At 49.7% G+C, this 115,076-nt stretch carries 111 protein-coding genes, 5 tRNA genes and 1 pseudogene (2 of these 117 only partly in view); 88 read left to right on the top strand and 29 right to left on the bottom strand.

The genetic code is table 11. The features are described 5' to 3' along the window. Window positions 1-777 carry the 3' portion of a transglutaminase domain-containing protein gene (locus QQK89_RS01910; RefSeq protein ID WP_284236720.1) on the top strand. Its footprint begins 363 nt before the window's first position, so the window shows 777 of its 1,140 coding nt (coding positions 364-1,140); its start codon lies off the left edge, out of view; the stop codon is at window positions 775-777. Between the two features lie 134 nt (window positions 778-911). Here QQK89_RS01910 and QQK89_RS01905 read toward each other — a convergent pair whose 3' ends face one another. Further along, window positions 912-2,057 carry a virulence factor gene (locus tag QQK89_RS01905; RefSeq protein ID WP_284236719.1) on the bottom strand — a complete coding sequence of 382 codons (1,146 nt, stop codon included), beginning with the start codon at window positions 2,055-2,057 and terminating at the stop codon, window positions 912-914. A 162-nt stretch (window positions 2,058-2,219) separates the two neighbouring features. Between QQK89_RS01905 and QQK89_RS01900 the strand changes: the two genes are divergently transcribed. The 6 genes from QQK89_RS01900 (at window position 2,220) to QQK89_RS01875 (ending at window position 9,706) form a co-directional block, all read left to right on the top strand. Then, window positions 2,220-3,173 carry an MBL fold metallo-hydrolase gene (locus tag QQK89_RS01900; RefSeq protein WP_284236718.1) on the top strand — a complete coding sequence of 318 codons (954 nt, stop codon included), beginning with the start codon at window positions 2,220-2,222 and terminating at the stop codon, window positions 3,171-3,173. A 110-nt stretch (window positions 3,174-3,283) separates the two neighbouring features. Beyond that, a complete protein-coding gene (locus QQK89_RS01895; protein ID WP_284236717.1) occupies window positions 3,284-4,354 on the top strand; it encodes a Gfo/Idh/MocA family protein in 1,071 nt (356 codons plus the stop codon). A gap of 141 nt (window positions 4,355-4,495) precedes the next feature. Continuing rightward, window positions 4,496-5,941 (top strand): FAD-binding oxidoreductase, encoded by a 1,446-nt coding sequence (locus QQK89_RS01890; RefSeq protein WP_284236715.1) that lies wholly within the window; start codon window positions 4,496-4,498, stop codon window positions 5,939-5,941. Then, a complete protein-coding gene (locus QQK89_RS01885) occupies window positions 5,938-6,522 on the top strand; it encodes an MFS transporter (RefSeq protein ID WP_284236714.1) in 585 nt (194 codons plus the stop codon). Before QQK89_RS01890 ends, QQK89_RS01885 begins: the two co-directional genes overlap by 4 nt. Before the next feature lie 101 nt (window positions 6,523-6,623). Continuing rightward, window positions 6,624-8,243 carry an ABC-F family ATP-binding cassette domain-containing protein gene (locus QQK89_RS01880; protein WP_284236713.1) on the top strand — a complete coding sequence of 540 codons (1,620 nt, stop codon included), beginning with the start codon at window positions 6,624-6,626 and terminating at the stop codon, window positions 8,241-8,243. Between the two features lie 572 nt (window positions 8,244-8,815). After that, entirely contained in the window at window positions 8,816-9,706 is an 891-nt protein-coding gene (locus QQK89_RS01875) for a cation diffusion facilitator family transporter (protein WP_284236712.1), read from the top strand. A 76-nt stretch (window positions 9,707-9,782) separates the two neighbouring features. Here QQK89_RS01875 and QQK89_RS01870 read toward each other — a convergent pair whose 3' ends face one another. The 4 genes from QQK89_RS01870 to QQK89_RS01855 all read right to left on the bottom strand — a co-directional run bounded on the left by QQK89_RS01870 (window position 9,783) and on the right by QQK89_RS01855 (window position 14,653). Beyond that, window positions 9,783-10,637, bottom strand: a complete 855-nt coding sequence (locus tag QQK89_RS01870; protein ID WP_284236942.1) for a polysaccharide deacetylase family protein — start codon at window positions 10,635-10,637, stop codon at window positions 9,783-9,785. 27 nt (window positions 10,638-10,664) lie between these two features. After that, window positions 10,665-11,858, bottom strand: coding sequence for an acyltransferase (locus QQK89_RS01865; RefSeq protein WP_284236711.1), 1,194 nt, complete (start codon window positions 11,856-11,858; stop codon window positions 10,665-10,667). Between the two features lie 147 nt (window positions 11,859-12,005). Next, complete coding sequence (locus QQK89_RS01860) at window positions 12,006-13,421, bottom strand: NAD-dependent malic enzyme (protein WP_284236710.1); 1,416 nt, start codon at window positions 13,419-13,421, stop codon at window positions 12,006-12,008. Between the two features lie 116 nt (window positions 13,422-13,537). Beyond that, complete coding sequence (locus tag QQK89_RS01855; RefSeq protein WP_284236709.1) at window positions 13,538-14,653, bottom strand: MGDG synthase family glycosyltransferase; 1,116 nt, start codon at window positions 14,651-14,653, stop codon at window positions 13,538-13,540. A gap of 342 nt (window positions 14,654-14,995) precedes the next feature. On the opposite strand from QQK89_RS01855, the gene QQK89_RS01850 reads away from it, so the two are divergent. Next, entirely contained in the window at window positions 14,996-15,385 is a 390-nt protein-coding gene (locus QQK89_RS01850) for a kinase-associated lipoprotein B (RefSeq protein ID WP_284236708.1), read from the top strand. A gap of 51 nt (window positions 15,386-15,436) precedes the next feature. Here the strand turns inward: QQK89_RS01850 and QQK89_RS01845 are convergent, their stop codons facing one another. Next, window positions 15,437-16,705 (bottom strand): stalk domain-containing protein, encoded by a 1,269-nt coding sequence (locus QQK89_RS01845; protein ID WP_284236707.1) that lies wholly within the window; start codon window positions 16,703-16,705, stop codon window positions 15,437-15,439. Between the two features lie 395 nt (window positions 16,706-17,100). Here QQK89_RS01845 and gltB point away from each other — a divergent pair, with 395 nt between their 5' ends. The 3 genes from gltB to QQK89_RS01830 all read left to right on the top strand — a co-directional run bounded on the left by gltB (window position 17,101) and on the right by QQK89_RS01830 (window position 23,153). Further along, entirely contained in the window at window positions 17,101-21,702 is a 4,602-nt protein-coding gene (gene gltB / locus QQK89_RS01840; protein WP_284236706.1) for a glutamate synthase large subunit, read from the top strand. 526 nt (window positions 21,703-22,228) lie between these two features. Next, entirely contained in the window at window positions 22,229-22,525 is a 297-nt protein-coding gene (locus tag QQK89_RS01835; protein WP_284236705.1) for a hypothetical protein, read from the top strand. A 502-nt stretch (window positions 22,526-23,027) separates the two neighbouring features. After that, window positions 23,028-23,153, top strand: a complete 126-nt coding sequence (locus tag QQK89_RS01830) for a hypothetical protein (protein ID WP_284236704.1) — start codon at window positions 23,028-23,030, stop codon at window positions 23,151-23,153. 14 nt (window positions 23,154-23,167) lie between these two features. On the opposite strand, the gene QQK89_RS01825 is transcribed toward QQK89_RS01830, so the two are convergent. Then, window positions 23,168-23,536: a helix-turn-helix domain-containing protein gene (locus QQK89_RS01825; protein ID WP_284236702.1), complete on the bottom strand. Its 369-nt coding sequence runs from the start codon at window positions 23,534-23,536 to the stop codon at window positions 23,168-23,170. Between the two features lie 247 nt (window positions 23,537-23,783). Between QQK89_RS01825 and QQK89_RS01820 the strand changes: the two genes are divergently transcribed. The 6 genes from QQK89_RS01820 (at window position 23,784) to QQK89_RS01795 (ending at window position 29,249) form a co-directional block, all read left to right on the top strand. Beyond that, a complete protein-coding gene (locus QQK89_RS01820) occupies window positions 23,784-24,209 on the top strand; it encodes a PilZ domain-containing protein (RefSeq protein ID WP_284236701.1) in 426 nt (141 codons plus the stop codon). Between the two features lie 21 nt (window positions 24,210-24,230). Next, window positions 24,231-24,923 (top strand): CpsD/CapB family tyrosine-protein kinase, encoded by a 693-nt coding sequence (locus QQK89_RS01815; RefSeq protein ID WP_284236700.1) that lies wholly within the window; start codon window positions 24,231-24,233, stop codon window positions 24,921-24,923. Further along, window positions 24,923-26,137 (top strand): sugar phosphate nucleotidyltransferase, encoded by a 1,215-nt coding sequence (locus QQK89_RS01810; protein WP_284236699.1) that lies wholly within the window; start codon window positions 24,923-24,925, stop codon window positions 26,135-26,137. The genes QQK89_RS01815 and QQK89_RS01810 overlap by 1 nt, the downstream gene beginning before the upstream one ends. 28 nt (window positions 26,138-26,165) lie before the next feature. Beyond that, window positions 26,166-27,125, top strand: a complete 960-nt coding sequence (locus tag QQK89_RS01805; protein ID WP_284236698.1) for an LCP family protein — start codon at window positions 26,166-26,168, stop codon at window positions 27,123-27,125. A 416-nt stretch (window positions 27,126-27,541) separates the two neighbouring features. Continuing rightward, the gene (locus QQK89_RS01800) at window positions 27,542-28,462 is read left to right on the top strand and encodes an ABC transporter ATP-binding protein (RefSeq protein WP_284236697.1); all 921 of its coding nucleotides are present in this window, start codon (window positions 27,542-27,544) and stop codon (window positions 28,460-28,462) included. Beyond that, window positions 28,455-29,249, top strand: coding sequence for an ABC transporter permease (locus QQK89_RS01795; RefSeq protein WP_284236696.1), 795 nt, complete (start codon window positions 28,455-28,457; stop codon window positions 29,247-29,249). The genes QQK89_RS01800 and QQK89_RS01795 overlap by 8 nt, the downstream gene beginning before the upstream one ends. A 67-nt stretch (window positions 29,250-29,316) precedes the next feature. Here QQK89_RS01795 and QQK89_RS01790 read toward each other — a convergent pair whose 3' ends face one another. After that, on the bottom strand, window positions 29,317-29,766 hold the full coding sequence (locus tag QQK89_RS01790) for a bactofilin family protein (RefSeq protein ID WP_284236695.1): 450 nt from the start codon (window positions 29,764-29,766) through the stop codon (window positions 29,317-29,319). Between the two features lie 187 nt (window positions 29,767-29,953). Here QQK89_RS01790 and rfbC point away from each other — a divergent pair, with 187 nt between their 5' ends. From rfbC to cls, 4 genes are read left to right on the top strand one after another with little or no spacing between them, the layout of a single operon-like run. Next, window positions 29,954-30,511, top strand: coding sequence for a dTDP-4-dehydrorhamnose 3,5-epimerase (gene rfbC / locus QQK89_RS01785; RefSeq protein WP_284236694.1), 558 nt, complete (start codon window positions 29,954-29,956; stop codon window positions 30,509-30,511). A 10-nt stretch (window positions 30,512-30,521) separates the two neighbouring features. Further along, a complete protein-coding gene (rfbB, locus tag QQK89_RS01780; RefSeq protein WP_284236693.1) occupies window positions 30,522-31,481 on the top strand; it encodes a dTDP-glucose 4,6-dehydratase in 960 nt (319 codons plus the stop codon). Window positions 31,482-31,504: 23 nt separating this feature from the next. Continuing rightward, a complete protein-coding gene (gene rfbD / locus QQK89_RS01775; protein WP_284236941.1) occupies window positions 31,505-32,371 on the top strand; it encodes a dTDP-4-dehydrorhamnose reductase in 867 nt (288 codons plus the stop codon). 27 nt (window positions 32,372-32,398) lie between these two features. Continuing rightward, window positions 32,399-33,835 carry a cardiolipin synthase gene (gene cls / locus QQK89_RS01770; RefSeq protein ID WP_284236692.1) on the top strand — a complete coding sequence of 479 codons (1,437 nt, stop codon included), beginning with the start codon at window positions 32,399-32,401 and terminating at the stop codon, window positions 33,833-33,835. Between the two features lie 8 nt (window positions 33,836-33,843). Here cls and ligD read toward each other — a convergent pair whose 3' ends face one another. Genes ligD through QQK89_RS01755 form a run of 3 tightly spaced genes read right to left on the bottom strand, consistent with a single transcriptional unit; the run spans window position 33,844 to window position 36,613 of the window. After that, window positions 33,844-34,758 (bottom strand): non-homologous end-joining DNA ligase, encoded by a 915-nt coding sequence (ligD, locus tag QQK89_RS01765; protein ID WP_284236691.1) that lies wholly within the window; start codon window positions 34,756-34,758, stop codon window positions 33,844-33,846. Continuing rightward, window positions 34,755-35,705 (bottom strand): RNA ligase family protein, encoded by a 951-nt coding sequence (locus QQK89_RS01760; RefSeq protein WP_284236690.1) that lies wholly within the window; start codon window positions 35,703-35,705, stop codon window positions 34,755-34,757. Before QQK89_RS01760 ends, ligD begins: the two co-directional genes overlap by 4 nt. After that, window positions 35,705-36,613, bottom strand: coding sequence for a Ku protein (locus tag QQK89_RS01755; protein WP_284236689.1), 909 nt, complete (start codon window positions 36,611-36,613; stop codon window positions 35,705-35,707). The genes QQK89_RS01760 and QQK89_RS01755 overlap by 1 nt, the downstream gene beginning before the upstream one ends. 197 nt (window positions 36,614-36,810) lie before the next feature. Between QQK89_RS01755 and QQK89_RS01750 the strand changes: the two genes are divergently transcribed. The 3 genes from QQK89_RS01750 (at window position 36,811) to QQK89_RS01740 (ending at window position 39,672) form a co-directional block, all read left to right on the top strand. Next, window positions 36,811-36,999 carry a hypothetical protein gene (locus tag QQK89_RS01750; protein WP_284236940.1) on the top strand — a complete coding sequence of 63 codons (189 nt, stop codon included), beginning with the start codon at window positions 36,811-36,813 and terminating at the stop codon, window positions 36,997-36,999. Window positions 37,000-37,032: 33 nt separating this feature from the next. Beyond that, window positions 37,033-37,215 (top strand): H-type small acid-soluble spore protein, encoded by a 183-nt coding sequence (locus QQK89_RS01745; RefSeq protein WP_284236688.1) that lies wholly within the window; start codon window positions 37,033-37,035, stop codon window positions 37,213-37,215. Window positions 37,216-37,362: 147 nt separating this feature from the next. After that, complete coding sequence (locus tag QQK89_RS01740) at window positions 37,363-39,672, top strand: YcdB/YcdC domain-containing protein (RefSeq protein WP_284236687.1); 2,310 nt, start codon at window positions 37,363-37,365, stop codon at window positions 39,670-39,672. A gap of 58 nt (window positions 39,673-39,730) precedes the next feature. Here QQK89_RS01740 and QQK89_RS01735 read toward each other — a convergent pair whose 3' ends face one another. Further along, window positions 39,731-40,042, bottom strand: coding sequence for a dehydrogenase (locus QQK89_RS01735; protein WP_284236686.1), 312 nt, complete (start codon window positions 40,040-40,042; stop codon window positions 39,731-39,733). 237 nt (window positions 40,043-40,279) lie between these two features. Here QQK89_RS01735 and QQK89_RS01730 point away from each other — a divergent pair, with 237 nt between their 5' ends. The 6 genes from QQK89_RS01730 to QQK89_RS01705 all read left to right on the top strand — a co-directional run bounded on the left by QQK89_RS01730 (window position 40,280) and on the right by QQK89_RS01705 (window position 46,025). After that, window positions 40,280-40,888, top strand: a complete 609-nt coding sequence (locus tag QQK89_RS01730; protein ID WP_284236685.1) for a DedA family protein — start codon at window positions 40,280-40,282, stop codon at window positions 40,886-40,888. A 31-nt stretch (window positions 40,889-40,919) separates the two neighbouring features. Then, window positions 40,920-41,489, top strand: a complete 570-nt coding sequence (locus QQK89_RS01725; RefSeq protein ID WP_284236684.1) for a thioredoxin family protein — start codon at window positions 40,920-40,922, stop codon at window positions 41,487-41,489. A 24-nt stretch (window positions 41,490-41,513) separates the two neighbouring features. Continuing rightward, window positions 41,514-42,149: an MBL fold metallo-hydrolase gene (locus tag QQK89_RS01720; RefSeq protein WP_284236683.1), complete on the top strand. Its 636-nt coding sequence runs from the start codon at window positions 41,514-41,516 to the stop codon at window positions 42,147-42,149. A 265-nt stretch (window positions 42,150-42,414) separates the two neighbouring features. Beyond that, a complete protein-coding gene (locus QQK89_RS01715) occupies window positions 42,415-44,556 on the top strand; it encodes a Tex family protein (RefSeq protein WP_284236939.1) in 2,142 nt (713 codons plus the stop codon). Between the two features lie 85 nt (window positions 44,557-44,641). Further along, window positions 44,642-45,124: an Rrf2 family transcriptional regulator gene (locus QQK89_RS01710; RefSeq protein WP_349816705.1), complete on the top strand. Its 483-nt coding sequence runs from the start codon at window positions 44,642-44,644 to the stop codon at window positions 45,122-45,124. Between the two features lie 256 nt (window positions 45,125-45,380). Beyond that, window positions 45,381-46,025 (top strand): nitroreductase family protein, encoded by a 645-nt coding sequence (locus QQK89_RS01705; RefSeq protein ID WP_284236681.1) that lies wholly within the window; start codon window positions 45,381-45,383, stop codon window positions 46,023-46,025. A 51-nt stretch (window positions 46,026-46,076) separates the two neighbouring features. Here the strand turns inward: QQK89_RS01705 and cmpA are convergent, their stop codons facing one another. Together cmpA and QQK89_RS01695 are read right to left on the bottom strand one after the other, a co-directional pair. Beyond that, entirely contained in the window at window positions 46,077-46,223 is a 147-nt protein-coding gene (cmpA, locus tag QQK89_RS01700; protein ID WP_284236680.1) for a cortex morphogenetic protein CmpA, read from the bottom strand. Window positions 46,224-46,300: 77 nt separating this feature from the next. Continuing rightward, the gene (locus QQK89_RS01695; protein ID WP_284236678.1) at window positions 46,301-46,648 is read right to left on the bottom strand and encodes a hydrolase/acyltransferase; all 348 of its coding nucleotides are present in this window, start codon (window positions 46,646-46,648) and stop codon (window positions 46,301-46,303) included. A 98-nt stretch (window positions 46,649-46,746) separates the two neighbouring features. Between QQK89_RS01695 and QQK89_RS01690 the strand changes: the two genes are divergently transcribed. The 13 genes from QQK89_RS01690 (at window position 46,747) to QQK89_RS01630 (ending at window position 56,033) form a co-directional block, all read left to right on the top strand. Continuing rightward, a complete protein-coding gene (locus QQK89_RS01690; RefSeq protein WP_434481616.1) occupies window positions 46,747-47,220 on the top strand; it encodes a SprT family protein in 474 nt (157 codons plus the stop codon). A gap of 97 nt (window positions 47,221-47,317) precedes the next feature. Further along, a tRNA-Asn gene (locus QQK89_RS01685) sits at window positions 47,318-47,393 on the top strand. A gap of 1 nt (window position 47,394) precedes the next feature. After that, window positions 47,395-47,485: transfer RNA gene (locus QQK89_RS01680), tRNA-Ser, on the top strand. A 59-nt stretch (window positions 47,486-47,544) separates the two neighbouring features. Further along, window positions 47,545-47,619, top strand: a tRNA-Glu gene (locus QQK89_RS01675). 51 nt (window positions 47,620-47,670) lie between these two features. Continuing rightward, window positions 47,671-47,746, top strand: a tRNA-Lys gene (locus QQK89_RS01670). 51 nt (window positions 47,747-47,797) lie between these two features. Next, a tRNA-Leu gene (locus QQK89_RS01665) sits at window positions 47,798-47,883 on the top strand. 129 nt (window positions 47,884-48,012) lie between these two features. Continuing rightward, window positions 48,013-48,705, top strand: coding sequence for a response regulator transcription factor (locus tag QQK89_RS01660; RefSeq protein WP_284236677.1), 693 nt, complete (start codon window positions 48,013-48,015; stop codon window positions 48,703-48,705). Next, window positions 48,702-50,228 carry a sensor histidine kinase gene (locus tag QQK89_RS01655; protein WP_284236676.1) on the top strand — a complete coding sequence of 509 codons (1,527 nt, stop codon included), beginning with the start codon at window positions 48,702-48,704 and terminating at the stop codon, window positions 50,226-50,228. The genes QQK89_RS01660 and QQK89_RS01655 overlap by 4 nt, the downstream gene beginning before the upstream one ends. A 154-nt stretch (window positions 50,229-50,382) precedes the next feature. Next, on the top strand, window positions 50,383-51,507 hold the full coding sequence (locus QQK89_RS01650; protein ID WP_284236675.1) for a hypothetical protein: 1,125 nt from the start codon (window positions 50,383-50,385) through the stop codon (window positions 51,505-51,507). 46 nt (window positions 51,508-51,553) lie between these two features. Next, the gene (locus QQK89_RS01645; protein ID WP_284236674.1) at window positions 51,554-52,027 is read left to right on the top strand and encodes a MarR family transcriptional regulator; all 474 of its coding nucleotides are present in this window, start codon (window positions 51,554-51,556) and stop codon (window positions 52,025-52,027) included. 137 nt (window positions 52,028-52,164) lie between these two features. Next, window positions 52,165-53,361 carry an MFS transporter gene (locus QQK89_RS01640; RefSeq protein ID WP_284236673.1) on the top strand — a complete coding sequence of 399 codons (1,197 nt, stop codon included), beginning with the start codon at window positions 52,165-52,167 and terminating at the stop codon, window positions 53,359-53,361. Between the two features lie 211 nt (window positions 53,362-53,572). Then, window positions 53,573-55,054, top strand: a complete 1,482-nt coding sequence (locus QQK89_RS01635; RefSeq protein ID WP_284236672.1) for a hypothetical protein — start codon at window positions 53,573-53,575, stop codon at window positions 55,052-55,054. Between the two features lie 112 nt (window positions 55,055-55,166). Continuing rightward, window positions 55,167-56,033: a fumarylacetoacetate hydrolase family protein gene (locus QQK89_RS01630; RefSeq protein WP_284236671.1), complete on the top strand. Its 867-nt coding sequence runs from the start codon at window positions 55,167-55,169 to the stop codon at window positions 56,031-56,033. Window positions 56,034-56,075: 42 nt separating this feature from the next. On the opposite strand, the gene QQK89_RS01625 is transcribed toward QQK89_RS01630, so the two are convergent. Further along, complete coding sequence (locus QQK89_RS01625; RefSeq protein ID WP_284236670.1) at window positions 56,076-56,933, bottom strand: helix-turn-helix transcriptional regulator; 858 nt, start codon at window positions 56,931-56,933, stop codon at window positions 56,076-56,078. Between the two features lie 150 nt (window positions 56,934-57,083). Here QQK89_RS01625 and fabF point away from each other — a divergent pair, with 150 nt between their 5' ends. Continuing rightward, on the top strand, window positions 57,084-58,322 hold the full coding sequence (fabF, locus tag QQK89_RS01620; RefSeq protein WP_284236669.1) for a beta-ketoacyl-ACP synthase II: 1,239 nt from the start codon (window positions 57,084-57,086) through the stop codon (window positions 58,320-58,322). Here fabF and QQK89_RS01615 read toward each other — a convergent pair. After that, entirely contained in the window at window positions 58,266-59,126 is an 861-nt protein-coding gene (locus QQK89_RS01615) for a WYL domain-containing protein (protein WP_284236668.1), read from the bottom strand. The two genes, fabF and QQK89_RS01615, sit on opposite strands and share 57 nt — an antisense overlap. After that, entirely contained in the window at window positions 59,077-60,429 is a 1,353-nt protein-coding gene (locus QQK89_RS01610; RefSeq protein ID WP_284236667.1) for a helix-turn-helix transcriptional regulator, read from the bottom strand. Before QQK89_RS01610 ends, QQK89_RS01615 begins: the two co-directional genes overlap by 50 nt. A gap of 706 nt (window positions 60,430-61,135) precedes the next feature. Here QQK89_RS01610 and QQK89_RS01605 point away from each other — a divergent pair. The 6 genes from QQK89_RS01605 (at window position 61,136) to QQK89_RS01580 (ending at window position 66,575) form a co-directional block, all read left to right on the top strand. Then, window positions 61,136-62,254 (top strand): slipin family protein, encoded by a 1,119-nt coding sequence (locus QQK89_RS01605; RefSeq protein ID WP_284236665.1) that lies wholly within the window; start codon window positions 61,136-61,138, stop codon window positions 62,252-62,254. A 15-nt stretch (window positions 62,255-62,269) separates the two neighbouring features. Beyond that, window positions 62,270-63,070, top strand: a complete 801-nt coding sequence (locus QQK89_RS01600; protein ID WP_284236664.1) for a nucleotidyltransferase domain-containing protein — start codon at window positions 62,270-62,272, stop codon at window positions 63,068-63,070. A 26-nt stretch (window positions 63,071-63,096) separates the two neighbouring features. Next, on the top strand, window positions 63,097-64,767 hold the full coding sequence (locus QQK89_RS01595) for a GAF domain-containing sensor histidine kinase (RefSeq protein ID WP_284236663.1): 1,671 nt from the start codon (window positions 63,097-63,099) through the stop codon (window positions 64,765-64,767). After that, window positions 64,764-65,444 (top strand): response regulator, encoded by a 681-nt coding sequence (locus QQK89_RS01590; protein ID WP_284236662.1) that lies wholly within the window; start codon window positions 64,764-64,766, stop codon window positions 65,442-65,444. Before QQK89_RS01595 ends, QQK89_RS01590 begins: the two co-directional genes overlap by 4 nt. Before the next feature lie 169 nt (window positions 65,445-65,613). Then, window positions 65,614-66,237: an FMN-dependent NADH-azoreductase gene (locus tag QQK89_RS01585; RefSeq protein WP_284236660.1), complete on the top strand. Its 624-nt coding sequence runs from the start codon at window positions 65,614-65,616 to the stop codon at window positions 66,235-66,237. A gap of 176 nt (window positions 66,238-66,413) precedes the next feature. Continuing rightward, window positions 66,414-66,575 (top strand): hypothetical protein, encoded by a 162-nt coding sequence (locus QQK89_RS01580; RefSeq protein ID WP_284236659.1) that lies wholly within the window; start codon window positions 66,414-66,416, stop codon window positions 66,573-66,575. A 31-nt stretch (window positions 66,576-66,606) separates the two neighbouring features. Here QQK89_RS01580 and QQK89_RS01575 read toward each other — a convergent pair whose 3' ends face one another. Then, entirely contained in the window at window positions 66,607-67,533 is a 927-nt protein-coding gene (locus QQK89_RS01575; RefSeq protein ID WP_284236658.1) for a DNA-primase RepB domain-containing protein, read from the bottom strand. Between the two features lie 524 nt (window positions 67,534-68,057). On the opposite strand from QQK89_RS01575, the gene QQK89_RS01570 reads away from it, so the two are divergent. The 5 genes from QQK89_RS01570 to QQK89_RS01550 all read left to right on the top strand — a co-directional run bounded on the left by QQK89_RS01570 (window position 68,058) and on the right by QQK89_RS01550 (window position 73,704). Further along, the gene (locus QQK89_RS01570) at window positions 68,058-69,215 is read left to right on the top strand and encodes a Gfo/Idh/MocA family protein (RefSeq protein ID WP_284236657.1); all 1,158 of its coding nucleotides are present in this window, start codon (window positions 68,058-68,060) and stop codon (window positions 69,213-69,215) included. An 80-nt stretch (window positions 69,216-69,295) separates the two neighbouring features. Continuing rightward, window positions 69,296-70,369: a Gfo/Idh/MocA family protein gene (locus QQK89_RS01565; RefSeq protein WP_284236656.1), complete on the top strand. Its 1,074-nt coding sequence runs from the start codon at window positions 69,296-69,298 to the stop codon at window positions 70,367-70,369. A 28-nt stretch (window positions 70,370-70,397) separates the two neighbouring features. After that, on the top strand, window positions 70,398-71,261 hold the full coding sequence (locus QQK89_RS01560) for a sugar phosphate isomerase/epimerase family protein (RefSeq protein ID WP_284236655.1): 864 nt from the start codon (window positions 70,398-70,400) through the stop codon (window positions 71,259-71,261). A 1-nt stretch (window position 71,262) separates the two neighbouring features. Then, window positions 71,263-72,090 (top strand): AraC family transcriptional regulator, encoded by an 828-nt coding sequence (locus tag QQK89_RS01555; protein WP_284236654.1) that lies wholly within the window; start codon window positions 71,263-71,265, stop codon window positions 72,088-72,090. Between the two features lie 147 nt (window positions 72,091-72,237). Next, window positions 72,238-73,704, top strand: a complete 1,467-nt coding sequence (locus QQK89_RS01550) for an RCC1 domain-containing protein (protein ID WP_284236653.1) — start codon at window positions 72,238-72,240, stop codon at window positions 73,702-73,704. Here QQK89_RS01550 and QQK89_RS01545 read toward each other — a convergent pair. Continuing rightward, a complete protein-coding gene (locus QQK89_RS01545) occupies window positions 73,701-74,576 on the bottom strand; it encodes a ketopantoate reductase family protein (protein ID WP_284236651.1) in 876 nt (291 codons plus the stop codon). The genes QQK89_RS01550 and QQK89_RS01545 overlap by 4 nt on opposite strands. 125 nt (window positions 74,577-74,701) lie before the next feature. Between QQK89_RS01545 and QQK89_RS01540 the strand changes: the two genes are divergently transcribed. The 4 genes from QQK89_RS01540 to QQK89_RS01525 all read left to right on the top strand — a co-directional run bounded on the left by QQK89_RS01540 (window position 74,702) and on the right by QQK89_RS01525 (window position 77,911). Further along, window positions 74,702-75,283: a TetR/AcrR family transcriptional regulator gene (locus QQK89_RS01540; protein ID WP_284236650.1), complete on the top strand. Its 582-nt coding sequence runs from the start codon at window positions 74,702-74,704 to the stop codon at window positions 75,281-75,283. 191 nt (window positions 75,284-75,474) lie between these two features. After that, a complete protein-coding gene (locus QQK89_RS01535; protein ID WP_284236649.1) occupies window positions 75,475-76,329 on the top strand; it encodes an alpha/beta fold hydrolase in 855 nt (284 codons plus the stop codon). A gap of 257 nt (window positions 76,330-76,586) precedes the next feature. Continuing rightward, window positions 76,587-77,315 carry an MBL fold metallo-hydrolase gene (locus QQK89_RS01530; RefSeq protein WP_284236648.1) on the top strand — a complete coding sequence of 243 codons (729 nt, stop codon included), beginning with the start codon at window positions 76,587-76,589 and terminating at the stop codon, window positions 77,313-77,315. A gap of 14 nt (window positions 77,316-77,329) precedes the next feature. Continuing rightward, on the top strand, window positions 77,330-77,911 hold the full coding sequence (locus QQK89_RS01525; protein ID WP_284236647.1) for a TetR/AcrR family transcriptional regulator: 582 nt from the start codon (window positions 77,330-77,332) through the stop codon (window positions 77,909-77,911). On the opposite strand, the gene QQK89_RS01520 is transcribed toward QQK89_RS01525, so the two are convergent. Beyond that, window positions 77,906-78,778 carry an AraC family transcriptional regulator gene (locus QQK89_RS01520; protein ID WP_284236646.1) on the bottom strand — a complete coding sequence of 291 codons (873 nt, stop codon included), beginning with the start codon at window positions 78,776-78,778 and terminating at the stop codon, window positions 77,906-77,908. The genes QQK89_RS01525 and QQK89_RS01520 overlap by 6 nt on opposite strands. A gap of 167 nt (window positions 78,779-78,945) precedes the next feature. On the opposite strand from QQK89_RS01520, the gene QQK89_RS01515 reads away from it, so the two are divergent. From QQK89_RS01515 to QQK89_RS01490, 6 genes are all read left to right on the top strand, one after another. Beyond that, window positions 78,946-80,226 (top strand): glucuronate isomerase, encoded by a 1,281-nt coding sequence (locus QQK89_RS01515; protein ID WP_284236645.1) that lies wholly within the window; start codon window positions 78,946-78,948, stop codon window positions 80,224-80,226. Window positions 80,227-80,295: 69 nt separating this feature from the next. After that, window positions 80,296-80,634 (top strand): hypothetical protein, encoded by a 339-nt coding sequence (locus QQK89_RS01510; RefSeq protein ID WP_284236644.1) that lies wholly within the window; start codon window positions 80,296-80,298, stop codon window positions 80,632-80,634. A 158-nt stretch (window positions 80,635-80,792) separates the two neighbouring features. Beyond that, window positions 80,793-82,025 (top strand): MFS transporter, encoded by a 1,233-nt coding sequence (locus QQK89_RS01505; protein ID WP_284236643.1) that lies wholly within the window; start codon window positions 80,793-80,795, stop codon window positions 82,023-82,025. Between the two features lie 111 nt (window positions 82,026-82,136). Continuing rightward, the gene (locus QQK89_RS01500) at window positions 82,137-82,436 is read left to right on the top strand and encodes an ArsR/SmtB family transcription factor (RefSeq protein ID WP_284236642.1); all 300 of its coding nucleotides are present in this window, start codon (window positions 82,137-82,139) and stop codon (window positions 82,434-82,436) included. Window positions 82,437-82,464: 28 nt separating this feature from the next. Further along, window positions 82,465-84,963: a DsrE/DsrF/DrsH-like family protein gene (locus tag QQK89_RS01495; RefSeq protein WP_284236641.1), complete on the top strand. Its 2,499-nt coding sequence runs from the start codon at window positions 82,465-82,467 to the stop codon at window positions 84,961-84,963. Between the two features lie 62 nt (window positions 84,964-85,025). After that, on the top strand, window positions 85,026-85,721 hold the full coding sequence (locus QQK89_RS01490; RefSeq protein WP_284236640.1) for a hypothetical protein: 696 nt from the start codon (window positions 85,026-85,028) through the stop codon (window positions 85,719-85,721). Between the two features lie 60 nt (window positions 85,722-85,781). On the opposite strand, the gene QQK89_RS01485 is transcribed toward QQK89_RS01490, so the two are convergent. After that, on the bottom strand, window positions 85,782-86,009 hold the full coding sequence (locus QQK89_RS01485) for a 3-dehydroquinate dehydratase (protein ID WP_284236639.1): 228 nt from the start codon (window positions 86,007-86,009) through the stop codon (window positions 85,782-85,784). A 314-nt stretch (window positions 86,010-86,323) separates the two neighbouring features. Between QQK89_RS01485 and QQK89_RS01480 the strand changes: the two genes are divergently transcribed. From QQK89_RS01480 to QQK89_RS01465, 4 genes are all read left to right on the top strand, one after another. Further along, window positions 86,324-87,094: a sugar phosphate isomerase/epimerase family protein gene (locus QQK89_RS01480; protein WP_284236638.1), complete on the top strand. Its 771-nt coding sequence runs from the start codon at window positions 86,324-86,326 to the stop codon at window positions 87,092-87,094. Window positions 87,095-87,126: 32 nt separating this feature from the next. Beyond that, window positions 87,127-88,146 carry a Gfo/Idh/MocA family protein gene (locus tag QQK89_RS01475; protein WP_284236637.1) on the top strand — a complete coding sequence of 340 codons (1,020 nt, stop codon included), beginning with the start codon at window positions 87,127-87,129 and terminating at the stop codon, window positions 88,144-88,146. Between the two features lie 374 nt (window positions 88,147-88,520). Further along, a complete protein-coding gene (locus QQK89_RS01470) occupies window positions 88,521-89,312 on the top strand; it encodes a CAP domain-containing protein (protein WP_284236636.1) in 792 nt (263 codons plus the stop codon). 118 nt (window positions 89,313-89,430) lie between these two features. Further along, window positions 89,431-90,078 carry a 3D domain-containing protein gene (locus tag QQK89_RS01465; RefSeq protein WP_284236635.1) on the top strand — a complete coding sequence of 216 codons (648 nt, stop codon included), beginning with the start codon at window positions 89,431-89,433 and terminating at the stop codon, window positions 90,076-90,078. Window positions 90,079-90,109: 31 nt separating this feature from the next. Here QQK89_RS01465 and QQK89_RS01460 read toward each other — a convergent pair whose 3' ends face one another. Beyond that, window positions 90,110-90,910 (bottom strand): polysaccharide deacetylase family protein, encoded by an 801-nt coding sequence (locus QQK89_RS01460; protein ID WP_284236634.1) that lies wholly within the window; start codon window positions 90,908-90,910, stop codon window positions 90,110-90,112. Window positions 90,911-91,040: 130 nt separating this feature from the next. Then, window positions 91,041-92,306, bottom strand: coding sequence for a methyl-accepting chemotaxis protein (locus tag QQK89_RS01455; RefSeq protein ID WP_284236633.1), 1,266 nt, complete (start codon window positions 92,304-92,306; stop codon window positions 91,041-91,043). A gap of 240 nt (window positions 92,307-92,546) precedes the next feature. On the opposite strand from QQK89_RS01455, the gene QQK89_RS01450 reads away from it, so the two are divergent. Then, window positions 92,547-92,948 (top strand): O-methyltransferase, encoded by a 402-nt coding sequence (locus QQK89_RS01450; RefSeq protein WP_284236632.1) that lies wholly within the window; start codon window positions 92,547-92,549, stop codon window positions 92,946-92,948. Between the two features lie 464 nt (window positions 92,949-93,412). Then, a complete protein-coding gene (gene trpS / locus QQK89_RS01445; RefSeq protein ID WP_284236631.1) occupies window positions 93,413-94,402 on the top strand; it encodes a tryptophan--tRNA ligase in 990 nt (329 codons plus the stop codon). Between the two features lie 30 nt (window positions 94,403-94,432). Here trpS and QQK89_RS01440 read toward each other — a convergent pair whose 3' ends face one another. After that, window positions 94,433-94,615: a DUF5325 family protein gene (locus QQK89_RS01440; RefSeq protein WP_284236630.1), complete on the bottom strand. Its 183-nt coding sequence runs from the start codon at window positions 94,613-94,615 to the stop codon at window positions 94,433-94,435. A 130-nt stretch (window positions 94,616-94,745) separates the two neighbouring features. On the opposite strand from QQK89_RS01440, the gene QQK89_RS01435 reads away from it, so the two are divergent. Next, a complete protein-coding gene (locus QQK89_RS01435; RefSeq protein ID WP_284236629.1) occupies window positions 94,746-94,967 on the top strand; it encodes an alpha/beta-type small acid-soluble spore protein in 222 nt (73 codons plus the stop codon). Between the two features lie 161 nt (window positions 94,968-95,128). Here QQK89_RS01435 and QQK89_RS01430 read toward each other — a convergent pair whose 3' ends face one another. Beyond that, entirely contained in the window at window positions 95,129-96,118 is a 990-nt protein-coding gene (locus QQK89_RS01430; RefSeq protein ID WP_284236628.1) for a metal-dependent hydrolase, read from the bottom strand. 85 nt (window positions 96,119-96,203) lie between these two features. Here QQK89_RS01430 and QQK89_RS01425 point away from each other — a divergent pair, with 85 nt between their 5' ends. Beyond that, window positions 96,204-96,521: a hypothetical protein gene (locus QQK89_RS01425; protein ID WP_284236627.1), complete on the top strand. Its 318-nt coding sequence runs from the start codon at window positions 96,204-96,206 to the stop codon at window positions 96,519-96,521. 2 nt (window positions 96,522-96,523) lie between these two features. On the opposite strand, the gene gerQ is transcribed toward QQK89_RS01425, so the two are convergent. Then, the gene (gene gerQ / locus QQK89_RS01420; RefSeq protein ID WP_284236626.1) at window positions 96,524-97,087 is read right to left on the bottom strand and encodes a spore coat protein GerQ; all 564 of its coding nucleotides are present in this window, start codon (window positions 97,085-97,087) and stop codon (window positions 96,524-96,526) included. A gap of 92 nt (window positions 97,088-97,179) precedes the next feature. After that, window positions 97,180-97,295 (bottom strand): annotated as a pseudogene (locus QQK89_RS01415) (cell wall hydrolase); the annotation flags it as partial. Window positions 97,296-97,509: 214 nt separating this feature from the next. Here QQK89_RS01415 and cyoE point away from each other — a divergent pair. The 3 genes from cyoE to QQK89_RS01400 all read left to right on the top strand — a co-directional run bounded on the left by cyoE (window position 97,510) and on the right by QQK89_RS01400 (window position 100,049). Then, on the top strand, window positions 97,510-98,385 hold the full coding sequence (gene cyoE, locus QQK89_RS01410) for a heme o synthase (RefSeq protein ID WP_284236936.1): 876 nt from the start codon (window positions 97,510-97,512) through the stop codon (window positions 98,383-98,385). A 95-nt stretch (window positions 98,386-98,480) separates the two neighbouring features. Next, window positions 98,481-99,107, top strand: coding sequence for an SCO family protein (locus QQK89_RS01405; protein WP_284236625.1), 627 nt, complete (start codon window positions 98,481-98,483; stop codon window positions 99,105-99,107). Window positions 99,108-99,110: 3 nt separating this feature from the next. After that, the gene (locus QQK89_RS01400) at window positions 99,111-100,049 is read left to right on the top strand and encodes an AEC family transporter (RefSeq protein WP_284236624.1); all 939 of its coding nucleotides are present in this window, start codon (window positions 99,111-99,113) and stop codon (window positions 100,047-100,049) included. Here the strand turns inward: QQK89_RS01400 and QQK89_RS01395 are convergent. After that, on the bottom strand, window positions 100,027-100,380 hold the full coding sequence (locus tag QQK89_RS01395; RefSeq protein ID WP_284236623.1) for a toprim domain-containing protein: 354 nt from the start codon (window positions 100,378-100,380) through the stop codon (window positions 100,027-100,029). The genes QQK89_RS01400 and QQK89_RS01395 overlap by 23 nt on opposite strands. A gap of 415 nt (window positions 100,381-100,795) precedes the next feature. Further along, window positions 100,796-101,956 (bottom strand): MFS transporter, encoded by a 1,161-nt coding sequence (locus QQK89_RS01390; protein WP_284236622.1) that lies wholly within the window; start codon window positions 101,954-101,956, stop codon window positions 100,796-100,798. A 234-nt stretch (window positions 101,957-102,190) separates the two neighbouring features. Between QQK89_RS01390 and QQK89_RS01385 the strand changes: the two genes are divergently transcribed. The 12 genes from QQK89_RS01385 to QQK89_RS01330 all read left to right on the top strand — a co-directional run. Then, window positions 102,191-102,649, top strand: a complete 459-nt coding sequence (locus tag QQK89_RS01385) for a hypothetical protein (protein ID WP_284236621.1) — start codon at window positions 102,191-102,193, stop codon at window positions 102,647-102,649. Window positions 102,650-102,695: 46 nt separating this feature from the next. Next, complete coding sequence (locus tag QQK89_RS01380) at window positions 102,696-103,847, top strand: transglutaminase domain-containing protein (RefSeq protein ID WP_284236620.1); 1,152 nt, start codon at window positions 102,696-102,698, stop codon at window positions 103,845-103,847. Between the two features lie 35 nt (window positions 103,848-103,882). Further along, a complete protein-coding gene (locus QQK89_RS01375; protein WP_284236619.1) occupies window positions 103,883-105,958 on the top strand; it encodes a peptidoglycan D,D-transpeptidase FtsI family protein in 2,076 nt (691 codons plus the stop codon). A 191-nt stretch (window positions 105,959-106,149) separates the two neighbouring features. Then, window positions 106,150-107,115 carry a metal ABC transporter solute-binding protein, Zn/Mn family gene (locus tag QQK89_RS01370; RefSeq protein ID WP_284236618.1) on the top strand — a complete coding sequence of 322 codons (966 nt, stop codon included), beginning with the start codon at window positions 106,150-106,152 and terminating at the stop codon, window positions 107,113-107,115. 32 nt (window positions 107,116-107,147) lie between these two features. After that, on the top strand, window positions 107,148-107,960 hold the full coding sequence (locus QQK89_RS01365; RefSeq protein WP_284236617.1) for a metal ABC transporter ATP-binding protein: 813 nt from the start codon (window positions 107,148-107,150) through the stop codon (window positions 107,958-107,960). Window positions 107,961-107,970: 10 nt separating this feature from the next. Further along, complete coding sequence (locus tag QQK89_RS01360; RefSeq protein ID WP_284236616.1) at window positions 107,971-108,927, top strand: metal ABC transporter permease; 957 nt, start codon at window positions 107,971-107,973, stop codon at window positions 108,925-108,927. After that, window positions 108,924-109,796 (top strand): metal ABC transporter permease, encoded by an 873-nt coding sequence (locus QQK89_RS01355; RefSeq protein WP_284236615.1) that lies wholly within the window; start codon window positions 108,924-108,926, stop codon window positions 109,794-109,796. The genes QQK89_RS01360 and QQK89_RS01355 overlap by 4 nt, the downstream gene beginning before the upstream one ends. 442 nt (window positions 109,797-110,238) lie before the next feature. Beyond that, window positions 110,239-110,991, top strand: a complete 753-nt coding sequence (locus QQK89_RS01350; RefSeq protein WP_284236614.1) for a Cof-type HAD-IIB family hydrolase — start codon at window positions 110,239-110,241, stop codon at window positions 110,989-110,991. A gap of 7 nt (window positions 110,992-110,998) precedes the next feature. Further along, a complete protein-coding gene (locus tag QQK89_RS01345; RefSeq protein WP_284236613.1) occupies window positions 110,999-111,484 on the top strand; it encodes a DUF456 domain-containing protein in 486 nt (161 codons plus the stop codon). 16 nt (window positions 111,485-111,500) lie between these two features. Then, window positions 111,501-112,226 carry a ThuA domain-containing protein gene (locus tag QQK89_RS01340; protein ID WP_284236612.1) on the top strand — a complete coding sequence of 242 codons (726 nt, stop codon included), beginning with the start codon at window positions 111,501-111,503 and terminating at the stop codon, window positions 112,224-112,226. A 39-nt stretch (window positions 112,227-112,265) separates the two neighbouring features. Next, window positions 112,266-113,906: a putative polysaccharide biosynthesis protein gene (locus tag QQK89_RS01335; protein ID WP_284236611.1), complete on the top strand. Its 1,641-nt coding sequence runs from the start codon at window positions 112,266-112,268 to the stop codon at window positions 113,904-113,906. Between the two features lie 111 nt (window positions 113,907-114,017). After that, window positions 114,018-115,076, top strand: partial view of a copper amine oxidase N-terminal domain-containing protein gene (locus QQK89_RS01330; protein WP_284236610.1) — the 5' portion only. Its footprint extends 522 nt past the window's final position; only the first 1,059 of its 1,581 coding nucleotides appear in the window; its start codon is at window positions 114,018-114,020; the stop codon falls past the right edge of the window.

Here is a 115,076-nt window from a genome sequence, read left to right as displayed (position 1 = left end):
GCAGCGGTAGATGCCACGGTTAATAAAGCAGTGAAGCAGATCATCACCCCTAGGATGAATGACCATGAGAAGGTGAAGGCGATTCACGACTGGATTGTCGGCAAGCTGCAATACGACCAGACCCTGAAGCATTACACCGCTTACGATGCGCTCACGACGGGAACGGCCGTATGTCAAGGTTATTCCTTGCTGGCGTACAAAATGCTAAAAGCTGTCGGAATTCCCGTTCTGATCGCGGAAGGCACGGTAAAAACCGGCGATCATGCCTGGAATATGGTGCAGCTTGACGGCAACTGGTACCACTTGGACATGACATGGGATGATCCCGTCGTAAAGACGGCCGGCTCGAAGCAGACGGAATCCCGTTTAAGTTATAATTATTATTTGAAGACGGATGCGGAAATGCGCGCCGATCATCAATGGGTGAAGACCTATCCGGTCGCGAACCATTCCTATAGCGCGGAATTAAGCAAGCTGGAGAGCAAGGATTCCGGCAATACGGCGGAATACGAGACGCTCAAAAACGAGCTTGGCTTGCAATGGGCAGAACCCGAGCATACGGTATCAAGCCTGGTTGAGCTGGAGCAAGATATTCGCGAGGCTGTGATGAACCAGCAAACGAGCATGCATTTCCGTTATCTAAACGGCTCAACGCTAGCAGCGGACTTGCAGAAAGCTTTCAAGGTGGCGCATGTTTCCATACGCTATTCGGCCCGTTACGAGCCCTATGGCAACGACGGCTCGATGCTTGTGCAGGTGCAGCTGGATTATCAATAAGCAAACATGGTTAATAGGAGTTACCGCGAGGTTGCAGCGGGGCTCCTTTTTTTGTACGCAAAAAAAAAAGCCGTATCCCAAGTCGCGGTTATGCGCAACGTTTGGGTATACGACTTATATAGGGCTTATTAGGCTTATTGCTGCTCGCGGTTACGGGCGGCGGTCATTTGCTGCCATACCGATCCGGCGGCCTCTTCGCCGCGTTCAATCCGCTCGAGCGCTATCTGAGCCTGCAGCTGGATTTCGAACTCGGCGTCTTTGGCGGCCTCGCGCAGCGCTTCTACGGCGCTCTCGTCGCCTGCTTCGTACAAGAAACGGGCCGCGCGCCAACGGACAAGCTTATTAGGGTCGCGCAACGATTCAATCATCGGGCCGGTTGCTGCCGGATCGCCCCAGTCGGACAAGGTATCGCCGGCCGTGCGGCGAACGGATGCGGATTTGTCGCGCAGCGCTTCAAATAAGTAAGGCATGGCTTCCGGCGTGCGGAGGTCTCCGAGGTATACGACGGCAAGCCGGCGAATCGACATGTTCTCGTCATGCAGCGCTTTGGCAATGAGGGGCAGCAGTTCCGCCTCCGGCGCCATGCGTTCTAACGCGGCGTAACGAACCTGCCATTCCGGCGATTCGAAGCGCTTCTCAATCTCGTCTGCGGTAAGCGGAGCCGGTCTGGCCGGCGCTGCCGACTCCTCGCCAGGACCAAGAGCCTGGGCAGCCGCGATTAGCTCTTGAAGCCGATCTGGCGTATAGGCCGCCTCGAGCTCCTTCACAATTTCGGCAGCAATCTCTTCGAGCTCGCCGTAACGGACGCCAAACTCCTCGAGCCTCCGTTCGCGGATCATCGAAGCGCCTGCCGCTTCGGTTACGGCGTCGGTGAATTTTGTCGGCAGCGCGGAGCGGGCTTCGCGCTCGCCGTTTTTCACGCGCACCTGAATCGGAATGCCGCGATACATTTGCACAAGCACATGGGCCTCGCCGTAACTCTCGGCGGCAAGGGCGGCTCCCGCCGCGGAGTCGCCTTCCGTTCCGCCTTGCAACAATGCTCTGGCATCGGCGAGGATACGCGCCCAGTCCGCATTGGCGATGCGGTCAAGCGCGATAAAGTCCGCCGTGCGGAATATGCTCCGCACGCCTTCGATGGCGAGGAGTGCCTTCAGCGGCTCCGGCGCTTGTTCGATTTCTTTTTTTGTATAGGATTGTCTGACGCCGCGCGGAAGCGGCTCATCCACGTTCAGCTTCATGGAATTTGGACTTGGGGTTGGTTCGATCGAAATAAGTTTCATTAATATTTGCGCCTCCCGTTCACTAACTTGAGCTAATAATCATAGTTTACATGAAAAAAACTGCTTACGCGAATAAGGCCTGACCATCTTCGACGGTTGATTGGACATTCCCAAGTTGGTATCTTTAAGTAACAGGGCTATACAATCAGGAGGGATGAACAGTTGAGGCAGCCAAAAAAATTTACGAACAGCGAGCCCGTACAGCTGCATAATTCCATCAAGCACTTGAAACGATGGCGGCAGGAGCGGCTTCGTAAAATAAAAACAAAAGATTATTCCTATGCGGTTCCAAACGTAGAACCTGACCTGGACTTTCTGCACCGGAACCGGGAAGTTCCGTCCCTGACATGGGTGGGGCATTCCACGTTTCTGATCCAGCTTGCCGGGAAAAATATAATGACCGATCCGGTATGGTCCGGGCAGATGGCTTTCCAGAGACGCTTGGCGCCGCCGGGGATACCGATTGACGACGTACCCCCGGTTGACATCGTTCTCATTTCCCATTCCCATTATGATCATCTTCATATTCAATCGCTTCGCAGGCTTCAGGGCAGCAAGATGCTTCTGGTGCCGGCCGGGCTTCGCACGAAGCTTAGGCTTAAAGGCTTCACGAATATTAAGGAGCTGCATTGGTGGGAGTCGATTGTGATCGACGGCATCCGGATTACCTTCGTGCCATCCCAGCATTGGACCCGCCGCAACCTGTGGGATACGAACAGTTCCCATTGGGGCGGCTGGGTGATGGAGCCAGCGGAGAAGGATTCCGATGATCCGACGATCTATTTCGCAGGCGACAGCGGTTATTTTCCGGGCTTCAAGGAGATTGGCAACCGTTTCAATATAGATGTCGCTCTTATGCCTATTGGCGCTTATGAACCGGAATGGTTCATGGGGCCGCAGCATGTGACGCCGGAGGAGGCGCTGCAAGCGTTTGAAGATACCGGGGCTAAGCGGTTTGTACCGATGCATTACGGCGCGTTCAAGCTGGCTGACGACACGCCTCGCGAGGCGCTCGACCGGCTGGAGAACGAACGGCTTCGCAGGGAATTGGATGAAGACCAGGTCATCGTGCTGCCGCATGGCCAGACTTGGCGTTATCCATCGTCCGAACAATAGCAAACGAGAACAAAAGGAAGCCAAATAAGGACAGTGACTCTACTAGGCCGGAGAGCTATACTTATCTTATATTTCGATAATATTTCGATTGGAAACGAGGAACTGGAAACATGAGTCAGCCTATTCGTCTTGGCATAATTGGTGCAGGAGCTATTGGTAAAGTCCATTTGGAAACGTTCGCGAAGGTAGGCGCGGAATCGGTTTATGTAACCGCGATTACCGACGCTTATCTGCCGCTTGCTTCGCAAAGAGCAGAAGAGTTCGGCATTCAGACGGTTCATGAGAATCCGCAAGCCATGCTGGAAGATCCGGCGATTGATGCCGTTGTTATAGGCGTACCGAACCAATTCCATGCTCCGCTTGCCATTGAAGCGTTGAAACAGGGCAAGCATGTATTGCTTGAAAAACCGATGGCTATTGATGCCGAAGCGGCCCGTACGATCTATGAAGCGCAAAAGGCTTCCGGCAAAGTGCTGATGATGGCGCAGCAAATGCGCTGGACCGGCATTAACCGCGCCATTAAAGCACGCGTGGAGAACGGCGATCTGGGCCTGATCTATAACGCAAAGACCGGTTGGTTCCGCAAAAAGGGAATTCCGGGCTGGGGTTCCTGGTTCACGCGCAAAGACATGGCAGGCGGCGGCCCGCTTATCGATATCGGCGTTCATATGCTGGACCTGTCCTTGTATTTGATGGGCAATCCCAAGCCGGTATCCGTATACGGCTCCACCTACGCCGAGTTTGGTCCGGAGCGCCGCGGCATAGGCACTTGGGGTACTCCGAACTGGGATGGCTATTACGATGTAGAGGATCTTGCGACTGCATTGATCAAGCTGGACAATGGCGCAACTCTGTCGCTGGAAGTCAGCTGGGCGGCTCACGCGGCTGGCCTCAGCCAAGATCCGTTTGTCCATCTGATGGGCAAGGAAGGCGGAGCGGCGCTTATTGGCAGCGACGGCAAATTCGTAACGCATGAAGGCGACGAAGTGGTTGAGACGGTTATTGAGCCGTTGGATGGCGAGGAAGACCGCGTGCTCTTGAGCAAGCATTTCATCGAATGTATCGTCGAGGGCAAGGAACCGATCTCGTCCGCGTTGTCCGGCTACACGAACAGCCGCATCCTGGATGCGATCTACGAATCGTCCCGTACCGGCAACGAAGTGAAGCTGCACTGGGATTAAGGGCAAGGAACAAGGGTTGTCTCACAGTCATCTTTATGGCTGATGAGACGGCTCTTTTTTTGTGCTCATAGAATTTGTAGTTGACGGAAAAGTTTCAAAAATGTTCCAATGAGGACAAGCTGTTAGACCGAGGTGAAGGGTTTGGCCAAAAAAACGATTGCAATTACGCTGCTTATTGCACTTAGCGTGATTACCTACTTCAGAACAAGTTCGGCTGACCAGAACCCTTATCTGGTGACGGATTACAGCCGTTTGCATCCGGTGAAGGTGGAACGCGTGGTGAAGGGGAAAGAGGAGACGCAATTAATCCACTTGCTTCAGGATGCGCGAAAGCAACATCTGAAGGTATCGATCGCCGGTCAGCGGCATAGCCAAGGCGGACATACCTACTACAAGGACGGAATCGTAGTCGATATGACGGGCTACAACCGGATTTTGTCCATCGACCGGGAGCATAAGAAAATAACGGTGCAAGCGGGCGCGACCTGGGAGGATATTCAGGAGGCCGTTAACCGTTACGGCCTTGCCGTCCGCACGATGCAATCGCAAAATACGTTTACGGTTGGCGGTTCGATCAGCGTTAATGCGCATGGGAGAGACATTCGGAACGGTTCGATGATCAAAAGCGTTGATTCCTTCCGGCTGCTGATGGCTGACGGACAGATCAAGCAGGTCAGCCACTCGGAGAATGCCGAGCTGTTCCCGCTTGCTCTGGGCGGCTACGGACTGTTTGGCATTATTTTGGATGTTACTCTGCTGCTGGATGATGACGAGCTGTATTCCGTAAATACGGAAACCATGCCAACCGCGGATTATGTACGGTATTTCATGCAGGAGGTTAAGACCAATCCGGATATCCGCATGCATATTGCGCGCATTTCGGTATCGCGAGGCAGCTTCTTGACGGAGATGTTTGCGAAAAATTACACTTTAGACCATTCTGAGCCGCTAGAGAAATACAGCAAGCTAACCGTACGCGAGCCCTGGACCGCGCCTGGCAAACTGCTCTTTCAACTGAACCGGTCGTTTGATTGGGGCAAGACGCTAACTTGGGATCTGCAGACGGCATTTTTCACCGAAGAGTCAGGTGAGCTGATCAGCCGCAATAACGCGATGCGCGCGGCTTGGCAGTTCATGGAGTATGATCAGCCGGATAGCAGCGACCTTTTGCAGGAATATTTTATACCAGTTCGGCAGTTCGACGACTTTGTAGAGGCCATGGGGAAGATCGTACGCTCGGAGAATCTTAACCTGCTCAACATTACCGTACGGTACGTGAACGAAGATAACGAAGCGGTCCTCTCCTACGCCAAGCAAGATATGTTTGCTCTGGTTTGCCTGTTTAACGTGCCTTTATCCTCGAAAGGGCAAAGTCATATGGAACAGTCCGTCAGGCAGATCGTAGACGAAGCGATAAGCCGCGGGGGAACTTATTATTTGCCTTATGCGGGTTATCCAAGCCTTGAACAGTTTAGGGCGGCATACCCGGAATACCGGCTGTTTTTCCAAAAAAAGCTGCAATACGATCCGGGGGAGCTGTTTATGAATACGTTCTATGAGCAATACAAGGGAGGGGGAGCGGAATGAATTTAAGTTGGCTTATTCGTTCGCAGAGCTTGGTCACGCTTGCATCGGGAATGATCTATCCTTATTATTTGCTGTTCTTGAAAAATCTCGGCAACAGTTATTCGAAATACGGCCTGGCGTTTGCCGTCTTTACGATCAGTTCCGCTCTCGTGTCCCAATGGCTGGCTCCCCGTCTCGACCGATATAGCCAGAGAATGCTGATTGCGAGTTCGATGGGGATGATGGCGGCCATGCTTGCTTTTCCATGGGTCATGTCTTATAGCGTGGTTCTCTTGCTGCAGCTTCTTATGGGGATCTGCAACGCCATGCAGAAGATGAGCGAGAGACAACTGCTCGCCGATTATACCATTCCTGGCGGCCGTGGCGCCGCAATCGGCAACTATCATTTCTGGACGACGGTAGCCTCTGGGATTGCGGTTGTGCTTGGCGGCTATTTAATCGATTGGCTGACTATAAACGTATTGTTCTATTTCAGCGCTTTGGTCTATGCAGCAAGTGCCTGGGCGGTTTGGCGGATGCAAAAGGCCGACAGGGGAAAAGAATCCGTCCAAGCGCAAAAGACAAAATCCGTCAACGGCTAATTGGCATCTTTTTGCCTTTTGGGTGTAATTGAACGTTCAGACTGTGGTATAATGGTTCGAGATAAAAACGAGTTTGGAAAAGAAGGACGGGATTAAATACAATGATTAGTACAAGCGGCATAACGCTTCGCTTCGGGAAGAAGCCATTGTTCGAAGATGTAAATATTAAATTTACGCCAGGCAACTGCTATGGCTTGATTGGCGCGAACGGCGCAGGTAAATCGACGTTTCTGAAAATTCTCTCCGGCGAGGTTGAACAATCGAGCGGCGAAGTTCATATTACGCCGGGCGAACGACTTGCCGTATTGAAACAGAACCATTTCGAATACGATGAGTTCAACGTCCTCGAGACGGTTATCATGGGCCACAAGAAGCTGTATGACGTCATGAAAGAGAAGGACGCGCTCTATGCAAAGACGGACTTCACGGACGAAGACGGCATGCGCGCAGGCGAGCTTGAGGCTGAATTCGCCGACATGAACGGCTGGGAAGCGGAATCGCAAGCAGCCGAGATGCTGAACGGCCTTGGCATCACTCCGGATCTGCATGACAAGCAAATGGCGGAGCTTGGCGGCAACGAGAAAGTCCGCGTATTGCTCGCGCAAGCGTTGTTCGGCGAACCGAACATTCTGCTCCTCGATGAGCCTACCAACCACTTGGACATCGAATCGATCCGTTGGCTGGAAGATTTCCTGTCCGGCTACGAAGGCACCGTTGTGGTAGTCAGCCATGACCGTCACTTCCTGAACACCGTATGTACGCATATTGCGGACATCGACTTTGGCAAAATCCAAATGTACGTGGGCAACTACGACTTCTGGTACGAGTCTTCCCAGCTGGCTCTCGCGCTTCAACGCGGCGAGAACAAGAAGAAAGAAGACAAGATCAAAGAACTTCAAGCGTTTATTCAACGCTTTAGCGCGAATAAATCGAAGTCCAAGCAAGCGACTTCGCGTAAAAAATTGCTCGACAAAATTACGCTCGACGACATTCGTCCGTCGAACCGCAAATATCCGTTCATTCACTTCAAAGGCGAGCGCGAAGCGGGCAAATCTTTGCTGCTTGTTGAAGGCCTGTCGAAGACGATCGACGGCGAGAAAATTATTGATAACCTGACGATTGCCGTGAACAAAGGCGACAAAATCGCTTTTGTTGGACCTAACGGCCTTCCGAAGACGGTTCTGTTCCAATTGCTGATGGGCGAGCTGGAAGCAGATGCCGGTACGTATCAATGGGGTGTTACAACAACGCAAGGCTACTTCCCGAAAGACAACGCGCCTTACTTCGACGGCGTGGAACTGAACCTCGTGGAATGGCTTCGCCAATATTCCAAGGATCCGGACGAGACGTTTATCCGCGGCTTCCTCGGCCGTATGCTCTTCTCCGGCGACGATGCGATGAAGAAAGCATCCGTTCTGTCCGGTGGCGAGAAAGTGCGTTGCATGCTGTCCAAAATCATGCTCAGCGGCGCAAACGTGTTTGTCCTTGATGAGCCTACCAACCACTTGGACCTTGAGTCCATCACAGCGCTCAACAATGGTCTGACAGATACAGACTGTACGGTTCTGTTCACATCGCATGACCATCAGTTTGTCCAAACGATTGCAAACCGCATTATGGAGATTACGCCTAATGGCTTGATCGACAGAATGATGACTTATGACGAGTACCTCGAGAGCGAAGAGGTCAAAGCCCTTCGTGAGCGTATGTACGCCGTTTAATCGAACTGTAAAGATGGCTCGCATAGGTAAGTAAAATGCTTTTTATGAAAATAGCACTGCAGGGGAGTTACCCTTGCAGTGCTATTTTTGCTCTTGCTGCTTTCTTCAGCAAGTAGTTGCGAGTAATGTTCTCGTATCCGCTCTTGGTTAAGCTTTTGCTTTTATTGTGAAACAGCAGTTTCTGTCCTGCTGCATATGTCCACGAATCTTTGTTTGAGCATTCTATGAACAGGTTAAGGGCAGACGGAGCATTAAATGATTCTGGAGAAGCGAAGCTCATGCTTACGAAGTAGCTTTCTTTCAGAAAGCTTTGAAGCGTTCGCTTTTGTGAAGGGATACCAACCATACCTCGTTGATTCGAAGGAATCCCTGAGCAATGGCGATCGGAAGAACATTTAATGCGCAGGCTGCTGTTTAGCCTGAGGGCCCTTATTTTTTGCCGAGAGTTGCATCCGTGCATAAATGCGCGCATCTGGTAAAGACTGTTTCTCTAGACCCACATGAATTCGATCCGGTATGATTATTCATACTATAAATTATGGATTAATGAAGAAATGAGGTTAGGGGAAGAAATGAACCAGTATGAAGAGATCAAGCAGGGCGAGAAGGGAGCTTTGGTCAGCATCGGCGCGTATATCGGTCTGTCGGCCATCAAGCTTGGCGCTGGCTATTGGTTCGCCTCGGGAGCGCTCGTAGCGGACGGTTATAACAACCTGACGGATATTATAGCATCGATAGCCGTGCTCATCGGCCTGCGCATCTCCCAGAAGCCGCCCGATAAAGACCATCCTTATGGACATTTTCGCGCGGAGACGATCGCCGCGCTTATTGCTTCGTTTATTATGGCTACCGTTGGCCTGCAGGTTATTATCAATACGGTACGTTCCTTATTCAAAGGCGAGCAGACTGTACCCGATCTGAATTCGGCTTGGGTCGCTTTATTTGCTGCGGTATGTATGGGAGCCGTCTATTACTACAATCGGAGACTAGCGAACCGGATCAATAATCAGGCCCTTCATGCAGCGGCAAAAGATAACTTATCCGACGCGCTGGTCAGTACCGGAGCGGCCGTAGGCATTATCGGTGCCCAGTTTGGCTTGCCGTGGCTTGATCCGGTAGCCGCTCTTCTAGTGGGCGCGATCATCTGCAAGACAGCCTGGGACATCTTCTACAGCTCGACCCATGCTTTGACGGACGGTTTTGACGCCAATAGGCTTATGACGTTGCGTTCCACGATTGAGAGCACCAAAGGAGTGAAATCCATCAAAGACATTAAAGCCCGCGTTCATGGGAGTAATGTTCTGATTGATGTCATCGTGCAGGTGGATCCGGCCCTTTCCTTAATCGAAAGCCATCGGATCAGCGATGAAATCGAGCAGTTGATGGAGCGCAAACATAATATTATGAGCGTTCACGTACATGTGGAGCCACAAGATATGATCGCGTCTAGCCCTGTTCAATAACTTGTTTGAACCAAAGCGAAAGCGGGTAAATAAAAACGGTACAAGGATCATCCTTGTACCGTTTTGTTCTTTTGCATTATCTTCCGTATTTCTTCATCATGCTGAGGAATTTGTCAGCCGTAAGTGTCGGTGTTCCCGCGTTCAGGCGCATTACTTCATCCGACCCCGGTCTGTTAATGCCCGGGCGAGTGGTGAAGAATAAAGTAACGCCAGCGTTTTTCTCAAGCTGCTTGGCCGAGGAGTTAAAGGCGCCAAACGGGAAGGCGATCATCTGGTTCGTATTGTTCAGCTCTTCCTTAAGCCGTTTCTCCATGAACTGAGCATCGTTTCCTACGCGAGTTAAGTATTCCTTCTTGGTTTCCACCCGGCCCTTATCGGGTAGGTAGATCGGATTGCTCAGCTTAGGCCCTGTTTTCTTGCCTCGTTTATCGAGCGGAGCATAACCATGCTGGTCATACGTATGACTGTAGAAGCTGTATCCTTCGGCCTTAAGCTTCCGCATCGTGTCCCAAGTCAAATGCTTGGTGTGAACGTTTTGGTTGTCGCTGCTTGATCCGATTACGAAATGTGTAGCAACAAAATCGTATTTGTTCAATATCGGAACCGCATATTGGTCAAAGCTTTCGTAGCCGTCGTCAAACGTAATTACAACCGCGTTGTCCGGTACCTTCGCCTTATGCTCCATGAACTGTGCGAACTGATCCACGCTAATCACATTATAGCCGTTCTCTTTCAGCAGCTTCATGTGCGTGCCGAAACGGCTGGGCGATATCGTAGCTCCGCTTTCTTTCTCATCGATATGATGATACATGAGAACGATAACCTTATTTTTATAGTGTCCGGGTTTGTTAGAAGCCGCATTCAGATGGTATTGGGACACCGGCCAAGTGATCGCGAGTGCGATGACGAGGAGAGCAGCAATCACTTTCATTCTCACATCAGATTCCTCCTACGATGATTACGCGTCCAGCTGTCTTTCTGGAACTACCGGCTGAGAAGGCCGTTTTTTCGATTTAGGCAGATTGCCGAAGGCGATCCAGTTAAAAGGCACATAACGGGCAAAGAAACCAACCACGATCCAAGATCCGATAAGGGCAAGTACGAAGCCGCCGAGATACCATAAATGCAGCAGCCACGCGGTTCCCGTATGAAGCGGGTATTGCCTGTAGACGAGCAGGAAAAATGGATGAATCAGATACACGCCAAACGATAATGCGCCAAGCCTTGCAATCAGCCGGGTGAGGACCTTAGGCAGCTGGCGGGATAAAATAAACGCAATTTGGATCAATACAAGGGCTGTCAGCACCCCATGAATATTCCAGACAAGATCGAACAATGTAGTATTAAACGAAGCCTTGTGCAGTCTTGTTTCATAATACAAGTACACATGGGTTAAGCCGGCTGCGATCCACAACGCCCACAAGGCGATCCATGTAAGGACACGGGCTGTTGTAGCATGATTTCTTGCGATAATAACCCATTCTTTTATTTTCGGATAGTAGATTCCTAGAGTCGCGCCAAGCAAATAATACGAGAAATACGAGAACGACCAGCTGCCCCGATTGGGAACCGGTGTCTCGAGGCCGTATTTGTTAAGCATGAAAAAGCCCCACTGCAGAGCAAAACCTGCCGGAATCGCCCATTTGACCGTGCGGGGGAATTTCTTCATCAGCCACAGGAACAATGGGAACATCAGATAGAACTGAATGTTGATGTACACGAAATACAGATGCGTATACGCTTTGCCGGTCAGCACTTTATCTATGAAATTATGAACTTCAACGGATAGAGAGCGGTCGGAATAATAATAGAAATGCAAGATGGCGAAATAAAACAGCGAGAATACAAGATAAGGAATAATAATGTAGAGCAGCCGCTTTTTATAGAAACTGCCGAGCAATTGCTTGTCCAAAGGCCTGGTATAGTAGTTGTAGAAAAGGACAAAGCTGCTTAAAAAGATAAACGTTGTTGTGCCGATCTTCATAAAAATATTGAAGAAATTATAGAGAAAAAAGTAATTGGAATTAACCATATCAACGGTAGCAAATGAAGTCGAGTGAACGGACAGAACACCTATAATAGCCATTGCCCGTACGATAGACAGTTCGGGAATATTGTCCCTTTTCTGCAGAGATGGAGAAGCCGTAGCCATTCGATAGACATCCTTCCTATGGTTTATGCTATTAAACTCATAACCTAGTTATTATAGTATAAACGAATAGGCAGAGACAACAATTTGTCTTAATCTCCCAGTTGAGATCAAGACAAATTGTTGTTTTTTATTTGTCTTCGGTAGGGTTTATTCCCGTGGCCTTCTACGGGCAGCGCCGCTGTCCAGCGCGGCTTGGATGACCCTGCGGCGTACTTCTTCTACCACTTTCGTATTAAAGACGCTTGGGATAATATACAATCGGCTCAGCTCGTCTTCGCCTATGACAGAGGCGATAGCTTCAGCAGCGGCAAGCTTCATTTGTTCATTGATGGTAACCGCACGGCTGTCCAGCGCTCCGCGGAAAATGCCGGGGAAACAAAGGACGTTGTTGATCTGGTTTGGATAATCGCTCCTTCCCGTAGCCATGACGGCGACGATATCTTCGGCAAGCTCGGGCCGGATTTCAGGCTCGGGGTTTGCCATGGCGAACACGATTGGATCAGGAGCCATCGATTGGATATGCTCTCTGGTCAATATGCCGCCTGCGGATACCCCTATAAATACATCGGCATTTAGGAGCGCTTCTTTTAGACCTCCGCTAATTCGGTCGTCATTGGTATTTTCTGCATACCATTGCCACATGGGATGGGAGTAAGTACGGTCGGCGGTCAAGATCCCTTCGCGATCCACGCCAACGATATGTTTGGCGCCGCCTGCAAGCAGCATTTTTGTGCATGCTGTCCCGGCTGCTCCGATTCCGCAAATGATAAACCGCGTATCCTCGATTTTGCGTTTCGTCAGCTTAAGGGCATTTAGAAGTCCGGCATACAGAACGACGGCGGTGCCGTGCTGGTCATCGTGGAAGACGGGAATATCGAGTTCATCCCGGAGCCTGCGTTCAATCTCGAAGCAGCGGGGAGCTGAGATGTCCTCTAGATTAATGCCGCCAAAGGCAGGGGCGAGATGTTTAATCGAAGCAATAATTTGCTCGGTATCCTGGGTGTCCAGACAGATTGGAAAAGCGTCCACGTCGGCAAATTGCTTGAATAACATCGCCTTGCCTTCCATAACGGGCATTGCGGCATAAGGACCGATATTGCCAAGGCCAAGCACGGCGCTTCCGTCCGAGACGACGGCTACGGTGTTTCGTTTGATGGTTAAGGTAAAAGCTTTTTTGGGATCCGCTTCAATGGCTTGGCAGACCCTTGCGACATCAGGGGTATAGACGCGGGACAGATCATCCCGGTTTTGGATGGGAGTTTTGGGTTGAATCGTAATTTTGCCGCCAAGATGGAGAAGAAAGGTACGGTCGGACACATGTCTGAGCCGAATGCCGGGTACGCTTTGAATGGCGGTTTGCAGCCGTTCCGCTGCTCCTGCTTCCGTAATTTTGACCGTTAAGTCGCGTATGCTGATTTGTTTGTCGGTTTGTATGACGTCAATCGCTACAATATCTCCGCCTGCCGCTTCAATCGCGGTGACGGCTTTGCCGAAATGTGCTTGTTGGGTATCAATTTCGAGACGCAGAATGATCGTTTTTCCGTCCATGCTTCGTTCTTTCATCCGAATCCTCTCCCTTTGCTATTCAACTGCGACGCACGTTCCATCTCTATAATAACAATAACCGGAAAAGGTTTGTACTATTCGAACGGATAAGGATTTGTCCAAGCAAAAAGCCGTCATTGCAACAGCTGCAAGACGGCTTTAGGACAAGTAAGCGGATTGTATTCTTCATTTCTTTTGTTAAGAAGGGCTTGGCGGTATTGGCTCGAAATATCGGGCTGCTGAATCATCTTCATCCATTTGTCGACCGTTTCCGTTTTCTCCAGCATTTCGCCGAAGCCGCCTTGGATGAAGTATTCGCAGTTCTGCTCTTCCTGTCCCGGAATCGGTTCGTAGAACAGCATCGGGATGCCTTTGCTCATGCCTTCCGTGCAGGTCATACCACCAGGCTTCGTAACAAGCACGTCGGCTACATCCATCAGTTTGCTTACTTCTTTCGTGAATCCGATCACCCGGATGTTCTCATGCCGGAACCTTGGGTTCGCGAGCATTTTTTCTTTAACTTTATCATTGTTGCCTACGCAAAAAATAAATTGAACCCGCTCGCGCCATTCCGTCATGTATTCCAGCAGGCTGTCCTCGTACATAAGTCCCCAGCCGCCGCCCATAATAAGGACGGTAGGCAGTTCCTTGAGGCCAAACTGCTGTCTGATCTCGGCTTTATCATAGGTTTTCCAGAAGTGGGGATGAACGGGAATGCCGGTTACGTTAATACGGCTTTCGGGTACGCCGTGATTAATGAGCTTGTCCTTCACCAGAGAAGACGATACGAGAAAGTTATTCACTTCTTGGTTCACCCAGGAGCCATGCGCGTCATAATCGGTAATGACGGTACAAAGCTTCATGTCTAGCCCAAGCCGCTTCAACCGGCTGACAACCGCATTAGGAACGGGATGCGTGCAGATCACCAGATCAGGCTTCAATTGGGAGATGACCTGGGAGGTATGGGTGTAGAACATACGGTGGAGCGCAAGCTGCATGAACCGGTTTAGCGATTTTTTATAATTGCTGCGGTACATCAAGCCAACCATCTTGGGCTGCTTGCTGACCGTTTTGCGATAGGCGGAAATGATTAAAGGTCCTAGCACGGGATTAAGAAAATTGCCCAGCTCCATCACGCGGGTCTGTATATCCGGGTTGAGCTGGCGCAGGCCTGCAGCCAAGGCGTGCGCGGCTTGCGTGTGCCCTGATCCGAATCCTTCGGAGAGCAGGAGCACTCTTTTCTTACGCATAATGTCACCTACTTTTCTAGTTCCATATTACGACTCTGCTCGATTTAAAACAAGTCATCCTGCTATTGAAGTTGCAGGTGCAATAGTCCCAGTACATGCTACTGCTCTGCAAACGGGATCATCATGGGTTCATTTGCACGAAAATATTCTTATATGATAGGGTATTGGCTATCCAATGAATACAAGTCGTTCGATGTACTAAGCGGTATTATAGCACATTGGAAATAAGTAGCGCGCATTCGATTCAGCAAAATGTGAACGGAAATTAAAGGCTGCGCTTGCTTCGCAGTTTAAGCACTTGCTTACGAAGCAATTCTTTAAGCTTAAGGAGGAACAAAATACATGCAAGAAATGAATCGTGAATTTATCGTGCCCGGCGCACTCGCCGTGGCGGAAGTGAGATCAGGGCAGTATATCGGTGAAATCGTTGAGGTGAACAGCCCTCGTGCCGTGTTTAAGGTGCTGGCGGTACTGAAGCATCCGGAGCAAGGTGACCTTCACCATCCTTATAACCCGGATGTGGCGATGTTCCATGAACGACGGGCGCTCAGTTATACGGAAAAAACAAATGTGCTTCTTCGCGATTTGAAGCCGTTTGAAGGGGAAGTGCCGGACTATAATGTGTCGCTGCAGGAGGCGGTATCCGCCCAGATCGCCGCGCTGGACCGTTTGATGCGTTGGTCCGCGCGCGGGCTGGAGCTGCTTAAGGAACTGCGGAAGGAATATAAGTAAACGAATAATTGCTTCTACTATAGTAAGGGGAACTTGCGGACTGCCCTCGTCTTATTTGTTGATGAAGGCGGTTTGCAAGGTACTGCGGTAAGTAACTTGCAGGCCAAGCGCTTCAGACAAGGCGGCAAGCGGAAGGTAGGTCTTCGATTCCTTGCCGGTCTTGAGCAGGAACGCGGGCGGCGTGGACAATTTAACTTTGTTATTGTCAATTACCACGTACGCCGAATTAATCGTAAATACAACTTTATGTCCGTTATAAGTAATCGTGGCGCTTTGGGAAGCGTTGCTCCAGCTTAGCTTTGCACCGGTTCCGAGAGCATCAATAATATCCCTCATCGCAACAAAACTCCGGTTGCTGCGGAGTACGGGAGGGGCTGCGCTGGCGGCAAGCTCCTTGCCGTCAACAACGACCGACATCTGGCTGCCGGCTGAACGCGGACGAACGGTCCTGTAATCGCCCCAGATCGTTTTGGCGAAAGCTTGCCCCATAGCCGCATAACCTAGCCTGTTCGGGTGGATGTCGCCTTGCGCAATGGACGTATATTCAACCTCATGGCCGGTAAACAGACTGTTTACATCCGCGATTTGCAGCTTAATGCCGTCAGTTCCAAGCCGGCTGCTTACCTGATCCAGCTTGCTTCGCAGCTGGGCAGCTCCGTCTTTTAGGACGGGCAGAGGAAGCGGCGAATATTGGTCTGCCATCACTAATTGAGCCTTCGGATTCAAAGAGGCGATCGTTCGGATTGTAGTTTCAAGATCTTTTTCATATTGGTTCAACACAGCTTGGATATAAGTGGCAATTTCCTCGTTTGTTGCTCCATCGAGCAGTTTGCTCATCACCGGAATCAGATCGTTACCTCCGATCGTTAGAACGATAAGATCGGCAGAACGTATGGATTTAGCCATTTGTGCCGTTTGCCCGACAAGCGTATCCTTGCGCGGGTCCTGCAGCTGTTCCTGGATTTCATCGGGCTTCACGGTTCGGCCATCCGAGGCGGCTTGAAGCAGCAGCTTCAAGCCTTCGGTTTTTAGACCGATAATGCCGTAATTGGCATACTCGGCGCGAAGTCCGTGGAAGAGGGCTTGTTCATATACCTGCTCGACGTAACCGTAAGGAACGGAATTGACGGTGAATCCATGCTCGTAACCGGCCGTCAGGGAGTCGCCCAAAGCGACAATCCGATAAGGATCAGGCTGAGCGGATGCGGACGCCGCAGCTGCTTTGTTACCGTTTCCACCCCAGGCAGATACGGTAACGATGATAAAAATAAGTGCGGAAAAAGTGAATCTAGACCTTAGTTTCCTTGATTTGCTATACAAATGTTCATCCTCCTTTTGATAAAATGTTAGGCATAGTATAAGAACACGAACAATGAGCTGTAAAGTAAAGTTTTATCACATTCATAAAAATATTAAATTGATTCCCTTTTGGCCTGATGTTAAAATAATATAATAACCGCAATGGCGGAACACGGCCCGGAACATGGTCAATCTTAAACGAAAGCTTCACGCAACTAATTATTTTCCACTAGATACGAACAATTTCCTTCAAAAGCTTCGAAAAAGTTTGTGTCCGCGGAAAGTTGCCATAAGCCATCACGTTTAAGCTCGCTAGAGCGGCAAGCAACAAGCCGATGCGCTTCGATTGCTGCCGTTCAAAACCAGTTATTGAGCTATGCTTGCCCAAAAATCTTCTGATAGAAAGGTTGCACACGATGAAAGAGAAAATTTTTGGATTACCGCCGAAACAAGGTCTATATGATCCGCGCTATGAAAAAGACGCATGCGGCATGGGATTTGTGGCAAACATCAAGGGAAGAAAATCGCACACTGTCATCCGTCAAGCGCTAACTTTGCTCGAGAACATGGAGCATCGCGGCGGTCAGGGCAGCGAACCTAACACGGGGGACGGCGCAGGTATTCTGCTTCAAATCCCGCATGATTTCTTCGCACGTGAACTGAACAAGCTTGAGATTGACCTGCCGCAAGAAGGAGAATATGCAGTCGGCATGCTGTTTATGCCGCAAGATGAAGCGATCCGCAGCTCGTTCGAGCGTGAGCTGGAGAGCATTATCCGCGAAGAAGGCCAAACGCTGATTGGCTGGCGTACCGTTCCAACTAATGATTCGAAGCTTGGTCAATCCGCTCTGTCGGTGAAGCCGTTCGTTCGCCAAGTATTTATTGCGAAGAATCCGGAGCTTCAAGATGAGCTGGCATTTGAACGCAAGCTGTACGTTATTCGCAAACGCGCTGAGATTGCGATCCGTTTCGGCGGCAAAGAAGGCGGAGAAATGTTCTACTTCACCAGCCTTTCGAGCAAAAAGATCGTCTACAAAGGGATGCTTACTACCGAACAAGTGCGCTCGTTCTATGTAGAGCTGAACGACGAGTCTGTCGTGTCGGCTATGGCGCTCGTTCACTCCCGTTTCAGCACGAACACGTTCCCGAGCTGGGAGCGCGCGCATCCTTTCCATTATCTGATCCACAACGGCGAGATCAACACGCTGCGCGGCAACATCAACTGGATGCATGCCCGTCAGACGTTGTTCGAAACCGAGCTGTTCGGCGAAGACATGGAGAAGGTGAAGCCGGTAATCAGCCCGGACGGTTCCGATACGGCGATGTTTGATAACGCCCTTGAATTCCTGCATCTGTCCGGCCGTTCCTTGCCGCATGTTGCGATGATGATGGTACCGGAGCCTTGGTCGAACCATGAGAGCATGGACGACGAGAAAAAAGCATTCTACGAATACCACAGCACTTTGATGGAGCCGTGGGACGGACCTGCCGCAATGGCGATTACGAACGGTACGCAAATCTGCGCTTACCTCGATCGTAACGGCCTGCGTCCAGCCCGTTATTATGTTACGAAAGACGACCATATCATCCTCGGTTCCGAAGCCGGCACTGTCGAAATCGCACCAGAAGAGATTTTGTACAAAGACCGTCTCCGTCCGGGCCGTATGCTCGTAGTAGATACAAAAGAAGGCCGCATTATTTCCGACGAGGAAGTAAAAGCGCAAATCGCGGCTGAACAACCATACCGCGAATGGCTTGACGAGCATCTGATCGGTCTTGAAGCATTGCCTGACGCGCCAGAGCTTCCTGAGCTGGACCATGCTACGGTGCAACAGCGCCAACAAGCTTTCGGTTATACGTTCGAAGATGTTCGCAAAGTGCTTGAGCCAATGGCCAGCAGCGGCCAAGAGCCGATCTCGTCCATGGGTTACGATGCGCCGCTTGCCGTATTGTCCGAGCGCCCTCAGCGTTTGTTCAACTACTTCAAGCAGTTGTTCGCGCAAGTAACTAACCCGCCGATTGACGCCATCCGCGAAGAAATCGTAACGGCTGTCGGCACAACAATCGGGCCTGAGCGCAACCTGCTGAAGCCTGAACCGGAAAGCGCGCGCCATATCAAGCTGGATACGTTTATCCTGTCCAACGAAGAATTCGCGAAGCTTCGCCATGTACGCCGTCCAGGCTTCAAGTCGATTACGCTTCCGATCTTCTTCCCGGCTGCCGAAGGCGAAAAAGGACTCCGTTCCGCTCTTAAGCTGATGCGCGAAGCGGCAGACCGCGTTATTGATAAAGGCCATAATATTCTTATTTTGTCTGACCGCGGTCTGGATAAAGACAACGCTGCGATTCCTTCGCTGCTTGCCGTTTCCGCTCTGCACCATCACTTGATCCGTCAAGGCACAAGAACCAAGGTTGCGATTCTGCTTGAATCCGGCGATCCTCGCGAAGTGCATCATTATGCGCTGCTGCTCGGTTACGGCGTCAACGCGGTTAACCCGTACCTGGCATTCGAGACGCTTGACGATATGATCCGCCAAGGCATGCTGAGCAATATCAAGCATGAGAAGGCCGTTAAGAATTACATTAAAGCCGCTACGAAGGGCGTAACCAAAGTATTGTCCAAAATGGGCATATCGACGATTCAGTCGTACCGCGGCGCGCAAATCTTCGAAGCGCTTGGTCTCCAGGAAGAGCTGATCAACGAGTACTTCACTTGGACGCCATCGCGTATCGGCGGTATCGGACTTGATATCATCGCTCAAGAAGCGCTGAAATGCCATAACAAAGCTTACGCTGACCAAGAGGGCGGGGAGAAAGAACTCGACTCCGGCGGCGATTATCAATGGCGTAAAGACGGCGAAGACCATTTGTTCAGCCCGCAGACGATTCATACGCTGCAAATGGCATCCCGTAAGAACGACTATAAACTGTACAAGAAGTTCTCGAACATGGTACAAGGCGAAGACAAGAAACATCTGATGCTTCGTTCGTTGCTCCAGTTCAAGGACGGACGCCAATCGGTGCCAATCGAAGAAGTAGAGCCGGTTGAATCCATCTTCAAACGTTTCAAAACAGGCGCAATGTCGTTTGGTTCGATCAGCAAAGAAGCACATGAAAGTCTCGCAATCGCAATGAACCGTATTGGCGGCAAATCCAATACCGGCGAAGGCGGCGAAGATCCTGCGCGCTTCATTCCTGATGCGAACGGCGATTCCCGCCGCAGCGCAATCAAACAGGTTGCATCGGGCCGTTTCGGCGTAACGAGCAACTACCTGGTTAATGCGGATGAAATTCAAATCAAGATGGCGCAAGGCGCGAAGCCGGGTGAAGGCGGTCAGCTTCCGGGACGCAAGGTTTATCCTTGGGTTGCTGAAGTTCGTGGTTCCACTCCGGGCGTAGGCTTGATCTCGCCTCCTCCGCATCATGATATTTACTCGATCGAGGATCTTGCGGAGCTGATTCATGACTTGAAAAACGCGAACCCTCGCGCCCGTATCAACGTGAAGCTCGTATCCGAGGTTGGCGTAGGTACAATCGCCGCGGGTGTTGCCAAAGCTCGTGCTGACGTAATCATGGTCAGCGGTTATGACGGCGGTACTGGCGCATCTCCAATGAACTCGATCCGCCATGCGGGTCTGCCATGGGAGCTTGGTCTTGCCGAGACGCATCAAACTTTGATGCTGAACAACCTGCGTGACCGCGTCGTTATCGAAACCGACGGTAAAATGATGAACGGCCGCGACGTTGCTATCGCAATCTTGCTTGGCGCTGAAGAATACGGCTTCTCGACAGCTCCGCTCGTTGTACTTGGCTGCGTTATGATGCGCGTATGTCAGCTGGATACATGTCCGGTTGGCGTTGCAACTCAAAACCCAGAGCTTCGCGCTAAATTTATGGGCGATCCTAGCCATGTTGTGAACTACCTTCACTTCATTGCGCAGGAGCTCCGTGAAATTATGGCTGAGCTTGGCTTCCGTACGATTCAAGAAATGGTTGGCCGCGTCGATATTCTTGAATCGAAAAACCTGGTTGACCATTACAAAGCAAAAGGCATCGATCTTGGCCTTCTGCTGCACTCTCCGGATGTACCGCAAGACGCTGCGCGTCATAACGTACAAGAGCAAAACCATGGTCTCGAGCTGTCGCTCGACATGCAAGAACTCGTTCCGGGTGCACAAGCAGCTCTGGAGAATGGCGAACGCGTTCGCGGCACATTCCCGATCTGCAACACGAACCGTGTAGTAGGTACGATCCTCGGCAGCGAAGTAACTCGTCGTTACGGCGCAAAAGGTTTGCCGGAAGATACAATCTCCTACCACTTCGTTGGCACTGCCGGCCAAAGCTTTGGCGCATTTGTTCCGAAGGGCATTACGCTCTCGCTCGAAGGCGACTCCAATGACTATGTTGGCAAAGGTCTCTCCGGCGGTAAAATTATCGTTGCTCCGTCTCCGAAAGCTACATTCGTAGCCGAAGAGAATGTCATTATCGGCAACACGGCGCTGTACGGTGCTACGGATGGCGAAGTATATATCCGCGGTATCGCGGGCGAACGCTTTGCGGTTCGGAACTCCGGCGTGAAGGTTGTTGTTGAAGGTGTAGGCGATCATGGCTGTGAATACATGACTGGCGGCCGGGTAGTTAACCTTGGCGGCACGGGCCGTAACTTTGCGGCTGGTATGTCCGGCGGTATTGCTTACATCTACGACGAGCATGGCGACTTCTACAAAAACTGCAACATCGAGATGGTTCTTCTTGAGCGTCTCGAGACAGAAGCAGATGTTGCTGAACTTCGCGGCATGATCGATCGCCATGTGGAATACACGGGCTCGGCAGTTGGTACACGCGTCCTGAACGATTGGGAAGGATCGCTTGCCAAATTCGTGAAGGTTATTCCGAAGGATTACAAGAAAATGCTGGAGCATATCCAAAAAGCGGAAGATGCCGGCTTGAAAGATGATAAAGCACTCCTTGCAGCGTTCGAAGCTAGTATGAAAGAGCTGGCTCGTACGGGCGGATAAGTGTGGGAACCAGGCTGGGCAATTGCTCGGCCTGGTTTTTTGTATTGAAGGAGTGTGGGAATGGCTCAGGGATGGCGGGAAATGTTCTCCTTCCGGTCGCTGTTGTCTACACTTAGCCTGAACAACATATCAAGGTTGCTAAGTGTAGACAAAGGCGAGCGCTCCGCTCCTCCAGGAGAAACATTTCCCTCTACCCTTCGCCCCACACTACAAGACACAAAAAAACCAGGCTTCGCAAAATGCCGTACGCCTGGGGAGAGTTGCGGCGATTACAGGCCGGGCGTTTTCATTGCCCGGCCTAGCTGTCTTCAGAAAACGACGTAAATTTCATTTTGTTCGAGGCACAGGAATCATAGTAACAAGAGATACAGGAATACTGCGCTTTTACGATACATGTGTAGCGGACATTTTAATGGTGAAGATCTAGGAAGGCAATATAATGTTTGATTAAGAGCGTAAGTTTTAGTAGAATAAAGTTCGAAATGCGTCTAGAAAGACCATTAATCTTCATACGGAGTTGAGTTTTATGGCAATTAATTTATTAGATCGGAACGAATCTGTCAATTGTATAAAGGAAGCAGCAAATTGTTCGGATAACAAAAGTCTTGTTAAGTTTGCTAAAGAAATCAGTGAGTATCTGAAAAATAATATTCACCTTAAGCCAGACAATGTAAATATCAAACGGTGTGCCAGTTGTTTGAATGCCTTGAAGAAAGCTGATAAAGGAACTGTTCCACTTCTTGATGAATTACGAAAGAGTGCTGTAGGAAGCTTAGTACAGATGAATTATCCAGATGCAGAGACTTTATATAGTAAGGCATAAACAAATACATAGCAATTAGAGTTAAACAACAAACGGCAGCCTTTTGACTGCCGTTTGTTGTTTAACTCAGGAATGTACTTATGATGGACTGAAGCCCTTATGTTGGGAATATTTTTTCGCTTATAACAACCCCTTCAGTCCCAACGATAAAATAACCGCCTCGATTCGAGGCGGTTATTTTATCGTTGGGACTTGCATAGGATGGAAATGTATGATGTTCGTCTACATGACACACGGCTGCATAGCAGCCGATTTTCAATCTATGAAAAAAAGGTTAGGAGCAGTTCGAACTGCTCTTAACCTCTCTCTAACCATTTTCTAAATATTCTTACAAAGGCTTCCAGAGGAGTCCAGTGTATATTCTTCACAAAAAAGTGGGCATAAATGCCTATTTTCGACAAAAATAGAACTAATCCTACCACACTTTCCGACATTATCCAGCCATATAGTTAGGTATAATAACATTATTGTTTTAGTTTATAGAAGCAGGGAGTCGGAGAAAATGAGAGATGCAGAAATGCAAGCAACTAGCACCGAAGAGAAACGTACTGAGCTAAATATTAGAGAAATATTAACCCAATTGGATATTCCGCCGGAAAAATGGCCAACGGATCTAATCCAGCCCTAACATCTGTCGCTGAGCTAATTCATCATGCGTTCAGCCCGAACGAACGCAATGAACCGTTTCGTTTCTTCAGCCGTAAGTTTGCGTCCATCCACACTCAAATTGTATTTCTCCAGCAGCTCTTCGTCGGACAGCTCCAGATGATCGACAAAGCTTCGAATATCTTCGCTTAACGCCGCCTGCGTATTCATTGTTCTTCCTACCAAATAATCTATGGTTACTTGATACAGGTCAGCAAACTTTGCAAGTGTCTCCGTATCAGGCTCTCTGCGGTTTTTCTCGTAATGAGATAATGCAGCCCTTGATATTCCGAGCTTAGCAGCGGTTTGCTCCTGTGTCCACTTTCTTTCCTCCCTTAAGCCAGCAATTCGGTTCCCTATATTCATCAGATATCCTCCTAAAATGACTGACTTTCCGCTACACCTATATTAATACGTAAACGTCAGAATTGCATTTGTTGCAACAAAATGTCGCAAAAAATCCATGTGATCATTATTTACACTTGACATGATACATAACGTATCGTAAAGTGAGAGAAACGAAAGATACGAACTGTATCATTAGATGATAGTATTTACACACCCCGATGCTTTTATTCCTCTCTTTGAAAATGAGGCAAGGAGATGCTTCAACATGGTTGCCGACCCTTTTATACCGAGGTCTAATATCCGAATCCATCTGCACGAAGGAATTACCGCAAGAGCCGGTCTGCTGGATGAGCAGGGTCTCTTGCTTACGGCTTCAACGTGCCCGGTGCTGATTCTGAATATTAGCCGCCACGGTTTAAGTTTTTTGTCCGGGTTATGTTTTCCCGTGCGCAAAAACTACCTGCTGGATTTTCAAATGAATATCTCAGGCGTTGTGCTGAATCTTCGCGGACATGTCGTATGGCGCAACAATAGAGATAACCAGTTTGAATACGGCGTTGTGTTCCATCCTCCATACCGGTTCAGGGCTGTGCTGGTTCGCATGCTGAATCAGGAACTTCTTCGTCAAAGCCCGCAGCAGCACAAGATCCACGCTTTATATCGCGCATTAAACCATAGTGCACTCCAATAAAAGTTGGCAGGTGGTCCATTCATGCAACAAGTTGAAATATCCAAGCTGATTACAATGATTAATCCCGAATCGCCGATTTCCGAAGCTTACCGTTCTTTGCGCACGAATATTCTGTTCTCCTCCATTGATGAACCTGTAAAAACATTAATGGTCACTTCCTGCCAATCCGGTGACGGCAAAACAACTACGATAGCCAATCTGGCGGTTGCTTTCTCGCAAGAGGGGAAACGAGTCCTTCTCATTGATGCGGATTTGCGCAAACCAACTCTCCATACGTATTTCTCGCTATCCAATCAGACCGGTTTAACGAATGTATTGGCGAACCAGACGGACTGGCAAGACGCTGTACATTCTACTTCCGTTGATAATTTGTTCTTTATCGGATCCGGTCCAACTCCTCCTAATCCATCCGAAATGCTGGGCTCCAAAAAAATGAATCTACTCATCGAGGAGATGTCCGCTCATTACGACATGATCCTATTTGATGCACCGCCTTCATTAATCGTGACGGATGGTCTTGTACTTGCTTCCAAATGCGATGGCGTGGTCGCCGTGATCAGTGTTGGAATGACCAAACGCCAGCAAGCGAAAAAAATGTACGCAAGTCTTGAGCATGTTAAAGCGAAATTGATCGGAGTCGTACTGAACAACAAGAAAAAAAGCAGCAAGGACCAGATGTACTACGCCTATTACGGTACTAACAGGAGGATGTAATGGGAGAGCAGCAAGTGAGACTCGTATTATTAGCCGGCGGTCAAGGCAGACGGATGTGGCCGCTTTCGCATGCCCGGCGCGCGAAGCAGCTTCTTCCTTTGCTGCCTGGAACAAATGGTGAACAAGAGTCTTTGCTGAAAAGGCTTTGGAGGCAGCTGGGCAACGTCGGCTTGCATCAGGATACGTTCATAGCGATCTCCCGCCACCAGACGGAAGCTTTGCGTAACGAGATCCCGGCGAGCCTGAACGTTATTCAGGAACCGGTAGCTGCGGGCATAAATCCGGCAGTTGCGCTTGTTGCCTCGTATCTCCACACCGTTGCGGCCATTCCTCTCCATGAGATTATTGCTGTCGTACCCGCGGATTTGTACGTGGAGGACGAAGAATGGTTTGAGACTTTGAAGGAGTTGCCTGAGCAGCTTCGCAAGCATCAGCTGAGCCGGGTATTAACAAGCGATTCAAGCGGGATTATCGCGTTTCAGCTGAAGAGCGTTATTTCTGCTTTGACGGAGGAAGGGCTGCCGCTTGCTTATGAGCAGTTGTTCCGGCACTACGAGGAGCTTCAGGGCAAGTTGGAGAGCGTCGTCTCCCGATTGCTTGAAGGCAGTCCTACCTTCCGTATGCCGGAGCTTCCTTTCCATCGCATAAACAGCTGGAACTCCCTTGCTGTTCTGTCAGAAAACGCTTCTATTTATAATGATTCGGCGGTTCCTGTAATTATGATGGGGCAAAGCGATATTATAGTTGCCGTTTCTTCGGCGGGGATTCTTATCGCGAATCGGAAGGAAGCCATACCCGACGATCGGCTTCGCAAGCTTAGCGAGGAAGAGCAGAAACCTCTTGTACCCGGCTATGAAGCCGGCCAATGGGGCAATGCGGTCGTTCTAAGCTGCACATCGGGCGATGACGGGCAACAATCGATCACCAGGAAGCTTGAAATGATAGAAGGCGAGTGTTTAAGTTATGCCTTTTATATGAAGCGGAAAAAGATCTGGACCCTGTTAACCGGTGTAGGTGAGCTCATTCGCAATGAAAAAAGGAGCATCTTGAAGGCAGGAGACGTTGTCGAAATCCTCCCCGGAGAAAGACATACGTTATTGGCCAGATCGGGAATATGCCTTCTGGAGGCTCATATTGGACCGGCGCTTACGGAGGATGACCGAATTGTACTTGCTGATCATTGGGAAGAAGTAAGAACGTTAATGTCGAGTTAGCGTCAAGCAAGGAAAGGGGTAGTGGAGTGTGAGACGAGGCTTGCGCAGAGCGCTTATCGGCATTGGGGCCGGATTCGTTATTATAGCTGCCGGAACAGCCGGTTATGCCTGGCATTTGTACGGTTCGGTGAAAAAAACGGCGGATCAAATCTATGAGCCGATTACGCCAACAACGTATGTAAGCAAAGATCCTGAGGTAACCGCCAATCAGGACCAGGCTGTCCAGGCATTGATTGAGAAACGCCATCCATTTACCGTGGTTGTCATGGGGGTTGATGAGCGGGAAAACGATCGGGGGCGCTCCGATACCTTGATCGTGCTGGCTGTTAATCCGGAGAAAAAATCCATCCTCATGTTTAACATTCCGCGTGATACAAGAACAGATATTATCGGGCACGGCACGACGGACAAAATCAACCATGCCTATGCCTTCGGCGGAGTTACCATGTCGAAAAATACGGTTGAGCATTTCCTGGACTATCCTATTGATTATTATATCCGGATTAACATGGAAGGCTTCGCCCATTTAATTGACATTCTTGGCGGTGTTGAAGTCAATAATCCGTTCGCGTTTAATTATGACGATCATCAATTCGATAAAGGGCTGATTGAGCTAAATGGCGATCAGGCGCTCAGTTTTTCCAGAATGCGTTACGACGATCCAAGAGGGGATCTCGGCCGCAACGCCAGACAACGGGAAATTATGATGGAAGTGATGAAGAGCTCGCTTCAGTTCTCCAACATTACTCAAATCCAAAAAATACTGAAGGAACTCGGCAATAGCGTAAAGACAAACATTACGTTTGACGAGATGAAAACCTTCATGACCGATTACCGGGAAGATTTGGGCAATATCAATACGGTCGAAATAAGCGGCTCGGGCAGTACGATCAATAAAGTATGGTATCTGATCGTAAGCGAGAAAGAACGGGAGCGGGTACATGAGCTTCTGAAAGAACAAATGAAAATGGTAGCGCCAGCGTCTTAATAGGACGCTGTTTTTTTCTTCTTGGCTGTAAACGCTTACAACGAGAAAAGACGACAAATAGGATACAAGTATTGACAACATTCGATAAATCCAATAAAGTTAAGATACGAATTGTAACAACAAAATTCGATAATGATACAATTAGTATAACGATCGGGAAGAGGGGAAGTAATGATGTTGCAACTGGAAGAATGCTTTTATTGTGTTGGATGCGGAAAAATGGTGAAGGTGCATGATGCAAAGGCACTTTTTCGGACCGGCTTTTTCCGTGTCGTGTTGCCGCTTGGCTGCTGCTCGGATTGTTCGCGAGTATAACAAATCTTAATAGGTTGTTCACTTTCCCTTCTACTCTTGATTCGCTATAATAGACGGACGATACATAAACTAGTTTTTGGAAATGGAATGGTGATCATCCCATGGAACAACCGATTGTACAGCTGCAGCAGGTGACGAAGCGTATCGGGAAGAAGACGATTATTAATAACCTGACGCTTGATTTGCCGCTGGGCGAAGTATTTGGTTTTCTTGGGCCTAACGGCTCCGGCAAAACAACGACCATTCGCATGATGGTGGGCCTTATGGCCATGACATCCGGCGAGATCAAGATCGACGGCCACAGTATCCGCACCGAATACCAGCAGGCTATTCGGAATGTCGGAGCTATTGTCGAGAATCCGGAAATGTACAAATATTTGACCGGGTATCAGAACCTTGTTCATTTTGCCCGGATGATTGAAGGCGTTACGGCTGAGCGGATCCAAGAGGTCATTGCCCTTGTTGGCCTCGAAGCCCGGATTCATGATAAAGTGCGGACCTATTCGCTTGGCATGCGCCAAAGATTAGGCGTCGCGCAGGCGATCTTGCACCGTCCGAAGTTGCTTATCCTCGACGAGCCGACCAACGGTCTTGATCCGGCGGGAATCCGCGAGCTGCGCGATTATCTTCGCCAGCTGTCGAAGGAAGAAGGAATTGCCGTATTTGTCTCCAGCCATCTGCTCTCCGAGATGGAGCTGATGTGCGACCGCGTTGCTATTATTCAGAACGGCAAGTTGATTGATGTTCGCACGATCAAGCAAGAAGGGCATGACGCTTTGAGCAACGTGAACATGTTGTTCGAGGTGGACAAGCCTGCCGAAGCGATTGCCGTGGCAGCGGAGCTTGGCAAAGATGCGTTCAAGGAAGGCGATGGCATTGTATTGGAGGCAAACCGCGATTTCGTAGCGGCCTTTAACGCAAAGCTTGTTGCGGAAGGCGTTCTCGTATACGGCATCCGCGTCCAAATTAAATCGCTTGAAGATCAATTCCTGGAAGTAACAGGAGGGGAACGCATTGTTTAATTTTTGGAAGCTTGTACAAAACGAAAATATGAAAATTTACCGCCGGCCGCGTACCTATGTGATGCTCGGCATTATGTTCGCTTTGATGGCGGCGATCTCCATCATTACGTATTTCGTGAATGATGCGCATGACGCTTCATCCTGGAACATGTTATACAATGAAGCTTCGATTATGTTCATGCTCATCACGGTGTTTACGATTGTCATTGCTTCAGGCAGCGTGGCGGATGAGTTTACGAGCGGCACGATTAAGCTGCTGCTGATTCGTCCATGGACAAGATCGAAAATATTATTGTCCAAATATGTGGCGGTGTTACTATACGCGCTCGGAATGGTTATCGCCATGCTGCTGTTTGGTTTTATTCTGAACATGGTGTTGTTCGGTTATCAGGACGCAACGGCTTCGGAGGTTATTTCTCCGCTGGTGACAGGGTCCATTATCGCGTATATGTTCCAATTCAGCGTGCTGAAATATATTTCCCTAGTCGTTACGACAACGCTTGCTTTTATGCTGGCAACGGTATTCCGCAGCGGAGCGTTGGCGATAGGCTTATCCTTGTTCCTCATTCTTGGGGTTAACACGTTTGTTATGTTATTAGCTACGCTTGATTACAAATGGATCGACTATCTACTGTTTATCCACCTTGACCTTACGCAGTACTTGGATCACAATCCAATGCGCGAAGGCATGACATTGGGCTTCTCTTTCCTTGTGCTTGCCGTCTATTATGCCATCTTTGTTGGACTCGCTTGGTATGTGTTCAAGAAGAGAGACGTGGCCGCTTAATTGCGCGCGTCCATATAAACAATAAACTCCCATTCGGTTCCAGTTGATGAGCCGAATGGGAGTTTTCTTATACCGCTTGACGCGCCTTTTCCTTCTCCCGATTCTGCTCCTTCGCAGATGCGGCTGAGCCGCCGCCGTTTGTCTCGGACAACGGACGGGTTCGGGTATCGGCTGCCGATCGTTCCATATGGCAGGTGCCGTTTAACATCCCTCCGTCTTGGACAATGATGCCTTGGGCGGAGATGCTGCCGGTTAATTGACCGGTTGCGGTAATCGTTAATCGGCCTTTGGCCGTTACTTCCCCGTACACCTTGCCTGCAATAACGATGTCTCTTGCCGTAATGTTGGAGCGTGCCATGCCGTTTTCCCCGATGATGACATCTCCCAGACAGACGATATCTCCGCTATGCTCGCCTTCAATACGGAGGTTTGCGTCGCAAGTCAGCTTTCCCTCCAAATGCGTTCCGAGACCAATTAGCGTGTCACTCGCCGAAACGTTGTTTTTATCCTTGAACATAAGCTTAGGTTAAGCCTCCTTCCAGTCCGATAAGTTTAAGTTCTATTGACTTTTATTCTCTCAAAGCTCGAGACATGCCAGAATTATATTCGGGATAGGGAGAAAAATGGCGTATACCTAAGAGTCAGTACGAGCTTGTCGAATATAATAATAGTGTCAAAGTTCTGATCTAACAGGATGGTGAGACATGAACGTAATGGAAACTAGGCTGCCGGGAGTGAAGCTGCTGGAGCCCCCCGTATACGGCGACCACAGAGGTTTCTTCACGGAAAGCTATAATGAGCAAACGGCGCGGCAGAACGGAATCATACAAGCTTTCGTACAGGATAATCATTCGTTATCGGTAGAGGCAGGCGTTATTAGGGGGATGCACTATCAACTGAATCCGAGAGCGCAAACGAAGCTGGTTCGGGTTACTGCCGGGGCGATCTATGACGTAGTTGTAGATATTCGTCGCGGCTCGCCAACCTTTGGAGAATGGCAAGGGTTTATTCTGAGCGCCGCGAACAAGCGACAGCTGCTCGTTCCGCAAGGTTTTGCGCATGGCTTCTGCACGCTGGTGCCAAACTGCGAGGTGCAGTATAAGGTGGATGCCCTTTATTCTTCCGAGCATGACCGGGGGATTGCCTGGAATGATCCGGCGCTTCGGATTGACTGGCCGGTCACGAAGCCGATCTTGTCGGATAAAGACGCGAAGCATCCCGTGCTTGCCCAGGCAGAAATCAATTTTGTATATGAGGGGTGAGCCTTCCCAAATGAAAATGTTAATTACAGGCGGAGCGGGCTTTATCGGGAGCAACTTCGTTCATTATATGTTAAGCCGTTATCCCGATTATAAGCTGATTAACGTTGATGCCTTAACCTATGCGGGTAATCCGGACAATCTCAAGCAGGTGGAGAATCATCCGAATTATTCGTTTGTCCAAGCGGATATTGCCGACCAGGCGGCGCTTACTCCGCTATTTGAAGCCGGAGTTGATGCGGTTATTAACTTTGCCGCGGAGTCGCATGTTGACCGGAGCATTGTGCAGCCGGATCTCTTTGTACGCACGAATGTCGTTGGGACCCAGACCTTGCTTGAATTATCGCGGATTTATCAAGTGGCGAAGTACGTACAGGTATCCACGGATGAGGTATACGGTACTTTGGGGGCGGAAGGGCTCTTTACGGAAGAGACGCCGCTAGCGCCCAACAGTCCTTATTCGGCCAGCAAAGCCGGTGCCGATCTGCTCGTTCGGGCGTATCACGAGACCTATGGCCTGCCGGCAGTAATAACACGCTGCTCGAATAACTACGGACCCTATCAATTTCCGGAGAAGCTTATTCCGTTAATGATTAAGAATGCGCTGGAGGATAAGCCGCTGCCGGTATACGGTGACGGTCTTCAAGTAAGAGATTGGCTGTATGTAGAGGATCATTGCAAAGCGATCGATCTCGTGCTGCATCAAGGCCGGGTGGGGGAAGTGTACAATATCGGCGGCAGCAACGAACGAACGAATCTTCATGTGGTGAGAACTATTTTGCAAGAGCTGGGTAAACCGGAGACGTTGATTCGTCATGTAGTAGACCGTCTGGGACATGACCGCCGGTATGCCATTGACGCGGACAAAATAAAACGCGAGCTTGGCTGGGTTCCGGACCATAGCTATGAAGAAGGCATTAAAGCAACGATTGCGTGGTATCTTCAACATGAGAAATGGTTGGAATCCAAATGACCGGAGCAACTGAGCAGCACAAGCTGAAAGTTGTCGTTACCGGTGCCAATGGTCAGCTTGGCAGAGAATTTGTGCTCATGGATACCGGCGGTTCATTCGAAATCATAGGACTGGATCGCAAGACGCTTGATATTACGAGTCTTGATCAATGTCGAAGCGTCTTGTCCCGGCTTAGACCGGATGTTGTCATTCATTGCGCAGCTTACACAGCCGTGGACAAAGCGGAAGCGGAGCCGGATGAGGCATTCCGCGTGAATGCTGCCGGCTCTCGCAACGTTGCTTTGGCTGCCAGGGAAATCGGCGCTAAGCTATGCGCTGTCAGTACCGATTATGTATTTGACGGATCTGGCACGGTACCGTACAAGGAGTATGACCGGACCAATCCGCAAACCGTCTACGGACAATCCAAGCTAGCCGGGGAACAGGCGGTCATAAGCCTTCATGACCGTTATTTTATCGTCAGAACCTCTTGGGTATTTGGCGCTTACGGCCCTAATTTCGTGCAAACGATGCTGAAGCTTGCATCTAAGCGCGACCGGCTGAGCGTTGTTGCGGATCAGGTAGGTTCGCCGACGTATACGAGGGATCTGGCGTTATTTATATTAGAGCTGGTACAAACCGATTATTACGGCATCTACCATGCATCGGGCAGCGGCGTCTGCTCCTGGTATGAGTTTGCGAAAGCGATCATGGAGGAGAGTGGCAGCAGCACGTTTGTCGAGCCTTGCACAACACAAGAGTTCCCCCGTCCGGCTCCCCGCCCCCTCTATTCGGTAATGGATCACGGCGCGATCCGCAGCAACGGCTTAACTCCGCTCCCGCCTTGGCGGGAAGCTTTGCGTCATTATTTATCTCAGCATAAATTTCCGCAGGAGGACCACACTAGTTGAATGGGATTCAATTAATGGGGTGCTAGAATGATCGGTTGGTTTATTGCAATCATAGTCTTTCTATTGTTATATAGCGCTCAGTCTGTTGCAATTGTCTGGATCGAGAGGCGCCTGCCCGCAAAAGCTACGGCATGGGTGTTTATTTCGCTCGCCGTGCCTGTTCTGGGTTTTGCCTGCTATTGGATGATTGGGCGGTCCAGGCGCGTACATGCAGGGCGCAATATTTCCAGAGAATACGAGCAAGCGGCAGAGCGCTTGTCCATATGCGCCGAGAGCGTTGGTGAGCTTGGCCAGACCGGCATGCTGCAGCGGGACCAGCTGCTTGGGCTGCTTCGCGTATGCTCGGGCAGGCCGGTGACGCTTGGCAATCAAGTAAAGGTGCTTACCAACGGGCGGGAGACTTTTGCGTCTATATTGGAAGAGATGGAGCGTGCCAGCCATCATATTCATCTGGACTATTATACGATCCGCGATGACGAGATAGGCCGGAAGTTCCTGCATGTCCTAACTGCCAAAGCGAAGGCGGGAATTGAGGTTCGCGTTCTGTATGACGGAATCGGAAGCGTTCATTTGAGTAAGCGGTACGTGTCGGAGCTGAAGCAGTCGGGCGCGAGGGTGGAATGTTTTTTACCGGCGGGAACCGCGCTGTTCAAGAGGTTATTAAACAGCCGCAATCATAGTAAAATTGCCGTTATTGACGGGAAAGTTGGTTTCGTTGGCGGCATCAATATCGGAGACGAGTACTTAGGCAAGGATAAGAGGCTTGGTTTCTGGCGGGACACGCAGCTCCGGCTTGAAGGAGACGCGGTCTATTTCTTGCAAGAGCTGTTTATGAAAGACTGGGAGCTGGCCGCCAAGGAACGTCTGCCGGTTAATGCCGGGTACATGCCCGAGCATGATCCCGATGAAGCGTTGCAAGAACCGGTTCTTATTGTGTCGAGCGGGCCGGATCGGAGCGGGGAACCGATTCTGGAGACCGCGTTCGCTTCCGTAACGGCTGCCACAACAAGCATCTCGATTTCGACGCCATACTTTATTCCGGATGAAAGTCTGCTGGCCGCGCTAGGCAGTGCCGCAAAAAGCGGGGTAGATGTCCGGTTAATTATACCCGGCATTGCGGATACGCAGCTCGTATTGTGGGCGACCTTGTCCTTTGTGGAACGGATGCTGGCAGCGGGGGTTCGGGTATACCGCTATCAAAAAGGCTTTATCCACGCGAAGGTCATGATCGTAGACGATCTGCTGGCGATAGTCGGAACGGCTAATATGGATATGAGGAGCTTTCACAGCAACTTCGAGCAGAACGCGGTCTTGTTTGATCATGGAACCATCTCGCGTTTGAAGCAAGATTTCGAGCAGGATTTGCTCGATAGCCGAGAGCTGGATTTGGAAAGTTTCCGGCAGAGGCAGGCAAAAGAAAAAGCAGCGGAAGCCGCTGCTAGACTATTGGCGCCGCTCTTGTAAAGGGCGGCTTATTTTTTGGCGCGGATAAAGCTGAGCACATGGCCTAGATCTTGCGGCTGTACCAGATCGATCAAGTCTCCGTAACGCTGGAGGCGTTCCGCTATGTTCAGAAGATGGAAGTCGGCCGGTTTTATGCCCCCTGCATATACTTCTTCCCATAGGAGCGGGGTAGAGACAGGCGCGCCAAAGCGAGCTCTTGGCGTATACGGAGCCGAGATCGTTTTCCCTTTGTAATGCTGCAAATAGTCTACATAAATGAGATCACCGCGGTTTTTGGTCAGCCGTTCAACGGTGAATAGCTGCGGATAAGCGCTTGATAAATAATCGCCGACGAATTGACCGAGGGTCCTCAGTTCATCAAACGTATATTTCTGCTGGACGGGAACGATGATTTGAACGCCTGTCGCGCCGGAGGTTTTGGGAACAGATTGGATCTTCAGCGAATCCAGCAGCTTTCCGACGAGCGCGGCAGCTTCGATGATCCGAGGTTCATCCTCCCGGGAAGGATCAAGGTCCAATATCCATTCGGTCGGATAATCCGGCTCGCTAATCCGGTCAAAGGACGCATGGAACTCAAGACAGGCCAAGTTGCCTAGCCATAGCAAAGTTGGCAAATTGTCGAGATGAATATAAGAGATTCCTTCGCTTTCGGCGATCGTGACGAAATCCGGCTTTGGTTCGGGACAGTTTTTCTGATAAAACGACTTATCCGCATAACCATGGGGATATCGAATCGTCGTCAAATAACGGTCCTTGCAATGCTTCAGCAGAAAAGGCGACAACATGGCAAGCTTCTCCAGATACATCGCTTTCGTTATGCCTTGCTCCGGCCAAAGCGGTTTCTCCGGGTTTGTAATCGTTAATTCATAGCCCTCCACCATAACGGTTGCCGTCCGTTTGGCAGATGCGTTTGTCCTGTTCATGTACGGCCTCCCGCTGGAGGAAGTCCAAAGGACACCAGCTTGGGATGTCTGAGCAGTCCGGCAGATGTCAGCTCAAGTCCCGTAACCCGGCATGGCAGGGGGGAAGGCAGCCATATGATGCTCTCGCCTTTCAATTCGGCGGGCAGCGATGGAAATGGCATAGGCCATGAAGGAGCATCGCTTTTCCGCAACTGAAGCATTTGGCCAAGCGTTTCCCGCATCGCTTCGTCAAGGCCAAGCGAGACGCTGCCGACGAACCGGCCTTGGTCGGACATAACAAGGCTTGCCGCCCGCCCGTCGCGGCGCTTCACGCCAACAATGCCGACATCAAGCAGAATGGCCCGTTTTTTCTTCAGCCAATCCCGATGGGCTTTCCCTTCCTTGTAGGGACTGTCTAATTTTTTGCTGACGATTCCTTCCCATTCATGCTCGTCCACCCATTTCCACAAGGAGTCCGGATCCGTATAAAGATCAGATATAAGAAGACGGTCCGAGCGGATTTCCTTCATCTTGGCTAGAAGCCGTTCATGCCTCGCCGCATAAGGAAGCGGACGCAAATCCTGGTCGCCGTCCTGCAGCAGGTCAAAAAGTACGTATAGCACTCTCCCTTGGCTGGAAGAAGGGGAAGGCTCGCCGCCGAAACTTCGCTCTCGTGTTAATACCATTTGGAAGTTGGGGCGCACGCCGTCGTAATAGACGATCTCTCCGTCCAGCATGCAGGGGCCAAGCTTAACGGCTTGCTCCTGCAGCGTCCTGTGGATCTCCGGATATACCGCGTTTTTGTTCAGCAGCTTCCGCGAATACAGATCAATTCTGCCGTCATCGTTTACCGTGGCAACGATCCGGACACCGTCCCATTTGATCTGGTAGATCCAGCCGGGCTCCACGGGAATCCGCTCATCCGCAATGGGAATCATCGGTTCGGCGGGGAGGGTGAAAACAGTCATTAAGAAACGGTCTCCGTCGCTTTATCTTTCTTCGCTCTAGGCTTGCGCGGCTTCACAAGCGGCTGGTCTGCAGCAGATGGCGCAGGAGCGGCCGCGGCTGGCGTGCCCGAGCCGGTGTCGAGTCCAACACCGCCCGGCGGCAGTTTGGCCGCATCAAGGCTGGCCTGAAGGGCGGCCATCAAGTCAAGCACATTGGTTTGTTCCTGCTGTGGTGCCACCTGAACTTCTTGGCCGGCAATTTTATTGTTAATCGCTTGAAGCATATTCGCCCGATAGTCGTCGCTATATTTGCTTGGCTCAAACGGCGTAGACAGCTGCTCAATTAGCAGCTTGGCCATAGTCAACTCTTTCTCGTTCACATTGACCGACTCCGGTATGCCCGGTACATGGGAAATCGAACGGATCTCATCGGGATAAAAGATGGTCTCCATCGCCAGACAGTTATCGATGACCCGAATAGCCGCGAGGCTGCTTTTGGAACGGATCGATACTTTCGCTACGCCGATCTTGCCCGTGTCGGACATGGCCTGGAGCAATAGGCCGTAAGCATTGCTGCCGGCCTGATCCGGCGATAAATAGTACGTCTTCTGGAAGTAGACGGGATCAATTTCCTCAAGCGCAACAAAATCCATAATTTGAATCGTATGCGATTTCTCCCCCGCTAACTGCTCAAGCTCTTCTTTGTCAAAGAGCACATAACGGCCTTTCTCGTATTCATAACCTTTGATAATATCGTCCCACTCCGCCTCGATATCGCAATTCGGACAGCGCCTTACGTAAGCGATTGGGCTGCCGCAAGTTTTATGAATCATGCGAAGCGAGATATCCTTGTCTTCCGTGGCCGAGAACATCTTGACGGGTACATGGACAAGCCCGAAGCTGATTGCGCCTTTCCATACGGTATGCATCTGGTTACTCCTCCTAAAATGAATTATCACCATAACGCCCCAAACAAGGGCGTCGTGATGATTCATACATCGAAAGCATGTGCTTAATGAACTTCTCCTGTTCTTTATTGTTGCCGCAATGCATGAGAATCAATCAAAACGGGCATATTTTGCTTGAACCAACAATGCTTGTTGCAGGGAGGAGTGAACCGACTATGATGGAATTCGATGATATCGAGAACAATGAGAAGCTGCCGGAAGACAAATGGGACGAAGGCCGCGACAATTATTTCATGGATATTGACCGCATGGTGAATGAGGGATTAGGCGGAGGCACCGTGTCCCCGCATAACGGGTTAATCGACGAATCAACTACCGATTATATGGTCCCCGAATCCAAGGACTAACCTGCAAAGGCATGCTAGAAGGAGAGAGCAACTATGGATATAAACCGCGCCAAACAGATTTACGACTCGGAAGCTACGATTAAGGTTCATCTTGACGATGGCGATTCCGTATGGATCGAGAACGTGGATGAAGCCAACGGAATGGCAACCGTTCAAGTCGGCGGCAACCCGATTAACACAAAGACGGTATCCGTAGACCGGCTGCAGGAACGATAACAACAGACAAAAACCGAACGGCTGATGAAGCCGTTCGGTTTTTTAATTGGAAAAAAATGAAACTTTTTTACCTTGTTCACCGTTTTAGGTTAGGTGTATGATTTTGGAAGTTGTTCTAATTTTAGAGAGAGGGTTGTGAGGAACAAGATGAAAAGATCGTTGAAAGGCAAGCTGCTTGCCACCGTATTAGCGCTTAGTATGCTCCCGGTAGGCGGGATGGCTTATGCGGCAAGTTCTTCTTCTACTACGGTAGCCGTACTCGCGGATGCTTCGGCAACCGCAGGTACCTCAGGAACTGCAACTGGCGGAGTGCTCGACGAGAGCCAGGCGAAAATCTCGAAGGAAGAAGCGGTTGAGAAGTTTAGAAAGCTGTTCCCGGAATTAAAAGACGCGGAAGTCGAAAGCGTTGATCTTGGCAATCCGAATCAATATCCGCCAAGCCAAGAGATGATCTGGACCATTCAGTGGAGAATGGAAATCGAGAACGGTTCCTACGGCTTTGATTCGGCTATCGATGCCATTAACGGAGATATTGTTACGTATTATAATTCGCTCCCGAGAGAAGATTCGTTTTATCCGGCCAAAGTGTCCAAGACAGAAGCGGAGAAGATCGCCAAGCAGTTCATCACGGTTGCTTCGCCGTCCCTTAATACGGCAGACAAGCTTCAGCTTGTACCCGTCGATAGCGCGTACCCGCAAGCATTATTTGGCCCCGTGCAATATTCGTTTGCCTACCAAGTTCAAGTGAACGGCATTCCAACAGCCACCAGTCAAATTCAAGTTGTAGTTGACGGCAATGGGAAAATAACGGAATACCGCGGTTATGGCACTCGCAGAGATTATCCTTCTCCCGATACAACACTAACGGCAGCACAAGCGGCCGATAAAATGAAAAAAGACCTAAAGTTGCAGCTGGCCTATATTCCCGGTGCCGATTATTATAACAATCCATCGAAGTCTTCCGATTATCGTTTGGGCTACATAGCGGTTGGCGGGATTGGCCTAATTGATGCAAAAACGGGTAAATTCCTCAATGAGCAAGGAGAGGCCGTGGAATCTCTCGAGGCTACCGGCTATTCCGCCATCAGCTCCTCGGCCAAACCTTTCGAGCCTCATGCGGGAGGAGAATTGACGAAAGACGAAGCATTGGCCGTAGTAACTCCGCTTATTGGTTCAGACGCCAAAGAGGTTAATGCGCAAGTCAACAGCGGCAGTGACGGTCAAAAGACTTGGTCGGTCTGGAACAGCAATCCGTTCGGTGAACAGGTTCATGCTACGGTTGATGCGGCAACGGGACAACTGCTGCAGCTCTTTTCTTATACATCGGGTAATCCGGGTGCAGAAGAACAGCCAGCGGCGAAACCAGCCATCACAGAGGAACAAGCCAAAGCGAAAGCGCAGGATCTCGTAACTAAGCTGTATCCGAATGCTTCGGGCGACCTGAAGCTGATTAACCGTCCAGGAACCGTCACTTATAGTCCGGACACGGCTTATATGTATAGCTTCCAGCAGTTTTATAAAGGCAAGCCTGTACAACCGTCGTCCGTTCAGATTAACCTCGACGGAGACGGCAATTTGAAACAATATTATGTCACGGTCATGCCGAAGGATACACTCGGCAAGCTGGATTCCTTAACCGCGAAAATTACGGAAGAGGAAGCGCTTAAGAGGTATCGCGACGCGATTGGTGCCGAGCTGCAATACACGACGGTTGGTTCCAATTATGTAGAAGGAAAGCTTCAGGAGCCGCAAGTGAAACTTGTGTATTCGCCAAAGTTTGGCGATCTAGATAATTATGTCGTCTTAATCAACGCGATTAGCGGCAAGCTGGAGCAGCAATATTCCCTCTCGGGAACGCCGGAGGCTACAAGGGAACTCCCGGCCGACGCGAAGAAACATTGGGCATCCAAGTCGCTGCAAACCATGTTTGAATACGGCATATTGAAGCCGGAATCCGACGGGCTTCTCCATCCGGACCAAACCGTAAATAATGGGGACTGGATTAATTTGCTTATGAGCGGCTTTACGGGAGGACAAAGTTATATCACTCCTCAAGTGCAGCGTTTTGCCGACATTCCGGTCGATGGCCAATATGCCGCAGGCGTAGAGTATTTAGTGCAAAGAGGATTCCTCCAAGCTTCCCCAACGCAAAAGCTGCATCCTGAGCAAGCTTTAACCCGCGGCGAGTTGGCGGTGTGGCTGACCAGACTGCTGAAATACGACAAATTGTCCGAGTTCATGACAAACGATTCGGATGTGGCATCCTTAAAGGATGCCTCGCAAATTAAAAACAAAGGAGCCGTGAAGATTGCGATGAAGCTGGGCCTTCTCACGGCGGACAAAGGCAAATTCAACCCGAACGCTCCCGTTACCAAAGCGCAAATCAGCGTCGTTCTTCTAAGACTAGCTACCTTGCAGGATAAAGTCGATTCGCCAATCATGAATAGCCATTATTAATCAATCATTGAATCAAGGGCTGCCGGTTAACCGGCAGCTTTTTCTCGTAGGAGAAGCGTTAACCGCCGAATGCATCCCGGAACGCTCTCCGAAGTTGGGCGACGTCGACTTCCCATAGCTCGGCAATTTCAGCCGCAACATGTTCGTCCCACCAATCGGACAGCACTTTGCGGTTTTTTTCATTCTCGGCAATAAAGAGCAGGTTTACAATGACCTTTTTGTAATACAAGGTTTCGGCCTGTTCCATTTTCTCTTGCGATACCCATATCTTTAACCGTTTGACGGTTCGATACAATTCATTGCTGCAGGCGCGGCGGATCTTTCGCGCGGACGGCAGGCCGGACGCATGCTTCTGGGTAGTGGACTTCATCGTGAACCGACTCCTCTCTAACTCATAAATATGCGGATGAGAATGAGACGGTCACAGAGTTTAAGCGTATTACCGTTTGTTCATATGCGGAAGGACAAGGCATATAATAGGAGAGATGCGGTTGTGCTTTCCTCATATAGAAGATGCCCGACTTCAGTCGGGTGGATGCTGATCCGCTTCATATGGTAGAATACAGTCGAAGATTGCTATTATTTAGGATGGGGAAGGCGGGAAGCAATGGATTTGGTTAAGGATATTTTGCATGAAGTTTTATTATGGATTGAAAGCCTTGGTTATTTCGGCATATTAATTGGATTACTTATAGAGGTTATTCCTAGCGAGATCGTATTAGGTTACGGCGGATACTTAGTATCGGAAGGAAAAATATCATACTTCGGCGCGGTTATCTTCGGCATCCTTGGCGCGGTCGGGCAAAACTGGATTTTGTACGCGTTTGGAAGATTCGGCGGCCGCCCGCTGGTTGAGAAATACGGCAAATACATTAAGATCAAAACCAAACACGTAGATATTGCGGAGAACTGGTTCAAGAAATACGGAGCGGGTATCGTATTTACAGCCCGGTTCGTACCGGTTATGAGACAAGTAATCTCCATTCCGGCAGGGATGGCGAAGATGAACTTTACCCTGTTTACCCTGCTGACGGCGCTGGCTTCCATACCGTGGACGATATTATTCGTACATTTGGGCAAAACATTAGGTGAGAACTGGGAAGATATCGATCAGAAGGCCGCTCAATACGTGCAGCCGGCTATTCTAATTGCCATAGCTTTACTGATTGTTTATGTCGTATACAAATTTATTCGCGCCAAAGGCAAATCCGTATAAATCTAAATCGAGATAAGAAAGAGGGATGAACATGAACAGAAGCGTAGCAGACAAGTTGAATAAAGGCATCAGCCCGCGGCAGTTTGTTGAAGGAATGACCAAAAATCAGGAAGCTTTCCAGGGTTGGTACGATAAGTTCGAATGGGCAGACCAAAGCGACCGGGAATTTTTCGAATCGTTGAACAACCGAAGCGACCTGCGCGTCTTTATTTTGATGGCGGATTGGTGTGGCGACGTGGTTCGCAATATTCCGGTTGTATTCCGCGCCCTCGAGACTGGCGGCGTTCCGGTAGAAGTGCTCATTATGGAGGAGAACCTCGATACGATGGATCAATTCCTGACGATGGGCGGACGTTCCGTTCCGGTCGTCATTGTTACCGATGCGGAAGGTTCGGTCATTCACGGCACTTGGGGTCCAAGACCAACCTACGTGCAGGAACCGATGGTACAATTCAAGCAAGATAATCCGGATCGCGATGCTGCCGATTATCAAGAGAAGCTCGCCGAAACGCGGAAAGAAATTATGCGGCGTTACGGAGAAGGTACCGGCTATCAAGCATTAGTGGTGCAGGAACTCAGAGCATTAATAGAATCGATTTAAGGAATCGGATTGGAGTATTAGTATATGCGCATTGAAATGTTTACCCTTGGCCCGTTGCAAACGAATTGTTATTTATTGACCGAAAAAGACGAGCAGACTGGCTTGGAACGGGGCATTGTTATCGATCCCGGCATGGGACCCAAGCGGCTGCTGGACCGAATTGCCGGAATGACGATTGAAGCGATTCTGCTGACGCATGCCCATTTCGACCATATGGGCGGCGTGGAAGAAGTGCGGACCGCGGCGGGATGCCCGGTGTACATTCACGACCTTGAGGCGGATTGGCTGACGGATGCCAAGAAGAACGGCTCCATGAGATGGTCGGATGTGACTCCGCCGCTCACGACAGGCCCTGCGGAATATGCGCTGGATGAGGGACAGACGCTCGACCTCATCGGCCAGTCGTTTAAAGTATTGCATACGCCGGGTCATTCCCCCGGCAGCGTAAGTTTCTTATGCGGCAACGATATATTCTCGGGTGACGTTTTGTTTAAACAATCTGTCGGCAGGACAGATCTTCCCGGCGGTCGGGAACGCGACTTATATGATTCGATTCAGCGGAAGTTGTACAAGCTCCCGCCTGAAGTTAACGTTTATCCGGGACATGGTCCCAAAACAACGATTGGTTTTGAGCAAGCCAACAATCCTTATGTTAGATAAAGATCGTTAGATCACCGTTTCAACCGCAGGCTACATAGCCCGCGGTTTTTTCGTTTTCGCAATTCGCAAATATGGAAAAGCGGTTCCAAATCTGAGACAATACATTTATGGCATTTTTACAGTAGACAAGTTTGAAGGGAATTTGAAGGGACGGTGCAGTTGGTTGGCTGATACGAAGGTGAAGCAAGTGGAAGAGGAAGCGGCAAGCACGGGCAAGCGCACGGCGGGAGAGATTGCTGCCGAGAACGAGCAGATTATTAAAGGCATGGCAGCGCAGCTGTCGATCCCGATCACGAAGGTGAAAGCGGCAGTTGCTTTGCTTGACGAAGGCAATACGATTCCGTTTATCGCGCGTTACCGGAAAGAGATGACCGGCGAGCTGGACGAGAACGATCTCCGGGCGATTGAAGAACGGCTGCAATATATGCGCAATTTGGAAGACCGCAAACGGGAAGTGATTCGTCTCATTGACGAGCAAGGCAAGTTGACCGACGAGCTTCGAGGCTTAATTGGCGCAGCGGGCAAGCTGCAGGAAGTAGAGGATTTGTACCGTCCTTACCGGCAGAAGCGGAAGACCCGCGCCAGCGTGGCGAAGGAGCGGGGATTGGAACCGCTGGCTGCGTGGCTATGGGCACAACCCCGCCTTGGCGAGCCGCTTGCAGAAGCGGCGAAGTACATAAGCGAAGATAAAGGGGTAGCTACGGCTGAAGAAGCGTTGCAAGGCGCGATGGATATTCTGGCTGAGAATATCGCCGATGACGCGGCGATCCGTTCTTGGGTGCGCAAGCATACCTTTGATCAGGCCATGCTTCATACGGAAGCGAAAAACGCGGGTGCGGAATCCGTCTACGAGATGTACTACAGCTATCAGGAACCGGTCCGCAAGCTGCCGCCTCACCGCGTGCTAGCGATCAACCGCGGGGAGCGGGAGGATGTGCTTCGCGTAACGTTTGAACTGTCTACCGAGCGGATCCACGAGTTTGTTCAGCGCAAAGTGCTTCGCCAGCAGACGGCTGTTGCCGTGCGCGACGTACTGGTTGCCGTTATAGAAGATGCTTATAAGCGATTGATTGCACCGTCCATCGAACGGGAAGTTCGCGGCGAATTGACGGAGAAGGCGGAAGAACACGCCATTTCGATTTTCTCCGAGAATCTTCGTAACCTGCTGCTCCAGCCGCCGGTTAGGGGCAATGTTGTGCTTGGCGTCGATCCGGCTTACCGGACGGGCTGCAAGCTTGCGGTTATTGACGATACAGGCAAGCTGATGGAGGTAGCCGTTACGTATCCGACGCCTCCCAACAATAAAGTTGCCGAAGCGGAGAAGACCATCAACGGAATGATTGACCGCTATGCAGTCTCCCTTATTGTAATCGGCAACGGGACAGCCTCCCGCGAAACGGAGCAATTTATCGCCGGCCTGATCGGCAAACGCAAAGCGGCCGGACATTCCGAGCAGAAATATATTATTGTAAGCGAGGCTGGAGCGAGCGTCTATTCCGCTTCCAAGCTGGCGGCAGAAGAGTTCCCCGATCTTGACGTTGCGGAACGCAGCGCCGTCTCGATTGCCCGCCGCTTGCAGGATCCGCTAGCCGAGCTTGTGAAGATCGAGCCCAAAGCGATTGGCGTGGGGCAATATCAGCACGACGTCAGCCAGAAACGGCTTGATGAGAGCCTTGGCGGCGTTGTGGAATCGGCGGTTAACCATGTCGGGGTCGATGTGAATACGGCTTCTGCTTCGCTGCTCTCCTATGTAGCGGGAATTAACGCGACGATTGCCAAAAATATCGTCAAATACCGCGAAGAGAACGGCCGCTTCGCGAAGCGCGGACAACTTCAGAAGGTACCGCGGCTAGGCGCGAAATCCTACGAGCAGTGCATCGGTTTCCTACGTATCCCGGAAGCATCGAACCCGCTCGACCAAACGCCGATCCACCCGGAATCCTATGATGTGGTTGATAAGCTGTTTGCTGAACTTGGATTGAAGTCGAATCAGATCGGCACGGAAGAGATGAAGGGTAAGCTGGCGGGGATGGACCCGGCTGCGATTGCGCCTTCGCTTGGCGTTGGGGTGCCTACCTTGAAAGATATTATCGACAGCCTGCTCCGTCCGGGACGCGACCCGCGTGAGGAGTTGCCTCCGCCGATTTTCCATACTGACGTGTTGAACATTGAAGATCTTACGCCAGGCATGGAGCTGCAGGGAACGGTACGCAACGTTATTGATTTTGGTGCATTTATAGATATCGGCATCAAAAATGATGGCCTTGTCCACATCTCGCAAATGAGCGACAAGTTTGTGAAGCATCCGATGGATGTGGTATCGGTTGGCGATAATGTAACCGTATGGGTGCTTGGCGTAGATTTGAAGAAAGGCCGGGTTTCTCTTACCATGCGGAAACAGGCATAATTTTAAGCTTGCTGGCTGCTTGAACCGGGACCTATAATACAGATGTGCCTCTAAGATCCTACTAAGGAAGGAGAGGATGAACATCATGAGCCAATCCGATCATCAAATCGAGCGAGAACGATGCAGCAGCGCTCCCAACCATAAATGGTTTGGTTTGTCCCTTCAGGCTCTTGTGGTGTTGTCCCGCAAACCAAATGCTTGCACAAGCGCGGAACTTGCCGGTCATCTGAAGTCGGAAGCAACGATGCTGCGCCGGGTGCTTGCCAAGCTGGCGCGAGAGCAGCTGCTCGAGACGCGGGAAGGCCGCGACGGAGGTTACCGCTTGAAACGCACGCCGGAGTCGATTACGCTCGCTGACGTTTATTTGGCCTTGCGAGTGGGCGAACCTTTATGCAGCGGTATGCTGGATACGACAGGCATTCATGATTTCGGCCAAGAGATGCGTGTTGCTTTTATGGAGATAACCGACGAAGTGGAACAAAGAACGATTGAGGTGCTGAAACAAGTCACGATTGCCCAGCTTTCGGAACGGATCTGCACGCTCAAACGGATGGAACGGAATAATTAGAAATGACGGCGGAAAAAATAGTCACAGCAGCCCTGTTGACTTTCCGCCGTCTCGATTTTATACTGTTATCAAAACTGTTACAGATGCGAGCGTACTTACAGCGTAAAAAAGGCAATTAGATTTTTGTTATAACTGTGAATAATTAATCTCAGTTTAATCTGTGTTAGAATAATCACAGTCATTATCTATTAGGCCTTTTTTTGATTCTAACTGAGCAATCTGAGACACAGATAACCTAATTTGGAGGGAACTAACTATGGCTATTGAAACGCAAGTTGGAAAAGAATTTACCGAAGTACTGACATCCCGTCGCTCGGTCCGCCATTATGATTCGTCTTTTAAAATTTCGGATGAAGAGATCAAAGAAATTTTGGAGCTTGCAACAAAAGCCCCTTCTTCGGCTAATACGCAATCCTGGCGTTTCCTGGTCGTAACGGACCAAGAACTCAAAAATCAATTGCTTCCAATCGCAAACAATCAACAACAAGTGGCTGACGCTTCTGCCGTTGTTGTTATTCTTGGCGACCTTGAGTTCTACACGAAGCTTGGCGAGATCAACGGGGCAGCTGTCAAAGCCGGTTATATGACAGAAGAGATCGCTCAACGGTTCACTGATCATTATACGAACCTGTTCCCGTCCATTCCGAAAGAACGCGTGACGGAGATCGTTGCTTTTGATGCGGGTCTGGTTGCTATGCAAATCATGCTTGTGGCGAAATCCAAAGGCTATGATACGGTACCTATGGGCGGTTACGACCGCGACAAGCTGAAAGCCTTCTTCGAAATTCCGGAGCGTTACCTTCCGCTGCTTGTTCTTCCAATCGGCAAAGCGAAGGAAGAGGGCCGTCCGACCGTACGTCTTCCGCTTGAAGAGATCACGTTCTGGAACAGCGTGAAGTAAATGCCAAAAACTCCCGCAGCCATGAAGGCAGCGGGAGTTTTTTTATTTGTTCTAATGAAAGGTTATTTCGGGTACGTCATCGTTTTTGGCTGATTGTTTGTTGCGATAGAAATACCAGCATTCATTAAGCAGTTTGATCTGCCTAAGGTCTTTCTTCTGGAATGCACGCATCATTTGATTGCAGAGCCATTGTGGCATTCGTATCTTCTCCTTCCGCCCATACCTGATGTACTACTACAGTATGGGGGAGGGCGAATGTCCGTGCAGGTCCACTTTTACAGTTCTTCTTCGTACCACTGTTCAAGCTGGGCTTGCAAAGCGCGGATCTCGGTAAGAAGGGCAATCAGCGGATACGCGGATTCCTTCACGGCCGCAAATTCTTGTTCCAGTTCATTAATGTAATCAAGGCCGGAGACAATCCGGATCGAGCTGTCGTGCAGCTCGACGTTGTCGCATTCAGCGACCGCATAAGGCAGCTGAGGCACATGGTCGGCAGTCAGCTTGTCTATTTCTTTATGGAGGCGCAGGTTAAGCGCGCTGAGCTGATAAGCATGGGATTCCGGCATCTCAACAAAGAAGATAGTGCTATTGCCGTTCATAAGGACGTAACGCATCGTAGGCATTGTGAAAATTAACTCCCCTCGTAGGCCATCTATAATGATTGCTACTTGACAGTGTAGCGTATGATCGCTTTAAAATTCAAGTATTGGGGGAGAATACGATGACTATAAAAATGAATGACGATGAACTGCAGCGCTGGGTGGAACGCGTATCGCTCGAAAGTTTTGGACGACCTTTCCTTCATAAGGCCACTTTTAATGGCCGATTGAAAGCGACCGGCGGCCGATATTTTACGAAATCCCATCATATAGAGATCAGCCCTCATCAGCTTGAGGCGTTTGGCGCAGAAGAAACCGAAAAAATCATCAAGCATGAGTTGTGCCATTATCATCTCCATATAATGAAGAGAGGGTATCAGCACCGGGATGCGGATTTCAAAAAACTGCTCGCTTACGTGGGCGGATCACGCTATTGCCAGACGTTGCCGGAGAGGGCTGCAAAGGCGGCTGCGCCTTATAAATACAAGCTGGTTTGCCGCAGCTGCGGTACCGAGTATCCGCGCAAAAGAAGGCTTGATCCAGCCCGTTATGCATGCGGAAAATGCCGCGGAAAACTTTTTTTAAAAAACGCTTGACCTTATGAATTGCCCGTGATATATTATTACTTGTCGCCGCGGTGAACAAGCGGTTGAGACAAGCGAGAAACAAGTAAGAAACAAGTGTTTCAAGCATTCCCTGATAGCTCAGTTGGTAGAGCACTCGACTGTTAATCGAGTTGTCACAGGTTCGAGTCCTGTTCGGGGAGCCATGGAGAAGTACCCAAGTGGCTCAAGGGGACCCTCTGCTAAGGGGTTAGACTGCGTAAGTGGTGCGAGGGTTCGAATCCCTCCTTCTCCGCCATATTTTCTTGGTGGATATGTCGCTCGAGAGAGATGACGATAGGAACAAGGAATAAGTAAGGCCCGTTGGTCAAGGGGTTAAGACACCTCCCTTTCACGGAGGTAACAGGGGTTCGAATCCCCTACGGGTCACCATTTATCCTCAATGAGTGAAGCAAGCTCTCAAGAGTTCGTTTTACAACATGAGAGCCATTAGCTCAGTTGGTAGAGCACCTGACTTTTAATCAGGGTGTCGAAGGTTCGAGTCCTTCATGGCTCACCATTTTACTTTCTCCTCAAAGTAATAATGGTATGGAGGAAATTCAACATATGTGCGGTAGTGGTGGAATGGCAGACACGCTATCTTGAGGGGGTAGTGGGCGTACGCCCGTGGAGGTTCGAGTCCTCTCTACCGCACCATAACTTAACAGATTCAATCCCTTACGTCGGTAAGGGATTTTTTTGTGTTTCTGCTATAATGATATAGAATAAGCCATTTATATGGTAAGCTGCCGTGATAGGGATAGCTCGACAAGGAGTGAGAATCGCATGATTAAAGTACTTGTTGTAGATGACGAAGCGAGTATCTCGAGCGCGATCGCTTATGCTTTGCAACGCGAAGGATTTATAGTTGAGACGGCAGGTGACGGAATGGAGGCGCTTGAGAAAGTTGCTGCTTTCAATCCGGATGTTATGGTGCTTGACGTGATGATGCCGAAGATGAACGGCTACGAAGTTTGCCGGAAGCTGGAGGCGGGGAACAAACCGGCCATTATGCTGCTTACCGTTAAAAACGATATTGTAGATAAAGTACTCGGACTCGAGCTTGGCGCCGATGATTATATGACCAAACCGTTTGATATCCGGGAAGTTGTTGCCCGCGTGAAGGCTCTTCACAGACGGCGCCAGATTGAATCGCCGGTACAGGATGCGGATAAAGAGGGCAGATTGGAGCTTGGCGGAATTACGATTGAATTGTTAAGCCGTACGGTCAAAGTTGACGGAGAGTCGCTGGACCTTACTCCGAAGGAATTCGATCTGCTGGCGCTGCTTGCCAAGCACCCCGACCGGGTATATTCCAGGGAGGCGTTGCTTGAGCAGGTGTGGGAGATGGATTTTGCAGGCGGTACCCGTACCGTGGACATTCATGTTCAAAGATTACGCAAGAAGCTTGGCGAGTCGCAGGGATACATACAAACGGTTTACGGGATCGGCTATAAAAGCATGAGGACAAACGGATGAACCGGGTTGCCGGTTCCCGGCAAAAGTTAAAAATCGGATTAAAGGGCAAAATCACCGTTTTCCTTGCTTTGTTGCTCGCATTTGTAGTCGTGTTGCTAAGCATGCTGGTGCTTGCGGGTATCCGCGAGGATCAGCAAAGGCGGATGGAGCAAAGCTTCTCTCAATTGGCGAGTTCGGCGAATCTTCGCGTACGCGAAGAGTATTTGACCGGTGAGCGCGTATCGCCGGATGAATTTATGGAGCATAACGGTCAGAGCCTAGCCGTAGATCTTGGCGGTCAGAGCGGAATGGCCGTTACGCTATACAGCGCCGACGGGGTATTTGCCGGTACCTCTCTGCCGGTGCAGCCGCTGACCGATGTGAAGGAGGCGCTCGCCCATACCTCCAAAGGTCAAGAGGCTTATATTACGCTAGGCAATCAGGTGCTGTATTTGGCACCGCTCTATAATGCCGATCAATTTCTGGGCAGCGTCCAGTTCCATGGTTCGCTCCAAGAACAGGAAATGTTTTACCGGCATATTCGAAGCTTGTTTATCGGGACGGGGGCTGCCGTGTTGGCGGTTGGCCTCTTGCTTGGTTATTTGTACGTCTGGAGGCAATCGTTTATCCTTGGCAAGCTGAATCAGGCAGCCAAAGATATTGGAGAAGGCCGTTACCTGGACAAGCCGCCTGTCCGCAGGCGGGATGAGATCGGCGAGCTCGCGGAAGGTATTTATGATATGAGCGGCAGCATCTCTTCCTATGTTGACGAATTAAACGAAGAAAAGCAGAAGTTGCTCACGGCAATCAAGCGGCTGCAGGAGTTGGAGCAGCAGCAGAAGCAGTTCATCGGCAATATTAGCCATGAACTCAAAACGCCTTTAACTTCTATTTTGGCCTATTCGGATTTGCTTGGCATGTATAGCGATGACCCGGTTTTACTGCAAAATGCGCGTACCCAGATCAGCAAGGAAGCGGAACGTCTGTATGCGCTCATCGAGAAGGCGCTTCAGCTCTCTTCGATGGATATTTACGACTTCGAGACGCATGCCGCACATTTCCAAGTAAAACCGCTGCTCGAGGAGGGTTTAAGCCGCCTACGAATCAAAGCTGAAAAACAAAGGATTTCGCTTTCTGCCAATCTGAAGGAAGACCTCGTATGGGCGGATCCGGATAATCTGATGCACATGGTTACGAATTTGCTTAGCAATGCGATTAAATATAACCGCCCCGGAGGATGGGTTCGGCTGTCCAACCGTTCGGAGACGGAGGCCACCGGTGAACGGCGCGTCATTATTGAAGTTGCGGACAGCGGCATCGGCGTACCGGAAGAGCTCCGGAATAGGATCTTTGACCCGTTCTTTACCGTTAGCGATGACCGGTCGAGGGAAACCGGCGGAACCGGGCTCGGTTTAGCTTTGGTCAGGAGTTTGGCCGAGAAGCAGCATGGCACAGTCAACTTAGTCGAATCGGGACCTAAGGGGTCCACATTCGTTATTTCCCTACCCGGTGAACCTATAGCCATAGAGCCGCAAGAAGAGTAAACAACAAGCCTGGACATAACGTGATCCGGGCTGTTATTTATATTGGGCATTCTAATAAAAAGTTGTTACAACTTGGATACAATTCAGATATGTTTTCGACATAGAGGCCTTATATACTAAGGGGAAAACGGGTATACATCCGGGGGGATGAACGATGAAACAGATCATTAAATTAGGCACCGTGTTGTCGCTCGCAGCTGCTCTAGCTGCTTGTTCCTCTGTTCAGGGCGGGAACCAAGCTAATAATAATACAAATAAACACGGGGAATTAACGGTTGTAAAAAGCCCAGAGCAGAAACCCAACCAAGATATTATGGTGCAAAGAATACATCGCTTCGAAGGAGCGAGCATGGATAAATGGCTATCCGATGATCAAGTTCAGCTTATGTACACCAAGCTTGTCAAAGAGGCTACAGCTACGGAAGAAGCGCAGTTCGAGTACACCACCATGGATGTGGATTTAAGCAACAACGATCAGAAAGCGGCTGCCGAACCGGTGAAAAAGGTAGTAACAGTCGAGAAAGAGCAGCCGTCGCCGGATGGCAAGTATGTATTCGTTCAGCAATGGAAGGACAAATATTCGGCTCGCAACTATATGAAAGAAGTCAGCACCGGGACGATGTCCGAGATTAAGGGCGACAACTACTTGGAGAGCGGCGGCTGGCTGAACGAAACGACGTACATTCTTGCAGCAGGTTCGATGAGCGGGCATGGTGACATCCGCCAAATTCAGGTAGACGGCAGCGTTACGCTTCTGAATCTTGATGACCCGGCACTCGGGGATCAGCCGTTTGTGAATTTTGGAGTTGGCCAAGGACGTATCTATTACACGGACAATAACCAGACTTTAAAACAGTTTGCGCCTGGTAATCCTAACCCATCCGAGCTGGTCAAACAGGCATTGACGTTCCAAGTATCGCCGGATGGCAAACATCTCGCGGTCGAAATCCAGAAGCAAGCCGGGAAAGCAGGCAGCGAGCTTCGGATTTTTGATTCGAACGGAAGCGCGGAAGGGCTCTCCATTGCCAAAGGCGATTTGATTCCGTACAGCGCTTGGTCGCCGGATTCCTCTAAGCTGGCGGTAGCGGTATATACCGAGAATCAGAGCGGGATGAACGGGGTTTATATTTTTGATTCCGCAACCGGCAAAGTGTCGCCGATTGGCCCGAGCTATTTTCCGCAATATCCGTTAAGCTGGAATCCTTCGGGGACGCGGCTTGGCGTTACGGTCGCCGGCAAGGACGATCTGCCCGTCACCCATATTATTGATTTCCAGTAGCGCCATTATATAATAGGAGTAGTGCGTCAAACGGGGAGGATGGGCTATGGAGCGGCAAGAACAGCTTATAGCGGTTGTCAGGGATTTGTTCAACAAGCTGGCTTGGCTTAATAAGTTTAAGATGGAAGATAGCCTGAAGGGGCATACGCCTTCTGAAGTGCATGCCATCGAATACATCGGCAAACATGCGGATTCCAACGTGACCAAACTTGCGGAATCCTTCTATATGACAAGAAGCGCCATCAGTAAAATGACCAAGAAGCTGCTGGAAAAGGAACTCATTGAAAGCTATCAGAAGGATGGCAACAAGAAAGAAATTTATTTCAGGCTTACGGAGCAAGGCAATGCCGTTAATCAAATCCATGAGGATTTGCACGAAGAGTTCCGGAAGCGGGATCAAGCCGTGTTTGAGCAGATCACGAAGGAACAATTCGACGGCATGATCAGCTTGATGGAACGGTATAGCCGGCATTTGGATGCGGAAATCAAGCAACAAGGCATAGATGCGAAATCGGAATAATGAAAAGTTGTAACGATAGGCGGCCCGGCTCTAATGGAGAAGGGGCTGCTTTTTTATTGTTCAATTTTTGTTGACTAGGAAACAAAATGGCGTTATGATGATTGTTGACCAGGAAACAAAAATCAAGGAGGAATGACATGACTATCGATAGAAAAGCTTTGCTATTTGGCCTAATGTCGGTGTTTCTGTGCGGATTGGGCTTTAGTATCATAACCCCTGTTGTACCGTTTTTGGTGCAGCCTTATATAAGTAATCCGGGAGATCAAGCTACGGTTGTTACTCTGCTGACTTCCGTATATGCCGTGTGCATGTTTTTCGCGGCGCCCGCGTTAGGAGCTCTAAGCGATAAATTCGGCCGTCGCCCGTTGCTGTTAATATGCCTGCTTGGTTCCGCGATCGGGTACTTCGTGTTTGGCTTAGGCGGTGCGTTATGGGTACTGTTCGCCGGGCGTGTTATTGAGGGCATAACGGGCGGAAGCATAAGTACGATTTTCGCTTATTTTGCAGATATTATTCCTGCGGATCAGCGGACCAAATATTTCGGATGGGTGAGTGCGGCAGTTGGCGTGGGTACCGTCATTGGTCCGACATTAGGCGGACTACTCGCCAAGTTTGGTTATTCAGCGCCTATGTATTTCGGAGCGGCTATTACATTGTTAAACGTGATATTCGGGATGCTGTATATGCCGGAGAGTCTTGGCAAGAATAATCGACGGACCCAAATGACCTTGGGGATGTTGAACCCATTTACCCAGCTTGTCAGCATCCTTTCGGTGAAAAACGTAAACAGACTGCTTGTATCCGCGTTTTTGCTCTGGATCCCGAATGGATCCCTGCAGGCCGTGTTCTCGCAATTTACGCTGGACACGTTTAGTTGGAAACCCGCATTGATCGGACTTATGTTCTCCATCATGGGCGTTCAAGACATTGTCTCGCAAGCCTTTATTATGCCAAGGTTATTGGCCAAACTTCGGGATAAACAGATAGCTACTCTTGGCATGGCGTCGGAGATTATAGGGTATGGCCTTATTGCGGCGTCTGCTTTGGTGTCTTTCTATCCACTTCTTATTGCCGGCATGTTTCTGTTTGGGTTTGGCGATTCGATCTTTGGCCCGTCGTTTAACGGGATGCTCTCCAAATCGGTAGATGCAAGCGAACAAGGAAGAATTCAAGGCGGCAGCCAATCGATTCAGGCTTTGGCAAGAATGATCGGGCCTATCATCGGCGGCCAAATTTACGTAATCGCAGGGCATGCCGCTCCAGCCTTTATGGGGATGCTCCTTATTGCGGCGGCCATTCTTGTATTGAATAAGAAGACAGTCCGGATCGGATGATCCGGGCTTTTTTATATGGAGAGGCGACATTGTTTACAGGTTTGTTACAAGACCGAAATTATTCCGAGATATCGTTCTTCTATACTGAAGTCAGTAAGGAGCTTCAAACAAACGTAAACAGGTTAAAAAGAGACAGAGAGTAAAAAGACAGAGAGTAAAAAAGGTTAGAAATTCGGAAATAAAAAAATTCAACTCTAAGGAGCTCATAAAAATGAACAAAAACGTGAAAAGAACTGTTGCCACAATGATGATCGCAGGAATGACTGTATCGGGAGCGGCAGGCGTATATGCCGGAACAAATATGGAGAAAATCAGCGCGTACCTGAACCACAGCATCGGCTTTAAAATCAACGGCAGCACTTATATTCCTAAAGACGAAAACGGCAATAAGCTTGCGCCTATTACTTATCATGATACAACTTATCTGCCAGTCCGTGCGCTTTCTAACGCCCTGAACACGCCAATCAGATATGACAGCAAGACTAATACGATCTATATCGGTACAAGCACAACGGACCAATACGTACTGACAAACTACACGGCCGCACAACTGGAAGAGATCAAGAAAGCATTTGCCGGCTTTGAAGGGTTCGAAACGGCCTATGCTCCGCAAATCATGATCAACGGCGACGTATTCCAAAAAGCAGCGGCAACAAGCGACGGCGTAAACCTGCTCTTCAAAAACATGACGGTGAACGTGTCGCCACGCGATTACTCTTATGAATACGACGGTACGAACGTAACGTTGTCGAACGGCGCAAAAGCAAAATGGTACAACATAGACGGCACGGACATGCTGACCGTAAAAGTGGAAGACCGTTATGTGACGGTCAGCTCCCCAAGCAAAGCGTTAAGCAAAGCGCAAGCGGAAAAAGTAGCGGTTACCGTAACAAACGTTGGCGCCGTGCAATCCGATATGGCAGCCGTATCGTACACGGCTGCTCAGCTGGATGAAATGAAAAAAGCATTTGCCGGTTTTGACGGGTTCGAATCAGCATACGCGCCAAAAGTAACAGTTAAAGGCGACGCTCTGCAGAAGGTAGCGGCAACAAGCGACGGCGTAAATCTTCTCTTCAAAAACATGACAGTGAACGTGTCGCCACGCGATTATTCCTTCGAATACGACGGTACGAACGTAACGTTGTCTAACGGCGCAAAAGCAAAATGGTACAACGTAGACGGCAAGGACATGCTAACCGTAAAAGTGGATGACCGTTATGTAACGGTTAGCTCGCCAAACAAATCGTTGACCAAAGCGCAAGCGGAGAAAGTCGCGGTTAGCGTAGCTAAAGTTGGCACTGCTCAGGCCGATCTGGCAACAGTAACTTATACGGCCGCACAAACAAAAGCCATTAAAGACGAGTTTGCGAAATTCGACGGCTTCACGGCTGCTTATGCTCCAACCAAAATGGCAAAAGACGACGCGTTCCAAAAAGTAGCGAGCGGAGATTCCGTAATCTTCTGGTTCAAACACATGAATGTGCAAATCTCGCCTCGTGATTACTCGTACGGATATGACAGCACGGCAGTAACGCTGCCAAACGGCGTGAAAGCAAAATGGTTTGCTCCTAGCGAAGTTCCGATGCTGACTTTCCAGCTTGATGATCGTTATGTCACAATCAGCTCTGCCGATCAAAGCCTGACAAAAGCTCAAATTGAGCAAATCGCAACCGGCGTAGCGAAATTGAAATAAGCATCTCCTGTTCTCCCCCGCATGGCTTTCGTAGCTGTGCGGGGAGTTTTTTTTGTCCTATAATGTAGGAGAAATCAATTGTAGACCATTGGAATACGGGGAGGGCATATTCGTGAAATTAGTCCAATTCAAGGAAATAGCAGCAACTACTGCTTATCGATTAGGCGTACATACGGAATTAGGCATTGTGGATGCCGGCCATACTACCTTAAACGGCTTATTGCAAGGCGGAGACGCTGAGCTTAACCAGCTCCGGCAGTACGTGAAAGAATGCAAGGAAGGGCAAGTTCGTTACTTGGATGAGTCGGAAATTGTTTTTGGACCTAGCGTCCCGGAACAAGGCAAAATCATTTGTATCGGTCTTAATTATAGGAAACATGCGGAAGAGACGAATATGCCGCTGCCGGAGTACCCAATCTTGTTCAGCAAGTTCAGCAACGCGCTGGCCGCGCATGGCGAGGATGTTCCTTTGCCGCGGTCGACACAAAAGGTTGATTATGAAGCGGAGCTTGCGATTGTCATTGGACGCACGGCGAAAAATGTATCGGTGGACGAGGCGCTCGATTATGTATTTGGTTACAGCGCATCCAACGATCTGTCAGCCCGCGATCTGCAAACCCGGACAAGCCAGTGGCTAGCGGGCAAATCTTGCGATAATTTCGCTCCGGTTGGTCCATACCTCGTATCCAAGGATGAAGTAGGGGATCCCAATGCTTTGCGGATCAGCTGCATGGTAAACGGAGAGGTTCGGCAGGATTCGAATACGTCGGATATGATTTTTAATTGCAAGGAAATCGTCAGCTATATTTCGCAATGCATGACGTTGTCCCCTGGCGATATTATTCTAACCGGTACGCCGGAAGGTGTCGTAATGGGTTATCCAGCTGAGAAGCAGGTGTATCTCCAAGCCGGAGATGTCGTTACGATCGAGATCGAAAAGCTTGGTGCGTTAACGAACCGGATGGTTGCCGAAGCTTAAATTATTGTTGTAAAAAGAAAGCCGTCTTTGGCCTGATTCAGGCTAAGACGGCTTTCCGCGCATCAGCTTGCTTAATTTCTCTTCCGTATCGCTATCCGGCGCAGGAGTGTAAATGCTGCAGCGGAGATCGGATCCGCCTTGCAGCTGCAAGGATGTGAGATGGAAGAGCATTTTCCCCGCCTTGGCATGCCGGAATTCCAGTACAACCTCAGGGGCTGTCCTGACCTCGCTATGCTCCCAGAGCTCCTGAAAGTCCGGATGCAGCTCCGTCATTTCCCTCAAAAATTGATCATACCAGTTGTCCTCTACATATTGTCCGTAATAAGCCCGGAAGATCGACAGAAATCCGCTTGCGAACTGCTTCCAGTTGACGGCTAACCGGCGAAGTTCTTTACGGGTGAACAGGAGGCGGATCATATTCCGCTCATGCTCGGGAATTAGAGCAAAGTCGACAAAGACATGGGCGGCTGCTTCGTTCCAGCCGACAATCTGACAGCGGCGGTCCGATATAATCGATGGACATTGCTTGAGCTCCTGCAAAATTTTGCGAAGAGGCGGGCTAACCGCATCCGATGAATAAGCCGGCATTTCGGCCGTGATGGACGGGCCAGCTCCGGGCTCAATGGCCAGACCGTAAAGATAATTGCGTTCATCATGCGTTAAACGCAAGGCGGAAGCAATAGCATCCAGCACATTCGGCGAAGCTTGAATGTCCCGGCCTTGTTCCAGCCATGTATACCAGGTCGTGCTAACGCCTGCAAGCGCCGCCACTTCTTCGCGTCTCAGTCCGGGCGTTCTTCTCCGGCTGCCGGGAGGAAACCCAACCTCTTCGGGGGTTAGCTTGGCCCGTTGGGTTTTGAGAAAGCTGGAAAGCGCGGCAAGCCTCGTCTTGTTATTCATCTTAAGAAGTACCTCCAAATCGGGGATCCTGTTACTCATTATACTAGGATAAACGACAACTTGTAATAGGATACTCTATATGGCAACATAATTTAATATCAGGTACTAATTTTGAGGATTAAACTAGATTCTCGTGAGGAGTTGAACAATATGGAACGTGTAGTTGTTACGGGTATGGGCGTTATTTCGCCGCTTGGACAATCGGTTGAGGAGTTGTGGACCCGGATGAAACGGGGAGAGTCAGGGATAGCCCGCATAGATGCGTTTGATACAGAAAGATTGAAAACAAAAATAGCGGGTGTTGTGGCCGATTTTGATCCGGAAGCGTTGTTTGGCCGCAAGGAAGCAAGGAAGATGGACCGTTTCGTGCAATTCGCCGTTGCCGCCGCGGATCAGGCGATAACGGATTCCGGACTTAAGCTAAATGAGATGGATCGCGATCGGATTGGGGTATATGTCGGTTCGGGGATTGGCGGATTAAGCACGCTGATGGAGCAGGATGAAATATTGCGAACCCGCGGTCCCGAGCGCGTCAGCCCGCTGCTTGTTCCTATGATGATTGCCAATATGGCGGCGGCGACGATCAGTATCAGGTACCAATTAACCGGTCCTACTCTTGCGCCCGTTACGGCCTGCTCCATCGGAAATACGGCGATTGGCGAAGCGATGCGGCTTATCCGCCTTGGAATAGCGGATGTGGTTATTGCCGGCGGCGCTGAGGCAACGGTCAATGAACTGTCGCTTGCCAGCTTTGGCAACGCGCAGGCGTTATCTTCCCGCAATGAGGAACCAACGAAAGCCAGCCGGCCTTTCGATCAGAACCGTGACGGGTTTGTCATGTCGGAGGGAGCGGGTATCGTTGTGCTCGAGTCTCTGACTCATGCGAAGAAACGGGAAGCTCGGATTTACGGCGAAGTGTTAGGTTACGGGGCAAGCTCGGATGCTTATCATATTGTAGCAACGCATCCGGAAGGAACCGGAGCATACACCGCAATGAGGACTGCTCTTGCTGACGCGGGCATCTCTCCTGAAGAAGTGGATATGATTAGCGCGCATGCCACAAGCACAGGTCTTGGAGACCGCTCGGAGGGGCAAGCGATCACCCGATTATTCGGTACGGACGCCAGCCGGATCGCAGTAACGGCGAACAAGTCGATGCTGGGGCATATGCTGGGAGCGGCCGGCGGCGTTGAGGCGATTGCCTTGCTTCAAAGTTTGCGCGAGGGAATCGTGCCGCCAACGATTAACCTGGAACAGCTTGATCCGGAATGCGGATTAAGCAATGTGCCCACTACAGCAAAGTCAGCTCCGCTGCGCATCGGTCTCTCCAATTCATTCGGCTTCGGCGGACATAATGCCGTCATTGTCCTGAGCCGGTTCGAGGACTGAGGAATAGCCGTAACGGGCTAAAGATTTATGCGCCGCTTCCCGCATCCGGAATTTCATATAAGGATGATCGGTTACGCGTACGCGCAAACCAAGAAACCTTAGCTTGGACAGCACGTATTCGGTCTCATCTCCGAGGAAGCTTAGCTTAATCAAATACGTATCGGCAAGCTCATCATAATGAACCTGTTTGTCGAAGCAAGAAAAGGCATATAATATTCGCGACAATTCTTTATTGTAGGCGGGGATGATCTCGACGGTGGCATGCTGCATGCGTTTCTCCAGCTGATTGGTTAGCACTGCGGCGGCTTGAGCGAAAAATTCCCCGCTTACCGGCATATTCTCTACATGGACGATGCTTCTTAACCGGGTTGTCATAAGCGAGCGTGTTCGACGGTTGTACCAGAGCAAATACCACTCCCGTTTCACCATGGAATACTCCAGCTTGTAAGGAACGCCGGTCTGAAGCGGGAGGGGATTGCCGTCCTTCCGGGTATGCAAGAGCTGCATGCCTGATTTGTTCACAATCAACTGCCTTAATGTTCGCAGCAGGGGATGGTACAAGGTGGAAGCCGTGCTGCCTGCTTTTTCTACAATGATGGATTGGAAGGAGTCGGCTCGCTCATCGGAACCGCCTAGATATTGACGGAGTCTGATGAGCGTATCCGGTTCAATAGCGGCAGTCGCATCCGGATGCTCCAGCATCATAAGGAGCCATTGCCGTTCCTGGGCGGTAACCGCAATGGCGCCATGCTCATCAAGCTGTGCCATCATGCGGTAATTGAATATTTTTTCGAACAGGTTCATAATAAGCCGCCAGCTCCTTCCATTCCTTAATAAATTCCTTCCGCAGCGGCGCAGGTTCGAGCACTTCGCAGCTGGAGCCAAAGCTTCGCAGCCAAGGTTTGATTTCCTGCGTGCCGTTAACCGTAATCTCGAACAGGAATGAGGTATCATTCTCTTCCGTAATTTCGCCCCATTGCCCCTGAAGCTGTACCCGTTCTTTAATGAAGTTTCTTTTTGCCCCTTCCGGATTATAAAATCTAACCTTCACCAAGACAGGCCTTCCCATATCGACCAACCAGCTGTATCTTGTGTTGCGCTCAAGCGCCGCTAACCTTGTCGCATACTCGTCCTCCGATACAACTCCGCTTTCCTCCAGCTGCGTTATACCTTCCATCCGGCAAATCGCGATTTGGGAACGGCCCGAGCCATATCCAAGCAAATACCATCTTCCGTACTGATGATCATAAGCAACTTTGAGAGGAAGCATCTCCGTATGCCGTCCTTCGGACTGGCGAGCGAAAAGCGGGTTTGTGTTTTTCGAATGATAGCTTTGATTCGACTTGGGCGTGAAGTAATGGAAGCTCAGCTTTCGCCTGGACGCAATCGCCTGCATGATCGTATATAGATGCGCTTCGTCCAGTATGCGCGAATGATAATGGTACTTATAAAGGAAAAGATCGCTTGCCCCGTCCGGCAGTTGCCGCCGCTTCAGCGCTTTTTTCAGGCTGTCTCTAAGAAGGTAGCCCTGAACGGAAGGAACTTGCGTATTGGCCATCACGTCTACAAACGCATACAAGTCCGATAACTCTTCATCGGATAACAGGCTGACAAAATCATTATTTGCGGTATATTTGCTCGGTCTGCCTCCAGGAAGCTTCCGGATCACGCCGGCTTGTTCCAAATATTTGAGATCGGAGCGGATTGTTTTCTCATCCGGAAGGGCGAGTTCCTCGGGAATCCCTTCACAGCAACGATCGAGCAGCTCCAAAGGAGTTAACGACTGTTCCTGCAAAGCGGCAATAAGGAGCGACAATCTATAGCTCTCCGATTCCTTCAATGATTTGGAGCGGAACAGAAATAGCAGAAGCGGGTCTGCCGACTCGTAATAACTCGCGCGAAGCATATTGTGAATGGCTGTATTGTGATCCTCGGCAGGCTGCTGCTTAACCGTCCCCGCAATATCCTTCAAGCGCCGGATCGTTTTGTCGAAGGTATGTACCGAAATGCCAAGCCGCTCGGCGAACTGCTGCCGGCTATAAGCCCCGCTCGTCAGAACAAGCATGCGCAGAAATTGGATTTCTTTATCAAAGCTTTCTTTTGCCACGGTTCATTGGCCCCTTTCATTTTGGAAGAGGTAGTTATCTCTATTGTAACAAGGGGCGGGGGAACGGGATAGGTGCTCGGTATGCTTCCGAAGCGATTTTTCCTTCGGAAAAATAAGCGTATGCTTCCGTAGTAACTTTTGGAAGAAAGAGAACCCCACTATTTCTTCCAAAAGTTTTCGATCGCCATACTTCCGCCATGTTCCGGTAGCGTAGCATCAAGCATAATGAGGATGTAAAACAAACGGCCGGACCGAACCGGGTTGGGATTTCGACGAATGAAGATCCCGCAGTGCCGGTACAGCCTCTGTACGCGGTATGCTTTCGGATCTGGTACGCGTTTTACTCTAATATTGCGGTGGTTCGAATCCACCATCGTCCTGGGGAGACGATCATGGTAGAGCGATGTCTCGACTCTTAATCGAGATCAATGAGAAACAATTGTACGAATGCCGTTTGGGGAAATGCTCGGCAGGCTCTGACAGCTGCGCCAAACGCCGAAGCTCTGCAGTCCGCGGATACCGGACGGGAGAACCCTGCTCCAAAGCTGCTTCTGAACGTTAATCCGGGCTGACTCATGCAAGATGGTCAACCAGCTAGCGGAAGGAGGCGGCCGGCAAGCGGGAGATGCCGTTCTTAAGCCGGATTCCGCTTCGGGTTTGGGAGCATTTTCGCCATTAGCGCCTATTCCAAGGAGGTTATTAACCTATGACTACATACATCAATAAAATCACGATTCAGAACGATCAACGCGGTCTGCTCTTCAAGGACGGGAGTTATGCAAGGCTGCTTGGTCCGGGCAAACACCAATTTCCATTCTTCTCGAAGATAACGGTAGCCGTTATGGACGTTACAAAGCCGTTTGTTGTGCCCGGCAAAGAACTTTCCTTGTTCTTGCATGACGACAAGCTGCTTGAAGAGCTCCAAATCATCGACGTTGCCGATGATGAATATGTACTTCACTACGAAGATGGCCGATGCGGCAGCGTACTGAAGGCAGGTAAACACGCTTACTGGAAATCTGCGGTTAAACATACGTTTGCCCGCATGAATACAGGCGACCTTGAGCTGCCGACAACGTTAAACAGCGCAGATCTGATGAGACTAAACGGACTTTACAGTACGCATGATGTGACCGGATATGAAAAAGGTTTTCTGTTCTATGACAATGTACTGCAACGCGAACTTGGTCCGGGCAAATACCGGTTCTGGCGCACGCCGGTTACGGTAACGGTGCAAACGGTAGATATGCGCCGCCTTCAGCTTGATCTGAACGGACAGGAAATGATGACGGAGGACAAGGTGACGCTGCGGCTTAATTTTGTCAGCCAATACGTGACGAAGGATCCGCTTAAGGCGATGGAGATCAGAGGGTTCGAAGAGCAGCTGTACATTCAGCTTCAATTAATCTTGCGCGAATATGTCGGTACGCTGAAGCTAGATGAGCTGCTACGCACGAAGCAGGAGATTGGCGCTTTTGTGCTGGAGAGGCTGGCGGTTCGAAGCGGGGAGTATGGCGTTCAGTTTCTGAATGCCGGCGTGAAAGATATTATTTTGCCGGGCGAAGTGAAGGACATTATGAATACGGTGCTTCTCGCGGAGAAAAAAGCGCAAGCTAATCTCATTACCCGGCGCGAAGAAACCGCATCAACCAGAAGCCTGCTTAATACGGCGAAGCTGATGGACGAGAACGCCACGTTGTACCGTCTGAAGGAGCTTGAGTTCCTGGAGAAAATTTGCGATAACGTGGGAAGCGTGTCCCTCACCGGCGGAGGCGACCTTGTTGAACAGTTGAACCTGCTGCTTGGCGGCAAACGGTCAGGTTAGGGAGGGGGAGTAGACATGATTGATGATCAATACCGATTGAAAATCGAAGACGAACTAGCTCGGATAGAGAGAGAAGAAAATATCCGCATCTTATATGCCTGCGAGTCAGGCTCCCGCGCTTGGGGTTTCCCGTCCAAAGACAGCGATTACGATGTCCGGTTTCTGTATGTAAGGCCAGTAGAGTGGTACTTATCGATTCGCGAGCGGAGGGACGTCATTGAACGTCCGATTAGCGATATGCTTGATATTAACGGTTGGGATTTACGCAAAGCGCTGGCGTTATTTCATAAATCGAATCCGCCGCTACTGGAATGGCTGCAGTCGCCAATTGTGTACAGCGAGGCTTACGAGACGGCTGACCGGATCCGGAAGATGTCGCGCGATGCTTTTTCGCCAAAGTCCTGTATGTTCCATTATCTCCATATGGCGAAGGGCAATTACCGGGAATATTTGCAGGGCGATTCCATTCTGGTGAAAAAATATTTCTACGTGCTTCGTCCGCTCCTTGCTTGCAGCTGGATTGAGCAATACGGCATGATGCCGCCAGTACCGTTCGAGCAACTGTTAGAGGATGCGATACCCGCTGATCATGAGTTGCACGGTGTTATTGAGCGGTTATTAGCAAGGAAACGCGCGGGAGAAGAGCTGGGCATGGAACCGCGTATTCCGCGGCTGAATGATTATCTTGAGGAGCAAATCACTTATTTCGAACGGGCAGCCAAGGAGCTGGATATTGCCGATGGACTGAAGGAAGAACAGCTGGATGGGCTATTTCGGGATGCGCTGCTGGAGGCATGGGGAACAGTAAGTGTATAATGGTGGCAGAAGAGGAGGGAAGCCGGATGCCAAGAGAAATTCGGGTCAATGAGCTTACAGCGCTCAAAGAAATAGCCGAAATGCTTAACTCGACAAATGACATGGACCAGATGCTGAACGATGTGCTGTTAAAGCTGCTGGAAGTGACTGATTTTACTACGGGATGGATTTTTCTCATTGACGATGATGTGCCGGGTAATTCTTGCGCAGCTCACTACAACCTGCCTCCCGCCTTAACGGCCGGCAATTATGCGCTTATGTGCGGGGAAGATTGCTGGTGCGTGGAACGCTACCGTCAGCGCAAGCTTACCCATGCGGTAAATACGATCGAATGCAAACGGATTACTTATGCGGTAACCCATCAGCTGGGAAGTACGGAAGGCATTACTCATCATGCGACGGTACCGCTTAAAGCGGGCAGAGATAGATTTGGGCTCTTGAATGTTGCGCAGGCGGGCAAGGAGCAGTTCACGGAAGAGGAGCTTGCTCTCTTGCAAGCGATTGCCCTTCAGATCGGCACCGCCATGAACCGGATTCGTTTGTATCAGGCCCAGGAACGGAATGCGAAGCTGTACGCCAAGCTTGGAGACGTGATCCAGCAGATCAACGGCGTGCAGGACGTTAATCAGTTGCCGATTAAGGCCGTGCAATATATTGGAGACGCCTTCGGTTGGCCGAATGTCTCCTTATTTATGTTTGACGGGCAGCAGATATCTTTGCGGGCCTCGTATTCAAACGGCAAGGTAACGAAGGAGTGGACGTCTTTAGCTGTTGAAGTAGCTGGACCTGTAAGCGCGGCTCTCAACGACAATCGGCTTATCATGGAATCGTCTTGCATGGAGGACAGTTGGCTAAGCCAGATGGGTATTCCTTCTTATCGCTCCGCTGCGGCTATTCCTCTCCGGGTCCGCACCCGTACGATTGGCGTCCTCTTTATTAGCAGTCCCGATCAGCGGCAATTCGAAGGGATTAACGAGGACTTTATGTATTCGCTTGGCGATCATTTTACGTTAGGCATGGAGAACTTGCGGGTATATGAGCATCGTAGCGAGCTTGCCCGGATGGAAGAACGTAACCGCATGGCGCGAGACTTGCATGATTCCGTTATACAAAAGGTGTTTTCTTTGTCTTTCTTAGCCAAAGGGGCGGAAAATGTACTTGCCGGGCGGGATCCCGTTGTGCAGCGGTCGCTGCTTGATATTCAGCAATTGTCTCAGGAAGCGTTGAAGGAGATGCGTACTCTGATCTGGCAGCTCCATCCTGCGGGCCTTGAGAACGGGCTGTTGCCGGCGCTTAAGCAATACGGGCAAGGCCTCAACTTGACGATCTATGACCGGACGGAAGGCGTAATCGAGCTCCCGCGCGCCATTGAAGAAGCATTCTGGCGAATCGGCCAGGAAGCTCTGAATAATGTACGGAAACATTCCGGGACGGAAACGGCGTATATCCGGCTCAATAAGCAACAGGATGGAGCGGCGGTATTGGAGATCAGGGATGAAGGAGCCGGCTTCAAAGTCGAACGGAAAAAAGGGCGTCAGACGATGGGGATGCGCTCCATGAGGGAGAGAGCGGAAGCGCTTGGCGGTGCCTTGGCGATTACGAGCGGTAGAGGCAAGCCAACGATCGTGCGCGCGGTTATTCCGCTTGAATCGGTACAGGCGCATTGTGCGGAAGAGAAGGGGAACCGTTATTTATGAGTAAAATCAAAATATTGCTGGTGGATGACCACCAGATCGTACTAAAAGGGATATCGTTTTTTCTGGCGATGCAGCCTGACTTTGAACTCGTCGGGGAAGCGCATAACGGACAGGAAGCGGTGGAGAAAGCGGGAGAGCTTCAACCGGATATCGTGCTGATGGATTTGAATATGCCGGTTATGGACGGAATAGAAGCCAGCGCTCTGATCAAAGAACAACATCCGCATATTAAAGTACTGGTGCTTACCAGCTTCTCCGATCAAAGCCATATCTTGCCTGCGTTGCAAACCGGAGCAATTGGTTATATGCTGAAGGATGTTGAGCCGGATCAGCTCGCCGAAGCGATCCGCAGCGCTTATAAAGGCAATATCCAGCTTCATCCGGATATATCGCGCGCGTTGCTCAGCCGTCCTGAACCGGAGATAAGGCCGGAACCGACCAGGCATGAAGCGAGGAAGGACAAAGCGCTGGATGCCTTAACGCCAAGGGAGCTGGAAGTGCTGGAGCTGCTAACGAAAGGGCTCAGCAATAAAGATATCGCCCAGACGCTTGTTGTTGCGGAGAAAACGGTGAAGACGCATGTGAGCAGCATTTTAAGCAAGCTGGATTTGGCCGATCGTACGCAAGCTGCGTTATTCGCGGCGCCTTTGTTCCAGGATAAAGGGCAAATGGCATAATCGGGAAAGGCCTCAGCCTAAAGTCGTAAGACCATGCTCAGACTTTCGTGCCGGGCCCGGTGGGTCTATATTTCCGTCTAATTGCCGATGTTGGCAGATATAAAACTCTATAAAATAAAGGCAGTTACAAAAAGTTACTGCAAATTATTTGATGGAGGGAATTAATAAGATGAGTACTGTATTGTTCGTAAAAGCAAATGACCGCGGAGAGCAAGCTGTCAGCGTTAAGCTGTACGATGCGTTCCTCGCTAGCTATAAAGCGACTCACCCGCAAGACACTGTAATTGAGCTGGACCTGTTCAAAGAGGAGCTTCCTTACCTGAACGCCAACCTGATCAACGGCGGCTTCAAAGCGGCTCAAGGCATGGAGCTGACTGCTGAAGAGCAAACAGCCGTAAGCATTGCAGACAAATATCTGGATCAATTTATCGCGGCGGACAAAGTCGTATTTGGCTTCCCGCTTTGGAACTTCACGGTTCCAGCCGTATTGCACACTTACATCGACTACCTGAACCGTGCAGGCAAAACATTCAAATATACAGCTAGCGGCCCTGTAGGTCTGCAAGGCGACAAAAAAGTTGCATTGCTTAACGCTCGTGGCGGCGTATATTCGGAAGGTCCTTTCGCTGCAGCAGAAATGTCCCTTAACTTTGTTAAGAACATCATGGGCTTCTTCGGCGTAACAAACTTCGAAACAGTTATCGTAGAAGGCCACAACGCTTTCAGCGATAAAGCAGAAGCATTGATCGCAGAAGGGGTTGCGAAAGCAGAGAAAGTAGCTGCTAGCTTCTAATTTTAGAAGAAAAAGGGTAATTAAATGAGGCAAAAGTCCCGCAATAACCTTAAAAAAGGTATATTGCGGGACTTTTGTTGTTATTTTCGACAAATTTTGACAAGTCTTCTGTTCGGCATTACAATAGGACTTTAGTGTAGAGTTTCACAGATGGATGCAACGGGGATGGTTAGCGGATGGACAAACAGTTTTTTGCGGAAATGAGAAAAATCAGCCATGAGGACGAACTCAGATCAAAGCTGCTGCTGCATGGCGTAAAACGGATTCTGGAGGAAAAGCAGGAAAAGCGCAATCGGGGATTGCTTGGTTTTCTTAGAAGGAAAACGAACAAGGAATAAGCATACATAGATAAATGGGTGAGCCAGGCGTTTAACGCCTGGTTATTTTTGTTAGGCTGCCAGTTTTCTTGGCGCGTAATTTGCGGCGTCTTTGTGTGAATTTCGCAGTCGCCAAAGGTTGTAATGAAAGCGATGCAATAAGCTCCTCTTGCGTAAACGGTACTTCCCGTCCCCACTGGATGACTTTGACCATATAGGGGCTGCCGGGATTTTTCATATGGTAGAAACCCGGTATCCGCATCACTCTTGATAGGTTGGTGATCATCGGATCGGATGCGAAGGTTTGCGCTAACGCTTTTTGAATAGGAACAAACTTGCTGATTTCTCCGCTCCGCATGACCCAATAGATATGATATCCGTTTTTCGTTTCGACGATCGTCGTATCTTTGATGCGATCCCCGTGTTTGGTTATAAAATGTTTCTTCAGCTCAGCTACTCTCTGCCTTGTCCGTTCAGCTAACAGGCGGTATTGTCCCTTTTTATTTTGGGTAACGGTTATGGATTTAAGTCGCTCGGCCGGGTCGGAGAGAATGGAATCAATCTTCTGCTGAGCCTGTTCTTTCGTTGAGAGAAGCGCAGTGATTTTATTTAAGTCGATATCGATGAACTGCGCTCTAATCGTATTGAACGGGCTTTTCCTTGTTGATTCCCGTCCGTTAATTTCCATAAATACGGCATAACCTTTTTTATTTTGCCTCATGACATTTATAAGCTTGTTTCGCTTGGTATATAGCTTCATTCGAGGAGCGAGCGGTTCCAGAGCTTGAAAAGATTTGCGCAAGGTTATGGCGGGGAGCTCGGTAGCGAAGCTATATCTTCGATTGGTGTTTTTGGCGTCATTGATTAACAAGAAATGCAATTGATCGTTTGGCTTGCAGCCAAGTTTCTTGATGAAACGGTAAGCGTGACTGGCATAGAGCTGGGCAGGTTCGAAAATCTTCGCTTGGCTTAGCTTCATGGACCACATCTCCTTGTAGACTCGCTAAACAATCATATTCTGACAAGGAGTTATGCGTGTGTGTATATGTTTAGTAAGCCGCCGTGGAATCAGACGGCTTAAACCTGTCCCCATAAGAAGAACCGGGTGCGCACGGAGAGAGAGCTTGCTCCTGAGGAGCGTGAGCGTCCGCCTTTGTTTTTGAATCTCATCAACTACAGTTAAATGGAAGAGATTCAAGAACAACAGCGGCCGAAGGGGGAAGCTTTCTCGCAGTGCCACCTGCAGTTCACCCACAATCAAAGCAGCAGCAACTAAGCTGTAATGAACTTTCACAGCAGGCACCAGAGAAGCAACAGCCTCACTCCATCCACCCGGTTCGCCCAACTCAGCCTGACTCCGTCCATCCGGTTCGCCCGCCTCAGTACAACCACAGTTAAATTAAGCTTATATTTGGCTCATTAGAATCAAGCGCTTTCACAACGCTTCGTGCTAAAATGAACAAATAGATTCCTTATTTCATCAAGCACGGAGAGGGTGTAATCATGGTACGTATCGGTATCGTTGGTTTAGGAAATATGGGGACGGGGCATGCCCGTTATTTGATTACAGGCGGCGTTAAAGGCGCTGAATTAACAGCTGTATCCGATGTTCGTCCAGAGCGTTTGGCAGAGGTAAAAGCAGAATGGGGCGAGCATATCCAAGGGTTTTTGAGCCCGCAAGAAATGTTCGAATCCGGTGCGGTAGACGGCGTAATTATCTGTACGCCTCATTATGATCATCCGGAACAAGCTATTGCAGCACTGAACGCAGGTCTGCATGTATTGATTGAAAAACCAGCAGGCGTGTACACTCGTGCGGTACGCGAGATGAACGAGGCTGCGGCGGCAAGCGGCAAAGTATTTGGTATCATGTACAACCAGCGCACGAATCCGCTGTATGCCAAGCTGAGAGAACTGATTGCTTCCGGCGAGCTCGGCGAAGTACGCCGCACGAACTGGATTATTACGGACTGGTACCGTTCGCAAAGCTACTATAATTCCGGCGGCTGGCGCGCAACTTGGGCAGGCGAAGGCGGCGGCGTTCTCATTAACCAGGACCCGCATCAGCTTGACCTGTGGCAGTGGACAACGGGCCTTATGCCCAAACGCATCCGCGCGTTCTGTCAATTCGGCAAACACCGTGACATTGAAGTGGAAAACGACGTTACGGCTTACGTGGAATACGAAAACGGGGCAACCGGCGTATTTGTTACTTCTACTTATGAAGCGCCGGGCACGAACCGCTTCGAAATCACGGGCGACCGCGGCAAAATCGTTATTGAAGACAACAAGTTGACTTTCCACCGTCTTCGCGTCTCGGAAACGGAGTTTAACGAGACCTTTACAGGCGGCTTCGGCAATCCGGAATGTTGGAAATTCGAGATTCCGATTAGCGGCGGCGGAGGAAGCCATCAGGAAATTACGCAAAACTGGGCGGATGCCATCAACAATGGAACGCCGCTTATTGCACCGGGCGAAGAAGGCATTAAAGGCCTCATGATCTCGAATGCGATGCTGCTGTCCACTTGGACGGATAATTGGGTAGATCTACCGATTGACGAAGATTTGTTCTATGACAAGCTGCAAGAGCAGATCGCCAAGTCCGAGTCGAAGAAAAACGCTAACGAATACCGCACGCTGGACGTATCCGGCACGCATTAAGCGCACGCTTTCGAAGTTAGAATCATCATGAACAGCAAAGCTGTTTGGGTGATAATTCTTTTCAGGAGGTTAACAAACGTATGTCTAAAGCTAATGGAATGAATTACGCGCCGCAAGGCAAACCGCGTCCAGTCGCTCAGCCGGGAGAATTTATTTTTGCTGCGATGTCGCTTGATCACGGTCATATTTACGGGATGTGCAACGGACTCCGCGAAGCGGGAGGTACGCTCAAATGGGTGTACGATCCGGATCCAACGAAGGTAGAAGTGTTCTGCCGCACATATCCGGAAGTCCAAGTCGCCTTTTCGCAAGAACAAATTCTTCAGGATCCAGAGGTGCAGCTCGTTGCTGCGGCGGCTATCACGAACGCGCGCGGACCGCTTGGCGTGAAGGTCATGCAGCATGGCAAACACTATTTCACGGACAAAGCACCGTTTACTACGCTGGAGCAATTGGCAGATGCCAAGAAGACAGTCGCAGAGACCGGCAAGAAATATTCCGTTTATTACAGTGAGCGTCTTCACGTGGAAAGCGCGGAGTTTGCCGGACAGCTGATTAAAGACGGCGCAATTGGCCGTGTTCTGCAGGTCATTGGCCTCGGACCGCACCGCTTGAACGCGCATATGCGTCCGGAATGGTTCTTCAAGAAGGAGCAATACGGCGGCATCCTATGCGATATCGGCAGCCACCAAATCGAACAGTTCCTCTACTACACAGGAGCGAAGGATGCTAAAGTTCAAAGCAGCAAAGTAGCTAACTATAACAACAAACAATATCCGGAGCTCGAGGATTTTGGGGATGCTACCCTTATCGGCGATAACGGAGCAACCAACTACTTCCGCGTGGACTGGTTCACGCCTGACGGCTTGTCTACTTGGGGAGACGGCAGAACGATGATTATGGGAACAAACGGATACATTGAGCTTCGCAAATACGTGGATATTGCTAACAGCAAATCCGGCGACCATCTGTTCCTCGTTAACGGCGAAGGCGAACATAAGATTGAAGTGAAGGACCAAGTTGGTTTCCCTTACTTTGGCGCACTTATTCTCGATATTCTAAACGGAACGGATCTTGCTATGCCGCAGGAGCATACGTTCAAAGCTGCCGAGCTCTGTCTGGAAGCGCAAAATCAAGCTGTAGTGGTTGAGTAACAACGAATAGAGAAGGAAGGTTTCTTATATGAAGCTGTCTATCTTTACAGTAGCTACACCGGAGCTTACTCCGGAACAATTGGTCCGTGTTGCTCGCGAGGCTGGCATCGACGGGATCGAGTGGCGTTACAAGGAAGCTCCCGAGAACGCGTCCGAGCAACAACCTTCCTTCTGGGGCAACAACTTATGCACGCTGCTGCCTTCCGGTGGGGAAGAGATGGCCGACCGTTTCCGCGAAGCTGCGGCATCGCAAGGTTTAAGCTCGATTAGCGTAACTCCTTATTTAACGGCAGGCGATCTGGAAGCAACGGAGGACGTGCTTCGCAAAGCGAAACGCGTGGGTGCTCAGTTCATCCGCCTCGGCGTTCCCGGATATGACCGTTCCCGACCATTTGGCGAGTTGTTTGCTCTGACGCGCCAATATTTGAAAGATGCGGAAGGCTTATGCCGCCAGTATGGCATTAAAGGCCTCGTTGAAACCCATCACCAGACGATTGCGCCAAGCGCTTCAGCGGCCTATCGCCTTGTTGAAGGCTTGGATCCTTCCTTCATCGGCGTATTGTTCGATCCGGGCAATATGGTGCATGAAGGTTATGAGAATTACCGGATGGGGATGGAGATTCTTGGTCCATACCTCGCCCATGTTCACGTGAAAAACGCGGCTTTCGCTACTGATGGAACCGCCGAAGACGGAAGCGTGAAGTGGAAGTCCGAATGGAGCGGCATCAAGGAAGGCGTGGTGCCTTGGAAGCAGGTTATTGCTGATCTCAAGGCGGTTGGCTATGACGGCTATCTCGGAGTCGAGGATTTCAGCGGACAATTCCCCGAAACCGAGCAAATGCTTAAACATTTTGTAGACTATATGCGCGAGCTGCTGCAAGACGAGGCCTAATATGCTGGATTTGCATTACTGGTCGGATCAGCCGATTGAGCCGTTTTTCCACTCCCACATGCATTACGAGGTTTATTACTTTCATGGCGGCAAATGCAATTATCTGATCGGCGACCAGATTTACGAGCTTGCTCCGGGCGATCTCATCCTTATGTACGGAATGACGCTGCATTGCGCGAAAGCTGACCCTGCGGTTGATTATATCCGGTCCATCATTCATTTCGAACCGACCCAGCTGCAGCCTTATCTCGAACTGCCGCATGCCCGGAATATTCTTCAGCCGTTCCAGCAGTTGAACAATTACCGGCTGCGCCTTCGGGGCGAGGATAAGGCGGAAGTAGAGCGGATTCTGGCCAAGATGAATGAGTACCAGCAACGCGGCGATGCGGTCGGCGACAACCGATTCCGGCTTGCTTTTGTAGACCTGCTCTACATGATTCTTGATCATTGCGAGCAGCCGCTGCTGAACCGCAACCGCCAGGAATACAGCTCGGATAAGGAAGCGACGGTGCAGCGCATTATATCCGTACTGGAAGAGAACTATAAAGAGGACCTGAATATGGAGCTTCTCGAGGAGCGGCTGCACCTAAGCAAGTCCTATCTGTCCAAGCTGTTTAAAGAAGTGACGGGCGTCACGATCTTTCATTATATCTATACAAGAAGGGTCAACGAAGCAAAGATCTTGTTCCTTATGCAGCCGGAGTTATCGGTTACGGAGGTATGTTTCCGACTTGGATTTAAGCACCTGGCCCATTTCAGCAGATTGTTCAAGCAATATGCCGGCCTGACGCCGGAGCAGTTCCGCAGGCGGGAACAGGTGCAGGTGTAATAATGAGATAAAATGAAAAAGAACCCTGATGATCAATCAAGGTTCTTTTTCATTTTTGCATGGCTGCGAAACATTCATCCGGCTGGGAGCGTCAAAGGAATAGAACTTGTTTGCATGTTCATTTTTTATATAAAGGAGATTCTCCCAATGCAACCGTATCGCAGCCGTTTTGGTTCGAAACCTATTATTACGTTGATGATGGCATTTTTGCTTCTAGTAGTAAGTCCTCTCCCGGGAAGAGCACTCGCAGAACAAGCAGCAAACGCGAAACCGGCATTTACGCAAATCATTGCCGGCACCTACTATTCCGCCGCATTGCGCAACGACGGATCAGTGTGGGTGTGGGGGCGGAATTTGTGGTCGGAGCTGGGCATTCAGGAACAAGCGGTTTCGACTTCGGTGGCTGCCCCAGTGCGGCTTGCAGGGCTGACGGATATTGTTGCGCTCTCGACGAACAAAAGCGGTTATCAGCTTGCGGTGAAGAGAGACGGAACGATATGGGAATGGGGAACCTCGCTTGAAGATGTGAAGAAAGGAATTCTTCCGAGACAACTCAACCCTCTGTCCGGCATGAGCAACGCGATAGCCGGCACGGCGTTTGGATTTGGTCTTCGTTCGGATGGCACGGTCTGGGCATGGCCGCGCAGCAAGGAGCCGTCAGCCGGAGGTGCTGAAGTGACCGTACTGCCCGCACAAGTAAGCGGCCTTGCGAATGTGGAGCAAATCACATCGGTTGGAGATACGGTGTACGTACAGAAGTCCGACGGTTCGGTTTGGCAGTTTGCTGCAAAGCTGGACACATCCGCATCCGGATCAAACGAACAGGTTCAATTGACAACGCCCGCGAAGATCGCGGGACTTCCAGCGGTGCGGCAATTTGCTCCGTATTATAACGGTGCCTTGGTCATCGATCTGAAAGGACAGACCTGGAAGGTGGAGTGGAATTCTGGCGCGAAGCCTAAGCTGTTCCATCCCGAGCTGAAGGTGAAGACAATCAGTATAGGCGCTAATAGCTTGACGCTATTGTTAACGCAAAGCGGGGCTGTGTACAGCGTCGATAGGTTTAATAGTACGGACAAAGGGAAAAAGATTCGCCTCGCAACGCCTATACAGGCGATTGCGGCAGGCGCATATCACGGATTAGCGCTGGACGGAGAAGGCCGCGTTTTTGGCTGGGGAGCGGACAATTGGAACGAGACTGGCGGTCCGGCGAAGTCGCCTGACCATATGGTATATGCTCCGATGCAGATTCGGCGGGATATTACGATGACCGCGAACGGCAAACCTCTGGCCACCATTTTCCCTGCCATTATGGAGGGCAGCTCCATCTCAGTGCCACTCAAGGATGCACTGCGCAGCATCGGCGGCGATTATCAGGTAACGGTGAACGGCAATGCGCAATCCGTAATGACAATTAGCTACAAAGGAAAACAATATGCCGTGCAATATCAAGGTTCGCAAGTGCTGCTAAACGGCGTAGCCAGCGGAGTGACAGTTCCGGCAAACAGCGGTTCGGCCTCCGGCGTCACCATGATGCCATGCGGGGTATTGAAGAAGATTGGGATTAGCTGTACATGGAACGCTCAGACGGGTACTCTTGCTATTACGGGTTAAACTCTGTTCTCTTGAGATAAGAACTTCAACAAATCGTTTTCCAGCTGCATAATTTCATTGTTTGCATTAATGGCGTAATCCGGCAACATCATGTCCTTCACCATTTTAGTCCGCAGCCACATCATAAAGAAGAAGTTCAATATCCAATTAGGGCATACCAGCACAAATTTAAATATAGATGGATTAATAACAACGCCGGCTTTTTGAATTGCCCTTAAATACGTTTTTAAAGTAAAAGTTATATTGCGTGCCGTTTTTTTGCTTTCGGGATTTAAAAAGCTAAGCAATGCAATGTCCGATACCGAATGGGTAATGAGATAGGATTTCATATCCGGATTGATAGCATAGGGAAGTTTCGCTGTTCGTAATAAATTCACAAGGTTATCTACGCGTTCTGTCACTAAACCGCTAATTTCTCCAAACGTAGTAGCCGCGAGAGCCTTCGGCGGAATTCGAGCATGCAATACTCCATCTTTAATCTGACCGCCTACACCGGGAAAAGCGGGTAGAAGTCTGTCTCCAACAATATCTAGCCACGTAGAAAATCCATTTGAATTACTAATCATCGTAACAATAGTTTTGCTTTGATTGTCTCTAAGCGCTGACAAGGCTGATTCAGACCGGTCGTAACGTACGGTAACAAAAATAAAATCATATACATCATCATTGTTAAGCGTATCAATGATATTTACCTTCACTGATTTAACCTTACCTTTTTCATAATATTGCAGGCCATTTTCCTTCAATGCGTTAAATTTATTAGATCGTGCAAACATAGTCACATCATAACCTGCGTCAATAAATTTGATCGCATATATGCTTCCTATAACGCCTGCGCCAAAAATCAAAATTCTATTTTGCTTCGATGACATAATAGCCACTCCTATTCAATTCATCCAACAACATGTTGTATGATGGAATCATAAATCTATATGAATCCTTGATCAACCATCAGATTTGTATAATGTGTCGGATGATATTCTTTTGGGAGGATGACATGAAAAAGCAGCCCGAAATAACGGAGAAGACCAAACAAACGTTTATAAATGTTTTCTGCGAGTTATATAGCCAAAAGCCGATTGAAAAAATTTCGATTCAGGAGATTGCGAATAAGTCGGGATATAACCGCAGTACATTTTATCAATACTTTGTTGATATTTACGAACTGTTGGACATTGTAGAGAATGATTTATTGAACGAGATAAAAGAAGAACTAGCGAAGAAAGAGCTATCCGTGCATACCGTTCAAAATGCGCTCCATTGTTTAGATAAGAAAGAACATCTCTTGGTTCTCAACGCCCTGTTGGGCGATTATGGAAACACTCGTTTTTTGCAGCGCCTAAAGAAAGAAATAACGCTAGATCAATTGGAATTAAATGTTCCGCACAACCATTCCTTAACGCCTTACTTGATTGAGTTTCACCTGACAACATCCTTTTCTTTATTTCGTCTTTGGCTCCAGCGGCAAAAGGATTTGTCATCAGAAGAATTTCTCGAGTTAGTGGACAACCTATATACAAAAGGGATACAGCCGTATACGAATAATGTGCCTAAACATAACTGGAAGGCTATGTTATAATCGGAAGTGGGCTAACAACCTTTATTCACTTATTTATAGGAGAGTGCTTATCGTGATTATCAAATTCATTCGTTTACGTTAAATGAGGTAAAGTTCATTTATGCTCAACCATTTTTTTGAAAATGTGTCGGGTTTTATTTGAGTGTGCATTTTTGCATTTAACCAAATTCGAATGAAGTGAGGAATTAACCATGAGCGAAAAGTTAATTAAAATTAACGGAATTGATATATGCACGGAAAGTTTCGGGAATCCCAAAAATCCAGCGATCCTACTGATTATGGGAGCCATGTGTTCGATGGTCTATTGGGATGAAGAATTCTGTCAACGATTAGCCGACACGGGACGATATGTTATTCGTTATGATAACCGAGATGTCGGACGTTCCATTGCCTATGAGCCGGGAAATTCCCAATATACCGTGGAAGACATGGCTGATGATGCTGTTGGGGTACTCGATGGATACAATATTGACGAAGCACATATTGTGGGAATGTCATTAGGAGGTATGATTGCTCAAATCATAGCATTAAGGCATCCTCAAAGAGTTCTAACCATAACCTTGATTGCGTCGAGTATTTTCGGGTCTGATGACAACAATCGGGATTTGCCTCCGATGGATGAGAAGATACTCGCTTACCATGCTAATGGAGCTACATTGAATTGGTCAGATGAAGAATCTGTTGCAAATTACTTAGTTGCAGGTTCAGGCTTACTTTGTGGTTCAAAGCATAAATTCGATGAGAAGAGAGCTTATAAGCAGGTAAGAAAAGAAATAAAACGTGCTAACAATCTCCTCAGCATGTTTAATCATGCACTTCTTAAAGGTGATGCTTCCTATGAGGGGAAGATAAAAGGAATCAAGGTACCTGCTTTGGTTATCCACGGCACAGAAGACACGGTGCTTCCATATGAGCATGGTCTAGCTCTTGTTAATGAAATTCCCAATGCATCGTTACTAACCCTCAACAGAACGGGGCACGAAATACATTTCGACGATTGGGATAATATAATTAACGCTATTTCGAACCATACTTCAGTCGTGTAAGCTTTGCAAGACTTGGTTCGAATAGCGCGTCACGCTAACGAGACAATGCAGCAGCCGGTTAATAATGCCGGCTGCTGATTGTATTTATGGGCAAATACTTGTTCAGAACTTAAACGGACTTTCTTGTCGTTGTACTACAACGACAACACCACGCTTTTTTCTAATTTTAGGCAAAAAACCACTTGTCAAAACTAATGGTATTAGTTATTATAAAACTAACGATATTAGTTTATAAGCAAAGGTGGTTAATTAAGAAGATGAAAATGACTCGTAACGAGCAGGTTTATCAGCTCACTTATTTGCCTAGTATTTTTCCGGTGAATTGTTATTTGGTGGAGGAAGAAAAAAGCTTAACGTTGATCGATGCGGCTTTGCCTAACAATGCGGCAGCCATTCTGGATGCAGCGAAGCAGATTGGCAAGCCAATTACCCGTATTGTGCTGACACACGCGCATGGTGATCATATCGGAGCATTGGATGCGCTGAAGAAGCAACTGCCTGATGTAACCGTATATATTTCGGCCCGTGATTCCCGGCTTCTTGATGGGGACCGTTCTCTGGATGCAAGCGAGGCGGATACGCCGATCCGCGGCGGTGTTCCTAAACCAGGGAAAATCGTTACTCGCCCGGATGTGCTGCTGCAGGATGGTGACCGGGTAGGTTCGCTGCTCGCGGTGTCCACGCCTGGCCATACGCCCGGTTCGATGTCTTTCCTCGACTCTCGGACTCATGCTCTGATTGCGGGGGATGCGTTCCAGACTAGGGGCGGCATTGCCGTAAGCGGTCAGATGCGTCCGTGGTTTCCGTTCCCGGCGATGGCGACTTGGAACAATATCGAGGCGCTCCGCAGCGCAATGAAGTTGGTTAAACTTAAGCCAACGCTGCTCGCGGTTGGACACGGGGAGATGCTGATTCATCCTGAAGCCGCTATGGAAAAGGCGATTCGGGAAGCATCCCGCAAACTTGATGCCGTCATTACGAATTAGGGAGTGAAAGAGAGATGTCACCTAGAATAGGCTTGGATCTGCCCACGATTATACAGCAAGCAGCCGATCTCGCGAATGAGAGCGGACTCGAATCCGTAACCCTCGCTTCCTTATCGCAGAAGCTGGGGATCCGCTCCCCTTCTTTATATAACCACGTGAACGGATTAGGCGATCTGAAGGAGAAGCTGGCCTTGCACGGTCTGACAATCCTTCACGACAAGCTGCTTCGGGCAGCCGCGGGAAGATCGGGAGACGATGCCGTATTTGCGATAGGGATGGCCTATATCGGATTTGCGAGAGAACATCCCGGTTTGTACGAGGCAACGCTGCCTGCCCAGCAGACGGAGGACGCCCAATTGATTAAAGTGAGCGAGGAGCTTGTTCAACTTATCGCGCAAGTGATTCATTTTGCTTACGCGATGAAGGAGGAGGACACGATCCATCTCGTTCGGGGCTTCCGCAGCTTTATGCATGGGTTCGCATCGCTTGAACGAAGCGGGGGATTTGGACTGCCGGTTGATCTCGACGCCAGTATTCAGGTTGTGCTCAAGGCTTACCTTGCGGGAATTAAGGAGCAATTCGGCATTTCCCTATAACAGATCGGTATCCTGATAAGACCGGGCAATTCCCCTGCGGTAATCGTCGGGCGATTGTCCGGTAAATTTTTTGAACGTTTGGCTGAAATGGGAGATGTATTTGAAACCAACCTCATAGGCGGTTTCCGTAATTGACCGTTCCGGGTTCATCGTAAACAACATTTTGGCTTGGTTAATCCTTCGCTGGTACAGGTAGTGGAACAAAGTGATACCGGTCGTTTCCTTGAAGATCTTCACCAGATAATGTTTGTTTAAATGCATATAATCCGCCACATCGCCAAGCTGAAGGTCTTCGCGGTAATGCTCTTCCATATACGAAATAAGCTTTTGCACGTTCTGGTGCTTAATGCTTCTGGGCGGCGAGGCTTGTCCGTTGCCATGGCTTGGCTTGCTGGCGAATTCATAAATGAGCAGCAATAGTTCTTGAAAACATACAATTAGGCGGTCGTGCGACAGCGGATCTTCGTTTAGCTTAAGGCTACATAATCGCTCCAGCAGCGGTTCGATCTTGGCTTGCTCCTCCGTACTTAGCGAGAACAGCCGGTTGGTCTGGCGTTCAAAGGGCTGGAGCAGCGGAACGACAAACGGCGGCTGGAATAATCCCGCGGCAAAAGCGGGGTCGAAATGAACAACGGTTCTGCAATATTCAAATCGGTCGTCAATGGACGGGTAATGAAGGGTCATGCCGTTCATTAGGATGAGATTGCCGGGAGCCAGCTCGTAGATGCTGTCGCCGATCAGAAGTTTGCATTTGCCGCTATGGAAATAATAAATTTCATATTCCAGATGGGAATGAAAGTCCGTAGGAATCTGGGATGTATTGTACATCGCTTCGATCGGAAGCTTATATCGTTCTTGAGTGATCATTCGAATCCTCCGCGTATGAAATCAGCTGCAGATTCATTATACTGCGCACCTCCTAAATACACCAACCACATATAAATCGGACCTTCATGAACGATAACCGGATAGAAGCGGTTCGAACCCTCGGGTGGTACGATTGTGCTTAGGACAAGTCCAAGGAGGATAACCATATGATCAAGGAACAATTAACGATAGAATCCGTTACTACAATGAAAGAAACCGTTGAACGGCTGGCGATGACCATGCCGGTAACGGATATGCATACGCATTTATTTTCCGCCGATTTCGGCAACTTGCTTCTCTGGGGCATTGATGAACTTCTTATATATCATTATCTTATTTCGGAGTCTTTCCGTTGGTCGGATGATCAAGAATCGTACGATGCTTTCTGGGCCATGTCGAAGCGGGAGCAGGCGGACTGGATTTGGAACAAGCTGTTTATTGAACATTCGCCGGTCAGCGAAGCCGCTAATGGCTTCATTACGATCTTGCACCGCCTTGGCTTCGATGTATCTTCGCGTAATTTGAATGACTACCGCGAAGCGCTTGCAAGCCGCACAACCGCACAGCAAGTGGATGAAGTGCTTCGCATCTCGAATGTCAAACATGTTCTCATGACCAATGATCCGTTTGATCCGGAGGAGCGGGACGTGTGGCTGAACCGCGGCGGTAACACGGATCCCCGGTTTTCGGCAGCGCTACGCGTTGATGCCTTGCTGAATGACTGGCCAAATGCGGTTCAGCAGCTTCGTTCGCTTGGCTACGAGGCTTCGGAGGAATGGACGGAACGTACTATAGAAGAAGTAAGCCGCTTCCTGTCGGAATGGATTGTGCGCATGGATGCTTTATATTTGGCCGTATCGATGCCGGGCGATTTTGTTTATCCCGCCGAAGATCATCGTACTCGCATGATTGATGAAGCGATGGTACCTGTCTGCCAGCAGCATGGCATTCCGTTTGCGCTTATGATCGGGGTTCGCCGCCGCGTGAATCCAGAGCTTCGGCTTGCCGGCGATATGAGCATGGATTCGGACGTGTCCGCGGTTGAAGCGTTGTGCAGACGTTACCCGTCGCAAAAATTCCTTGTGACCATGCTTGCGCGGAGCAACCAGCATGAGCTTACAGTGCTTGCCCGCAAGTTCCGCAACTTGATGGTGTTTGGCTGCTGGTGGTTCCTTCACATCGAATCGATGGTGGAGGAGATGACCAAATTCCGTCTCGAGCTGCTTGGCACTTCCGTTATTCCACAACATTCGGACTGCCGCGTATTCGAACAGCTGATCTACAAGTGGGAGCATTCGCGCCGCATCATCGGCCAGGTGCTCGCATCGAAATATGAGCGTTTGTATAACAGCGGATGGAAGGTCACCGAAGAAGAGATCAAGCGCGACCTGGATGATTTGTTCAACCGCAATTTCTGGCGTTTCCTTGGCAAGGAACAACCTGAGTAAAATAAATCGAATGTCTGCTGGTCAGCGCCATATACTGTTGTAACGCAACGGGAATGGAGGCGACTATTCGTGTCCGAGAAACGATTGCCGCGAAGCTCCCTTCTGTCGCTTGGCGGCATGTTATTTCCAATTGTCGTGCACGGCATTCATCTGCTTATTCCGCTTCTGATCACGGGTGGCGTAAGCGCGCTAGAAACATCCAATAAGCATCATGGCGGCGGAACGGCCGGTATGATGGGCGATCCGTTTATGGACGGGATCATGCTTGGCATTATGATTGTGTCGGTTTTGTTTACAATCGCCTACTTAGTCCGTATCTGGCGTCTTCGGGATTGCAGCCGTACCGCGGCTTGGTGTTATACCGGCGCGTCTGCCGCCTGCTTTGGTCTGTTATTTATCGTATTGTAATTCTTCATGCAAGAACAGGATTTCGGCCCGATGAGGGCCGATTTTTCATGTCCGCCCAAGTCCGTAAAAATGACTGTTGCGCTTTCCGACAATCTCTGCTCTAATGGGTATGTCTTACAAAATAGAATAGGCCAGTGGAGCGAAAGGATTGCAGCGGGATGGAAACAAAAGGCAGTGTTTATAAGCTGGGGATACAGATGACGCCTCGAGTCTGGTTTAATGCGCGGATCGATTTGAGCGCAACATTATTGTTTAGTATTTTTAACGTTGTATTAAATCAATTTTTTATGCCGTTCGCCATTCAGGAGGGGGCTAATAATCTGGAGGTTGGGCTTTTGTCTGCCGCGCCTGCAGTAGGCCTGTTGTTCTCGCCGTTTTGGGCGGCCTGGATCGAGAAAACGGGCAACCCCAAACCGTTTGTCATTATACCAAACGTCATTGGCAGATTATTGATCATTTTCCCGGCATTATTCGCTCATCCATCGGTTTACGTTGTAACAGCTATGGCCTTTCAAATATTAATGGGGATTCAAGCTCCTGCTTATGCTTCGCTTGTTGCGCGGATGTATCCGTCTAACGTAAGAGGGCGTCTTATGGGTTATGTCCGGGTAGCAAGCGGTGCGCTCATGATTCCTCTTGCCTATATCGTTGGTTCTTGGGCCGACTCGGCTGGCCCATCGGGGCCACTGATCACAGCCTCTATATTTGGAGTTGCCTCCATCTTTCTGTTTAATTCGCTGAGATTGCCGAAGCAGCCTGTGCCCTTGCAGTCCCGCAATGCGGCGAAGTTCTCGCTCAAAGACCAGTGGTCGCTGGTCTCCGGGAATCGCAAGCTTGCCGTGTTTCTCGCGGCAACTACGTTTGCCGGATTTGGCAATATGTTGTCCAATCCGCTGTATCAGATTATTCAGGTGCAAGTGCTGGAGCTGAGCAATGTGCAGATCGGTTTTGCCCGCATCTCTTACTTTGCAGGTCTCTTGTTGACTTATTTGATTGCCGGCCGCTTGATTGACCGGATTGATATCAAACATGTTCTGTTATGCGGCATTAGCGCCTATGCGATTGTACCGATGTTGTACGGGGTATGGGGAACTTATGCGGCTGTTATTGTAGGCAATGGCATTCAAGGGGTAGGCGAAGCGATCTGGGATATTGGAATTCTAGCTTTTGTATCCCGATTAGCTCCCGGCAGGGAAGCGGCTGTATTTGGCGTCCATCTCATGCTGTTTGGGGTGCGCGGTACGGTAGGACCTTTGCTAGGCGCCGGTTTGTCGGACAGCGTATCGCTTACGATGCTGCTTGTTATTGCCTCGATCTTCGGCTGGGTTGGAACAGCTTTGTTCCTGTTAGGCAATCGGAAAGTATCGGATATAGAATCAGCATCTAGCTAAAGTTAAACGAGGAAGGACCTGAATAAGGTCCTTTTTTTGATGGGTTGCTTTTATAATCGTTATATCGTAATATTACGATATTGTAATCTACTGACCTTAAGAGGTGTACCAATGGACAACAACTTTAAAGCTTATGACGATGCTGCCGAAATGCTCAAAGCGCTGGCGCATCCGGTGCGGTTATGTATCGTGAAGGGGCTGCTTCAGAAAGGGCGCTGCAATGTTTCGTTTATGCAGGACTGTCTGGATCTGCCGCAATCAACCGTCTCCCAACATCTGCAGAAATTGAGAAGCGCCGGGATTGTAGCAGCCGAGCGAAGCGGTTTGGAGATTCATTATACAATCGCGTCTCCCAAGATTGCGAAATTAATTCAAGCGATGTTCAGCGAAGATCTACCTATCCAACAATAGAACTTACCATCAGGAGGCATCAGGCAACATGAGTAAAAAAATAATTATCGTCGGAGGCGTTGCGGGCGGAGCTTCCGCTGCGGCAAGATTGCGAAGACTGGATGAGCAAGCGCATATTATGATGTTCGAACGGAATGATTATATTTCGTTTGCGAACTGCGGCTTGCCTTATTATATCGGCGGCTCCATCAAGGAGCGCAGCAAGCTGCTGGTTCAAACGCCAGAAGCGATGTTCCGAAGATTCAACCTCGATATTCGCACGCAAAGCGAAGTAACGTCGATTAACCCGGCTGCCAAGACCGTAACGGTTCGCAATCTGGCATCCGGCGAGCAATATGAAGAAAGTTACGATCAAATGATCTTGTCGCCGGGAGCAAAGCCGATTCTACCGGATGTGCCCGGCGCTGATCTACCCTCTATTGTTTCCCTTCGCAACCTGGCGGATACGGACCGCATTAAGGCGAAAGTAACCGAGGCTGATACGCGTTCGGCGGTTGTCATTGGCGGCGGGTTTATCGGTATTGAAATGGCGGAAAACCTGAAGGAACTAGGTCTGAACGTGACGCTTGTCCAAGCCGGCAATCAGATTCTATCCCCGTTTGATCCGGAGATGGCCGGGATTATGGCGAAGGAACTGGAGGATAACGGGGTACAGCTGTTATTTAACGAAAAGGTTCAATCGTTTGCTGAAGCGGGTCCTAACCAAGTAGAGGTCCATCTGGCTTCCGGCCGTGTACTGCTTACGGAACTTGTTATATCCGCCATTGGCGTAACGCCGGATACCGCTTTCTTACAGGGAAGCGGCCTAGCCTTTGGTTCGCGTGGACATATTGTGGTGAATGAGCACATGCAAACCAACTTCCCTGACATTTACGCGGTAGGCGATGCCATTGAAGTGACGGATTTCGTCAGTGGCAAGCAAACCGCGATTCCGCTTGCGGGTCCGGCTAATAAGCAAGGGCGGATCGCAGCTGATAATGTCGCTGGCCTACCGACAACCTTCAAAGGCACGCAAGGCACTTCGATTATAAAAGTCGTTGGCTTAACGGGTGCGGCAACCGGCAGCAATGAGAAGACGCTTCGGGCCAAGGGGATCCCTTATCATGTCACTTATGTGCATCCAAACTCGCATGCCGGCTATTATCCAGGCGCGGTACCAATGTCGCTGAAGCTGCTCTTTAATGAAGAAGGCCGAATTCTCGGCGCACAAGCGGTTGGACGCGATGGCGTAGACAAACGGATTGATACGATTGCAACGGTGATGAGGCTAAGGGGATCGGTTACCGACTTGACGGAGCTTGAATTGGCTTACGCCCCTCCATTCTCCTCGGCGAAAGATCCGGTGAACATGGCAGGTTATACGGCAGAAAATATTTTGTCCGGGCTTACGGATGTATTTGTTGCGGAGCAGCTCTCTTCACGCGATCAAGAAGGTACCCTCCTCGTTGATGTGAGATCCGAGATGGAGCATAATAACGGGCATATCCCCGGCTCTATGCTAATTCCGGTCGACGAGCTGCGAAGCCGTCTAGGCGAGCTGGACCGCAATAAGGAGATCTGGGTGTATTGCCAGGTTGGCCTTCGCGGTTACACGGCTTCGCGTATTTTGAGGCAAAACGGCTTTAAAGTTAGAAACTTGACCGGCGGCTACAAAACGTACATGCTGACGCTATACAAGCCGGATCGCAACGAGAAACTTCAAACCCCTGTTGAATCTGCGCGTTTCCGGGCTATTGCGACAAGCAAACAGGAAGTCGCTGCCTCGGCAGCGCCAACGGAAGCCGTGCTGCAAGCCGACGCTACGCTCGACGCCTGCGGTTTATGCTGCCCAGGTCCGCTTATTCAGGTGAAGCAACAGATGGACACTTTAAAAGCAGAGGATGTGTTGCAAGTTACCGCGACGGATCCCGGCTTTTATGAAGACATTAAAGCTTGGGCAGGCATGACGCATAACCGGGTGGAGAAGTTGACGAAACTTAAGGACGGCACGATTGAAGCCTACGTCCGGAAAGGCGCAGCAACAGCCGGCATCCCGTCTGAAGTCAACCGTCAAACCCCGGATAACAGCACGATGATCGTGTTTAGCGGAGATCTCGACAAGGCCATTGCATCCTTTATTATTGCCAATGGAGCAGCTTCAAGCGGCAAAAAAGTAACAATGTTCTTTACGTTCTGGGGTCTTAACGTCATTCGCAGGCCGGAGAAGATCGAAGTGTCCAAATCGTTGGTCGGACGAATGTTCGGCATGATGATGCCACGCGGCAGCCGCAAGCTTGGCTTGTCCAGGATGAACATGATGGGCATGGGAACCAAAATGATCCGGGGCGTTATGAAGAGCAACAACGTTTCTTCGCTGGAAGAACTAATTGAGACGGCTATCGCGCAAGGTGTTGAGGTCGTAGCCTGCCAAATGTCGATGGACTTAATGGGGATCAAGCAAGAAGAGTTAATCGATGGTGTCAAAATCGCCGGCGTTGGATATTATTTGGGCCAAGCTGACCAGTCGGGCATTAATCTGTTCATCTAGTTCATTTCTCGTTCATATTGGTCTGTTACAATGCATGCAAAAGGCCAAAAAGGGGAATGCGAATGATGAACAACTGGAAAATCGTATTAAGCGCTGTAGCAATCTCGGTTGCATTGGCGGGCTGCGGGTCCAAATCCGAGGATACGGGAACAACCGCAAATCAGACGAGTGGACAAGCCGGTCAACAAAATCAGGGGCAGCAAGGGTTCCAGGGCAGAGCGATGATGGGGACGATCGGCAAAATCAAATCGATTAATGGTCAGACGATTACGATTTATAAATCGTCTTTCCAAAGACCGGAGGGAGACGGCCAAGGCAGACCTTCTGGGGATGCTCCGCAAGGCGATGCTCCTAATGGAAATCCTCCTTCGGGCGATCCTCCCCAAGGCGATAACGGAACGGCTCCTCAAGCCGGCGATGGTCAAAATGGCGGCGGCCAGCGCCAACGCAACATGGAGAATATGTTCTCCGACGAGACGATGGACATTACGGTAACCGATGCTACCAAGATTGTATCCGCTACTTTTGCCGACGGCAAGATGACCGAAACTGACAAGACGCTAGCCGATTTGAAGGCTGATGATATTATTACCGTACAGCTGAAGGACGATACGCAGGAAGCGGAGTCTATCCGTTTAGGCGGATTTGGCGGCGGAGGTTTCGGCGGTGGCGGTGGCGGCCGCGGCGGACAATTCCAGAACGGCGGCGGAGCGGCAGACGGTCAACAACCGGCCGATCAGCAGACAACGACGAACTAATAAAGAAGCCAACTGCATCCTCGGGATGCAGTTGGCTTTATTTTATTGCTATTATATCGATTAGTAGAGTGAGATCGTTAGAGTGTCTTTCTCGTATAGCGAATGCAAAGTTGCTTCGCTGCCGTTAATTTCAACGCTGATCAATGACTTGATGCAATTTTTCAAGGCATTTTTACCCGTTGTAAGCTTGCGGTTAAGCACATCAGATAATTTCTCGATCGATTTTTTATTCGTATCAGCTAAGTAAACGGGAATTGTACGGTTATTAAACAGGATCATGGTTTTCATAGGGGAATGCCTCCATTCCATTAATAGACTTTGATATATCATATACGAAACAAACAAGCAGAAAGTTTCGTTTCATATGATTTCGTACATATAACTTGCTTTCTGACCCCATTGTAAGCTACAAAGATTAAGATAATCTTAAAAAATGGTTATGATTTCTTTACAAATAAAGGGCAAACGCAAGAAATGACAAAATCGCATAAAAAAAGAGTAATAAGACAACTGTTTTTTTATTTCCTACTACCCGTATAATGAGAAGCGTAAACACTAATAAACAGCCACAATGAATTGAATGATAAAGGAGTGCTTGACAGGTGACACGTCCGGGTATCGGTTTACAGTTGTATACACTTCGTGAGGAAACAGCTCAAGATTTTGAAGGTACATTGCGCAAAGTTGCGGCGATGGGCTATGAAGGCGTTGAATTCGCCGGCTACGGAGATATTCCAGCCGAACAAATGAAAGCGCTGCTAGACGAACTGGGTCTGGTTGCAATCGGCAGCCACGTGCCTCTTACAAATCTTGAAACAAAGATCGAAGAGGAAATTGCTTATTTGACAACAATCGGAGCGAAATACGCAATCTGCCCGTGGCTCCCTGTTGAAGCTCGCGATACAGAAGCATGGAGAAAGCACCTTGTAAACTTCGCGGAGTTCGGTAAGCGATTCCAAGAAGCAGGCATTGTATTCTGCTACCATAACCATGAATTCGAATTCGAAGTTGAAATCGACGGCGAAATCGTATTTGACAAGCTTTACGCGACAATTGGCGCTGATCTGCTGCAAGTGGAGATGGACCTCGGTTGGGTTCAATATGCTGGCCGCGACACGCTTGAATATATTTCGAAATATGCCGGCAGACTGCCGCTTGTTCACTTGAAAGACTTCGTTAAAAACAACGAAAAAGCAGAAATCGACACGGTTGAGCTTGGTCGCGGCGATCTCGACTTGATTCCGCTTATCAAACAATCCGAGCAAGCCGACGTCAAATGGCTGATCGTAGAGCAGGACCGTTGTGCAAATCCGCCGATTCAATCGGTTGAAGAAAGCATCAACTGGCTGAAAGCTAATTATTTGAACCAATAATTTTTTGATCATAGAAGAGGCAGGGGAAAATCATGAGCAAGGTTAAAGTTGCAGTAATCGGTTGCGGTTCCATCTCCAAACATCGTCACATTCCCGAATATGCAAGCAATGAGAATGTTGAGTTTGTAGCTTTTGTTGATCCGGTTATCGAGCGCGCAGAGGAATACGCGGCGAAACACGGCGGCAAAGCTTTCGCGGACTACGAGACTATGCTGGCCGAAGTAAAACCGGACGCAGTAAGCGTATGTACGCCTAACTACCTGCATGCACCGATGGCGATTGCAGCAGCTAACGCTGGCGCGCATGTTCTCGTTGAGAAACCAATGGCCGTTACGGACGAAGAAGCGGCAGCAATGATCGAAGCGGCGGCTAAAAACGGCGTGAAGCTGATGGTTGGCCACAACCAACGTCTGATGCCTCCGCATGTTAAAGCGAAACAAATTCTCGAATCCGGCGTACTTGGCCGCGTTCTGACTTTCCGCACATCGTTTGGCCATCCTGGTCCGGACGGCTGGAGCGTTGACGGTGCTGGAAGCTGGTTCTTCCGTAAGCCTGAAGCTATCATGGGCGCAATGGGCGATCTCGGCGTGCACAAATCCGACTTGATCCGCTACCTGCTTAATGATGAAGTATCTGAAGTAGCTGCATTCATCGGCACGATTGACAAAGCCGGCGATGTAGACGACAACGCTAACGTAGTTGTACGCATGCAAAGCGGTGCGATCGGTTCCCTGGTTGCAAGCTGGACGTATTACAAAGGCGAAGACAACAGCACGGTTCTGTGGTGCGAAAAAGGCGTTATGAAAATCGGCACGCATCCGGAAGACCAAGTTATCGTGGAACTGCGCGACGGTTCTGTAGAGAAACACAGAGTTGGCGAAATCTCGACAAACACCAAACAATTGTCCAGCGGTGTAGTTGATGCTTTCATTGATTCGATCGTAAACGATACGGTTCCTGCTATTCCAGGTGAAGAAGGCCGCAAATCGCTGCAAGTGATTCTTAGCGCATTTGAATCGCAAGCTACAGGTCAATTCATCAAAGTGAACTAATCGCTATTAATAGAAGAAACTCCTCGGGAGACCGCCAATCGGCGTGTTTTTTCGAGGAGTTTTTCTTTGTTTTGCGATCATTTGAAATCGCTTTCTTAAAGGATTCTAATATTTAATGCGATTTGAATTTAAATATTCTGACTATTGTTTCGGACAACCAACGGGCGCCTGATTTTGAGCTGTTTTCGAAAAGTGAGCACATTCTCATAAACGGCTTCAAACGCCTATATATACAGGAAATGCTGGGCTTTTCCCAGTTTTTGTGCCATGAAACAAGTTAGAAACACATGTTACGATAAGTGGCGTCGGAGGGCAAGTGAATAACGAGACAACAGCTTTTATCCCATATAAAACTTATCTAGGAGGATGATTTCATGAAGATGCAAACATTACGAGTAGGTGTCGCTAGCTTGGCAGCAGCAGCTTTGATCAGTGTAGGTGTAACGACTCCAACTGCAGGTGCAGCACCAGCTGTGAAGACTTACTCCACAACATTAAATACAGTATCGGTTGAACAAATCAACGAGATTGCCAAGCAATACGGTATCGACCTGAGCAAGATTACTTTCGGTGGCATTACCATTCAATTGCCAACGGAAATTACAAAACCAAGCACGGGTACAGGCAACACAACAACACCAACGAAACCAACAACACCAACGAAACCAACTACACCAACAAAGCCTACAACACCAACGAAGCCAACAAACCCAAGCACGGGTACTGGTAACAGCGGCAACACAGGTAACAGCGGTAACACTGGTAACACAGGCAACACTGGTAGCGGAACAGTATCGCAAAGCGAATTTGCATCCCAAGTTGTAACGCTTGTGAACCAAGAGCGTGCGAAAGCTGGTCTGAAAGGTTTGACAAGCGACGCATTGTTGACTAAAGTTGCGACTGCAAAAGCGCAAGACATGTACCAAAACAACTACTTTGACCATAACTCCCCAACTTACGGTTCGCCGTTTGACATGATGAAATCGTTTGGCGTGACTTACAACTACGCTGGCGAGAACATTGCTATGGGTCAAAAATCGCCAACGGAAGTAATGACCGCTTGGATGAACAGTGCTGGTCACCGCGCTAACATTCTGAACGCTAATTACACGAAAATCGGCGTAGCTTACGTGAACGGCGAATGGGTACAAGAGTTCACTGGCTAACAGTCATTCCAATTAGATGAATCCGGCGTCAGGCGGTTTCCGCCTGACGCTTTTTAATAAAGACATAGATCTTTATCCAATTACTTAGATTACGCAACACACCTAGGAGGACAAGACAATGAAGAAAGCTTCAATGATGACGACCGCAGTACTTGGATTATCTCTTCTGTTTGCCGCAGGATCGGTTCACGCAGCCAGCAAAACTTATACGGCAGTTGATGGCGATACGTTCTGGAAGCTCTCGAAGAAATATTCAGTATCCGTTGATAAGCTCATGAAAGCGAACTCAAAGATTGATCCTTTGAATATTTACGCCGGTCTTACAATTGTCATCCCGACTAACACAACGGCCAAAGCCGCAACTACGGTTAAAGCTACCGCAGCAGCAGCAGCTTCGAAGGTTACGGCTCAAAGCGTAACGGATTCGGCTGGGATCATTCATACCTTCAGCAAGCAGCTGTCGGTTAAAGCAACCGCATACAGTGGCGCAGCATCCGAGAATGGCGGTTGGGCAGGCCTCGATTACTTTGGCAACCAGCTGAAGGTTGGTACAGTTGCCGTTGACCCTAAGGTCATTCCGCTGGGCACTAAGCTTTACATTACGGGTTATTCTTCTAACGGCCTTCCAACAGGCGGCATGATTGCGACTGCTTCCGATGTTGGCGGTGCGATCAAAGGGAACCGCGTCGATATTTATTTGCCGGGCACACCTGCAGAAGTTAGCAAATTCGGCATTCAAAATATTAAAGTTTTTATTCTCAAATAAACAAGATAACCGGAAGCCCTGTGGCTTTCGGTTATTTCATTTTATCGGCGGGTTGCTTCAGCAGTTCTGGAAGCGTGACGAATTTATAGCCTTTTTTTCTAAGTTGTGAGATGAGTACGGGCAGAGCTTCAATGGTTCCCGTCAAATCTTGACCATAACCTCCACCTGCATGCTGCAGGACAATAGATCCTGGCTGCAGGGTCTTTTTTATGTTGTGCAAAACAATACCGCTGTTCGGATTATTGCGCCAATCAACCGAATCCACATCCCAATTGACTACTGTATAGCCGCTTTGTTTGGACCAAGCCACTTGAGAGGGCAGCATTTCCCCGTACGGAGGTCTTACAAAACGCGGATGATAGCCGATAAGCCGGCTGACGATGGCATCCGTGCGCCAGATTTGGGTATGAAATTCTCTTGGCTTCAATTGCGACATGACGGCATGATTATAAGAATGATTTCCTATAATATGCCCTTCGCGATGAATTCTCCGCACCAGTTCCGGATGCTTTAAAGCGCGGGAACCTACAACAAAAAACGTAGCGCATACATCATAGCTGGCCAGAGTATCTAAAATTTGCGGCGTAAATCTAGGATCCGGCGCATCATCAAAGGTAAGGGCGATTCTTTTCGCGTTTCTTGGCCCGTTGATGATAAAAGAATCGGGAAACTGCTTATGCATACTGACCCAGGACATATCCGGGGCCTTTTTTTTCTTTTGCTTGGATGGGGGTGCCGCATGAGTTTGATCTACAGATGTGAACAGCAATACGATGGCAATCAAGATGATCCATCGTTTGCCTCTGCCGGAGTGAGACGGCATCCGCTTCATTATGGAATGGCCTCCATTTCGTTTGGTGAAGCTATTTTTCCCATTCCTCCGGGTATCATGCGCTACAATTTAGGGCAAAAACAAAAAATCGGCTATGCATAAGCATAGCCGATCGTTCTATAGTCATCTGTTATTTCATCTTGAATACTTGAATCGTGCGTTGAAGTTGCGTCGCCATATTCAGCATCCGTTCGGTCTCCTGGACTACGCCTTGGACGGATGCGATCTGTTCATTCATGGAGGCGGATACTTGCTCCGTGCCGGCTGCGGATTGCTCCGTAATGGCAGAAATGTTCTGGATGGCATCGGAGATTTTGCGAGCGCTCTCCAGCATTTGATCGCTTTCTCTTGCGAAGGCTGAAATCTGCTCGGTAATGAACTGCACGCTCTGTACGATCTCCGCAAATACCATCTCGGATTCGCGAATCCGTTCGGTTTGCATTTTTACAACTTCTTCATTCACTTTCATATGGTTAATCGATTGTTTGATCCCTTGATCGATGCTCTTCACGAGATTGAATACTTCCTTGGTGGAAGCTGTTGCTTCTTCCGCGAGCTTACGTACTTCCTGGGCAACCACCGCAAACCCGCGGCCGTGCTCGCCTGCGCGCGCGGCTTCAATGGAAGCGTTAAGCGACAGCAGGTTAGTCTGCTCGGCAATATCGGAGATCGCATTTGTCATCGCCGTAATGCCTTGCGCTTTCCGGGCAAGATCGGTAATCGTCTCGGATACTTTTTCGGTTGCCTCTACGTTGCGGCGCATTCCGTCGGATTGCGCTTCAAGCGCTCCGCGGCCTTTATCGACAAGGCCAAGCGTGAACTCGGAACGTTCGTTCATTTCCCGTGTTGCGTCAGCGTAGTTGGCTACTTTTCTCTCAATCTCGGCAATGGATTCGCTCATGTCCGCGACATCCTCGGATATTTCGTTTGCTCCGGTAGCGAGTTCATTCGAGGAGGCTGCAACCTGCTCCATCGCGGTTTGGATATGATTGTTTTTATCGAAAATATTGCGGCTTGTTTCCGAAACATGCCTTGTAATATTGGAGGTTTCGGTCAAGATATCGCGCAGCTTGTCCACCATGCTGTTGAACGCATGGCCGACCTCGCCAAGGGATGCATTAGAAGCGGTATCGATTCTTTGCGTGAAATCGCCTTTGGAGATCCGGAACGCCGCATTTGACATCTCTTCAAAGGAGGAGTTTAAAGCCTTTTCGATAAATCCGACGGTCGGATAGGCGAGAATGGCCAATACCACCGTTACGATTATACCGGCAAGGAAGGAGCCGCCGCTAAATAACAGGACTAAGTTTAAGGCAATTGCAACCAATACCAAATTGAAATAAATGGAGGTCATCAGCTTACTTCTAACGGATAAGGAATAGTACCATTGGCTCATTATGTAAGCGCTCCTTTTTATAGAATAACCATATTATAGCATCGAGGTTGAAATTGGTCTATAAATGTCGAATAAGATCGGATCAAAATCTGTAAAGAGAGAATGTAATTGACTGATAATTGTAAAAAATACAATTAACTATATTGTCAATTTATAGAAATGATTTTATAATCAGACCTGAGAACCAGTTTATTACAACTGGTTACATCATTTTCAGGGTAGAAAGGAGGAGAAATTATAATGAATTTAGATGCTATGCCATTAGCACGGCAAGTTGACTATGTCTTTCGCCAATTAGAAGAGGAATTGACACACGCGGTTGGAGGATCCGTTCATATCCATATCCGGAACAATGCGGTAGGCAAATTTGGCCTTCGGCATAATCCGATAGAGAGCAGAAACGGCAAGCTGGAACAAGACGGAGACGGAGGTATGACGCCAACCCAGGTTCAGGACTTTCGCAAACTTGCGATTGATGCTTTGAAATTAAGAAGGAATTGGACGCATGGCGAGATTGTGTATGACTTCTCGGTCCGGCGAAACGCGGGCACCTGGTCGGCTAGCATCTGTTATGAGTCAAATTACAATACATCAAACTGGAGTTATCGTTACCAGCATCCTAAACATAATATGTTCGAATAGATGTTATTGCTCGAGGATTCCGTCCGTGGAATCCTCGAGATTTATTTTGTCCCGCGACTTCCCGAATGCAAGAGCGTAGGCCGACTTTGTAATTGGGCTTGACATGGCGGTGGCGACTTGCGCTATAATCAGGGTACGAAATGCGATGATAGGAACAAGTAAGCGCAGGTGTTTATGCGAAGCAGAGAGCTGGCGGACGGTGCAAGCCAGTGCAAACCTGACTGCCGAATGGATCCTGGAGCGGAAAGCGGAACGCAGCCTTTGATGCGCTGTCTATGCTTCTCCGGCTGTTCCCCGTTACGGAACAATGAAGGCTTGTTGCTGATCTCCGGCCCCGATGATTCGGGCTATTCCGGGAGGCAAGAAGTAAATTAGGGTGGCACCACGGTCCCTCGTCCCTTGCGGCGGGGGATTTTTTGCGTTCACGGAAAGTTTATTGCGATAAGAAAAGGGGACGAACGTTTATGAAAAAAGTGCTTTCAGGCATTCAGCCGAGCGGCCAGCTTACGCTTGGCAACTACATCGGCGCGATGCAAAACTTTGTAAAGCTGCAGGAATCGGAAGAATGTTTCTTTATGGTCGTTGATCTTCATGCCATTACCGTGCCTCAAGATCCTGCGATGCTGCGCGAACAGACGGAATCCGTAGCCGCATTGTTTATTGCGGCGGGTATTGACCCGGCGAAAGCGAATATCTTTGTACAATCCCATGTACGCGCTCATGCGGAGCTGGGCTGGATCCTAACGACTCTCACCGGCATGGGCGAGCTTGAGCGCATGACGCAATTCAAAGACAAGTCAGCCGGCAAAGATTCGGTAGGCGCCGGACTGTTTGTGTATCCTTCGCTGATGGCTGCGGATATCCTTGTGTATAACGCGGACCTTGTACCGGTAGGCGATGACCAGAAGCAGCATTTGGAGCTTACGCGCGATCTGGCGAACCGCTTCAACTCGAGATTCGGAGATTACTTCACGGTTCCGGAGCCTTATATTCCGAAGGTTGGCGCAAGAATCATGTCGCTTGACGACGCAAGCAAAAAGATGAGCAAGAGCAATCCGAACGCAGGCAGCTACATCGCCCTGCTGGATGAGCCAAGCGTTATCCGCAAAAAAATTAGCCGCGCGACAACCGATTCCGGCCGCGAGGTGAAATACGATCCGGCTACTAAACCGGAGATCAGCAACCTGATCAGCATTTATTCGCATTGCGCGAATATTTCCATTGCCGAGGTTGAGGCGCGTTACGAAGGCCAAGGCTACGGTCCGTTCAAAAAGGATCTGGCCGAGCAAGTCGTAGCTGTGCTTGAGCCGTTGCAGCAGAAATACAAAGCGATCCGTGAATCCGGCGAGATTCATGCGATCTTGAAGCAAGGCGCCGAACGCGCTTCGGTGCTTGCGGACCGTACGCTAGCCGATGTAAAAGAAAAAATGGGCTTCCTTGCCCCACGCAGCTAATCATAAAACAAAGGCTGACGCTATGAAGCGTCAGCCTTTGTTTTCGTTACGGCGGCGTAATCTGGCTTTTACGATAAAACCTCCGCCAATCGATACTAATGTAAGAATACCAAACAAAACAGCCAGCCATGCGCTGAAGGACATCGAGATGGCCGTAGCGCACATGAGCAGGACAGAAACAACGGCAAACAGCAAAGATAGTGGTTTAGACAAGGTTTGCGACTCTCCTTTACGGATGCTTAATATTATTTTTTGAGGTTAGCATAATTTGCGTGAACATGCTCATAATAAGCTTGCAAGCTTGCAAAACATCACAGTGCTCAACTGAAGGGAGATTATCAGCATGGCTAGCAACAAATCGAGCAATCAATTGGTGGTACCTCAAGCACAGCAAGCTCTTAACCAAATGAAAATGGAAGCAGCTTCGGAGCTTGGAGTACAAATTCCAGCCGACGGTTACTACGGTAACGTTACATCTCGCGAAACAGGTGCGTTGGGTGGATATATTACTAAGAAACTTGTCCAAATCGCTGAACAACAATTGTCCGGCGGCAGCTTCCGCTAATCGTTTTTAAATACACAACGCTTCAGAGGAAGCCAAAAAAAGCTCAAGGGTTAATCCCTTGGGCTTTTTTTCTTTTCATTAATAACCGGTCCGCGCAAAAAAAGCCCCTTCTTATTGTGCGTCAGGGGCTATCCATAGTCAAGTTAAGTTGAAGTTGTTCGTTAATACGAGTTCATGCGCAGGCGTTTCATTAGTCGATCGTCGCTTAGCCATCCGACATAGGAACCAACGGTCTCATATTCTTTGTTCATCAACAGGACCGCAACAAACGGGTATTGCTTCCGGTGCCTGTACCTGACATCCGACCAACGGACTTCATATCCCCAGTCATGCTCTTTTACTTCCGCGCAAGCAAATTTGGTGAAATAAAGGAAAGAACGGATCGCATTGTCGTTTCTCGATTTTGCAACGGCGGGATGATCGGAGCATTTGACCTTATCCAGCCATCTAAGCTTGCCGTCCCGCAAATCCCCTACTACAAAGCTGCCGTCCGTTGCGTGCTTGACGATATTCCAATGCGTCAACGATATCGTCGGAATCGCCACGTAAGCTTTTGTTCCGCTACCCGGTTCCGGGTCAAGCGAAGGAAGCTTTCGCAACGTACTTCTGTGAGCGAGCGTCCGCCATGTATAATAGATGATGGTCACTGCGTACAAGAGCGGAAAAATAACAACGGGATTAGCCAATCCAAAAGCCCACATCAGAATAGCAATGACATGAGTGGCAAAAATAACAGGGTCGAAAATATGGATAATGTTCCATGAAATCCACTTCTCGGTGAAAGGGCGCATCGCTTGCGTGCCATAAGCGTTGAACAAATCCGTAAACACGTGAACGCAGACGGCAAGCAGCACCCAGGAACCGACATGGAGCCAAGGAAGGCTGCCCCGGTAAAACAACTGAAGCAGTCCGGTAATAACAATCGTCCAGATGGCGATAGCCGGTAAGGAATGCGATATGCCCCTGTGGTTCCGAATGTAACTGGCGTTCCCTTTGAGCCGCAAGAAAGTATCAAAGTCCGGAGCCTGTGACCCGATAATGGTTCCGATCAGGACAGCTGTGAAGATGGATGTATTATTAGCGACAACGGGATCGATACAGGCCAGACCGGCTAGTCCAATACCCATGACAAGATGCGTTCCTGTGTCCACGGCTAGACCTCCTTAATTCAATTCAATTATGTAGTAGTATCAACGGAGAAGCGCCACTTTATCAGTGGCAAAAGAAAGGGGAAGGATGACCGAGATGTACATCTGTTTTGCGGAATATAAAATTGCAGCCGACCATCGCGATACCTATTTAGCCTACACCGATACTTTAATGAAGGAATCTGACGGCAATGTCCAATTATATGAAGGAACGGATCAAATCAACCTGTTTGTAGAGATTTGGACAGCAGCGACGGAAGAAGAGGCAGAGGAAATAAAAAAAGAACGCTGCAATGAGCGTTCTTCTTGGTACCGTGTCTCCGAATGGATTCCCGGAGGTACGGACAAAATGCATGTATGGACATTCAAGCCGACGGGGGTTGGCTCAAACGCCGGTCATCCTTAAATTTAGCGGTTGGTCAGCGGAGTCGTATTTGTAATTGTACCGCCTTGGAACGGATATTCGTAAGCGATTTCGCCTTCAAAGGTTACATAATCCAGGTTCAATGTAAGCAGCAGATAACGCATGCCAGTTGAAGGATCGCTAATGATGATGTGGTCGCGGCCGGCAGCCTCGATAATACCGCGGAATACTTTCGCGTTCCATTCGCGGTTGTTCTCGTAAGTCATGTAGAAGGTAGCCATTTTACCGCGGTTGAGGCGCAAAATGTTCTCTACATACGATTCTTCCATAACCGGAACGGTTACGATGTTTCCGCCGGATGGCGTAATGAACGAACCGCTTGGTACCATTGGTACGGATTGAGCGCCCATTGTGCCTGTTCCTTGTTGCATCAAGGGCATAGGCATAGGTGCAGGCATTGGCATTGGCATAGGCATGTTAGGCGTAGTGCTGGCAGGAAGTACGGATGTAGGGACGCCATAGCCGCCGCCTCCGAATGGGCTGACACCGCCGTAACCGCCTGTGCTGGCCGGACTTACTCCATTTTTGTAACCATAACCGTAAGACATGCTGTTGATCCTCGCTTTCAATCTTTGAAATTTGTTGATGAATCATTACGCGCAGTATCAGGGCAAGCACCCGAAGGATGGGAGAACCATTACGCATTGGACGCCGGACGTTGCCGCTCGCCGTTGACGACACGTCTGGCCAAGCATTATCTTTGTCTCGTGCGCTCTGATAGAAGTAACCTTTCCTTGTAGCCTCAAAGCCTCCTGGTCTCTTCCTTCTTCGTAAAAAGAGTTGGGCACTTGACTACATACCTATAGTATTGAAGGCGGGGCAAAAGGGTTCCATATTTATTGTCACAATTTGAATGGCGAATTGATGAACAATGGCTATGAACATTGTCATGACATCTAATTTTCTGTATGATTAAAAACGATTCATTATTGAAAATGTATAGGCTCGCGAATGTCGCGTGCCTTGTTGCATAACTCGGGAGGCTCGCTTCGTGTTGAAAGATTTAATTGCATTAACCAAACCACGGCTGCTCCGGCTTAATGTATTTGCTGCAATAGGCGGTTTCTGGGTCGCTTCCAAATGGGATTTCGACTGGCTGAAGCTGCTATGGGTCGTTCTTGGCTCGGCGATTACGATCGGTTCCGCTTGCGTTATTAACAACTACTGGGACCGTGAACTGGACCAGAAGATGGAGCGTACGAAAGGACGCGCGTTGCCGATGGGCCGTTTGAAGCCGGGCTTTGTTCTCGGATACGGTATTGTGCTCGGCATTGTAGGTCTTACGATCTTGTTTGCTCTTGTTAATCCGGTTACCGGCTGGCTTGGTTTTCTGGGCTGGTTCGTTTATATTTTCATCTACACCATTTGGCTCAAACGCACGTCTACGTGGAGCACGTCAATCGGCGGTATTTCCGGGGCAATGCCTCCGGTGCTTGGTTATTGCGCGGTAACAACCGAGATTGATATGGGAGCATGGCTCTTGTTTGCCTTTCTGTTCCTGTGGCAGCCGGCGCATTTCTGGTCGCTTGCGATTCGCCGTGTTGAGGAATACCGTGCGGCAGGTTTCCCGCTATTGCCCGTGGTGAAAGGAATTAAACGGACGAAGCTGCAAATGATTCCGTATGTTGTTCTGCTTATTCCTACTTGCGTACTGATGTACACCTATGGCTATACGGGGATCGTATTCCTGATTCTGTCCGTAATTGCTGGGATTGTATGGGCTGTTCATACGATTCAGGGGCTTAAGGCGGAAAATACCGAGAAATGGGCGAAGGTCAACTTCCTTATTTCCGTTAACTATTTGATGGTCATCTTTATAGTCATGATGGCAAATACCGTGAAGTAACCTGTAAGTTATAGCTTTCGAGTCGAGAATTACCGAGGCTGGCCCCGTTTGGCCAATGGTACGGTAATTCTTTTTAGGGGAGGACGAGAACTGTAATGGTATTTCTCAAGAAGCACAGCTTCAAAATAGCTGTACTGGCACTTTGTTTGGCAATGGGCATTTATTTATTCATTACGAACTACTCCTCAGACGATGGCAATAAAATGCCCGTCCAGATGGCTGCACCATCATTTGCATTGCAAGATATTAACGGCAATGAGGTTTCGCTGGACTCTACAAACGGCAAAGCAAGACTGGTCTACTTCTATTGGGCAAGCTGCCCGGATGTATGCCCTCCAACTACGTTTATGATCTCCGAGGTAGAGGATCAACTCCGCGATGCGGGGCTTCTGGGCACGAAGGTAGAGCTGATCTCGATTACCTTCGATCCGACTAAAGATACTCCGGATGTCATACGGGACTTCGCAACACGCAACTTTGCGGAGCTGGATAAAGGCGGCTGGGACTTCCTTCGCGGCGATGACGAGGAAGCTTCGATTAAGTTGGCAAGAGATTTTGGCGTCAGCGTGAAAAGGGATGAGGCAACAAATTCATTCATACATATGAACGTCATTACGCTCGTTGACAAGAAAGGCCAAATTCGCAAATGGATTAACGGCAGCGACGAATCCCTAACACCGGAAAGCATGGTGGCCGATTTGAAGCAGCTCGCGAAGGAATAAGCGATGGACATCTTTTGGCATATATTATGGAGCAACGTATTGCCGCTCACATTGATGATAGCTGTAGGCTTCACAATGCAGCGGCTTTTTTCTTTGGATATCAAGACCTTATCGAAATTGAACTTTTATGTATTTTCTCCGGCCGTTATTTTTAATCTGCTCTATACGACAGACATCTCCGCAAGCTTGATCGGACAGGTCTTATTGTTTGTCGTTTTGTTTATGACGCTGCAGGCTTTAGCCGTAGAAACGGCCGTCCGCTTGCGAAAGCTTGAGGGAGGCATGCGCGGCGCGATGCGCAATAGCGTGCTGTTCTACAACAGCGCCAATTACGGCATTCCGCTTAATCAGTTGGCTTTTTCGGCTAATCCGTTTACGCTGTCGATCCAGATCATTGTGATGGTTACGCAGTCCCTGCTGCCAAATACGTTTGGCATCTACAGCGTGAACGCGCATCGGATGAGCTTCCGTTCCACGCTGCGCACCATCTTGTCTCAACCGATTATTTATGTCATTCCGGTTGCGTTTGCGCTGCATGGATTTCATGTCCAATTGCCTCAGCCGGTGGAGACGCCGATTACGTATCTGTCTAATGCCTTTATCGGCACGGCGCTTGTTACGCTTGGCGTGCAACTCGGCAATATGAAATGGGAGCTTAACCCCGTTCTGATCAAAAACGTACTGCTCGCGAACGGCTTGCGTCTGATCGGCGGTCCTGCATTAGCCGCCCTTGTCGTATGGGGACTAGGCTTTTTCATGACGATTGACCATTTGATGGCCGCGGCTTTAATTGTATCTTCATCGGTTCCGACCTCGCTCAGCAGCGTGCTGCTTGCCGTCGAGTTCGATAATGAGCCGGAATTTGCATCGCAAGCGGTATTTCTATCGACCGTAATAAGCATCGTTACGGTAGCGGTTGTTATATTCCTTCTTCATATTTGACCGGATAATGTATATATTCTTCGAGGCCGGCCTTTTCCAGCTGCTCAACGAGGTAATCTTCGGGCGTATGTTCAACGCCCGGATATCCGCGGCGCGTATAGATATGTTCGGCATCCGGGAACAAATCGCGCAAGATACCGCGGATCCGCTTGCCGGAGGAATCGTTATCCGTGAATATATAGACGTCTTTATTGCCGACCTGCTTGCGGAGCTTCTCCAGTTGGACGGTACCAGGCGTACCGAAGGTGCAGAAGACCGGAACCGATTCATCAAGCACCCGGCGAATACGGCTTTTGTCGTTTTTGCCTTCCACAATAATGGCGATTTCCATAGCAGTCACCAGCCTTTTATTCTGTAGGTTCTTACACGTAGTTTAGCGATATTCACCTGCGGGAACAAGAAAAAAATTCCTCATCCGCGATTGCACAAAAAAGGGACGGAGCCTAGTGGCTCCGTCCCTTTTTTATTTTATTTCGAAGGGGAATCTTCTTAATAAAGGCCGCCGCAAAGTGTGCAAACGATGATAACGAGCAGGATGAACAATACGAGGATGGACCCCACAGAGTTGTGTCCGCCGCCGCGGTGTTCGCTTACTGGTGAAACATGAATATCAGACATCTAAGTCACCCCTCTCAAGCAAGCTTAAACGTCATCCGGCCGAGCAACTGTCATCCCTGGACATTTGCTCTTCGTGGCCACCTGACATGATGCATTATATGCCCGGTGTAGTTAATGGCCTTGTGCATTCACCTAGGTTTATGAAAAATGGGTATGAGCGTATTTCGGCGGTGGAAGGGCAGGATCGAGACGCCTAGCATTAAGCCGAGAAAGGCCAAATAATACGGGGATAATTGGTCCCGCAGCTGACCGGCTAACATGGGTCCAAGGAAAGCGCCGATGGAATAGGCAATCGAGAGGACGGAAAAAATCCGGCCGTATCTCGCGCCTCCACTGAGCTCAATAAGCAGAGTTGAAATGGCCGGAAGCACGATGCCTTTGGCCATGCCGACAAGGAGCAGCAGCATTGCGAAAGGAACCGCCGCATGAGCCGCTATCGTGAAATAGACAAGAGCTAATGCAAGAGCTCCCCATAAGGTCCGGTAGTAGGGAGACAGCTTGTTCAAGAAGAGCATGCTTAGCGTGATCAAGGCTCCGAGACTAACAACGGAAAACAAAATGCCGGTCTCCATCATTCCTTCCTTGGAAGTCGACATAAGCGGAAGCTCGAAGGACAATATGCCTTGGGCGCAGCTGATCGCGATCGGCAGCACGAATACAAGCCACGGTATCGGAACATCCATTGCGACAGCAGGCTTTAAGCTTGTTGAATCGGGTATTTCCGCTTTGGAGGCCGGAACGGGTTTAATGTCGCGTATGAAGAACAATGCGCAAACCGCCGTAACGATAAGCACCCAGCCAAGCAAATAGAAAGCGGTGGTAAAACCGATCTTAGCGACCAGATAAGCACCTGCTGCCGGCGATACGACAGTCGCAAGCGTATGGACAAGTCCGTTGCCGGCCATTAACTTTCCTTGTTTGGTCACGTCGCTGGAGATCCGCGCGAGCAGCGCGAGACATGCCGGGGACAAAAAGGCCAGTACAAAGCCGCTGATCGAGCGCAGGATAAGCAGTTGCCACGGATCGGTTACTTTGGATTGGAACAGCAGCACGATACCCGCGCCCATTAGACTGAAGACGATAAACAGCCGGCTTCCGTACCGGTCCACTCCGTAACCGGCTATAATATTGCCGGGCAAATGCGTGATCGAATACATGCCCATCATTAGTCCGATGAAGGAAGGGGCCGCTCCGATGGATATCGCGAATGGCGTAAGAATCGGGTATTGCGCATGCAAATCAAAAAAAGCGACGAACAGAAACAGATAAAGCCAGATTGCGGTTTTCAACGGTTACGTTCCTCCCTGCCATTACATCTTTAATCTACTTGTACGTGAAAGATGGACAGGATATGTCTACGGCAATGCAAAGCCTACGTTTACGGCATATTATGGGTGGGTTATAATGTTTGATAATAGGACATTGCGCGAGTTATAATAGGGCTACTGCTTACGAAGCAAGAATTACCACAGTAAGCATAATCCCACTACTTATGCGATAATTCTTTTTAGGGGGATAATTTGTTGCAAAACTACTTTGATTTTTCCGGTTATGATTGGGACGCGTGGAGCACCTTTTTGCAGGATCATTGGTTAGTTCTTGTTATTGCGCTGGTCGTGCTGCTCTTTATCATCAGAGTCGTGAAGACATTTGTGAAATGGGCGTTGGTCCTGGTTATTGTAGTAGGTATCGTGGCATACAGCGGCTATACATTGGATGATGTGAAGTCCATTGGTACGCAGGCTATCGACAGCTTGAAGCAAGAAGCCGTGTCAGCCATGGCGGGAGAAGTAGAGAAAGCAACGTTTACATCCAATTCCGACGGAAGCTTTACCGTGAAGACGGAGAATCTGGAGCTGTCGGGCGTTCCCGGCTCCGGCGAAGTAAGCGTAAAGTTCCACGGCAAATCGGTTGGAACGATGAAGATAGATTCAACCATTCAGGCGCTGATTGATCAAGCCAAGGCGAATGGAAAAGCATAGATAAACAAAAGAACATGCAAGCTGCTATAGGCAAGGAGGGGTTAACATGATGGAATGGATACGCGCAGGGACGGTTTGGGAACCGGTCTCGCTAATCGTTCTTCTCCTTCTGCTTGTTTCGTTGCTGCAAGGGATGAGAAGAGGCGCGTCGGGCTCAGCGAGGCGTCTTTTCTTTTTTGTCTGGGACGCAGTCATCATGATCGTCTGCCTAGTACTAGCCGGGCGGATTGCGGGAAGCCTATCTCCTAAGGCAGCGGAATGGCTTACCGCTCATGTCGATGTGCCGCAGCGCGAGCTTAGTGCAACCTTGCAAGCGTGGTATACGTTTATTACTAGTCTGCGGGATTTTGCGCTGCTCCGGTACGGGATTTTGTTTCTCGTCTCTTATCTGCTGCTACGGTTAGCCGCATCGTTTCTCTCTCCGCTCCTGGAGATGTTATTTGCGAGCCGGCAAAGACCTGGCAGACACGAGAGCATGGAGCGTCCTCCTGGAGGACAAGCCGCCAGCCGCGCGGCCGGTGCCGTATTTGGCACGGTTCATGGCGCGGGACGGGCTTTTGTATTTGTTGCGATTTTGTTCATTTATGTATCGCTTGCGCCAAACGGTCTTTGGTCAAACCTTATTCAGCAATCGCCTTTATACTCGAAGGCATCGGCCGTACTCGAGCCGGTGGCGGGCGATATGTTGACCGGGCGGGGCCCTGTACTCGCCGAGGCCGTTCAGGCGGAATTCCAGAACGTCTTGCAGCGTAAATATGAAATCGTCGATTACAACATCCCGGCCGATATCGAGCAGGCCGCCCTTCAAATTACGAAGGACAAGAGCAACGAGGAAGAGAAGGCGAAGGCCTTATATGACTGGCTGGGCAGCCGCATCGCCTACGATTGGGATAAAGCCAACAATTACGTGGATAACGGCGTGTGGAAGGAACAGACGCCGGAGGAGACGTTCAAAACCCGCGAAGGCGTATGTATTGACGTGGCCCGTTTGTATGCCGTGATGGCACGCGCATCCGGTCTTGAGGTGAAAGTCGTTACCGGTACGGGTCTCGACGGACGCGGCGGTTCCGGTCCGCATGCGTGGAATGAAGTGAAGATTGACGGTGGAACATGGATTCCGCTTGATGCCACATGGGCATCGTCGGGCGATTGGTTTAATCCGGATGATTTCGACAAGACTCACATCCGGGCGGTATAAATAAAGTCAGATTTTTTAACAAGAGGTGAACAGGCTTGCATGATGATCCGCAGAAACGAGAAATAACGAATCGTCGCCATTTCTCGTTTCGTTTGAACTTTTTCTTCTTTGTCGTATTTGGACTATTTAGCGTTCTTATTATTCAGCTTGCTATTTTACAGTTTGTCGACGGCCCTAAATTAAGCGCGCAAGGCAGCCAGAAGAGCACGAGAAGCGTCAAGATTGCGCCGATCCGGGGCAATATTTACGATTCCTCAGGCGCTCCCATTGCGTATTCGACTTCGACGCAATCGCTGTATTTCACCATCTCTCCTGATTTCAAGGACGGGGATGCGGAAGCGATCGCCGCGAAGCTGGCTGAAGTATTTGATAAATACGGTGAAACCGATCCGAAGAAGCAATTGACGGTGGAAGATATTATCCGTCAGATGGACCTTGATTTCCGCCGGAATACGATCTCTACCCCACGGCGTATTAAGACCGGCTTAACGGATAAAGAGATCGCCTATTTCAGTGAGCACAAGTCGGAATTCAAAGGAATCGATATCGTTGAGGAAAGCGTCCGCAACTATACGGAGGACACGGTAGCCGTGCAATTGGTCGGTTATTTGAAGAAGTTCAAAGGTGTCCGCGAGTCGCTTGATTTCTACAAGGATAAAGGGAATGAAGACGATCCGCAGCTGCAATATCTGGATGATGAAGACGTAGGCTACGACGGTCTTGAATATATGTATCAGGATATTTTGCGCGGCAAAAACGGCCTGAAGACTTATCCGGTAAACAATGCGGAGCGGATTATCGGACCGGTCCAGATCACGAATCCCCAAAAAGGCGATGATCTGTATCTGACGATTAACCGCAATGTGCAATTAACAACGGAACAAGCGATCGTTGACCAGATTCATAAAATCAGCACGTCGAGTAATAAAGCAGAACGCGCGGAATATGCAAAGATCGGTTTCGCTGTCGCTATGGAAGTGAACACGGGCAAGGTTGTTGCCATGGCGAGTATGCCGGACTATGATCCGAATATCTGGTTTGGCGGCAAAATCAGCAATGAAGACTATAAAAACTTTGAGTCCGTCTTGAACAACGGTACGATTAGAGAGGTATTCCCTCACTATGAGACGGACAAAGAACGGAATCAGCATCCGTCTTCCCTTGTACCACCCGGTTCGACCATGAAGCCGCTCTCCGTATTGATCGGCTTGAAAGAGAAATTGTTTACGACTTCGAGCACTTATTATGATAACGGCGCTTTCTTCTTTGGTGCCAAAGGGCATGAGGTTCGGATCGGTAACGCGTCGAACCATGCTTACGGTTTGCTTGACCCGGCATCGGCGATTGCCCATTCCTCCAACCCGTTTATGGCGAAGATGGTGGGCAACAACCTGTATGAGAAGTATGGCAAAAAAGGCGTCGATATTTGGGATAACTACATGAAGCAATTTGGCCTTGGCGTCTTGACGGGCAGCGGTCTGCGAGGCGAATCCAAAGGTACGATCGACTACTACCACGAAGTCGAGACGGCCAGCGCACAATCCGCATTAGTGCGGGCGGCGTTTGGCCAGCAGGCGCGTTATACGCCGCTGCAGCTCGTGCAGTACGCCGCAATGCTTGCGAACCACGGCAAACGGATGAAGCCGCAGTTCGTCAACCAGATTAAAGACGCGGACGGTAATGTCGTTCAGAACTTTAAGCCTGAAGTGCTGAACACGGTTGATTTCCCTGAAGCATATTGGAATGAGATCGAGGACGGCATGTCCCGGGTTAACGTGCAGGGCTTTGAGGGCGTAACGTATACGTACGAGAGAAAAACAGGTACGGCTCAATCCGACGTAGCCGGCCGCCGCGCGGATAACGCGGTATTTATCGCTTATGCGCCAAGAGAAAATCCAAAGCTGGCCGTAGCGGTTATTATTCCGGACGGCGAGTTTGGCGGCTGGGGCGCTGCTCCGATTGCGCGTAAGATCTTTGACGCGTACGATTACGAAGTTGGCTTAGACGGTCCAGCGGGCAAACTGAGCGATCCTGCTAACCAGTCTTCTAATGGTTCGACAAACGCGGGTACAACCAACACAACCGGCAACACAACTACAAATCAGCCATAAACGCGGCTTCACAAGCTGTTTCTGGAGATTCGATAAGAATCTTTGGAGACAGCTTTTTTATTTTTGAAACCTTCTTAAAACAAATTTCGTATAAATGTTGCATCAGAGAAACTTTTTTGAATAGTATAAACAAAGAGGCGTTAAGCTAACTAATGTTCGTCCATGCAAAACTTGGGGATGGGGGATGTGTCATGCGGCTATTGAAGAAGCAGAATTCCGCGATCAAGCGATTTATAATGACCCTTTTATTTTTGGCATTAAGTGCCCTTCTGGTGACGGCTTGCGGGGCGGACCAACCGGGAGGAAGCGCGTCGGACGGGAAGCTGAAGGTAACGGCTACAACAGGCATGATTGCGGATGTGGCACAGGAAATAGGCGGCAGCGATGTCGCGGTTACAGGCCTCATGGGATCGGGGGTTGACCCGCATTTATACAAGGCGTCCTACGGCGATGTGAAGAAGCTGGACCGGGCGGACATTATTTTTTATAACGGCTTGCATCTGGAAGGAAAAATGGCGGAGATGTTCGAGAAGCTGGAGAAGCGCAAGCCTACCGTGGCCGTGTCTTCCCGGATTCCGGAATCGGAGCTGAGATCGTTCCCGGGCGGAGGCAGCCAGTCTCATGACCCGCATATTTGGTTCAACGTAAAGATGTGGATTTCGGCGGCAGAGGTCATTCGCGATTCGTTGATCGAGAAGGATCCCGAGCATGCGGATGGATATAGGGAAAGAGCGGCTGTGTATATCGGCGAGCTGGAGGAGCTTGACCGGTATGCACGCGAGCAGATTGCCTCGATTCCCAAGGAGAGAAGAATACTCGTTACCGCGCATGATGCATTTGGTTATTTCGGTGACGAATATGGCCTGGAAGTGACGGGGTTGCAAGGGATGAACACGATGTCGGAGTATGGATCGAAAGACGTCAGCTCCTTGCGCGATTTCCTCGTGGAGAACAAGATCAAGGCCGTCTTTATCGAGTCCAGCGTACCGAAGAAAGCGATAGAATCGGTTATAGAAGGCGCGCGTTCGAAGGGGCATGAAGTGAAGATTGGCGGCGAATTGTTCTCCGATGCGATGGGCGAGGCCGGCACCGTGGAAGGAACCTATATCGGAATGGTTAAGCATAACGTGGATACGGTCGTTCGGGCGTTGAAATAAAAGTTCAGAGGATAAGAAAGCGAGTGATGGCGATGTCCAGTGCAAAAGTGCAATCGGAAGCATCCGTAATGGAACGGGGAGACGTTGTATCTCCCTTGACGGTAAGCGGGTTAAGCGCGGCGTATCAGAAAAAACCGGTATTGCGCGGCGTCACTTTCACGGTAACGGAAGGCGAGCTGATAGGGGTAATCGGCCCTAACGGCGCCGGTAAATCAACGATGATGAAGGCAGCCCTTGGTCTCATCCCCCGCCTCGGAGGCGAGGTGCTGGTGTACGGCAAGCCTTACAAGCAGCAGCGCAAGCTGGTTGGTTACGTGCCGCAGCGCGAATCCGTGGACTGGGATTTCCCGACGAATGCGCTGGACGTTGTTATGATGGGCCGTTACGGGCATTTGGGCTTGTTCGGACGCCCGGGAGCGAAGGAACGCGCGATTGCGATGGAGTGCCTCGCCAAGGTGGGCATGGCGGATTTCGCGGCCCGTCAGATCAGCCAGCTGTCCGGCGGACAGCAGCAGCGGGTTTTCCTGGCGCGAGCGCTAGCCCAAGACGCCAGCTTGTATTTTATGGATGAACCGTTCGCCGGCGTTGATGCCGCTACGGAAAAAGCGATCATTACGCTGCTCCAGGAACTCAAGCAGCAAGGGAAGACCGTTATTGTCGTCCATCACGATCTGGCGACGGTGGAGGAATATTTTGATTCGGTACTGCTGCTGAATGTCGAGCTTGTTGCTTACGGCCCAACAAAAGACGTATTTACGCAAGAGCTGCTTCAGCATACGTACGGCGGCCGGCTGGCGTTTCTAGAACGGAACAGTCTCGCGAAGACGGACAACAAGAAAGGGTGAGCAGGCGAAGATGAATACGTTATGGACGCTACTCCAGGATCCGAACATGCAATGGATTCTAATCAGCTGTACGCTTCTTGGGCTTAGCAGCGGCATCATCGGTTGCTTCTCGTATTTGCGGAAGCAAAGCTTGATGGGCGATACGCTTGCGCATGCGGCATTGCCGGGCATTTGCATTGCTTTTATGCTGACAGGGACGAAGTCTATCCTCTACTTCCTGATCGGAGCAGGCATTGCTGGCGTGGCGGCGACCTTTGGCATCGGCTGGATTACGCGCCATTCGCGCGTTAAGCATGATGCGGCCATGGGTATTGTGTTATCCTCCTTCTTCGGCCTCGGCATTGTTCTGCTCACGATCGTACAGCATGGAGGTTACGGGAATCAGGCCGGTCTGGATAAGTTCTTGTTCGGTCAGGCGGCATCCATGGTAGGCTCCGATGTTCTCACCTTATCCATCGTTAGTCTGCTGCTCGTATCGGTGTGTTATCTTCTGTTCAAGCAATTTAAGCTGGTATCCTTTGATCCCGGGTTTGCCAAAGGTCTAGGTTATCCGGTTGCTATTCTCGAGCAGCTGCTAATGTTCCTGATGGTTGTAGCGGTGGTGGTAGGGATTCAGGCGGTTGGCGTTATTCTGGTTGCGTCTTTGATTATTACGCCGGCGGTATCCTCAAGATACTGGACGGATCGGCTAGGCGTTATGGTGGTCGTGTCCGGCATATTTGGCGCGTTAAGCGGGGCAACGGGGGCGATCGTCAGCTCGACGGGAGCGAGCCTTCCGACAGGACCGCTTACGGTACTGGCCGCAACATTGCTGTTTGTTGTTTCCCTGCTCATCGGGACCAAACGGGGATTGCTGGTTCGCAGACTTGCGCAACAGCGGATGAAGCGGAGGCTTGGTTACGGGTTCGAGGAACAGGCGGCAACGGCATCGGTTGATGATCGGATAAATAAGGAGGCGGCTTTATGAGCGACTTCTGGATTTTGCTGACGGGCGTGTTGGTCGCGGCCTGCAGCGGCATACTGGGTACGTTTCTTGTTCTCCGCAAAATGGCCATGATCGGCGATGCCATTAGCCATTCGGTTATGCCCGGTATCGTTATAGCTTTCCTGCTCAGCGGCTCGCGGGATTCTCTTCTGATGATGGTAGCCGCTATGGCTTGCGGTCTATTTGCAGTCTTCCTCATTCAGCTGTTTCAGAATAAAGGCGTGCAGGCGGATGCCTCCATCGGAGTCGTGTTCACGGCCTTGTTCGCGATTGGCGTCTTGCTGGTCAGCTTGTTCGCCAGACAGGTGCATCTGGACCAGGATGCCATTCTATACGGCGAGATAGCGTATGTCCACTGGAATACATGGATCGTAAACGGCATGGATCTCGGGCCAAAAGCGGTATGGCTACTGGGCGTGACGCTCATTATTATCGTTGCGGTCATCAGCTTGTTCTACAAGCAATTCAAGCTTTGCTCCTTCGACCCGGCGCTTGCCGCCGCTTGCGGCATTCCGGTCGCGCTGTTCCATTACCTGCTTATGGGCATGGTATCGATGGCAACCGTTAGTTCCTTCGAAAGCGTAGGCGCGATTCTTGTTGTCGGGATGCTCATTATTCCGGCCGCTGCGGCTTATCTGTTGACGGACCGGCTTGGCATGATGATCGTATGGAGCGTTGGAGTCGGCATCCTCAGCGTCTTTGCCGGTTACGGCGTGGCCGTAGCGCTCGATGCTTCCATCGCAGGGTGTATCGTCTGCGCGGCAGCCGCGTTGTTCGTGCTCGCTTTTCTCTTCTCGCCGTCTCACGGCATTGTCGCGAAGAAACTCCGCCTCCGCAAGCTGGCGGCTTAATAACTCTTAACCCCCGCCTCATAAGAGGGCGGGGTTTTTGTCATGTTCTTTTGTCATGCTCCGTCCTAAAGAAATCATTTTCGTTATATGATGCGGTTATTTCCTTAATCGGATAAAGTGTGTTCATAAATGCCAGCCGTTCAACCTATTAGGAAAAAGATTACCTTATACGGAAATCCGTTTCCGCTCTTTATGCAAGAAGTATATTAGATGGGGGACATGGCCGAAAGACATGCCGTTTAAGGAAATTCATTTCCTTAATAGCGAAATTTTCGGGATAGCTGGGCGAGATAGCGAAATCACGGGATAGCTGGGCGAGATAGCGGGGTAGCAGGAGCGAGATAGCGAAATCACGGGTGGATGTAATCATCGCGTGATTTGGTATCTCCTCCTTAATCTGTGCTAAAATATTGCATAGTAGAAACAAGCGGGAGGTCGCAGCATGGGAAATTATAAATTAATCGCATTAGACATGGATGGCACGCTGCTGAATGAGCAAAGCGAAATCAGCGGCGAAAACGCGGAATGGATTCAGCGGGCGCTGGATGCCGGCATTACCGTAAGTTTTTCTACCGGCAGGGGGTTCCGCGGGGCTCTTCCGTTCGCCGAGCAGCTGAAGCTGGAGACGCCGATGATTACGGTGAATGGCAGCGAGATTTGGCAGAAGCCTCATGTTCTGCACCAACGGACGTTGCTTAGCCCGGTGTATGTGAAGCAGCTGCACGAGCTGGCGTTGAAATACGCCGGGACATGGTTCTGGGCGTACTCAACGACCGGGATTTACAATCTGGAGAAATGGATTGACCCGGCTACGACGTACGAAGACCACCATTGGCTCAAATTCGGGTATTACACCGAGGATGACGTTGTCCGCAAACGGATCTTCGACGAAGCCAATGAATGGGGGGCGCTCGAGATCACCAATTCTTCGGAGCAGAATCTGGAGCTGAACGCGAAAGGCATTACCAAAGCCAGCGGGCTACGCGAGTTATGCGCGATGCTGGGCATCGAAATGTCCCAGGTGGTTGCGGCGGGAGACAGCTTGAACGATATCGCGGCCATTCGCGAAGCGGGCCTTGGCGTTGCGATGGGCAATGCGCAGCAGGCGGTTAAAGAAGCAGCCGATGTCGTAACTTTATCCAACAATGAGCACGGCGTCGCGGAACTTATCAAACAATATGTATTGAAAGGTTGATGCCTACGTGGATATTTTGGGCTGGTCGCTAGTCGTCATCTTATTTGTTGTCGGGATGGCCGGGGCCATCTGGCCGATTCTGCCGGGTGTATTCGCTATTTACGGCGCGTTTTTCGTATATGGATTCTTCTTCTCGTTTGAGCCGTTTGGCTGGGTCTTCTGGACCATTCAGACGCTAATTCTGATCGTTCTGATCATAGCGGACCATGCGGTCAGCGCCTGGGGAGTACACCGGTTCGGCGGCTCCAAAGCGTCCATTATAGGCAGTACGATTGGTCTGATCCTTGGACCGTTTGTCATTCCGGCGTTTGGACTTATCATTGGTCCTTTTGCCGGGGCCGTGATCGGGGAGCTTGCGGTTGGCTCGAATATCGAGAAATCTTTTAAAGTAGGGATCGGATCTTTGGTTGGCCTATTGACAAGTGTCGTCGTAAAGGTCATTCTTCAAGCAGGCATGATTATTTTATTCATCATTTGGCTCATGGCCAACTAAGGGAGATGGAAATCGGATGGTTAAGGTTACAGTCTGGAACGAGTTTCTGCATGAGAAAGAACACGAGGAAGTAAAAGCCGTTTATCCAAACGGCATTCATAATGCGCTGGCTGAAGGGATCCGCGGGGAAGGCATCGAGGTACAGACAGCTACGCTGGAAGAGCCGGAGCACGGACTTACCGAAGAGAAGCTGAACAACACCGACGTGTTGATCTGGTGGGGACATATGGGACATGACCGGGTAGACGATGCGATCGTTGAACGGGTACATCAGCGGGTTATGGACGGCATGGGTCTGATCGTACTGCACTCCGGCCATTTCTCGAAAATTTTCAAAAAGCTCATGGGCACGGGCTGCGATCTGAAATGGCGCGAAGCGAATGAAAAAGAACGGATCTGGACCGTTAATCCGGCCCATCCGATTGCCGCTGGCATTCCGGAGTACGTTACGATTGACCATGAAGAAATGTATGGCGAGCACTTTGACATTCCGGCACCGGACGAGCTTATCTTCGTCAGCTGGTTTGAAGGCGGGGAAGTATTCCGCAGCGGCTGTACGTTCTTCCGCGGCCAAGGCAAAGTATTCTACTTCCGTCCGGGACATGAGACTCACCCGACTTATTACCATCCGCATGTGCTGCAAATTATCCAGAACGGCGTGAAATGGGCTGCACCATCCGGAGCGGGCACACCGGTTCGCGGCAATCATCAACCGCTCGAGCCGATCAAAGGAAACGCATAGTTGCAACCAGCAAGTCAATAAAGAAAGAGTAGGACATCAATGAAAAAAGATTCTCTAATAAAAGGTACGTTAATATTAGCCGCAGCCGCGCTTATAGCGCGGTTTCTCGGCATTTTTCAGCGTGTTCCGCTTGACCACATTCTGGCCGAGGCCGGCGGTACTTATTTTGCCGTAGCAAACAACGTCTACCTGACGCTGCTTGTAATCGCAACCGGCGGATTGCCAAGCGCGATCAGCAAGATGGTCTCCGAGCGTTATTCGCTTGGGCGCGAGCATGAAGCGAAACGCGTCTACCAGGCGGCGTTGTTGTTTGGCATCGTTACCGGCGTCATATTGACCATCGTCCTGTATTTGGCGGCTCCCTATTATGCGATCCATATCGCAAAAACGCCGGGGGCTGAAGTGGCGATTCGAGCGGTTGCGCCAACCTTGCTTATTTTCCCTATTATCGCGATGATGCGGGGTTATTTCCAGGGTCGCCAGTTCATGATGGCAGGCGGCATGTCGCAGATTGTGGAACAGATTTTGCGCGTTATCGTTGGCGTAGCGCTTGCTTATTACGTCGTCTCGATCGCAGACGGAGGCGAGAAATGGGGAGCGGCAGCGGCAACGTTCGGCAACGTGATCGGCGGCGCAGGCGCTTTGCTCGTTATGCTCTATTATGGACGGAAGCTGAGCCGCGGCGATCTTGCGGAGCGGTCGCAAGTCGATATTGAAGCGGTCAAGGCGGCGAAAGCGATTCCGTTTCGTTCGATATACCGCGAAATTTTCACCATATCGGTACCGATTGTCATAACGGCGATGACGGTTCAAATTATTTATACGTTCGACTCGTCTTTGTTCGTTCGGTTGACGGAGACTTATTATGGTTATCATGAGGCTCTAAAAGTTCTTCGAGATCTTGGTTTCAAGGCACAGACAGTTGCCGGGATACCGCCTATTCTTGCGATTGCGCTAAGCACCTCAATCATTCCGGTCATATCGTCGGCTTATTCGCTTCGCAATACAAAAGAAGTTGAGCGTCAAGTATCGCTCGTTATGCGTATCGTGCTGTTTACCGGCGTGCCGGCGGCATTGACCATTGCAGCCGCATCGTATTCGGTGACGGGGCTGCTCTTCAAAGATACGGTCGGTTACGGCATTGTAGCGGCATTAACCGCAGGTACGATTTTCCAAATCACGATGATGACAAGCAACTCCATTCTATTCGGGCTTGGCAAACAGCGAATTCCGATGATGAGTACTTTCGTTGGCATCGCGCTCAAAATCCTGTGCAGCTATGCGCTTGCTCCGATATACGGCGTTTATGGCGTCATTATGGCGACAAGCGTCTGCTTTGTCATTATGACCTGGTTGAACCTTGAAGTGATTCGCAGGGAAGTGAAGTTTACCGTGCTGGGCAGCCGTTGGCCATCCTATATCGTTACCATCGTTATTTCGGTAGCGGCTGGTTGGGGAACGGAGGTTGGCATTCGTCATCTGACGGATAGCTGGCCGGACAAGCTGACGTATCTTGTGTCTGCAGTAATGGCCGGAGCGGTGATCGGAGCCCTATATCTGATTCTGCTCGTCTTGCTACGCGTCGTTACAATGGAGGATGCGAAGTCTTTCCCTGGTCCGCTGCGTAAGCTGTTTGTCCTGCTGCTTAAGGTGTTTCGCCGCTCGCAAACGCAGAATTAACGACATAAATCTACGATTTCCATACATTTACAAATGCTCCCTAGCTCTAGTACAATAGATAGGATTATAGGTCTATTAATCTATTACTGGCAGTGAAGGGAGAATTGTAAATTGAAAAGTCTGAAGAGATTTAAGCGGGGAATTATTCTGCTATTGTCGCTGGCGCTTGTCATTGTTGCGGGCTGTCAAGCGATCCAAGGCGTAGACTTCAATGCCGTGCTCAAAAATACGCTAAAAGTAACCTCCTCCGAAGGCAAGCAATCGGTTGAACTAAAGCTTCAGTTCAATGAGGAAGCTTATGAAGGAATGTCTGAAGAAGAAATAGCAATGATGAAATTGTTTTCGAATGTAAAACTTCAAATGGATAGCGTGAAGGTGCAGGATGCAAGCCATGCTTCCTATGCCGGCAAGCTGATCCTTGGGGATAAAGCGAGCATCGGCTTCTCAATCAAACAGTCGGATACTACGGCGGTTATTGAAGTAGAAGGAGCGAAGCTTCCGATTGTTATTGACGTTTCCGGTTCAGGGATAGGTTCCATGCTTGGAACGGCAGATCCGGATGATGCTTCTGAAGCAGGCACGGATGAAGAGGCCTTGACGGCAATCGGCAAAGAAATTACGGACAGCGCAACTTCGTTCTTCATCGACAACTTGCCTAACCCGGACAAGCTCTCGGTTAATGCGGTCCAGGAACCGATCAACGGCGTAAATACCACCTTATTCCACGTGAAGGCCGAGATGAGCGGTACTGAAATCTGGGCATGGGTGAAAAAATACGTCGATGTGCTTGCCGGGGACCGCGAGGGACTCGATACGTTCGTGAAGCAGGTCGTTGCCATCATGAGCAGCCATCCTGAGCTGTATGAGGAGATGGGCGTTAATCCGTTTGAGCAAAGCGGACTAGACGCGCCAACTACCGAAGACATGGTGAAGGAAATGACGGACGAACTCGTGGATACGCTAACTTCCTTGCAGGAAGAGCTTGCCGCGATGGAAGAAGAGAACGGCGAAGAGCGGGGCCAGATTTTTAACGACGATTCTTCGATCAAAGCCGAGCTTTATGTCGATGGCAAAATGGATATCCGCAAACAGGTCGTTGACCTGACGCTGAAACCAAGCGAACAGGCTTTGTTCCCGCTGGATGGACTGTCGCTGCATATGGAGGGCGAA

The sequence above is a fragment of the Paenibacillus glycanilyticus genome (assembly GCF_030161375.1).
GTDB classification, from domain to species: Bacteria; Bacillota; Bacilli; order Paenibacillales; family Paenibacillaceae; genus Pristimantibacillus; species Pristimantibacillus glycanilyticus_B.
Note: the sequence above shows the minus strand (reverse complement) of the source record. Positions and strands in the feature narration are given on the sequence as shown.

Bases quoted from the DNA above. Each gene is read 5' to 3' on its own strand.
- QQK89_RS01905 (WP_284236719.1), bottom strand. From the start codon at position 2,057: ATGAAACTTATTTCGATCGAACCAACCCCAAGTCCAAATTCCATGAAG.
- QQK89_RS01895 (WP_284236717.1), top strand. From the start codon at position 3,284: ATGAGTCAGCCTATTCGTCTTGGCATAATTGGTGCAGGAGCTATTGGT.
- QQK89_RS01885 (WP_284236714.1), top strand. From the start codon at position 5,938: ATGAATTTAAGTTGGCTTATTCGTTCGCAGAGCTTGGTCACGCTTGCA.
- QQK89_RS01880 (WP_284236713.1), top strand. From the start codon at position 6,624: ATGATTAGTACAAGCGGCATAACGCTTCGCTTCGGGAAGAAGCCATTG.
- QQK89_RS01875 (WP_284236712.1), top strand. From the start codon at position 8,816: ATGAACCAGTATGAAGAGATCAAGCAGGGCGAGAAGGGAGCTTTGGTC.
- QQK89_RS01870 (WP_284236942.1), bottom strand. From the start codon at position 10,637: ATGAAAGTGATTGCTGCTCTCCTCGTCATCGCACTCGCGATCACTTGG.
- QQK89_RS01865 (WP_284236711.1), bottom strand. From the start codon at position 11,858: ATGGCTACGGCTTCTCCATCTCTGCAGAAAAGGGACAATATTCCCGAA.
- QQK89_RS01860 (WP_284236710.1), bottom strand. From the start codon at position 13,421: ATGAAAGAACGAAGCATGGACGGAAAAACGATCATTCTGCGTCTCGAA.
- QQK89_RS01855 (WP_284236709.1), bottom strand. From the start codon at position 14,653: ATGCGTAAGAAAAGAGTGCTCCTGCTCTCCGAAGGATTCGGATCAGGG.
- QQK89_RS01850 (WP_284236708.1), top strand. From the start codon at position 14,996: ATGCAAGAAATGAATCGTGAATTTATCGTGCCCGGCGCACTCGCCGTG.
- gltB (WP_284236706.1), top strand. From the start codon at position 17,101: ATGAAAGAGAAAATTTTTGGATTACCGCCGAAACAAGGTCTATATGAT.
- QQK89_RS01835 (WP_284236705.1), top strand. From the start codon at position 22,229: ATGGCAATTAATTTATTAGATCGGAACGAATCTGTCAATTGTATAAAG.
- QQK89_RS01830 (WP_284236704.1), top strand. From the start codon at position 23,028: ATGAGAGATGCAGAAATGCAAGCAACTAGCACCGAAGAGAAACGTACT.
- QQK89_RS01825 (WP_284236702.1), bottom strand. From the start codon at position 23,536: ATGAATATAGGGAACCGAATTGCTGGCTTAAGGGAGGAAAGAAAGTGG.
- QQK89_RS01820 (WP_284236701.1), top strand. From the start codon at position 23,784: ATGGTTGCCGACCCTTTTATACCGAGGTCTAATATCCGAATCCATCTG.
- QQK89_RS01815 (WP_284236700.1), top strand. From the start codon at position 24,231: ATGCAACAAGTTGAAATATCCAAGCTGATTACAATGATTAATCCCGAA.
- QQK89_RS01810 (WP_284236699.1), top strand. From the start codon at position 24,923: ATGGGAGAGCAGCAAGTGAGACTCGTATTATTAGCCGGCGGTCAAGGC.
- QQK89_RS01800 (WP_284236697.1), top strand. From the start codon at position 27,542: ATGGAACAACCGATTGTACAGCTGCAGCAGGTGACGAAGCGTATCGGG.
- QQK89_RS01790 (WP_284236695.1), bottom strand. From the start codon at position 29,766: ATGTTCAAGGATAAAAACAACGTTTCGGCGAGTGACACGCTAATTGGT.
- rfbC (WP_284236694.1), top strand. From the start codon at position 29,954: ATGAACGTAATGGAAACTAGGCTGCCGGGAGTGAAGCTGCTGGAGCCC.
- rfbB (WP_284236693.1), top strand. From the start codon at position 30,522: ATGAAAATGTTAATTACAGGCGGAGCGGGCTTTATCGGGAGCAACTTC.
- cls (WP_284236692.1), top strand. From the start codon at position 32,399: ATGATCGGTTGGTTTATTGCAATCATAGTCTTTCTATTGTTATATAGC.
- ligD (WP_284236691.1), bottom strand. From the start codon at position 34,758: ATGAACAGGACAAACGCATCTGCCAAACGGACGGCAACCGTTATGGTG.
- QQK89_RS01760 (WP_284236690.1), bottom strand. From the start codon at position 35,705: ATGACTGTTTTCACCCTCCCCGCCGAACCGATGATTCCCATTGCGGAT.
- QQK89_RS01755 (WP_284236689.1), bottom strand. From the start codon at position 36,613: ATGCATACCGTATGGAAAGGCGCAATCAGCTTCGGGCTTGTCCATGTA.
- QQK89_RS01750 (WP_284236940.1), top strand. From the start codon at position 36,811: ATGGAATTCGATGATATCGAGAACAATGAGAAGCTGCCGGAAGACAAA.
- QQK89_RS01745 (WP_284236688.1), top strand. From the start codon at position 37,033: ATGGATATAAACCGCGCCAAACAGATTTACGACTCGGAAGCTACGATT.
- QQK89_RS01740 (WP_284236687.1), top strand. From the start codon at position 37,363: ATGAAAAGATCGTTGAAAGGCAAGCTGCTTGCCACCGTATTAGCGCTT.
- QQK89_RS01735 (WP_284236686.1), bottom strand. From the start codon at position 40,042: ATGAAGTCCACTACCCAGAAGCATGCGTCCGGCCTGCCGTCCGCGCGA.
- QQK89_RS01730 (WP_284236685.1), top strand. From the start codon at position 40,280: ATGGATTTGGTTAAGGATATTTTGCATGAAGTTTTATTATGGATTGAA.
- QQK89_RS01725 (WP_284236684.1), top strand. From the start codon at position 40,920: ATGAACAGAAGCGTAGCAGACAAGTTGAATAAAGGCATCAGCCCGCGG.
- QQK89_RS01720 (WP_284236683.1), top strand. From the start codon at position 41,514: ATGCGCATTGAAATGTTTACCCTTGGCCCGTTGCAAACGAATTGTTAT.
- QQK89_RS01715 (WP_284236939.1), top strand. From the start codon at position 42,415: ATGGCAGCGCAGCTGTCGATCCCGATCACGAAGGTGAAAGCGGCAGTT.
- QQK89_RS01710 (WP_349816705.1), top strand. From the start codon at position 44,642: ATGAGCCAATCCGATCATCAAATCGAGCGAGAACGATGCAGCAGCGCT.
- QQK89_RS01705 (WP_284236681.1), top strand. From the start codon at position 45,381: ATGGCTATTGAAACGCAAGTTGGAAAAGAATTTACCGAAGTACTGACA.
- cmpA (WP_284236680.1), bottom strand. From the start codon at position 46,223: ATGCCACAATGGCTCTGCAATCAAATGATGCGTGCATTCCAGAAGAAA.
- QQK89_RS01695 (WP_284236678.1), bottom strand. From the start codon at position 46,648: ATGCCTACGATGCGTTACGTCCTTATGAACGGCAATAGCACTATCTTC.
- QQK89_RS01690 (WP_434481616.1), top strand. From the start codon at position 46,747: ATGACTATAAAAATGAATGACGATGAACTGCAGCGCTGGGTGGAACGC.
- QQK89_RS01660 (WP_284236677.1), top strand. From the start codon at position 48,013: ATGATTAAAGTACTTGTTGTAGATGACGAAGCGAGTATCTCGAGCGCG.
- QQK89_RS01655 (WP_284236676.1), top strand. From the start codon at position 48,702: ATGAACCGGGTTGCCGGTTCCCGGCAAAAGTTAAAAATCGGATTAAAG.
- QQK89_RS01650 (WP_284236675.1), top strand. From the start codon at position 50,383: ATGAAACAGATCATTAAATTAGGCACCGTGTTGTCGCTCGCAGCTGCT.
- QQK89_RS01645 (WP_284236674.1), top strand. From the start codon at position 51,554: ATGGAGCGGCAAGAACAGCTTATAGCGGTTGTCAGGGATTTGTTCAAC.
- QQK89_RS01640 (WP_284236673.1), top strand. From the start codon at position 52,165: ATGACTATCGATAGAAAAGCTTTGCTATTTGGCCTAATGTCGGTGTTT.
- QQK89_RS01635 (WP_284236672.1), top strand. From the start codon at position 53,573: ATGAACAAAAACGTGAAAAGAACTGTTGCCACAATGATGATCGCAGGA.
- QQK89_RS01625 (WP_284236670.1), bottom strand. From the start codon at position 56,933: ATGAATAACAAGACGAGGCTTGCCGCGCTTTCCAGCTTTCTCAAAACC.
- fabF (WP_284236669.1), top strand. From the start codon at position 57,084: ATGGAACGTGTAGTTGTTACGGGTATGGGCGTTATTTCGCCGCTTGGA.
- QQK89_RS01615 (WP_284236668.1), bottom strand. From the start codon at position 59,126: ATGAACCTGTTCGAAAAAATATTCAATTACCGCATGATGGCACAGCTT.
- QQK89_RS01605 (WP_284236665.1), top strand. From the start codon at position 61,136: ATGACTACATACATCAATAAAATCACGATTCAGAACGATCAACGCGGT.
- QQK89_RS01600 (WP_284236664.1), top strand. From the start codon at position 62,270: ATGATTGATGATCAATACCGATTGAAAATCGAAGACGAACTAGCTCGG.
- QQK89_RS01595 (WP_284236663.1), top strand. From the start codon at position 63,097: ATGCCAAGAGAAATTCGGGTCAATGAGCTTACAGCGCTCAAAGAAATA.
- QQK89_RS01590 (WP_284236662.1), top strand. From the start codon at position 64,764: ATGAGTAAAATCAAAATATTGCTGGTGGATGACCACCAGATCGTACTA.
- QQK89_RS01585 (WP_284236660.1), top strand. From the start codon at position 65,614: ATGAGTACTGTATTGTTCGTAAAAGCAAATGACCGCGGAGAGCAAGCT.
- QQK89_RS01580 (WP_284236659.1), top strand. From the start codon at position 66,414: ATGGACAAACAGTTTTTTGCGGAAATGAGAAAAATCAGCCATGAGGAC.
- QQK89_RS01575 (WP_284236658.1), bottom strand. From the start codon at position 67,533: ATGAAGCTAAGCCAAGCGAAGATTTTCGAACCTGCCCAGCTCTATGCC.
- QQK89_RS01570 (WP_284236657.1), top strand. From the start codon at position 68,058: ATGGTACGTATCGGTATCGTTGGTTTAGGAAATATGGGGACGGGGCAT.
- QQK89_RS01565 (WP_284236656.1), top strand. From the start codon at position 69,296: ATGTCTAAAGCTAATGGAATGAATTACGCGCCGCAAGGCAAACCGCGT.
- QQK89_RS01560 (WP_284236655.1), top strand. From the start codon at position 70,398: ATGAAGCTGTCTATCTTTACAGTAGCTACACCGGAGCTTACTCCGGAA.
- QQK89_RS01555 (WP_284236654.1), top strand. From the start codon at position 71,263: ATGCTGGATTTGCATTACTGGTCGGATCAGCCGATTGAGCCGTTTTTC.
- QQK89_RS01550 (WP_284236653.1), top strand. From the start codon at position 72,238: ATGCAACCGTATCGCAGCCGTTTTGGTTCGAAACCTATTATTACGTTG.
- QQK89_RS01545 (WP_284236651.1), bottom strand. From the start codon at position 74,576: ATGTCATCGAAGCAAAATAGAATTTTGATTTTTGGCGCAGGCGTTATA.
- QQK89_RS01540 (WP_284236650.1), top strand. From the start codon at position 74,702: ATGAAAAAGCAGCCCGAAATAACGGAGAAGACCAAACAAACGTTTATA.
- QQK89_RS01535 (WP_284236649.1), top strand. From the start codon at position 75,475: ATGAGCGAAAAGTTAATTAAAATTAACGGAATTGATATATGCACGGAA.
- QQK89_RS01530 (WP_284236648.1), top strand. From the start codon at position 76,587: ATGAAAATGACTCGTAACGAGCAGGTTTATCAGCTCACTTATTTGCCT.
- QQK89_RS01525 (WP_284236647.1), top strand. From the start codon at position 77,330: ATGTCACCTAGAATAGGCTTGGATCTGCCCACGATTATACAGCAAGCA.
- QQK89_RS01520 (WP_284236646.1), bottom strand. From the start codon at position 78,778: ATGATCACTCAAGAACGATATAAGCTTCCGATCGAAGCGATGTACAAT.
- QQK89_RS01515 (WP_284236645.1), top strand. From the start codon at position 78,946: ATGATCAAGGAACAATTAACGATAGAATCCGTTACTACAATGAAAGAA.
- QQK89_RS01505 (WP_284236643.1), top strand. From the start codon at position 80,793: ATGGAAACAAAAGGCAGTGTTTATAAGCTGGGGATACAGATGACGCCT.
- QQK89_RS01500 (WP_284236642.1), top strand. From the start codon at position 82,137: ATGGACAACAACTTTAAAGCTTATGACGATGCTGCCGAAATGCTCAAA.
- QQK89_RS01495 (WP_284236641.1), top strand. From the start codon at position 82,465: ATGAGTAAAAAAATAATTATCGTCGGAGGCGTTGCGGGCGGAGCTTCC.
- QQK89_RS01490 (WP_284236640.1), top strand. From the start codon at position 85,026: ATGATGAACAACTGGAAAATCGTATTAAGCGCTGTAGCAATCTCGGTT.
- QQK89_RS01485 (WP_284236639.1), bottom strand. From the start codon at position 86,009: ATGAAAACCATGATCCTGTTTAATAACCGTACAATTCCCGTTTACTTA.
- QQK89_RS01475 (WP_284236637.1), top strand. From the start codon at position 87,127: ATGAGCAAGGTTAAAGTTGCAGTAATCGGTTGCGGTTCCATCTCCAAA.
- QQK89_RS01470 (WP_284236636.1), top strand. From the start codon at position 88,521: ATGAAGATGCAAACATTACGAGTAGGTGTCGCTAGCTTGGCAGCAGCA.
- QQK89_RS01465 (WP_284236635.1), top strand. From the start codon at position 89,431: ATGAAGAAAGCTTCAATGATGACGACCGCAGTACTTGGATTATCTCTT.
- QQK89_RS01460 (WP_284236634.1), bottom strand. From the start codon at position 90,910: ATGAAGCGGATGCCGTCTCACTCCGGCAGAGGCAAACGATGGATCATC.
- QQK89_RS01455 (WP_284236633.1), bottom strand. From the start codon at position 92,306: ATGAGCCAATGGTACTATTCCTTATCCGTTAGAAGTAAGCTGATGACC.
- QQK89_RS01450 (WP_284236632.1), top strand. From the start codon at position 92,547: ATGAATTTAGATGCTATGCCATTAGCACGGCAAGTTGACTATGTCTTT.
- trpS (WP_284236631.1), top strand. From the start codon at position 93,413: ATGAAAAAAGTGCTTTCAGGCATTCAGCCGAGCGGCCAGCTTACGCTT.
- QQK89_RS01435 (WP_284236629.1), top strand. From the start codon at position 94,746: ATGGCTAGCAACAAATCGAGCAATCAATTGGTGGTACCTCAAGCACAG.
- QQK89_RS01425 (WP_284236627.1), top strand. From the start codon at position 96,204: ATGACCGAGATGTACATCTGTTTTGCGGAATATAAAATTGCAGCCGAC.
- gerQ (WP_284236626.1), bottom strand. From the start codon at position 97,087: ATGTCTTACGGTTATGGTTACAAAAATGGAGTAAGTCCGGCCAGCACA.
- QQK89_RS01405 (WP_284236625.1), top strand. From the start codon at position 98,481: ATGGTATTTCTCAAGAAGCACAGCTTCAAAATAGCTGTACTGGCACTT.
- QQK89_RS01400 (WP_284236624.1), top strand. From the start codon at position 99,111: ATGGACATCTTTTGGCATATATTATGGAGCAACGTATTGCCGCTCACA.
- QQK89_RS01395 (WP_284236623.1), bottom strand. From the start codon at position 100,380: ATGGAAATCGCCATTATTGTGGAAGGCAAAAACGACAAAAGCCGTATT.
- QQK89_RS01380 (WP_284236620.1), top strand. From the start codon at position 102,696: ATGATGGAATGGATACGCGCAGGGACGGTTTGGGAACCGGTCTCGCTA.
- QQK89_RS01370 (WP_284236618.1), top strand. From the start codon at position 106,150: ATGCGGCTATTGAAGAAGCAGAATTCCGCGATCAAGCGATTTATAATG.
- QQK89_RS01365 (WP_284236617.1), top strand. From the start codon at position 107,148: ATGTCCAGTGCAAAAGTGCAATCGGAAGCATCCGTAATGGAACGGGGA.
- QQK89_RS01360 (WP_284236616.1), top strand. From the start codon at position 107,971: ATGAATACGTTATGGACGCTACTCCAGGATCCGAACATGCAATGGATT.
- QQK89_RS01355 (WP_284236615.1), top strand. From the start codon at position 108,924: ATGAGCGACTTCTGGATTTTGCTGACGGGCGTGTTGGTCGCGGCCTGC.
- QQK89_RS01350 (WP_284236614.1), top strand. From the start codon at position 110,239: ATGGGAAATTATAAATTAATCGCATTAGACATGGATGGCACGCTGCTG.
- QQK89_RS01340 (WP_284236612.1), top strand. From the start codon at position 111,501: ATGGTTAAGGTTACAGTCTGGAACGAGTTTCTGCATGAGAAAGAACAC.
- QQK89_RS01335 (WP_284236611.1), top strand. From the start codon at position 112,266: ATGAAAAAAGATTCTCTAATAAAAGGTACGTTAATATTAGCCGCAGCC.